The organism is Pantoea agglomerans (genome assembly GCF_021397715.1).
Classification (GTDB): Bacteria; Pseudomonadota; Gammaproteobacteria; order Enterobacterales; family Enterobacteriaceae; genus Pantoea; species Pantoea astica.
The window spans coordinates 3833564-3948906 of the sequence record NZ_CP090207.1; the positions used below are offsets into that span (position 1 = coordinate 3833564).

The following is a 115343-nucleotide window of genomic DNA, read 5'->3' on the forward strand; positions in this document are numbered from 1 at the left end:
GCGAAGTGCAGATGCTGCTGAAATGCGATAGCGATCACCAGCAGGCATTGTTCGATCTGATCAAACAGGCGCATCCCTACGAGGTGCCGGAACTGCTGGCGCTACCGGTTCAACATGGAGACAGTGAATACTTGTCATGGCTGCACGCATCTCTCGCTTAATTACGCTGCTGCTGGCGCTGTTTATCAGCCTGCAGGCGCACGCTTCCCTTTTTTCCAACACCGCCAGTAGCCGTTTTGTGCCGGTCAATCAGGCGTTTGGTTTTGACTTCGACCAGCAGGGCGCGCAGCTCAATCTGCACTGGAAAGTCAAATCGGGCTACTACCTCTATCGTCAGCAGATTCACCTCACGCCAGCCAACGCCACGCTGGCACCGCTGACGCTGCCCGCCGGACAGCCGCATGAAGATGAATTTTATGGCAAGAGTGAGATCTATCCGCAGGATCTGACGGTGCCGGTGACGCTGCTCCAGGCCGCCAGCGGTGCCACGCTGAGCGTCACTTATCAGGGCTGTGCCGCTGCCGGGTTCTGCTATCCGCCTGAAACGCGCACCGTTCCGCTGAGTCCGGTCACGGCCAGTAGCGCCCCGCCGGTGGTAAGCCCGCCGCCTGCACCCGCCACGCCGCTGCCCTTTTCACCGCTGTGGGCGCTGCTGATTGGTATTGGCGTCGCCTTCACGCCCTGTGTGTTGCCCATGTATCCGCTAATTTCCGGCATTATTCTCGGCGGCCAGCGCCACTATTCGTTTGGCCGGCTGTTTGCACTGGCGATGGTCTATGTGCAGGGCATGGCGCTGACCTACACCCTGCTGGGTCTGGTAGTGGCCGCTGCCGGTCTGCGTTTCCAGGCGGCGTTGCAGCATCCCTGGGTGCTGTCGGCGCTGTCGCTGCTGTTTATCGTGCTGGCGCTGTCGATGTTCGGCCTGTTTACGCTGCAGTTGCCCGCCAGCCTGCAAACCCGCTTAACCCTGTGGAGTAATCGCCAGCAGGGCGGCTCGCTGCCCGGCGTATTTTTGATGGGCGCGCTGGCCGGTTTAATCTGCTCCCCCTGCACTACCGCGCCGCTCAGCGCCATTCTGCTCTATATTGCGCAGAGCGGTAATCTGTGGGCCGGTGCCGGTACCCTGTGGCTCTATGCGGTTGGCATGGGGTTACCGCTGATCGCCGTCACCCTGTTTGGCAATAAGCTATTGCCGAAGAGCGGGCCGTGGATGCAGACGGTTAAAGAGGGGTTTGGTTTCGTCATCCTTGCGCTACCGGTTTTCCTGATGGAACGGGTGCTGGGCGAGCTATGGGGATTGCGGCTGTGGAGCCTGCTGGGCGTGGCGTTCTTTGGCTGGGCGTTCAGCGTCAGCCTGCGCGCCAGCAGCGGCAAGTGGCGCGTGGTGCAGATTATCGTGCTGGCTGCGGCCCTGATCAGCGCCCGTCCACTACAGGACTGGGCTTTTGGTGGCCCGACCGCGCAGCAGACGGTGGCACACCTGCCGTTCCAGACCATCCAGACGCCTCTACAGTTACAGACGGCGCTGCAACAGGCTAATGGCCGCATCACCATGGTCGATCTCTATGCCGACTGGTGTGTCGCCTGCAAAGAGTTTGAAAAATACACCTTTAGCGACAGCGCGGTACGCGATAGCCTGAGCCAGGTGCAGCTATTACAGGCTAACGTCACCGCCAACAGCGCTAGCGATAATGCGCTGTTGCAGCATCTTCAGGTGCTGGGATTACCGACCATTTTATTCTTTGATGCGCAGGGTCATGAGATTGCTGATTCGCGCATCACCGGGTTTCTCAATGCTGCCGATTTCCAGGCGCATTTGCAGAAACTCACCCGATAAACAACACTGGAGTCAGGCAATTGCCCGGTGTAAAACGCCGGGCCTGCATACCAGAGGAGAGTCACTTGCAGCGTGAACAAATACTCGAGCATGCATTGAATGTGCTTGAACAGAACGGCCTCGCCGCCACCCTCTCATTGGAAACCCTGGCGGGCCAGACCGACCTTTCGCTCGAACAGCTCCGGCTGTTCTGGCCCGATCGTGACGCCCTGCTCTACGATGCGCTGCGCTATCACGCCCAGCAGATTGATACCTGGCGGCGTCAGATCCTGCTGGATGAGGCACTGTCGCCGGAACAGAAGCTGATGGCGCGCTATGAAGTGTTAAGCGAACACGTCAGCAAAGGCCGTTTCCCTGGCTGTCTGTTTATTGCCGCCTGCAGTTTCTATCCGCAGCCGGACCAGCCGATTCATCAGCTGGCGGAGCAGCAGAAGCGCGCCTCCTGGCAGTTCACCCATGAGATTCTGCTGGAACAGGCGCTGGATAACCCGAGCATGGTGGCCGATCAGATGGAGCTGATTCTGGAAGGCTGTCTCAGCAAACTGCTGGTGAAGCGCAACGTGCAGGATGTCGCTACCGCTCAGCGGCTGGCGGAAGATGTTTACAGCATTGCGCTGTGCCGTAAAAACGGCGCGCTGGCCTGAGGTTTTACCCGCTTTGACTGAAAAGCAGGCAATCAGTCACGTTTCCCGTGGTTTTTTGGTGAAAGCCGTTGACGCCCGGCGGCCTTTACGGTTTAATGCGCCCCGTTGCCCGAATAGCTCAGTCGGTAGAGCAGGGGATTGAAAATCCCCGTGTCCCTGGTTCGATTCCGGGTTCGGGCACCATATTTAAAGAACCCGCCTCTGGCGGGTTTTTGCGTTTCCGGGCAACGAACCCGTCATCGAAGGTTCGATGACCTCGCCACATCCCTGTGGCGCGCGATGCAAAAATGCTCCCGGCATCTTCGGGTTGGGCACCAGTCATTCAGAAACGGACGCCATCTGGCGTCCGTTTTGCTTTATAAAGTTAATAACTGATATTGCAGTAAAAAACGCCAGCCTTTCTGAAAAACCAACCAGAATTTCCGATGGCAAAGGGCTGTATCTTCCCGGACATCCGAATGTATCCAAATACTGGCAAGCCGCTTATCACAATGATGGTAAGCAAAAACTCTTCTCAACTGGCACTTACACTTCTGTATCTCTCTCAGAAGCTCATACAAAGCTCATACAAAGCTCATAGAGATGAAAACGCTGCTGAGTAATGGGATAAAGCCCGCTACAGCCAAAAAGGCTGTAAAAGCTGAAGAGCGTGGAAATTTTACGTTTAAAGCTGTAGCGCGAAATTGCCACAAAAAATGTTAGCGATGGCTTGTTAAGCTGTTGCTCGTTCATTCCAGGCATCACTATATTGGACGTTGCCATCTACAATTCGCCAGGTTATTTTTTCATACTGCAAACTGACGCTTTCAACGTGATTCATTTTATCATTTCCAGCTAATTTAACATTAGGCACACCACAGTTAACACCCGTAATTTTTACGTTTTCCATCAACACGGTATAATAACAGACTTCCTGCCCTGCATCGCTGATGTGATAAAATTTTATTTCCGCACTTTTCAGCGTCTGACCTGTAGCAGCCGCTTTATAAAGATATGGAGTAGAACTATCGACGTCCTTTTCAATCATCATAGACGAATGCTGGCGAGTTCCTGTAATCTTGCCATTAGCATTATCTACAGGTAAGTTAATGCCGTGGCTTAAACCTATAATTTCTATACTTCCTTCACGATTTTGAATATCCACAGATCCTTTAATATCTGCACCGCCGTCATCTTTAAGCCACATATACGGAGGAATTGGCATATTATTCTTTCCTTATTTTACCGATCAGCTTTATTGCTATCACGTATATCCCCGTAGTGATTGTTAAAACAGAGACAATATCGATATAAAAATAAGCATCATAAATCGACTCTGCATTTACATCACCACAAATAAACAGAGCTAATTTACTTGCGAGGGTGTGATTAATGTAGATCTCAGGATTACCAAGAATCCGAGCTACAGCAATCATCATCATAATAAAAAATACTGTTTTCGCAGCCCTACGGGCAAGTGTTTGAGCCATTAGCGACGACCTCAACCCAGCCACAAGCCATAAGGGAACGCATGCAAGGTACCTGTATCGGAGCAGTATTAAGGAGTGCATTTCTAATTAGTGCGTAATCTGAGTTGTGTGCAATAGTTATACACCCTTCGGATACTGTTCCCGGATGAAGCCTAAATAATCCACGGTAAACATCATCTATCCAGGTGCCATCATCAATACCCCAGTCATCTTTGTATAAAGCGAACCATTCATCACGACCAAAGGTAGCTCCATGCCGAATTTTGTTCCATGTATCCTGAACTTCTGCTTTTCTTCTTGAGAAGAACCCTCCAGAACCACGCTCAACTATCCAGTATTTACCCGGTGGTAATGGGCCATCACCTTTAATGGCACCGCAGGCCCCTTTGTTTCGGTAAATGCCATTACCAGAAAAAGCCATAAACACACCAACACCATACAGATTGAAAGGTGCATAATCAGCACCGTTCAAAAACATCTTTCCTTGTAATGCCATAAAGCACCTTATATCCTTACACTTTATGTGTGCTTATGCTACAGGTGATTTATTATACGATCAAGATAAACAGTTAATTTCCACAAGATTCTTTTAATAAAACACTTTAGAATTAAGAAGTTTTTTATTTCCCATTTAAAATAAAAACAATCATTGAAGTTTTATACGTAACCTTCACTCCTTACTAAAAACAGTTAAATGAATACACAATAACGGACAAGGTTAATTAAGTTAGCTGGACAAATTAAAGTATATTATTTTCATGAACATAAATATAAAACGCTTGTTTTGATAGTCGGCAAACCATCTTCAAAGAACCCGCCTCTGGCGGGTTTTTGCGTTTCCGGGCGATGAACCCGCCATCGACGGTGCGATCCACGCCTCACTTCAGCAATCGACCCACACCGCGCCGGCATCCGCGGATTTCACACACTGCGCCACCCAGCGCACGCCCATTAATCCGGCATGCACATCGGGATACCAGAAATCCTGCAGGAAGGCGCTGTCACGCCGATCGGTGGCATCCATCGCCAGCGCGAAGCGCCGATAGAGATTCGACCAGGCCTCAAATAAACCTTCAGTATGCCCTCCGCCGATGCGGTCCTCTTCCAGCGCGCGCGGGCTGAGATAGCCCATGCCGCGCTCCAGAATCCGCACCGGCTCGCCCTGCACTTCGTAACGTAGCTGGTTCGGTTGCTCATCCCACCACTCCAGGCTGGCTTTTGAGCCGACAACCCGAATTTTCTGTCCGTGCATTGAGCCAGCATTCACCGCTGAGGCCCAGAGCGTACCAACCGCCCCGTTGTCATATTCCATCATCACAAAGGCATTATCCTCCAGTGGTGCGCGGCTAGCGACAAAGCTCTGACGTGAACAGAGCAGCCGTGTCACTTTCAGCTGCGGCAGCATCGTTTCCGCGATAAACAGCGGATGCGTGGCGAGATCGCCCAGCACATAACTTGGCCCGACAAAGCGCGGATCGACCCGCCAGCGGGTACTTTCGCTTTGCAACTCGACTGCCTCATTGTGGAAGCCATGCGCAAACTGCATATTGACGATGCGGATCTCACCCAGCGCACCGGCAGCGATCATCTCGCGCGCCTGATGGACCAGCTGATGTCCGGCATAGCCGTAGGTCACGCCGACCACCTTCTGCTTCTCCCGGCTCAGCCGTTCCAGCTCATCCGCCTCTTCGACGGTGAAGCAGAGCGGCTTCTCGCACACCACATGCAGTCCGGCGTTCAGCGCTGCCCGACAAATGGCGAAATGGGTATTGTTGGGTGTGGCAATCGAGACCGCTTCAATGCCATCTTCCCGTTCCGCTTCTGCGGTAAACAGGCTGGCGTAATCGGGATAACAGCGTTCAGATGCCACACCAAGCGCATTGCCAAATTCACGCCCGCGCGCGGCGTCGATATCAAAGGCGCCCGCCAGCAGCGAGAAGTTGCCATCGCGCTGCGCCGCAGAACGGTGGATATAGCCAATCTGGCTGGTTCCGCCGCCGCCGACCATGCCCCAGCGCAGTGAGCGATTCAGTGCTTTTTTACCGTTAATCATGATGTTGTCCTCAGAATCCGATTGAGCGCAGGTAGTTCAGGCTGGCGGTGACATCAGCCAGGCTGGTGTCGGCCTGGCGTGGGTCACGTTCCTGTTCGATGGTGATCCAGCCCTGATAGTCACGTTCGGCCAGCAGCGCGCGCACCGTCGGATAGTCGATCGCGCCCTGCCCCAGCGGACACAGCACGCCTTCAGCGCAGGCGCTAAAAAAGTCGAGCCCGCGGGTAATCACGTCGCGCCAGCGCGCATGATTAACGTCTTTGAAATGCAGGTAGTCGATGCGCGTCCAGTAACGTTGCAGCGCCTCAATCGGGTCCATACCGGCATAGTAGAGATGGCCGGTATCAAGGCATAAACCAGCGACCTGATGCGGAATATCATTCACCAGCCGTGCCAGTTCATCAGCAAACTCGATATAACCGCCGACGTGCGGATGGATCACCGGCCGCACGCCATACTCCTGCCAGGCGATCTGACTCAGCGTGGTGATGTGCTGCATCATGCGTTGCCACGCCTCATCGGAGAGTCGCGGCGCTTTGTCTGACTGACCGGCATATTTCGCCCGCAGCGGATTGCCGAAATCGATAATCACCAGGTAAGGCGCTGGCGCATTGGTTGAGTGGCTTTTCGCGGCGGTCGGCACCCGCGCCAGGTTGCGGCACAGGTTATGCGTCAGCGTCACCAGCGAGGGAAAATGCGCTTCGCTGACTAAGTCATCAAAAAGCGTGCCCGCCACCAGCGACAGCTGATGGTCATTAAGCTGCCGGGTCAGTTCTTCGGGATCGGTGGGCAAATAGCCCCAGGGTCCCAGCTCGATACTGCGGTAACCCGCCTGGGCGGCTTCGGTCAGCACTTTCTGCCAGGGCGGCAGAAACGGATTATTCGGATCGTCAACGCCCCAGCTGCAGGGCGCGTTTGCAATATGTAGGGTCATGATATCTGCCTTTATGGTAAGGATCGCAGGCAGTATCAAATAAAAATTTCATCCCAGACAACAATGAAAGTTTCATTTTTTGATAGGGATCGCGTTTAAATATTTCATTTCATGATAGTTTTTTATCATAACCGCTCTATCTGGCGGATTTTACAGGTTTTCCCGCGTCACCACCTCAAACGGCAGCGTGACCTGAGCAAAGTGATCGCGCTGTTCCGTACCGCCGTTCAGGCATGTGGCGATCACCACATCGGCCATCACATCAAGCCGATGGCGCAGCATCAGCGATATCGTGCCGTCAATCAGCGCCAGTTCATCGCCGGGTAGCGGACCGTGGCACAGCAGATCAATCTGGCGACGTCCACTGTCACGCAGGGCCTGTACCACGCCCTCAATGCCGCCGCAGGGCGCATAGATCATCACCAGATCGTCATGCGCCGCCAGTAACTGCCGGGTTGCCTGATAGCCGCCCTCATTGGATTCGTGGGTTTTTAACGGTTCGAGTACCCGCTGACTGACGCCCGACTCGCGCAGGTAAGAGCGGAAGCTGATCTCACAGCGCTCCTGGCAGGTAAAGCGATGGTCGCCCAGCAGCACGCCGACGCATCCCGGCTGCCGCAACAGGTGCTGTGCCATCCATCCGGCGGTGCGCCCCGCTTTCTGGTTATCAATGCCGATAAAACCGGCGTGCTCACAGGGCGAGAAATCTGACAACAGCGCGTAAACCCGCACGCCCAGCCGCGACACATCCTGAATCGCGTGACGAATCAGCGGATGATCCAGCGCCACCAGGCCAATCACATCACAACACTGAGCCAGCTGGCGCAGAGAGCGAGCCACCGCCTCCACTTCGTGAATATCGTGCCAGCGAAATTCGGTTTCGCTGCCCGGCGGCTGATGCCCGCGCGCCCGCTGTTGCAGCGCTTCACTCAATTGCTGATAAAACGAATAACGGGCCGGCAGCAGGATAAAACCAAAGCGTAACTGAACCGCTGCCGATTGCGCCGCTGGCAGGCTGTACGCCGCAGGCAGCCGATAACCGAGCTGCCGGGCCGCCGCCAGCACCTTCTGCTCGGTTGCGCTTCGCACCGGCGCACGGCGGTTCAGCACCCGATCGACCGTCGCAACCCCCACGCCTGCCGCGTGAGCAATTGCCGTCATGGTGACTTTTGACATCCATCCTCTCCCTGTATCACTTCTCGTTTACCGTCACGGGATAACTCCCTGACAATATCTGCGCTGCTCTGGCACCAGAAAGTCACGGCTGCCGCAGGCCCGATCATTTTCTCTCATTTATTTGATAGGAAACACCTCATTATTTTGATCCCCTTCGCAAAATGAAATATTTATTGCTTTTTGGATTCTGTTTAAAACGGGCATTTGCTAAAACGGGGATCAATCTGACGCTAAACCGCATGATGGAATCCCATCATCGAAACAATAGAGCGGTGGCAGCAGGCTTCCTATAGTGGGGTTCTGACTGGACCCTGCACCGATAACAAGGACTGGCTATGTTTCCTTCAACGCTTCCTGCCCCACGCTTACCTGACGCCCGAACCCTGCCGCCGCTACGCTGGGGAATTATCGGTCCCGGCTGGATTGCCGATCACTTTGCCCATGCGCTGCGTCATCACACCGATCAGCAACTGACGGCGGTGGCAGCACGCAACCCGGCCAAAGCGCAGGCGTTTGCCGAAAAATGGTCAATCGCTCATGCGGCCAGCAGCATGGATGCGCTGCTGGCACGGGATGATGTCGACGCGGTGTATATCGCTACGCCACATAACCACCATTTTCCGGATGGCCTGCGCGCTATCGCGGCGGGAAAGCATCTGCTGATTGAGAAGCCGCTGGCGCTGAATGCGCAGCAGGCGACTCAGCTGAAGCAGGCGGCGGCGGCCCGTAAGCTGTTGTGCATGGAAGCGATGTGGTGCAACTTCGCGCCAAAATATGACGTGATCCGTCAGTTGCTGGCGGATGGCGTGCTCGGCGATGTTCATACGCTGATCGCCGATCATGGCGAATATTTTACCGCGGATCACCGCATCTTTAATCACGATCTGGCTGGCGGACCGATGCTGGATCTCGGCAGCTATCTGGTGGCACTTAGCGTATTTATCGGTGGCGGCGCACCCGACAGCATCATCGCCCAGGGCCAGCCGGTGCCGGGCGGCAGCGTAAACGGCCAGACCTCAATGTTGCTGACCCATCATCACGGTATGCAGTCACTGCTGAATACCACGCTGTTCAGCAACACGCCAGGCGGTGCGGTGATTGCCGGGCGCGATGCCAGCCTGGTGCTGGACGGTCAGTTCTACGCGCCGGGTCACTTTCGCCTGACCTCCAGCGATCGACGCCATAGCCTGCAGTGGCAAGAGCCTGCCAACCGCTATCAGCAACTGTGCCATGAAATCAACCACTTCGCCTGGTGTATCGGGCAGAACCTGATCGACTCACCGAACCATCCGCTCGATCAGGCAATCACCACCTTAGCCATCATGGATAACGTCAGACAGCAGATCGGCGTCACGTTTAATGAAGAACAGCAACCTTAATGTTTCCGGAGCAGACAGATGAAAATCGCTTTTGATGTGGATGTGATCAAAGACCTGGGCATCACCCGCATGGTCCATCAGGTGGCTGACTGGGGATATAAATATATCGAACAGTCGCCGCATCCGCAGATCAACCCGTTCTATAAGCATCCCAAAGCCAGCCGTGAAATCATGACGGAATATAAGAATGCGCTCAACGCCACCGGGCTGGAGATCTCCTCGTTTATCGTGGTCTATCGCTGGTCCGGTCCGGACGAACTCCGCCGTCAGGCCGCGGTGAAGAACTGGAAACGGATGATTGAGATTGCGGTTGAGATGGGTGTGCAGGTGATCAACACCGAACTCTCCGGCACGCCTAACGAGCCGGAAATTTGTGAAGAGATGTTTTATCGTTCAATGGATGAACTGCTGCCGATTATCGAACGTGAAGGTATCCGCATCGAGATTCAGGCGCACCCGTGGGATTTCTGCGAAGAGAACAACGAAACGGTGGATATCGTGAAGTCGTTCCGCAGTGATAACGTCAAGTATATCTACAGTGCGCCGCACACCTTCTTCTATGACAAAGGCAAAGGCGATGTGAAACCGATGCTGGAGTATGCCGGTGATGACCTGTCACACATGCTGATCGCGGACACCATGAACCACACCAAACATTGCCGCTACATCGTTAACCCGCCAGGCGTTGATGCCACGATTCACCAGCATGTCGGTGTCGGCGAAGGTGAAGTCGACTTCGATACGCTGTTCCAGACGCTGCGCGACACTCACTTTGCCACACGCAGTTACAAAGTCGGTGGCGAGCCGATCATCGCCGCCTCGCTGTTTGGTTATCCGGAGAAAATGAAGGTGCAGGCGGTACAAACCCGTGAACTGATTGAGCGCGAATTACTGAGCAAATAACCTCGCTGGCCGCCACTGGCCGCGCTTTGCCCCTTCTCTGCCCGCCTCGCCGTCCGCGCGGCGGGCACCGTTTGCCCGTCGTCTCTCACTTCTCCCCCAGCCGATAACCCGGACGACAGACAATTTGTCAGACCGCGATCACCGCCAGCAGAGTTAAACCGGCTTTTTTTCACCTGCTACACTCCAGACAAACATCACACAAAGGCGAACCTTCACTATGTCGGAAAATGCATATCAGCCCGCAAAAGTCTGGAACTGGGACCCTGAAGCAAAGGGCAACGGCGCGAAAACCAATCGTCCGTTCGCTGGCCCTACCCATGAAAAAGCGTTGCCGGTCGGCAAGCACCCTTTGCAGCTCTATTCGCTCGGCACCCCGAACGGCCAGAAAGTGACTATCCTGCTGGAAGAGCTGCTGGCGCTGAACGTGATTGATGCCGAATATGATGCCTGGCTGATCCGCATTGGCGAAGGCGATCAGTTCTCCAGTGGTTTTGTTGAAGTGAATCCCAACTCCAAAATTCCGGCGCTGAGTGACCACTCCGCCACGCCGCCGATTCGGGTATTCGAGTCGGGCAATATCCTGCTCTATCTGGCGGAAAAGTTTGGCTACTTCCTGCCAAAAGATCTGGCTCAACGCACCGAAACGCTGAACTGGCTGTTCTGGCTGCAAGGCTCCGCGCCTTATCTGGGCGGCGGTTTCGGCCATTTCTATCACTATGCGCCAGAGAAAATTGAATACGCTATCAACCGCTTTACCCTGGAAGCCAAACGTCAGCTCGACGTGCTGGATCGCCAGCTGGCGGACCATCGCTACCTCGCCGGTGACGATTACACCATCGCCGACATCGCGACCTGGCCGTGGTACGGCAATCTGGTGCTGAACGACCAGTATGGTGGCGCTGAGTTCCTCGATGTGCAGTCCTATAAAAATGTGGTGCGTTGGGCGAAAGAGATTGCCCAGCGACCTGCCGTGATCCGTGGCCGCAAGGTTAACCGTGTGATGGGCGACCCGGCCGATCAGCTGCATGAGCGTCATGATGCATCTGACTTTGATACCCAGACCCAGGATAAAAAAGCTTAAGGAGACACCCTGTGAGTGCTTACGTCGTATTTATTCGTGATAACACCCTGAACGATGATGAAATGGCGATCTACGCCGAGAAAGCGGGCCAGGCACGCGGCGATCATCCGATCACTCCGCTGGCTTTTTATGGCGAGCTGGAAACGCTGGAAGGTCAGGAAGCAGAAGGCGTGGTGATTCTGGAATTTCCAACCCGCGAAGCGGCACACGCCTGGTATGACAGCCCGGAATATCAGGCAGCCAAAGTGCATCGCCTGAAAGGGGCCAACTACCGCGCGATCCTGGTTCAGGGCGTCGAGAAATAAAAAAGGGACGCCGTCGCGTCCCTGAATATGCAGGCGGCAACGCTGCCGCCTGCATCCGTTACTCCAGTCCGATCCGTACCACGCTGTCCAGCCCCTGACTGCTGTGATCCGGGTTAAAGCCCTGTTTCACCGTGACATACAGTGTCTGACCATCAGGCGACACCAGCAGACTGTTGGGATGGCCGTCAAACGACCAGCTATTTTTCACTGCATAGGTGGTGCCATCCAGCTGCAGCACTTTCTTCGACTCACGCTGACTGATGTAGATCTCATTGCGCTTGCCGTTGAATTTAATTCCCAGCGAATCCCCCAGATCAAGCCGCTTAATCACCTTACCGCTGCGCTCATCGAACACCAGCGTATTTTTTGCCTTTGAATTATCGGTGACAAACAGCCGGCCGGTCGCCGGATCTTCCGCCATATTGAGGAACAGATACTCTTTGCCGTCACCTGCGGTCAGCCGCTGTTCAATTTTGTTATTCCGCGGATTGATCACCAGGATTTCACCACTGCCGTTGGCGGCATAAATTCTATCGCTGACCGGGGAATAGATGATGCCGGTGACCCATTTTCCGGCATTTTTGATGCGGGTTTTCAGCGTCAGGGTTTTTGCATCGACCACCCAGATGAGACCGGGATCGCCTACGCCGCCGACATACAGCAGCCCATCGTGCAGGAAAACTTCCCGCGTCCCGAACGGCAACCCTTTTTCATTTTTCTCACTGAACATCAGGCGCTTCAGCACCTTACCGCTTTCCGGATCGATTTGTGAGATGCCGCCATCGAGCGAATTGGTGGTGTAGAGCGCGCTGCCGTCGGGTGCGCTAATCAGACCGAAGTTTTTCAGGTCGTAATGCCCTTCGCCGGTGGTCTTCAGGGTCGTGGCATCCAGCCGATAAATCATGCCGCCGCTGACCTCTTTGAAGCCCTGCGCGCTGGCCACATAGAGTGCATTTTTGGCGGGCAGATAAGCCATTTCGTACAGGCCTTCACCCAGTTCGCGTTGCGTCAGTTTGCCCTGACCTGAGGTTTCCAGCGTGACAGGCGTGCTGGTGTCTGCTTTTCGCGCCGGGAACTGACAGGCCGTCAGGCTGAACGTGGTGGCAATCGCCAGAACGAGTGCCGCTTTACGCGGGCTGAACAAGGTTTTCATTCTTAACTCCAGTAAGAGGCGAACGGCTTCCGTCAGACCGCGGCGCGGCGGGAAGGCTCAGAACAAAAAGAATGAGAATCATACGCATTAGAAAAAAAGATGTAAACGCAGCGGCACTACCGTCGCCATTGCGGATTTTGCACTGTATGCCGGTAGCGGGTCCGCCATCGCAGCGTCACGCTCCGACCGGCAGCAGTTGCTGTTGCAGAAACGCGACGAAGGCGCTGATGCGCGCAGGCAGCTGGCGTTGCGCCTGCCAGACCGCGAAAATATCGCCATCTGGTGCCTGCCAGTCTGGCAGCACCGGCAGCAGATCGCCCGCATCAATGCTGTGCTGCGCATCCCACCACGAACGCAGCAGAATGCCGTGTCCATCCATCGCCAGCCGCATCGCCACTTCACCATCATTGGTCACCAGGCTGCCGCGCACTTTCTGGCTGAGGCTCTGCTCACCGCACGTCAGCCGCCACAGAGTGAAATCGCTGTCGTGCTGGCGCAGCAGAATACAGTTGTGCTGCGCCAGATCGCGTACCGTCTCTGGCAGGCCGTGTCGGGCAGCGTAGGCCGGAGAGCAGCAGAGAATGCGCGGATTGGTGCGGAGCTTTCGCGCCACCAGCCGCGAGTCGGGCGGTTCGCCGACCCGGATATCAATGTCCATGTGCGCATCGAGAAAATTGAGCGGCTGACTGGTGAGCTGCAGTGACAGTGAGAGTTGCGGATGCAGCGCGGCAAACGCCGACACGCAGGGAGCGATATGGCGACGGCCAAATCCAAACGAGGCGTTAATGTTGAGCGTGCCGCGCAGCTGCGCCGTCTCGCCGCTCACCGCCTCTTCCAGCGCCGCCAGCTGATCCAGCAACGGACGCGCGCCCGCCAGATAACGGCGTCCTTCCGGCGTCAGCTCCAGCCGTCGGGTGGTGCGACGCAGCAGCTGTACTCCGAGCCGCTGCTCCAGCTGGCTCAGTCGTTTACTGACGGCAGCCAGCGATAGCCCGAGTTCACGGGCGGCGGCGGTCAGGCTGTCCAGCGCGGCAAGCCGCACGAAGAAAGCCAGGTCGTCGGTTGAGGTGCGGGATTCTCTACTTTGATTCAACACTGGATTGCGTTTCAGGCTCATTATTTCCCCGGAATCGACAGTTATACTGCGTACACAATTCGAACATCAACCGGAAAGGTGCCCTGTGACTGACAAAATCCATCGTATTGCCGTAATTCCTGGCGACGGTATCGGCAAAGAAGTGATGCCGGAAGGCATCCGCGTGATGAATGCGGCGGCGGAAAAATTCAATATTCCGCTGCGCTGGGAGTGGTTTGATTATGCCAGCGCCGACTACTGGCAGCAGCATGGCAAGATGCTGCCCGACGACTGGTTTCCGCAGCTGAAAGCGTTTGATGCCATCTACTTTGGCGCGGTCGGCTGGCCGGAGGTGGTGCCTGACCACGTTTCGCTGTGGGGATCGCTGTTGCAGTTCCGCCGCGAGTTCGATCAATACGTCAATCTGCGTCCGGTGCGCCTGATGCCGGGCGTTAAAGCGCCGCTGGCCAACCGTCAGCCGGGTGATATCGACTTCTATGTGGTGCGCGAAAATACCGAAGGTGAATACTCCAGCGTCGGCGGCACTATGTTCCCCGGCACCGATCGCGAGGTGGTGATCCAGGAGACGGTGATGACCCGCACCGGGGTCGATCGCATCCTGAAATTTGCTTACCAGCTGGCGCAGAGCCGCCCGAAAAAACACCTGACCTCCGCCACCAAATCGAACGGCATTGCCATCACTATGCCTTACTGGGATAGCCGGGTTGAGGCGATGGCCGGTCAGTTCCCCGAGGTTCGCGTCGATAAGTATCACATCGATATTCTCACCGCTAATTTCGTGCTGCATCCGGACTGGTTTGATGTGGTGGTCGCCAGCAACCTGTTTGGCGATATCCTCTCCGATCTCGGTCCGGCCTGTACCGGCACCATCGGTATCGCGCCGTCGGCCAATATCAACCCGGAAGGCCACTTCCCGAGCCTGTTTGAACCGGTACACGGGTCCGCGCCGGATATCGCCGGTAAAGGCATCGCCAACCCGATTGGGCAGATCTGGTGCGGGGCAATGATGCTGGAGCATCTGGGCTACAAGGCGGCGGGTGACGCGGTGTTAGACGCGATTGAACGCACGCTGGCCGCCGGTGAGCATCTGACGCGCGATCTCGGCGGCAGCGCCAGCACCGAACAGCTCGGCAGTGCCATCGCCGCCGCGCTGTGAGTTAGTCCGGCAGTTGCACCACGCTGTCGGGATGCCAGCCTGGCGGTAACGGCTCCGGCCGCACGATCGCCAGGTTGTGCAGTTGCAGGTTCTCCACGCCGCGCGCAAACAGTCCCGGCAGACCGCCGGGATAGCGCTCTACGCCAAAGGCTTCGCCGGTTTTCGGATCGAGCTTATAGGCGTTATCCAGCCCCATGCCGGTCGGTGAATCGGGATTACACGGCGGCCGGATGTCATACTGACCCTGCGCCACCTGCGCCACGCTTTGCCGCAGCTGCACCTGGCTGATTAGCACATCGCGGATCCAGCCCGGCTGCGCTGCATGCAGGTTAATCGCCCCTTCAGCTACGCCCGTCAGATTACTGAACTGCACCTGCTCCACGATACCGGGCGCAATCGCCGGATCGCGACTCCGCACCGAGATAAACAGCGGGTCGGCTTTACCCCAGTGGCACGGCGGCGCATGGTGACAGGCAAAAGTGAGATTGCTGAACAGCAGACGCCGCATCGCCCCGCCGTCGCGTGACAGAATGCCAATCGCCCGATTGGAATCGAAAATGGTGCAGCCGGTCACCGTCACATCCTCCACATCATCCCAGGTTTCGGTGCCGATCTTAAAGGCGCAGCTGTAACTGCGCAGCAGGCAGTTGGTGATCATAATCTGCCGCGCCGGACGCCGCAGCGCCGCAGGCTTGTGGGTGGTCTTGATGCAGATAGCATCATCGGCGGCGCTGAGGTAGCTGTTACTGACAAACACCGCTTCGCAGCTGTCGATATCGAGCGCATCAGTGTTCGGCATGGTCATGGCGTTGTCGATGGTGAGATGATCGATATGCACATGGCGGCAGCTCACCAGATGCACCGTCCACATCGGGGCCTGCACGATGGTGAAATCTTCCAGCCTCACCTGCTCACAATCTTCAAAAACGAGGATACGCGGGCGGTCGGCACGCGGCAGACGATAGCCCTGCTCATCACGTTCGGCGGCAAACCAGGCTTCGCCATCGCCATCAATGCGACCGGTGCCGCTGATAGTAATATTGCGCTGGCCCAGGGCGTAGAGCAGCACGTTGTGTGACTTCTCGGCGCTGCTCAGCGCCTGTACCGGCTGATAATCGGCCAGCCGCTGGCTGGCGATTAACACCGCACCCGCTTCGAGGTGCAGTTCAAAATCAGAGGGCAGCGTCAGACAGCCGCTGCGATAACGTCCGGCAGGCAGCGTCAGGCGGCCACCACCGGCCGCGGCAATCTGATCCATAGCGCGTTGCAGCCGCGCGGTATCCAGCGTTTCGCCGTCGGCGGCAGGATGAAAATCGGCAAGGGAAAGGTGCATCATGCGTCTCCCGCAGGATTGAGGAGGAGGAATTGCAGCACGTTGCGGCGCAGTAAACCTTTGTCTGGTCGCCATTGCACCGTTCCGTGCCGACGCTCACAAATTACTTCACGGCACCTTCGGTCACACCGCTGATAAATTTGCGCTGGAAAATCAGGAACACCGCCACCAGCGGCATAATCACAATCATCGCGCCCGCCATCAGCACCGGAATGTCGATGGTGTTTTTATTCTGAAAGAACATCATGCCAATCGGCAGGGTACGCAGCTCATCTTTGTTGACCAGAATCAGCGGGATCAGGAACTCGTTCCAGGTCCAGATAAACAGCAGCAGACCCAGCGTGGAGAGCGTTGGCCAGATCGCCGGAACCAGGATGCCCCACAAAATTTTGACCCGCGAAGCCCCATCCATCACCGCCGCTTCCACCAGCTCTTTCGGCACCTGCTGAAAGGCACTGGCGATCATCAGGGTGGTAAAGGGTAGCGACAGCGCAATCTGCGGCAGGATCAGCGCCAGATAGGTGTTGGTCAGCCCCATCCAGCGCAGCTCGTGATAGAGCGGGATGATAAACGCCTCGCTCGGCAGCACCATGCCCAGCGCCAGCATCGCCGCGATCGCCTTTTTACCGGGGATCTTCAACCAGGCAAAGCCAAATCCGGCCAGAATCCCCAGCAGCACGCTGCACAGCACCACCGGGATCACCACCAGCACCGAGTTGAGGAAGTAGACGTTAAAATGTCCCTGCTGCCAGGCGGTGAGATAGTTTTTAAAATTAAGCGAGGCGGGCAGCGTGAAGACGCCCTGAAACAGCTCCATCTGGGTTTTGAACGAGGTCATCAGCGCCATCAGAAACGGCAGAATGGTCATCAGCGCCACGATCCAGATCAGCGCGCGTGAAATCACCGGCGTACTACGCATCAGTACCGCTCCTTTAAGGCCAGGTGAATCAGGTAGTTAATCCCTAATACAATCAGCATACTGAACACCGCCACCGACGAGGCATAACCAAAGTAGTGCAGGTCAAACCCCTGCTTGTACATAAAGATATTGGTCACCATGGTCGACGTACCCGGTCCGCCCTGCGTCATGACATAGACCAGGTCAAAGGCTTTCAGGCTGGCGATCACCGTCAGCAACAGGGCAATCCGCACCTCAGGCCGCAGGCCTGGCAGGGTAATGCGCATAAACTTCTGGCGACGCGACGAGCCATCCAGATCGGCCGCTTCCAGCAGCGAAGGGTCCATTCGTTGCAGGCCCGCCATAAACAGCACCAGACAGAAACCGAAGAAGTACCAGGTGGCGACCAACCCGACCGCCGGCAGCGCCCAGGTAAAATCGCCGAGCCACGACATCGCCAGCTGCGGCAAACCGATAGCCCGCAGTAGCTGATCGATCGGGCCAAACGCCGGGTTATAGAGCCAGCGCCATACCACGCCCAGCACCGCCATCGGCATGATATAGGGCAGGAAGAAGAGGATGCGCAGCACGCTGCGTTCGCTGTTGTTGCGGGTGTCATACAAAAAGCTACACAGCAGCAGACCGATGCTAATCGGCAACAGGGTGTAGAACAGCATCAGGATGGCGTTATTGCCCAGCGCGATCCAGAACACCGGATCGCTGAACATCCGCAGATAGTTGCTGACGCCGCTGAACACCGGCAGCGAGGTGCCGTCCCATTCGGTGAAGCTGATGCCGAGCGAGGCCAGCAGCGGCAACAGCAGAAACACCGCATAGACCAGCACCGCCGGCAGAACATAGAGAAAATTACGCCAACCGCTTAAATTCAACATAACCGTACTCGTGGCTCAGAACGACGCTCAGGCCCGGCGGTGCGCCGGGCCACCGGCTTAGTGTTTCAGGGTTTTCAGGTAACGCTGATAGTTGTTATCGAAATTGAGCACCATCTGATCGGCAGTCTGACGCCCGGCCAGCAGTAACTGCACGTTCTGGTTCAGTTCGGCATTCATGGTCGGCGTCGCCCAGTCCACGTAGTGGCCTAAACCGTCATAGTCGTTGAGCGTCAGCCAGACCTGATACGCCTCCGCCAGCAGCGGATTGTCCGCCGGCATTTTGGCGGCTTTGTTGGTGCTGGCGGGCAGGAAGCCCACCTTCAGCCAGCGGTCTGCCATCGCATCTGACACCATATAGTTGATGAACTTCGCCGCCGCATCCTGCTGCTCTTTGCCCTTCGCGGTGCTGGTCACCGAGAAAGCCAGATCGGTGCCGCCGACCATCAGCGGCTGTTTCACGCCCTCACCGGCCGGCATCGCGGCAAAGTGAATATCTTTGTTATCTTTAAACTGGCCGAGATACCAGGTGCCGCTCACCAGAAACGCCGCCTGATTGTTCTGGAACAGCGTGGCGGCATCATCGTGACCGATGCCCTGGAAGCCAGGGAAGAAGTAGCCTTTATCGGTCCAGCTCTTCATCATGCTGGCGGCCTTAACCAGTTTGTCATCTTTGAAGCTGCCGCCGACGTCGTAGATCAGATTATCCAGCGTCTTGCGGTCATGACTTTCGATCTGCGCCTGCCACAGCGTGCTGAGCAGTTGCTGACCCATGTTGCCATCCAGCAGGCCGAGCATCATCGGCGCGGTGCCCTGCTGCTTCAGCTTCGCCATCGCACTCTCCAGCTCGGCCAGCGTTTTCGGCACCGCGATTCCCGCTTTATCCAGCAACGCTTTGTTGTAGTAGAGTCCGACCATTTCGCCGAGGCTGGCAACGCCGTACAGTTTTCCGCTGCCGAACTCGCCGCTGTCTGACCAGCGGTTACGTTTGAGGATCGAGTCGGGGAAGCGGGTGGTCCAGCCATCTGCGCTGGCGTAACTGTCCAGCGGCACCAGCAGCTTATCTTTGACCAGCGATCCCATATCACCGCCGCCCTGATTGACCTGGGCGATCTGCGGACCGTCGCCTGCGGTCAGTGCCAGCTTGAGCGGAATACGCGTGTCTTCAAATGAGTGAACCGAGCGGTTAATCACGATGCCTGGATTCTGCTGCGTGAACTCTTTGATACCTTCATCCACCGCCGCGGTCTGCTGCGGATAGTTATAGATATCCCACTCATTCAGGGTAACAGCAGCCTGCGCGACGTGGGCAACGCTGCCCGCCAGCAAGCCCGCCGCCAAAAGCCGACCCAGACTGCAAACCCGGAACAAACCAACTGAGGAAACAGACATTATGCTCACCTTCTCCAGACCAGGATCGGCATCCCTTCATCTCACCGCCTGCCATCCCGCAGACTGAAGCCGCATAGAAAATGCACTCACCCATACTTACTTTAATAAAAAAATAAAGTCAAACAGCCAGCTGGTGAAATTGCAACGCTGTGAGCGCGCGCAAATAAACAGCGATCTGCGGCTAAAATCAGCCGTTTGCGCTGGCCGGGTGAAGGATTGCCACGGTGAGAGAGGCTGAAGCAGCCTGCACGCAGCATGATATTCCAGCGCCATTCTGACAAAATAACTGCCTGATAAAACATATGAAAATCCTATCACGCTCACAGTTTACTGTTTTTTCCAGCCGTCAAAGCACAGACAAGTGCCGTGCGCCGGGCGTGTTGGCGATCACAGTTGTGAAGTGAGAAACGGGTAAAGTTTGCTGAACCAGGGGGGTTAGTGCGATAAGGTAATTATTCTATCTTGAAAACTAAGTCCACTTTCATTAACGTAACTTTTATCGGCGGGCAGCCTCTGTCACTGTCCCCTTCATCCACTCATGAGAACTCACCATGGCGAATCAAGGTGTCATTCGTCCGGCGACCCCGGCGGACTATCCGGCGCTCTACCGTATCTGCCTGGAAACAGCGGATGCGGGCGGAGATGCCCGTGCGCTCTACTCTGATCCCGACTATCCCGGCCAGCGGTTTGCCGTGCCTTATGCGCGCTTCGCACCCGATTTTGCGTTTGTGCTGGAGAGCGCCGGTGAGGTAGTGGGCTATGTGGTCGCCGCGCCCGATACCCGCGCCTTCGAGGCGCAGCTGGAAACGCAGTGGTGGCCGCTGCTACAGCAGCATTATCAGCAACGCCGCGCCGACGCCCCGCTCGACGACAAAATACTCGACGCCATTCGCCATCCCGATCGTGCGGCTGACGCGCTGGTTACCCAGTGGCCCGCTCACCTGCATATCAACCTGTTACCGGTCGCACAGAAAGGCGGCTGGGGACGCAAAATGATTGAGCATGAGCTGGCGGCGCTGCGGGCAGCGGGCGTCAGCGGCGTTCATCTTGGCGTCAGCCTGCAAAACGAGCAGGTCTGCGCCTTCTATCAGCGCATGGGATTCACCCCGATTATGCGCAGCAACGCCATCTACATGGGCCAGTTACTCTGAGTGAGGTAGCCGATGACCAGCCTGCGCTTGCAGAATGTGAAGAAGTCTTACGAGCACGTTAATGTGATTCATGGTATCGATCTGACGATCAACAGCGGGGAATTTGTGGTCTTTGTCGGCCCATCCGGCTGCGGTAAATCGACGTTGCTGCGGATGATCGCCGGGCTGGAGGAGATCAGCAGCGGGCAGCTGCTGATTGAGGAAAAGGACATGACGCAACAGCCCGCCACCGAGCGCGGCATTGCGATGGTGTTTCAGTCCTATGCGCTCTACCCCAACATGACGGTGCGCGGTAACCTGGCCTATCCGCTTGAGGTGATGAAGAAGTCGAAGGCGGAGATTAACCAGGCCATTGAGCAGACCGCCGCCCGTCTGCACCTGACCGAACTGCTTGACCGTCTGCCACGCGCGCTTTCCGGCGGGCAGCGGCAGCGCGTGGCGATTGGCCGGGCGATTATTCGTCATCCGCGAATCTTCCTGTTCGATGAACCGCTCTCAAACCTTGATGCCGAGCTGCGCCTGCAGATGCGGATTGAGATCGCCCGGCTGCACGCCTCGCTGGGCAACACCATGATCTATGTGACCCACGATCAGCTGGAAGCGATGACGCTGGCGGATCGGATTGTGGTGCTGCGGCAGGGCCGGATTGAGCAGGTCGGCGCGCCGCTGACGCTCTATCACGACCCGGATAACCTGTTTGTCGCCGGTTTTATCGGCTCGCCGAAGATGAACTTCCTGCAGGCGGAGATCGCGGCGGTCGGAAACGGTGAAGTGCAGCTGCGGCTGCCGGAACTGAAGATAGATGGCCTGGTGCTGAACATCGCCGCGCCGTGCCAAGAAGGACAAACCGTGACGCTCGGCATTCGTCCGGAACACTTTCAGCCCGCCGCGCAGACGCCGGACGCACTGCGCTTTCACGGCGAGCTGGCCTATGGCGAGATGCTGGGCCATACCAACTATCTCTATCTCGATATTGGCCGGGAGCAGATGCTGGTCGTGGAAGAGCGTGAGGCGCATCAGCGTGAGCTGGGGGCGCAGGTCGAACTGGGGATTTCCGCTGCCCACTGCCTGCTGTTTGATCAGCAGGGATTACGCCTGCGTTAGGGCGAAGAGGTGACGATCGGCGGGCGCTTCGGCGCCCATTTTGCTGGCAGAAGCGGTCAGGTGACCGGCTCTTCATCCGCCTGGGCGGCCAGCAGGTCGAGCAGACGATTCACCGCAAAGCCGGCCGCGCCGAGTGCCCACATCCGGTTGGATTCGGTGAGAAACTGCAGCGGCGTCATGTGTGGCGTCAGTTTCAGCCGGTAAGCCTGAAAGCTCTGGGTGATGTGGTCGAGCAGAATGCGTGACGCCATATGCGGCTCCATCGCCAGATAGACCACGTCCGGATCGTAGGCCACCGACAGGTTCGCCAGCGAAATCCCTAATTCCCGTCCCGCCTCTTCCAGCGCCGCCAGCACCTCAGGCGTCGGGCGCTGATCCAGCGCCTGTAAGGTCAGCGTAGCCGGTTCGTCTTCCGCTACCCGCTGTAAAATAGCGCGCGAGGAGGCCACATCTTCCAGCAGGCGCAGCGAGCCATCCCCGACCAGCCCGTTACCGATCTCGCCCGCTTTGCCGTGGCGACCGCGATAGAGCTGACGATTAAGGATAATCCCGGCGCCGATCCCTTTACCGTAGGTGGCAATCACCGCCGACTGGGCGGTGCCCAGCTGGCCAAACACCAGTGCCGCCATTGCCATCGCGTTGGCGTCATTCTCAATAAACACCGGCAGCGAGAAACGTTCCTCCAGCTGGCGGGCAATGGGAACGTTATCCCAGTCGAGCACCTTCGAGCGGATGCAGTAACCATTTTCGGCATCCACCAGTCCCGATAACGCCAGCCCGATGGCCCCGACCCGCTTCTCTTCCACCCCGCGCAGAAATTTCGCCAGAGCATCACCGAGCTGGCGTGGGGACATGCTGCCCGGCGGCATCTGCTGTTCACCCAGCAGATTGCCACTGAGATCGGTCATGACGATCAGGTTACGCTCTGCGTTGAGCTGGATGCCGATGACGCTGGCACGATCGGGATTGAGTCCGAGCAAGGTCTTTGGCCGCCCCATCGACACGCGCCGCAGTCCCAGCTCCTGCACAATCTCTTGTGCCAGCAGGCGATTGGTCGCTTGCGAAACCGTCGACATGCTCAGCCCGCTGCGGACTTTCAGGTCGGACTGGCTAATCGGCGCATTTTCAACAATCAACCGCAGGATGCGTGCAGTCACGTTGGGAGCGGTCATAAATTCCTCAGATTGACGCACTGACGCTGGGGAACCGGCTTCAGGTCAGTGATGGGGTAAAGGGAGCGGGCTGGTCGCCGGCAGCCAGCGTCCGGGCGAGCGTTAAGGCTCCGCTCAGCGCGTCACCCAGCGGCGTGACCAGCCGGGTCTGAATATCGGTCGCCAGCCAGCGGTAAACCGGCGCGGCCAGCCCGCCCATCAGTGCGACCCGTCCATTGCTCAGCGCGGTCAGACGACGCACCATCATGCCGATATCGGCTGCGGTCTGCTGCAGCAACGCCTGCGCATGGTCATCACCGGCGCTGGCCGCCGCGAAAATCTGCGGTACCACGCGCGCCCAGTCGGCAGGCGCGGCGGTACGGGTCCACAGCAGCATGGCTTCCGGACTGTGATCAAACTGCGCCATCAGCTGCTGCGTCAACGCGCTGTGTTCAACCATCGCCTCGTGGGCCAGCAGCGCCAGACGCAGCGCCCGGCGACCCAGCTCCGCGCCGGAACCCTGATCGGAAAGCGCAAAGCCCCAGCCACCCAGCAGCGTGAAGCGCTCGCCATCCCAGGCCGCGCCCTGACTGCCGGTGCCAATAATAAACACCGCGCCAGGCTGCCCGGCGTGCGCGCCCGCACAGGCGATTTCCACATCGCTGACCACCTGCAATGCGGCACAGGCAGGCTGCCAGCCGGAGAGACGCGCCTGCACCGAGACGACGTTGGCACCGGCTAATCCGGCCACCAGTGAGGTCTGCGCCAGCGCCTGCGGCGTTAATCCGGCCAGGGAAAATACCCGATCAATCAGCTGTTCAACGCAGGCCAGCGCCGCCTCATACTGCGACCAGACGTTGGCGGGTCCGCCCGTGGCTTCCGCCAGCACCGTACCCTGAAGGTCGGTTAACCGCGCACGACACTGGGTGCCGCCGCCATCAATGCCAAGGAGATAGTGTGATTGCACGCGCTTCCTCCCGCCTCCACTGATTAAGAGTTGTTGCCATCATCAGCGAACGATAGGGTAAAAAAACTTAAATCGCAATAACAAATAAATATGGCAATAAAAGATTGGCTATTTTTTGTTAATTTACATAGATATAACACAAAGACACCTCGCAAAACGCGCAGGCGGATATTGACATTACTTTTTCTATCGTAATAAGTTGATGGTCAGATTATCAACAGCCGCGCCGGGCGACGGGCGGGCTCTGCATCATCCGAATTCAGCATCAGGGGTTTAACATGAAAGTAGGCATTATCGGTCTCGGCTTTCGTCTGTCCCACGTGATTAAAGAGTTTAACAACGCCGACGACGCCTTCTCGGTAGTGGGTTATTACGACCCGGCACCTGCCGGACTGCCCAATCTGCACAGCTTCGCTATCGATCCGGGCCAGTCGTTTGAGTCGATTGAGGCGCTGTTGCAGCACGGCGGTATGGATGTGGTGCTGGTCGGCTCACCCAATTTTCTGCATCTTGAGCATGTCGGCCAGGCGCTGGCAGCGGGCTACACCGTGTTTACCGAAAAACCGGTGGTGATCAATGAACAGCAGACCATGGAGATGGCGAAGCTGGTGCGGCAGTATGGCGAGGCGCGCATTCTGGTCGGTCTGGTGCTGCGCTATTCCCCGCTCTATCACGATCTGCTGGCGGCGCGTGACGCTGGCCGGCTGGGCGAGATCACCTCGATTGAAGCCACGGAACATATCAAGCCGTATCACGGCGCTTTCTTCCAGCGCGACTGGCGGCGGCTGGAAAAGTACGCCGGCCCCTATATTCTGGAAAAATGCTGCCACGACATCGATCTTTATCAGGGCTTAATGCAGCAGCGTCCGGTGCGGGTTGCCAGCTTTGGTGGCCGTAAATCCTTTACGCCAGCCCATGCGCCGCAGGGTGCAATCACCGCCGACGCAGAGGTGTATCACATCAAGCCCAGCGGCTGGTCCAGTACCGATGCGGTATTCGACAGCGACGCCGATATTGTCGATTACCAGACCGCGCTGATTGAATATGCCGGCGGTGCCACCCTCGCCTTTCACGCCAACCTCAACGTGCCGGATGAGTTCCGCCGTTTCTGCGTGATTGGCACTGACGGCATGGCTGAAGGCGATTTCGTCCGTAACTACTTCCGCGTTCACAACGCGCGCAGCGGCGAGAAAGAGATCGATACCGCCTACAGCGGCAATGCTTACGATGGCCATTACGGCGCTGACGCGCTGATGGCGGAAGAGATCGTCAAACACATTAAACAGGGAACGCCGCTGAAAGTTTCAGTGGTGGACGCGCTGGAAGCGGGCCTCACCGCGATAAAAATCGATGAGGCGCGCAAAACCCGCAGCGTAGTGGACATGCGTGAAAGCTGGCAAACATTTGACGCCAACCTGGGAAAAACCGGGGCCTGATGGCCCTACCTGCGGGTCGGCCTCCCCCGTCGCCCCAAAGGCTGTGACTAGCGGTATGACTGGAACCTGACTGTAACCGGCCTGCGGGCCGGTTTTTTTATGCCGGATCGACGTCGTTCTCCAGCTTCTGACGCCGCCGTAAATGCGGAAACAGCTTCATCCACAGCGCCACCACCACCAGCGTGCCAATACCGCCAATCGCCACTGCCGGTACCGCTCCCAGCCAGGCCGCCAGCAGCCCCGACTCAAATTCCCCCAGCTGATTAGAGGTGTTGATGAAAATGGCGTTCACCGCATTGACCCGCCCGCGCATCGCATCCGGCGTATCGAGCTGCACCAGCGCGCCGCGAATCACCATGCTGACCATATCAAATCCGCCCAGCGCGGCCAGCGCCAGCAGCGACAGCCAGAGCTGACTGGAGAGCGCGAACACCAGCGTCGCGACGCCAAAACCGGCCACCGATCCGAACATAATCATGCCGACATGCTTGTCCAGCTTGTGACGACTCAGCCAGATCCCCACCAGCAGCGCGCCTACCGACGGCGCACCGCGCAGCATCCCTAATCCCCACGGGCCGGTGTGCAGAATATCTTTCGCAAAGATCGGCAGCAGCGCGGTGGCACCGCCCAGCAGCACCGCAAACAGGTCCAGCGAGATCACTCCCAGCACATCTTTGCGCTCACGGATGAAGTGAATCCCGGCAAACAGGTTCTTCATGTTCATCGGCAGCCGCGGCTGGCTGGGTCGCTGATAGCGCAGCAGGGCGACCAGCGTCAGCGAGATAAAATAGAACAGCCCGGAGACGCCATAAACCACTTCAGGACCGGCCACGTAGAGCAGTCCGCCCAGGGTCGGTCCGACAATCACCGCCGCCTGCCCGCCCACCGAGTTCATCGCCATCGCGCGCGCCAGAATCGACGGCGGCACCAGTGACGGCAGCATCGAGGACATGGCGGGCCACTCCAGCGCTTTGGCGACAGCAATCATAAACACCAGTCCCCACAAAGCGGTTTTATCGACCGAATGAAACAGCGTCAGCACCACCAGCCCCAGCAGTGCGGCAAACTCCACCAGCTGACCGAACAACACGATACGTCGCCGATCGTACTGATCGGCCAGATGTCCGGCCGGCAGCGCCAGCAATACCGAAGGGAGAAACTGCATCAGACCGATCATGCCTAACGCCAGCGCACTGTTGGTCAGTGCGTAAATCTGCCAGCTGATCGCCACTGAAAACATCTGAAACCCAAACGACGAGCAGGTGCGTGCCAGCCAGAATGCGACAAACGTCCGGTGTCGCCACAGCGACTCTTCTGCTGCCGGTGCCATCAATCCCATGTTCTATCCCATATTAAGTGATGATTCCCGCGTTGTTGCGCGGTGTTATTGGTGCAGTCTGACGGCATGATAAGGGTCAGGATGCGCGGACCGGCCGCGTCAGCCTTGCCTGCCTGCACGGCCAGCGGGTCTCATCGGGATCTGCCCTGATAATTACCAGCCTATTGGTCCTTACTGTTGAATATATTCCAGGTAATCATCAGACGCCAAAGGAATAATTTTCTCTTTCATATCGGCTTTATTTACTTTTTCCGGCAACAAAGGGGTGATTTGGAATAAGCAGTTGATCTATATTTATTCACGCGTTCAGAAAAATGCGACTTTTTATATCAATAATTATCAACACCACCTTTTATATTGCATTTCATAGAGATAATGAAAAACAGTTTATATAACCCCTATGTGACTGAACCTATCCATCATGTTGAGCGACAAGTCGCTGGCATTTGCTATAGCGTTCCCTATCTTCAACAAACTCAGGACAGCAGTAATATACTTAATACACACAACATTATTTCGCTACACAATCAAATTGCTACTGAAGCAGCATTAATGATTATTCCGGTTGAGGCTATTCGTTTACAGGGAATGATTGCCCTGCCGGAAGCCTATTTGCATTTACAGGACCCGCGTGTCCGGGTAGGGATTAATTATCGCAGTTTAGTGGCGCACGGCGCGTCACTGCTTGAATTAACGGAGAAATTTAATTTCTGGCTGTATGATTTTGCTCCACCCGGTGCCGACTGGCGATTACTGGAATCGTTCCCTTTTTCCGGAATTGTTTTAAGCGAACCGTTCTTTAAAGATAATTATCAAAAATTCACCTTCCCTTATTTTATGGCGTCGTTTCGGGAAAAAGGGGCAGAAGTGATTGTCCGCAGTCAGTCGCCAGCTTTAACGGCGGAGCAGTTCGCTGAGATTAATATCAGCGGCTGGCAACAACAACGCTCGGATGGCGAACTTATTAGCTGCTGATTCACAAATCCTGCCTTCCGGCGTTAAGGGCACATGGCGGTGCGCTTAACGTCTCATAACCCCCCATAAAATGTCGTATGACTTCGTATGTGAAGCGATTTAAGCTAAAAAAATCAAACCTTGATCTAATTTTGCTATAACATTTAACACAAAGGGATCGTCTGACTTAGCGGAAGAGAGATTTAAGAACACCCTTCATCATTTGTACTTGATAACTGAAGACAACCTATCTGGTTGTTTTCGTGTGTTTTATGGCAACGAAACGAGGTCGATATTATGGGGAAAAACTCCTCATCTTTTGGCGTAATTCGTTTCCTGACGGTGCTGTTCGCAGTGCTGACGGGTGCGTTTATGCTGATTGGCGGTATTTGGTTAGCCGCCATTGGTGGTTCCTGGTATTACATCGTCGGCGGTGCAGCAATGCTGATCACCGCTTTCCTGCTGTGGCGTCGAAACAGCGCCGCGCTGGTGGTATACGCCCTGCTGCTGCTGGCTACGCTGGCCTGGGGCGTCTGGGAAGTCGGTACTGACTTCTGGGCGCTGGCACCGCGTACCGATGTGCTGGTGATCTTTGGCGTCTGGCTGGTGCTGCCGTTTGTCTGGCGCAGCCTGCACAATGTGGGTAAAGGTCCGCTGGGTGCCATGGCCGTGGCGCTGATCGCCAGTGCGGTGGTACTGGCTTACGCCGTGTTCAACGATCCGCAGGTCATCAACGGGACGCTGCCGGAAACCGCTGACAACGCCCCGCAGGCACAGCCGCTGAGCAACATTCCGGACGGTGACTGGCCAGCTTATGCGCGCGATCAGCAGGGAACCCGCTTCTCTCCGCTCAAGCAGATTAATCACCAGAACGTTAAAGAGCTGCAGGTCGCCTGGCAGTTCCAGACCGGTGATTTAAAAACCGCCAACGATCCGGGTGAAATCACCGACGAAGTGACGCCGATTAAAATCCGCGACACTCTTTACCTCTGCTCGCCACACCAGATCCTGTTTGCACTGGACGCGGCTACCGGCAAACAGAAGTGGAAATTTGATCCGGGCATGAAGGTGAATCCAACCTTCCAGCACGTCACCTGTCGCGGCGTCTCTTATCATGAAGTGCCGGCCGCTGCCGATGCAGCCAACAGCCAGCCTGCGCTCTGCTCACGTCGCATCTATCTGCCGGTCAACGATGGTCGTCTGTTTGCGCTGGATGCGGAAACCGGCGAACGCTGCCCGTCATTCGGCGTCAACGGCGAGCTGGATCTGCAACACAAACAACCCGTGACCACGTCAGGTCAGTATGAGCCGACTTCACCGCCGGTGATTACCAACACCACCATCGTGATGGCGGGTGCAGTCACCGATAACTACTCAACCCGCGAGCCGTCAGGCGTGATCCGTGGTTTTGATGTGAATACCGGTAAACTGCTGTGGGTGTTCGATCCGGGCGCGAAAGATCCAAACGCGATACCGGCCGATGAACACACCTTCACCATGAATTCCCCGAACTCATGGGCACCGGCGGTGTACGATCCGAAACTGGATACGGTCTATCTGCCGATGGGCGTGAGCACACCGGATATCTGGGGCGGTAACCGCACGCCAGAACAGGAACGTTATGCCAGCAGCGTGCTGGCGCTGAACGCCACCACCGGTAAGCTGGTCTGGGCCTATCAGACCGTGCACCACGATCTGTGGGATATGGACCTGCCATCGCAGCCGACGCTGGCTGATATCACCGATAAAGAGGGCAACACCGTACCGGTGATTTATGCGCCGGCGAAAACCGGTAACATCTTTGTGCTGGATCGTCGTACCGGCAAGCCGGTTGTTCCGGCTCCTGAAACACCGGTTCCGCAGGGTGCGGCGAAAGGCGATCACGTCTCCGCCACCCAGCCCTACTCTGAGCTGACCTTCCGTCCGAAACAGAATCTGACGGACAAGGACATGTGGGGCGCGACGATGTACGACCAGCTGGTGTGCCGCGTGATCTTCAAGCGTCTGCGCTATGAAGGTCCGTTCACCCCGCCATCTGAGCAGGGTACGCTGGTGTTCCCGGGTAACCTCGGTATGTTCGAATGGGGCGGCATCGCTGTCGATCCACATCGTCAGATCGCGATTGCTAACCCGATGGCGCTGCCGTTTGTCTCGAAGCTGATCCCTCGTGGTCCAGGCAACCCGATCGAACCGCCGAAAGGCGCTGAGGGGGGTTCAGGCACGGAAACCGGTATTCAGCCGCAGTATGGCGTTCCCTACGGTGTTGAGCTGAACCCGTTCCTGTCACCCTTTGGTCTGCCGTGTAAACAGCCAGCGTGGGGTTACGTCTCTGCGGTGGATCTGAAGACCAACAACGTGGTGTGGAAACAGCGTATTGGTACTACCCGCGACAGCGCGCCAGTACCGATTCCGTTCAAAATGGGTATGCCGATGCTGGGCGGTCCGATCACCACCGCTGGTAAAGTGTTCTTTATCGGTGCAACTGCCGATAACTACCTGCGTGCTTACAGCACCGATACCGGTGAGCTGTTGTGGCAGGCACGTCTGCCAGCCGGTGGTCAGGCTACGCCAATGACCTATGAAGCGAATGGCAAGCAGTACGTTGTCATCGCGGCCGGTGGTCACGGCTCGTTTGGCACCAAACTGGGCGATTATGTGATCGCCTACGCGCTGCCAGACCAGAAATAATCCTGTCATCAGCGGTTAACATCAGGCGGACTCCGGTCCGCCTTTTTTGATCGCGCTATCTTTCATCGCCCGCCCGTTCAGCCATCCGCACAGCAGCATCACCGCGCTGGTCGCCAGAAATACCGGCCGCATCCCAAACGATCCCCCGACCAGACCGCCGAACAGCGGGCCCGTCACCTGGCCGATATACTGTGCCGATGTCGAATAGCCCAGCATCCGTCCGACCTGCGATCCCGGCACGCTGTGCCGGATAATGGCGGTGATGCAGGGCAACAGTCCGCCCAGCGCCATCCCCATCAGAAAACGCAGCAATACCAGTTGCCAGGCAGCGGTAATAAAAGCCTGCGGGATCAGCAGCAGCGCACTCACCACTAAGCCCGTCGTCAGCACCCGCTCGTGTCCGACACGGTCCGCCAGCCGTCCGAGCCGCGGTGCGGCGATCACCGTGCCCAGTGCGGCAGCCGACATCGCCAGTCCGGCGACCCGCGTTATCTGGTGATTACCCGACACAAACTCGCCGACATAGAGGGTGATAATCGGTTCAATCGACATCGTAGCGAAGATCAGCAACATGCCTGACAGCCACATCAGCCAAACCCGCCGCTGATTTACCGGTGTTGCCGCAGGCGCTGGCGCGGAATTTTCCCGCGGCGAGGCGGCGGCGCGTGGCTGCTCTTTCAGCAGAAAAGTGGTCGCCAGGAAGGCGAGAAAAATCACCGCGCCGGTTAACCAGAAGGTCTGGCGAATACCGATCAGCGGCGGCAGCACGCCGCCCAGCAGCGGCCCAACCACGTTGCCCGCCATGATACCGGAGGATAATATGCCCAGCGCCCAGCCGGTCTGGCCTTTGGGCGTTTGCGCCGCCACCAGAATGGTCGATCCGGAGGCGTATCCGCCCAGCAAACCCGCCAGCAGACGCAGCGCCACCAGCTGCCACGGCGCGCTCGCCATGCCGATCAGTGACATGGCGATAGCCATCCCGAGGCTGGCGCGGATCAGCATCAGCTTACGACCATAACGGTCAGCCAGTCGGCCCCAGAGTGGCGCGGTCAGCGCCGCGCTGAAAAACGTGGCGCCATAGGCCAGCCCCGACCAGCGCGCAATGGCGGCGGGTTGCTGCACGCCAAGCTGCTGAACGTAGAGCGGCAAAAACGGCAGCAGCAGCGTCATCGCCACGATGGTACTGAATGAGCCCAGCACACAGACCCATAAGTTGCGCTTCCAGTGCTGAAATTCTGCTTTTTCTGCTGGCTGTTGCATAAAGATATCCCGTCATTGATCAGGGATACAGGCTAACCAGGCGCGCCGGATAACAACAGTGGCGGCACGATAGTTACTTTGTGGCGCTGACTGTTGCACTACAGCAACAATCACGGGCTGACCAGCGCGGCGATCAGCGTGTCGCATAATAAGCTGACTGGCGAAGCGGGCTGCAGCGTGTCGTGCAGCAGCAGATAGCTCTGTAGCCGATCCATCTGCCACTCCGGCAGCAGTTGCTGAATATCCCCACGGGCGACCGCTTCCTGCGCCATATAGGAGGGCAGATAGGCGATGCCGCTGCCCGCCAGCGCCGCGTTCAGCAGCGCCATGCTGTTATTGGCACGAAAACGGCTGCGGACATCCAGTGCCAGCCGCTGCTTGTCGCGGCGAAACGGCAGCGCGGCGGTATGCGCCGGCCCATGAAACAGCAGCAGGTCATGGCGCGGTAGCATCTCAGGATGATCGATAGCAGGCCGCTGCGCCAGATAACCCGGTGCCGCATACAGTCCCCACTCAATGTCGCTGATCACCCGAAAATGCCCCTGCTGCGGTGGCCGGGATCGAATCACGATGGCCACATCCACCTGCTCATCCAGCCGATCGTGGTTACGGTCGGTCAGATCGAGATCGACGTTAATGTGCAGATGGCGGCGCAGAAAGCGATTAAGCACCGGCACCACGCACTGACAGCCATAGGTCACCGGCGCCTGCAGACGTACGTTACCGGCCGGTTGCTGATGCAGTTGCTGGACAAAGGCATCGGCCCGCTGCACTTCTGCCAGCATCCGGACGCAATAGGGATAGTAAGCCTGACCGAGCTCGGTCAGCGCCAGTCGCCGGGTGGTGCGCTGCAACAGCCGGATGCCGAGCCGCAGCTCAAGACGGGAGATTTCGCGGCTGACGTGGGATTTAGACCAGCCGAGCGCCCGCGCCGCTTCACTGAAACTCTGGAGTTCCACCACCCGCGCAAACACCAGCATGGCGGTTAAATTAGCACTGTTTTCCATGCGTTACCGCTCCGATACCCTGAGGATTCTGGCATCAAACTAGCATGTTCGGGGCAGCTTACGGCGGCAGGTCAGTAAAAAAGAAGGGATGGGATCAGACAGCGGAGCCGTGCCTGCCGACCTTCCCGCGCGTTTCATCTGGCGGGAAGGCCATCAAAGGCATCAACTGGCCATGGCCAGCGGAAACAGTAACCGGTCCGGCTCGACCCGGCGCTGGCGGCGTAGCTGGCCTGGCGTCATCATAAAATAGTTTTTGAAGGTGCGGGTGTAGGCCTGCTGGGTGTCGAACCCGTAGTTCATGGCGACCTGCAATATCGCTTCATTGCTGCTCAGCAGCGTCAGCGCAGATTCGGTTAACCGGCGCTGTCGGATATATTCCGCCAGGGAAAATCCGGTATGCTGGCGAAACAGCCGTTGCAGATGCCAGCGGGAATAGCCAGAGCGACGCGCCACCTCATCCAGATGCAGATCGTGTCCTAAGTTGTTCTCAATCCAGTCCAGCAAACTCCGAATAAACTCGCGCTGATTCATGGGTTCCTCCTGATTTACGCTGATGTGCAGTGAACCCACTTTACCCGGTTAAATTTATCCCTTAATTAGCAGAAAATTAGCGCAGAATTAGCAACCGCCAGATTCCGGCCTGCGGCCCCCTTTATCGGTCAGATAACGGCAACAACCTGCCTGAATAATAAGCATTAAGTGATCCTGGCAATCCGGTAAAATAATTTGCGTTAAGTTACACCGGCGTCGATTTAACTCTTTTCGTTGCCTCCTGGCGGCCAGCTTTTAAATAATTTGTGTTAAGTCACCGTCGAATCCGCCAGGCTAATTTGCGTTAAGTCACACCCGATTCGCCCCTATAATTCGTATTACCGCAAGGCGGCAAATGCGCGAAACCTCAGGAGCTGACATCAGTCAGTGACTGAGGTGAGTAAATGCAGCCAACGCCGCTGAAGTGCGAAGTATGACGGCGGAGTCCGCCTAAATAATTCGTGCGACAGCAAGGCGGCAAATGCGCGAATCCTCAGGAGCTGACATCAGTCAGTGACTGAGGTGAGTAAATGCAGCCAACGCCGCTGAAGTGCGAAGTGTGGCGGCGGAGTCCGCCTAAATAATTCGTGCGACAGCAAGGCGGCAAATGCGCGAATCCTCAGGAGCTGACATCAGTCAGTGACTGAGGTGAGTAAATGCAGCCAACGCCGCTGTAGTACGAAGTATGACGGCGGAATGACGGCGGATAATTCTGTGCTAACTATCCGGGCTTACACTGCTCCCATCTTTACGAAGGAGATCAGCCATGCGCGTGTTATTGGTTGAAGATGATGAAATGATCGGCGCGAACCTGCAGCAGGCTTTAGAGGGCGCGGGCTGGTCGGTGGACTGGGTACGCGATGGCGTTTATGCCCATAACGCCTGGAGCGAAGGCGGCTACAGCTGCGTGTTGCTGGATCTCGGCTTACCGCGTGATGACGGATTGCAGGTGCTGCGCCGGGCGCGCGGGCGCGGCGATTCTACGCCGGTGCTGATCCTGACTGCGCGCGATACGGTGGCGCAGCGGATACAGGGGCTCGACAGCGGCGCTGACGATTACCTGCTTAAACCTTTTGATCTGCAGGAAGTGCTGGCCCGGATGCGGGCGATTACCCGACGTCGCCACGGTGCGGCGGATTCGGTGCTGGGCAGCGGCGATGTGCAGCTGGATATGATGACGCGCGAAGTGCTCTATAAGGGCCAGCGCGAGCAGCTGACCGCGCGCGAATATGCCCTGCTTTATGCCTTGCTGGAGCGTCCCGGCGCGATTCTCTCGCGCGAGCAGCTGGAGAACCGTATTTACGGCTGGGGCGACGAAGTGAGCAGCAACGCGGTTGATGTGCTGATCCACGGGATGCGGCGCAAGCTGGATAACGACGCGATTCGCAATGTACGCGGGCTGGGCTGGCGGGTGCCGGCAATATGAAACCGTTCCCCTTTATGCGTTCGTTACGCAATAAATTACTCAGTACGCTGCTGATTATTCATCTGCTGATGATTGGCGGCGTCACCTGGTATTTTTTCAGCTGCTATGGCGACATGGTCGGCACCATGAAGGACGATCAGCTGTCGAAAATCGCCGATGCCTGGTCGACCAACAAGCAGATGCCGGCACTGATGCCGATGCTCATTCCGCCTGACAAGGCGAAGAGCGCTTTTGTGGTGCAGCTGTGGGATAACCAGGGCAGGCTGCGTGCCAGCTCGTGGCCGGAACTGCACGCACCGCTGCAAGCCCAGCGCGGTTACCGCGATGTCGATGTGGGCCATTGTGATGACTGCGAATGGCGTATCTATACCCGACCCGGTCAGCCTGGCAGTGAGATCAAGACCATTCAGGTGATGCACAACCTCAGCTACATGAAAGCGCTGATGGTCAAACGGGCGCTGTCGGCGATCATTCCGTTGATCCTGATGATGCCGCTGTCGCTGCTGGTGATCTGGCTGGTGGTGCGGAAGATCACCCGCGATCTGCAGGTCGCCTCGCGGCAGATCGCGGCGCAGGAGACGCATCATCCGCACAATGTCTCACCGGAAGGCTTGCCGGATGAGATCCTGCCGCTGGTTGCCGCGTATAACGCGTTGCTGAATAAGCTGCGCGAGGCCTGGTCATCCCAGCGGCAGTTCCTGGAAGATGCCGCTCACGAACTGCGAACCCCGGTCACCGCTGTCACGCTGCAGCTGGAGAATCTGCGTCAGCATATTCAGCCGGGCGAGGCCAGCCGGCAGTTCAGTCAGCTCGAAGCGGGCGTGACGCGTACCCGTCACCTGGTGACCCAGTTGCTGAATGTCTCCCGTCAGGAAGATCAAAGCGTGGTGGCCAGTATTGAGCAGATTGAACTGGAAGATCTGCTGAAAGAGAGCATTGAGCAGTTGATGGTAGTGGCCGATAAACGCGGCATCGATATCGGCTTTAACGGCTCGACCCAGTATCGCCTGCAGGCCAGCCGCTCTGAACTGCGTAGCCTGTTCGACAACCTGATTGGTAACGCCATGTTGCATACGCCGGAAGGGAGCCTGGTGGATGTTCTGCTGCATCGGGTGGCGGGCAAGACGGTGGTGGATATTGTCGATAACGGACCGGGTATGCCGGAATCCTTTATTGAACGCGCCTTTGACCGTTTCACCCGCTCCCCTGATGTTAAAGCGCAGGGCAGTGGTCTGGGTTTATCGATTGTGCGCAGCGTTGCGCAGAAACATCAGATTCATGTCGCCCTTTCCAATTGCCTGACGCCACAGGGTGCAATTTGTGGTTTGCAGGTCCGCGTCACTTTTCCCTGATCCCGCACGTTTGATCGCGAACCAGACAACGTAAACGGTTGCCTGGTTCCGTTCGATCACCGCCATTATTGTGAAGCGTGTCACATTTTCACTGAATTGTAATGCAACACTTTTTGACAAACGTGAGCAAAATCTATTTTCTATCGCTATGTTGCAGGCACGCTACGCGGGCTGGAAACTGGCTGTTATGTCCTGAATAACTCACTCCCCACCCCGGGATCGACTTCTCTCTGACTGCGCCTGCTGTGCAGCGGTCAAAAGCATGTGGTTAATGATAATGAAATTCAAAACGTTGATAGCAGGTGCCGTACTGGCATGTTCCTGGACGGGTGTTGCGCAAGCCGCTGATAGCGATCCGCAATATCTGTCCGACTGGTGGCATCAGAGCGTAAACGTGGTGGGCAGCTACCACACGCGCTTCGGGCCGCAGTTTAACAACGACGTTTATCTGGAATATGAAGCGTTTGCCAAAAAAGACTGGTTCGATTTCTACGGTTATCTCGATCTGACCAACTTCTTCGGCGCGGGTAACAGCAACGCCAACGGTATTTTTGACCACGGTTCGCCGATGTTTATGGAGATTGAACCGCGCTTCTCGATCGACAAACTGACCGGCACCAGCCTGGCCTTTGGTCCGTTCAAAGAGTGGTATTTCGCCAACAACTACATCTACGACATGGGCCGCAACAGCGATAACCGCCAGAATACCTGGTATATGGGTCTGGGCACCGATATCGATACTCACAGCGATGTGGGTCTGTCACTGAACGTCTATGCCAAATATCAGTGGGAAAACTACGGTGCGGCAAATGAAAACAGCTGGGATGGCTATCGCTTCAAGGTGAAATACTTTGTGCCGATCACCACGCTGTGGGGCGGTAACCTTGGCTATGTCGGCTTCACCAACTTTGACTGGGGTTCCGATCTCAACGAGAAAGGCGGTTCGTCGCGCACCAGCAACTCAATCGCCTCCAGCCATATTCTGTCGCTGGGTTACGATCACTGGCACTTCTCAGCCGTGGCGCGTTACTTCCACAATGGCGGTCAGTGGGCGGATGGGCAGGAGCTGAACTTCGGTAACGGTCCGTTTGAAGTGAAATCGACCGGCTGGGGTTACTACCTGGTGGCGGGTTACAACTTCTGATGAGCGGGCGGCTGGCTGCAAGGCTGGCCGTGCTCAGGCGACCCTAAAACGGCGCCGCTGTCACCGGCGCCGATCCCGCATCCTGCTTTATTCCTGCGGCTTCACCACGTTGATGCGCCACGGAATGCCGAACTGATCGATAAACATCGCAAATCCATTTGACCAGAACGTCTCCTGCCACGGGGTCGTCACTTTGCCGCCCACGGACAGTTTTTCAAACCAGGTTTTGCCCTGCTCTGCATCCGTGGTAGCGAGGCTGACCGCATAGCCGGCGTGATCCGAGGCCGGCGGCTTCTGCGTGTTACCGTCGCTCAGCATCAACTCTCCCTGACCGATACGCAGATGCGCGTGCATGATTTTTTCCGGCGGCTGCGGCGGCGCAGATTGATCGCCTACCTGCTCGCCCTGCTCTGGCATATCGCCAAAGGTCATTTTCTCCAGCAGTTTCCCGCCTGTGGCCTGCAGGTAAAACTCGATTGCCTCTTCACAGCGACCATAGAGAAACAGATATGGACAGACTTGCATCGTCACCTCCGATTGTGGGTTGAACTCACATTTACGCGAATACACCAAGTGTAGACGATGAGAGAACGCTACCCGTCAGCGCTGGCAATAACGACGAAATAACTGCGCCATATAACTGCTCATCGGCGTCAGCGCGGTATCCTTACGCTGAATCAGATAAAAGATCGCTTTCGGCAGCGGTTCGTCCAGCGACAGCGCCACCAGCGAGCGGCCGAGAATCGGATCGTCGATCACATCCACCGATAAAATACTGATGAAATCGCTTTGCGCCACCAGGCTGGTACAGGCCATAAAGGTTTCGCAGGTCACCACAATTTTGGGTGCCATGCCGCGCTCGTCAAACAGATCGTGCAGTAAGCGATAGTAGCTGCCCTTGGGCGTCGGCATGGTCCAGTCCGCCTGCTGCAACTCGGCCAGCGAGCGGGCCTTCTCCAGCGGATGGCCCTTGCGCACCACCACTTTGTACTCGCGCTCCATCATTCGCTCATACATCAGCTCCTGATCGAGATGACTTTGATCGTAGGTATTGATGGTGAAATCAAGCGCGCCCTGCCGCAACTCATGCACCATCGACACCAGTTGCCCTTCTACGATGCGCACCTTCACCAGCGGGTATTCACGATGAAACTGGTTAATCACCTGCGGCATGATGGTGCGCGCCACGCTGCCGCCGACGCCGATGTTCACCTGCCCGCCGCCCAGCCCCAGCCGCTGCTGGATATCCTCCTGCGCCACCCGCAACTCCGCCAGCACCAGACTGGCATGTCGAAAAAAGTTATCACCGATATCGGTTAAGACCACGCCCTGCTGACGGCGGATAAACAACCGGGCACCGAGTTCACGCTCCAGTTCCTGAATCGCTTTGGTTAATGCCGGCTGCGAAAGCCCGGAAAGACGGCTTGCTGCCCGGATGCTGCCCTGGCGTGCCACGTCAACAAAGGCGCGCAGCTGATGAAGTTTAAGGTTGGCAGTCATAGTTTTTGTGATAACCGTTGTTTATCAGTCACAAGATATTCGCATCTTATGCCGGCTAATACCATTGTGTAGATTCGAGGCAGTGCGTAAAAAACCAACAGTAAGGACAGTGCCGATGAATACCCTTTCCGACCTTATCAGCGCCCGGCTGGCGCAGCTCAAAAGCTGGCGCCGGGAGTTCCATCATTACGCGGAATCTGGCTGGCTGGAGTTCCGTACCGCCACGCGGGTCGCCGACGAGCTGCACAAGCTGGGTTATCACCTGCAACTGGGCCGTGAGGTGATCGACGCCGATGCGCGTATGGGCTTACCCAGCGAGACCGTGCTGCAGCAGCAGGAAGCCCGGGCGCTGCAGCAGGGCGCGTTACCGCAGTGGATCAGCCACTTCTCCGGTGGGTTTTGCGGCATCGTTGCCACGCTGGAAACCGGTCGTCCCGGCCCGGTGATCGGCTTCCGGGTCGATATGGACGCGCTCGATCTCAATGAGAGTCAGGCGGAAGATCACCTGCCACAGCGTGAAGGCTTCGCCTCCTGCAATCCCGGCATGATGCACGCCTGCGGACACGACGGCCACACTACCATCGGCCTCGGCCTCGCCTCGGTGCTGATGGCGATGAAAGATCAGCTGAGCGGCACGATTAAACTCATTTTCCAGCCCGCCGAAGAGGGGGTTCGCGGTGCCAGAGCGATGGTGGCGGCTGGCGTGGTGGATGATGTTGATCTGTTTACCGCTATCCATCTCGGCACCGGCGTGCCAGCGGGTGAGCTGGTGTGTGGCAGCGACAGTTTCCTCGCCACCACCAAACTCGACGTCAATTTCACCGGCGTCGGCGCGCATGCCGGTGGCCGACCGGAAGAGGGCCGCAATGCCCTGCTGGCGGCGGCTCAGGCAACGCTGGCGCTGCACGGTCTTACCCAGCACAGCGGCGGTGTGGCGCGCGTCAACGTTGGCGTACTGCAGGCCGGTACCGGACGTAACGTGGTGCCCGACTGTGCGCTGCTGAAAGTCGAAACCCGCGGCGTCACCAATCAGGTTAACGATGACATCTACCAGCAGGCGCTGCGGGTCATCGCTGGCGCGGCGGCGATGTATGGCGTTGAGCACCAGGTCACGCTGATGGGGGCCGCCCGCAGCTGCACCCCAACCCAGCCGTGGGTCGATTTTATCCATCAGCAGGCAGAGGCGCTCGGCATCTTCGATTCGGTGGTCGATCGTAAGGCTCAGGCGGCCGGATCGGAAGATGCCACTTACATGATGGAGCGGGTGAAGCAACGCGGCGGGCAGGCTTCGTATGCCATCTTCGGCTGCGATCTGGCGGCGGGTCACCATAACGCGAAGTTCGACTTTGATGAGCAGGTGATGCCCGTGGCGATCGCGATGCTGGCAACCCTGGCGCTGAATCAGGCGCAGTTTGACGGAGACCGATGATGGAAGCGTTCATTGCTGATTATATCGACCGTCATCAGGCGCGCTTCAGCGCACTCAGCGACGCCATCTGGGATACGCCGGAGACCCGCTTTGCCGAGACCCGCTCCTGCGCGCTGCTGGCCGATGCGCTGGCGGAGGAGGGCTTCACGGTAGAACGCGGCGTGGGCGGCCTGGATACCGCCTTTATTGCCAGCTTCGGCAGCGGTAAACCGGTGATTGCCATCCTTGGCGAGTTTGATGCGCTGGCGGGCCTGAGCCAGCAGGCGGGATGCGCCCGCCCGCAACCGCTGGAGGCCAACGGCAACGGTCACGGCTGCGGCCATAACCTGCTCGGTACCGCAGGCGTGGCGGCAGCCAGTGCGGTGAAAGCCTGGATGCAACACCATCATACCGGCGGAACGGTGCGCTTTTACGGCTGTCCCGGTGAAGAAGGCGGCTCCGGCAAAACCTTTATGGTGCGTGAAGGGCTGTTTGATGATGTCGATGCCGCGGTGACCTGGCATCCCGAAGGCTTCAGCGGGATGTTTAATCTGCGCACGCTCGCCAATATCCAGGCGGCATTCAGCTTCAAAGGCGTCGCGGCACATGCCGCTAACTCACCGCACCTCGGTCGCAGCGCACTGGATGCGGTCACCCTGATGAACACCGGTGCCAATTTTCTGCGTGAGCACATCGTGCAGGAAGCACGGCTGCACTATGCGGTGACTAACAGCGGCGGCGTCTCGCCGAATGTGGTACAGGCCGACGCGGAAGTGCTCTACCTGATCCGCGCGCCGGAACTGCAGCAGGCGCAGGATATTTACCAGCGGGTGATCAATATCGCCCGCGGCGCGGCGCTGATGACCGACACCACCCTGACGGTGCGTTTTGACAAAGCCTGCTCTGACTACGTGCCCAATCGCGCGCTGGAAGCCGTGATGGAGCGTTATTTGCATCAGTTTGGTCTGCCCGATTACAGCGATGAGGAGCGAGCGTTCGCGGCAGAGATACGCGCCACCCTGACCGACGACGATCTGCGCAATGCGCGGCTCAACGCAGCCCGAACCGGCGGCGAAGCAGGCCAGGCCTGGGTTGAGCAACTGGGTGACCGGCTGTTTATGGATCAGGTAGCGCCTTATGCCGTGACGCGCGAGCTGCTGTATGGCTCAACGGATGTCGGGGATGTGAGCTGGGTGACGCCGACCGCGCAGTGCTTTGCGCCCTGCTTCACCTTCGGTACGCCGCTGCATACCTGGCAGCTGGTGGCGCAGGGTCGCACCAGCATCGCGCATAAGGGGATGTTTCTGGCTGGCAAAGTGATGGCCGCCACCGTCGTCACGCTGTTGCAGGATTCGGCGGCGCTGGCCCGTTGTCAGGCGGAGTTCGATCGGGTGCGCGCCTCACAGCCTTATCACTGCCCGATCCCGGCGGGGATCACACCGACAAAACTGGCCGAATGAGCCAACGGCCGCGTCACCGGCGCGGACCGCTATAAAAAAATATGATTGCAAACACCTTCCCGGATTCCGGCGTGCCGTTTGTAACCTATCGCCGGACGTCTCACTCAACGACCGGCGTCAGCGAACGCGCACCCGGATGACGGGACACAAGACGAGACCAGAAACTATGGAAGCAACATCAGAGAACCGCAGCCCTGGGCGACTTTTTAGCTGGGTTGAGCGGGTGGGAAATAAAGTTCCTAATCCCTTTTTACTGTTTGTCTATTTGATTGTGGTGCTGATGATCGCCACCGCCATTATCAGTGCGCTGGATCTGGCGGTTAAAAACCCCAGCAACGGCGAAATAGTGCGGGTTAATAACCTGCTGAGCGTCGCCGGCATTCAGTGGATATTGCCCAACATCATCAAAAACTTCAGCAGTTTTACCCCGCTGGGATCGATTCTGGCGCTGGTGATTGGTGCCGGTCTGGCGGAAAAAGTCGGCTTACTGCAGTCGCTGATGGTGAAGATGGCGTCGCGCGTCAACCGCCGCTACGCCAGCTACATGGTGCTGTTTATCGCCTTTTTCAGCCATATCTCTTCCGATGCGGCGCTGGTGGTGATGCCGCCGCTGGGCGCGCTGATCTTCCTGGCGGTCGGCCGTCATCCGGTGGCCGGACTGCTGGCGGCGATTGCCGGTGTGGCCTCCGGCTTTACCGCCAACCTGCTGATCGTTACCACCGACGTGCTGCTTTCCGGCATCAGTACCGAAGCAGCCAAAGCGGTCAGCGACACGGTGCACGTCAGCGTCATCGATAACTGGTTTTTTATGGCGACCTCGGTGATTGTGCTGACCCTTGTCGGAGCGCTGCTGACCGATAAATTTGTTGAGCCGCGCCTGCCACAGTGGCAGGGCAGCGGCGAAAAACTGGCGGCTCTTACGCCGCTGGAGAACCGCGGCCTGCGCGCCGCCGGGATTGCCGCCCTGCTGTTTATCGCCCTGATGGCGCTGCTGGTGATACCGGAGAATGCGCCGCTGCGTAACCCCACCAGCGGGGCCATTATTCCCTCGCCGTTTATTCAGGGTATTGTGCCGATCATCATTCTGTTCTTCTTTGTGGTGGCGATTGCCTATGGCGTGGTGACCCGCCAGATCCGCCGTCCGGATGATATTCCGCAGCTGCTGGTCGATCCGATGAAAGGGATGGCGGGGTTTATTGTAATGGTGTTTCCGCTGTCGCAGTTCGTGGCGTTCTTTAACTGGAGCAACATGGGCAAGTTTATGGCGATCGGCCTGACCGACGTGCTGGAGAGTGCCGGCGTAAGCGGCGCACCCGCCTTTCTCGGGCTGATGTTCCTGTCGGCGTTTCTCTGCATGTTTATCGCCAGCGGCTCGGCGATCTGGTCGATTCTGGCGCCGGTGTTTGTGCCGATGTTTATGCTGCTCGGCTTTCATCCCGCCTTTGCGCAGATGATTTTCCGTATCGCCGACTCGGCGGTGCTGCCGCTGGCGCCGATGTCGCCGTTCCTGCCGCTGTTCCTCGCCTTTTTGCAGCGCTACCAGAAAGATGCGCAGCTCGGCACCTACTACGTGCTGATCTTCCCCTATCCGCTGGTGTTCTTTATCAGCTGGATTGCGCTGCTGGTGGTGTGGTACTGGCTGGGACTGCCGATCGGACCGGGCATCTGGCCGCATCTGCCGTAATGCACAACGCCACGGACGGCAAAAAGTGCAACGTACGTTGCTAAAAACTCACCAACATGCCTCTCGGCAACCGCAGGCGAATTGATTATTCTGCTATTTCTTCGCGTGCTAAGGGTTAACTATTTTAATAAGCATCAGCCCTGCGATTCCTGCAAACACTGCCCGAGGTCTGCCCCGACATGACAACCACCGTTACCACCGGGATCACGCCGATGCCTGCCGCATCGGCCTCCCGTTTCAGCTTAGCTGGCCGTATTGATGCCCTGCCCTCGTCCGCCGGATTATGGCGCTTTATCACCCTGCTGGCGCTGGGCGGCTTTTTCGAACTCTACGATCTGTTTGAAACCGGCTATATCAGCTCCGGTCTGCTGGCGGACGGACTGTTTCACACCGGCGGCGCTGGCGTGTTCGGATTCTCCGATCAGGCGGCGTTTGCTTCTGCCACCTTTCTCGGTCTGTTTATCGGTGCCAGCCTGCTGGCTCCTTACGCCGACCGCTTTGGCCGCCGTCTGACTTTTATGTGCGCGCTGTTGTGGTACGGCCTGTTTTCACTGCTGATGGCGTTTCAGCAGAGCGCAGAGATGATTATCCTGTTCCGCCTGCTGGTGGGTATCGGCCTCGGCGTCGAGCTGGTAACCATCGATACCTATCTGTCGGAATGGGTGCCCAGTCATCTGCGCAGCCGGGCGTTCGCCTTCGCCTTTTTTGTACAGTTTCTGTCGGTGCCCGCCGTGGCACTGATCTCCTGGTGGCTGGTGCCACAAACGCTTCTCAGCCTCGAAGGCTGGCGCTGGGTGGTGATCGCCGGTGCGGTCTGTTCGCTGGTGATCTGGTTGATTCGCAAAAACCTGCCGGAATCGGCGCGCTGGCTGGCACAGCAGGGCCGTCATCAACAGGCACACCAGGTGCTTTCTACCATGGAACAACGCTGCGGCCTGACGCCAGGCGCGCCCTTTCCGCCCGATGACGCCGCCGCACAGCTGCCAAAACGGGGGCGTTTCCGTGAAATCTGGTCACCCGCATACCGCCAGCGCACCCTGATGCTGGTGGTGATGAACTTCTTCCAGGCGATCGGCTTCTTTGGTTTTGGTAACTGGCTGCCTGCGCTGCTGTCGGGCAGCGGCACCACGGTGACCCACAGTTTGCTGTATGCCTTTTTTATCACGCTGGCCTATCCGCTCGGTTCGCTGATCTCCAGCCGCTACGCGGATAAGCTGGAGAATAAATGGCAGATCGTGTTGTCATCGCTGATGACCGTGGTGTTCGGCACGCTGTTTGCCTTTCAGACCCAGCCGCTGATGCTGATCGCCTGTGGTTTCCTTATCACCTGGTCTAACGCCTGGCTGACCTTCAGCTATCACGCCTATCAGACCGAGATTTTCCCGACCCACATTCGCGCCCGTGCCGTTGGCTTCTGCTATTCGTTCAGCCGTCTCTCTACGGTGTTCAGCAGTATTCTGATCGGTGTGATTTTGCAGTACGCCGGTACGCCAGGCGTGATCGCCTTTATCGTACTGAGCATGTTGATTGTGATGCTGTCGGTGGGCTTGTACGGACCTAAGACCCGCGGGATCGATCTGGAGAATATCTAGCAGAAAAGAAGCGGCCGGTACCGCCAGGGTACCGGCCCGCTTTATGGCAGTTTACTTACCTTCCAGCACCCGGATATCGGCGCTGCCCAGGCGATCTTTCTCATCTTTACGCAGCTCAGCGACCTGCTTTGCGCTGACCGGTTCAGACGCTTTGTTGCCCCAGCTGTTGCGCACGAAGTTCACCACATCGGCAACCTGCTGATCGTTCAGACGCCAGCCGAACGCCGGCATGGTAATGGTCGACGGTGCGCCCTTCACGCCAGGCAGCTGACCGCCCACCAGCACGATATGGATCAGCGAGGTCGGATCATCGGCCTGTACCACCGGATTGCCACGCAGCGCCGGGAAGAAGCGCTGATAGCCGCTGCCGTCGGTTTTATGGCAGGCGGCACAGCTGTCGACATAGACCGATGCGCCGGTCGCGCTGTCATCGCCTTTCCACAACGCTTTGGCGGTGGCGTCATCGACGCTGAAGACCGTCTGGTGCGGATCTTTCGCACCTAGCGACTTCAGATAGCGCGCAATGGCGGTGATATCGGCGTCGCTCAGATGCTGCAGACTGTGCTCCACCACCTCGGTCATGCCACCAAAGGCGGCGGTCTGATCGTTGCGGCCATAGCGCAGGAACTGACGCAGATCCTCTTCACTCCAGCGGCCCAGGCCGTCACGGTTATCGCCGCGCAGGTTGCTGGCGGTCCAGCCATCAATCGGCGCGCTGCTGCCAGCCAGATAGTCGTGACCTTCCTCGTTGTTCAGCGCTTTTTCCTGCATGGTGACGCTACGCGGCGTGTGGCAGGCACCACAGTGGCCCAGCCCTTCGACCAGGTAGCGACCGCGCGCCAGCACCGGGTCTTCCTGTGCGGCAGGCTGGAACGCCTTCACTTCCGGCGCAAATACCGTACGCCAGATCGCCAGCGGCCAGCGCATCGACAGCGGCCACGGAATGTCACTCTCTTTATTCGGCTGCTTCACCGCCGCCACGCCGTGCATGAAGTAAGCATACAGCGCCTTCATGTCCTCATCGCTGACCACCGCGTAAGAGGGAAACGGCATCGCCGGATAGAGCGTATCGCCATTTTTCGCCACGCCGTGACGGACCGCCTTCTGAAAGTCATCGTAGCTGTAGTCGCCAATGCCGGTCGCCGCATCGGGCGTGATATTGGTGGAGTAGATTGTGCCAATCGGCGTCGCCATCGGCAGGCCGCCGGCAAACGCCGCACCGTCTTTCGCGGTGTGGCAGGCCACACAGTCACCGGCTCGCGCCAGATACTCGCCCCGCTTCACCAGCTCGTCACGGTTGTCATCCGCCAGCGCGGCGAAGGTCAGGGTGCCCAGAATCAGGGCCAGAATGCCATTTTTCATCGCCATGTTCCTTATGCCTGCACCAGTGGACCTGGGCTTTTCAGGTACTGCTCACGAATCGCTCTGGCTGACCAGTATGTCAGCGCCGCCACCATGCCGGTCGGGTTGTAGCCCAGTCCCTGCGGGAAGGCGGAAGCGCCTGGCACGAACACATTTGGCACATCCCAGCTCTGCAGATAGCGGTTGACCGCGCTGGTTTTCGGGTCCTCGCCCATGATCGCGCCACCGCTGATGTGGGTGGTCTGATAGACGGTGGAATCAAAATGGGCACCCGGCTTTTTCGCGCCGCCGATGATCATTTTCGGGTTCATCGCTTCGGCGATTTTATGCATCTTGCCGACCATGAACTGCGCCATTTTGATGTCGTTCTCCTGCCAGTCGAAAGTCATGCGCAGCAGCGGCTGACCATAGGCGTCTTTGTAGTTCGGATCGAGATCGAGGTAGTTCACGCGATAGGACTGGTGCGCACCGTGGGCATCCATCGACAGATGATGGGTATAGGTGTCGGCCACGGCGGCTTTCCACTGGCTGCCCCAGTTTGGCGTGCCCGTTGGCACCGGCAGGCCAGAGACCGGTTTGGTGCCCGCCTGGTTGACCCAGAATGGCGATCCGCCGACAAAGCCATGCGGGCCGTGATCGAAGTTATCAGCATTGAAATCATCAATCCCGACGCCCGCGCCACCCGCACCGATAAACGGGTTGGTGGTGGTATTTTTGTCGAACAGCGCCTTCAGCGTCGAGAGGTTCTGATAGGCGAAGTTACGACCGACGGTGCCTTCGTTGGTGATCGGGTTGTAAGGCTTGCCGATGCCCGACAGCAGCATCAGGTGCACGTTGTGGAACTGGAAGGCGGAGAGGATCACCAGATCTGCCGGCTGCACCTGCTCACGGCCCTGGCCATCCACATAGGTCACGCCGGTGGCGCGCTTTTTGTCGTCGGTGAGGTTAACGCGCAGCACGTAAGCGTTGTTGCGCAGCTCAAACTTCGGCTCCTGGCGCAGCGCGGGCAGAATATTGACGTTCGGCGAGGCTTTGGAATACATGTAGCAGGCATAGCCACTGCAGAAACCGCAGAAGTTGCACGGTCCCATCTGTGCGCCGTAGGGATTGGTGTAAGGACCTGAGGTATTCGCAGACGGCAGATCGTAAGGATGATAGCCCACTGATTCCGCCGCCTGGGCGAACAGCTGCGCCGAATAAGTGCGCTTCTGCGCGGGCAGCGGGAAGTTATCTGAGCGATCGGGCGCAAACGGGTTACCGCCCTTCTCTTTCCCCACCACTTTGCCTTTGATGCTCCAGGCGCTGCCTGAAGTACCAAACACCTTTTCCGCCTTGTCGAAGAAGGGCTCCAGTTCGTCATAGCTGACGCCGAAGTCCTGAATCGTCATGCCTTCCGGAATGAAGTTTTTGCCGTAGCGCTCTTCGTAATGGCTGCGCATCTGCAGCTCAATCGGATCAACGCGGAAATGGACGCCGGACCAGTGCAGGCCTGCGCCGCCGGTGCCGGTACCCGGCAGAAACGCCGCCAGCTGGCGATAAGGCACCGCAGTCTGCGAAGCATCATGACGGATGGTGACGGTGCTTTTAGAGAGATCCTGGAACAGTTTTTTGCGAACGTTATAGGTCAGCTCGTCAATTGACTGCGGATACGCGCCGTCAGGATAGGTATCGCGATGCGGTCCGCGCTCCAGCGCCAGCACGTTGAGGCCCGCCTCGGTCAGCTCTTTCGCCATGATCGCGCCTGCCCAGCCGAAGCCGACAATTACCGCATCCACTTTTTTCATTTCGTTTGCCATGCTTACGCTCTCTCCCCGCGAATTGACACTGACGGGAACGGATAACGTTCACCGCGCTCTACCCAGTCCATAAAGTCGGCGCGTGCGCCAGGGAAGTTGATCAGCTTCCAGCCCACCATCCCCTGATTGCCGCCGTGGATGGGATCGCTGAAGAAGCCTTCGCGGGTGTTTTGCAGCAGGAACGCAAAGAAAGTTTTGGCCGGTAGCTGGCTGAACTGCGCGCTGCCGCTTTCCATCGCCTGCAGTAAGGCATCCTGCTGTTCGCCGCTCAGCTGCGCGAACGCCTTGCCATGCTGCTGTTGGCTGAAATGATCGGCGTCGGCAATGCCGAGGCGATAGATCTGCTGCGGTACCAGCGGCAGCTGGTAGCCCAGCTCTTTGGGCAGGTCGGGATTAAACGGTCCCTGCATATACCAGTTGGAGCCGGTGGCGTACGGGGTGTTCATCTGACGATCGATGAACTCAGGTACGCCCGCCTCCAGCGCGCCAGGACCGCGTTCATCGTTTGGGATCAGGCGCGCAACGGCGGCGGTGATAAACGCAAATTCTTCGGCGGTGAACCAGGCTGGCTGGTAGTCACGCGCCTGTTGCGGTGCGGCCGGGGCCTCAGCCGCCTGTGCCGCCAGCGGCAGCGACAGTGCGCCCATCGCCGTGGTGCCTACCGCCATTGCTGGCGCCAGGGTAATAGTCTTCAGCAAAAAATCCCTGCGTGAATGACCCTTTTTTTGTTCTGACATGACATTGCCTCATTCCCGCCATTCAGGCGGTATGAAAGGGTAAATGGTTGCGTTGTTATGGTTTTTATTAGCGGATTCAGGGTTACAGCTTGATTGTTACCGGTAACAATGGGCGCTAGTGTAACACTGCTGTCGAGAAAGATTTAGCCTCTGGAAACAAAACCGCACAATTTCATTAACATCTATCCCCTTACTGTCATCAGCAGAAACAACAGACTACAGACATCAGGCAGGCAAAACGTTATAACAGGCAACACACAACAGCGGAGTGCCTATGTTTAAGTCTTTTTTCCCGCGGCCAGCGCTGTTTTTCAGCTCAGCGGCCATCTGGAGCTTATTAGCGATTTTTGCCTGGTTCGGCTTTGCCGCGCACCTGCCCGGTATGTGGCCAACATTCGAAGCCGCCATGAAACAACCTTTGCCAACCACTGCCGCACGGTTTATCGCCGCCAGCCAGCTGTGGTTTTATCTCTATTACTGGGTAATGGTGGCCATTTTTGCCCTCGCCTGGCGGCTGATTGATAATCATCCGTGGCAGCGCTGGTCAGTCTGGGGTTCGGCGCTGATTATCTTTGTCACCTGGTTTGGGGTGCAGGTCGGCGTAGCGGTCAACGCCTGGTATGGCCCGTTTTACGATCTGATTCAGAAGGCGCTGACAAAAGCAGGATCGGTGCAGATCGTCGAGTTTTACCACGAAGTACGCGCATTTCTCGGCATCGCGCTGATTGCGGTGGTGATTGGAGTCCTTAATTCCTTCTTTATCAGCCACTGGGTTTTCCGCTGGCGTACCGCCATGAACAATTACTACATGCACAACTGGCAGCGACTGCGTCACGTTGAAGGTGCGGCGCAGCGTGTACAGGAAGACACCATGCGGTTTGCCTCCACGCTGGAAGACTGGGGCGTCAGTTTTATTCAGGCGATCATGACCCTGGTGGCCTTTTTGCCGGTGCTGGTGGCGCTATCACACCACGTTAAAGATGTGCCCTTCCTTGGCAATATTCCTTATGCGCTGGTGATTGCCGCCGTGCTGTGGTCGGTGTTTGGCACCGGATTACTGGCGATAGTCGGGATTAAACTGCCAGGCCTGGAGTTTCGTAATCAGCGGGTGGAAGCGGCTTACCGTAAAGAGCTGGTGTATGGCGAGGATAATGCGGACCGTGCCCGGCCGCAGACGGTGCAGGAGCTGTTTGGTCGGGTGCGGTTCAACTACTTCCGCCTCTACTTTCACTATCTCTACTTCAACATCACCCGCATTCTCTATCTGCAGGTTGATAACGTGTTTGGCCTGTTCCTGCTGTTTCCGTCGATTGTGGCGGGCACCATTACGCTGGGCCTGCTGAACCAGATCACCAACGTGTTTGACCAGGTGCGCGGTTCGTTCCAGTACCTGATCGCCTCATGGTCAACGCTGGTTGAACTGATGTCGATCTACAAGCGTCTGCGCAGTTTTGAGCAGATTCTGGATGATATCCCACACGATGAGATGATGCGCGAAGCGTCAGAAGAGGTCTGATCGATTAAGGATAGCGACACTGTAGCTAGCGTGATCGGCTTCCCGCCTCGGTCGGAAATGACCTCAGCTCCCGGCCCGCGTCAGCGGGCTTTTTTACAGCAAAAAGCCACTCGTCAGAGTGGCTTCAGAGTACACAACGCCGGAGTTAAACGGCTCGCCCGTGCCGATAAGCGGCGATCACCTTTTACAGTGCAATACGCATTACGCTGTCAGGATCTTTTGGCGGCGCTTTACGCGAACCCGGTTGCTTCACGCTGACATACAACGCTTTGCCGTCAGCAGAGAGCGCCAGGCTGTTGGGTAAACCGGGGGTTTTCACGCTGCGCTTCACGCTGTAACTGCTGGCATCAATGATGCTGACTTCACCCGCTTTACGATGGGTGACATAGAGCTCATTACGATCCGGATTGAACAGCACCGCCAGCGACTCCGGCACAGCGATCCGCTGGATCACCTGCTGATTACGCAGATCCACCACCAGCACCTGCGCCTGCTTCGAATCGCTGAGGAAGGCTCGCTGACCGCGCGTATCCAGCGCAATGTTCAGGAAAAAGTGCGCTTTATCGCCATCGATCTTCTGCTTTTTCTCCACGGCATTGGTGCGGGCGTTGATGGTGACCAGTTCACCGTCGCCGTTGGTCACGTAGACTTTCTGCGCCGCCGAATCGACCGCCAGGCCGGTTCCCATCTTGCCGGTATCTGGCACGGTACTAATCAGTTGCAGCGTACTGCCATCCACCACCCAGACCACGCTCTGCGGTCCCAGACCGGTAACATAGACGCGATTGGTTTTGACATCGACCGCCACCTGTCGCGGCTGCAGCGGACGCACCGTTTCACTGCGCTTACGGCTATCCAGTACCAGAGTGTTCAGCACTTTTCCGCTGCTGGCATCGATGGCGGTCAGCGAACCCTCAACGGTATTGCCGACGTAAAGCACATTTGTCTGCGGATTGATCGCCGCGCCAAACGCCTTCAGTTCGGTATTGATCGACTGCTGCACCGCCAGCGTGGTGGGATCGAGACGAAACACCGTGCCGCCGTTACCGCTGCTGTTCTGCGATGAGGCCACAAACAGCGCGTTATCTTTTGGGCTGACGGCCAGTTCATATACGCCTTTGCCGATCGGCTGATTGATATCGTCTGCCTGCGCCGTCACTAATCCTGACGCAGAAAACAGCGCGGTTGCCAGCACCAGAGGACGCAGCGCCCAGCGGGTTTTGATTAACGCTTTCATAACTTCTCCATAGTTAATTCACCGCAGACGCGGTGAAAAGAAAGCCCGACATTGCAACCAGAAAGTCTCTGATCCGGGATCAGATGAGTTTGTTTTTGAGAATAATAATTATTTCGGGGGGAAAGAGACAGGATTATTATGGATGAGCGGCAAACGCCGCCAGGACGCCGGGTGGCGTCCTGTCAGCATAAGCGGATAAAGCGTGGCTTATTTCAGCAGTTCAGCGGTCATGTGAACGCCGTTATTGGTGTAGGCTTCGGTGATTTTATATGAAGCACCTTGTTCCTGCGCCTGAGCAGCAATTTTCGCTTCAGCGCCATCAAGCGTAGAGTCGATAGCGGTCACAGACTGGGCGAAACTGGCGAATGGCAGAACAGAAAGCGCGATAACTGCTGCAAAAGTTTTGATAGATTTCATGGTCAATTCCTCGATTAAGTTTTATCAGGTAAGGCGTGCTGCCTTGTTGATAGATATACTAGACCGGATCTTGATCAGTAAAAAGCGGAGACTTTTGCTTAACTCATTCAATAAAACTGATGATAAAAAGCACGTCTTGTATAGTTATCGCTCAAAAGGTTAATAATCCACACTCAGAAAAAAAGGCAGCATAAATGGCTGCCTTGCTCGATTTAACCGTGATGCCGTACCCGGGTGAAGATAGTCAGCGCCGCCAGCAGCATCAGTCCCCCGCTGGCGAGGAACACACCGCCTGCGCCGCGCAGGTCAAACATCCAGCCGCCTGCCGCTGCCCCAACGGTGATCGCCAGCTGGATGGTTGCCACCAGTAAGCCGCCGCCCGATTCGGCATCGTCCGGCACGGCACGTGAAATCCAGGTTGACCAGCCGGTCGGCATCGAACCAAACGCCATGCCCCATACCGCCACCCCGACGCCTACCAGCCAGCTGACGTCGCCGAAGCTCACCAGCAGCAGCGCGGTGAGGCTCATCAGCAGCGCCATGCCGCTCAGGGTCAGCGATACGCTGCGGGTCACCAGATAACCGGCCAGCGAGGTGCCAAAAAAGTTCGCCACGCCAAAGGCCAGCAACGCCAGCGACAGCTGGTTGAGATTCAGTTGGGCAACGCTTTCCAGGAACGGGCGCAGATAGGTAAAGAAGGCGAAGTGACCGGTAAACATCATAATGACGGCCAGCATACCCCAGCGCATCACCCCGATACGCAGCAGATCCAGTACCCCGCCGCTGCGCGTTTTGTTCTCTAGCGGCATCGCGGGCAGGGTAAAGAACTGCCACAGCAGCGCCACCGCGCCTAATCCGGCGGTCAGCATAAAGATGTTACGCCAGCCGACCAGCCCACCGAGGTAACTGCCGAGCGGCGTTGCAATGATTGTCGCCAGCGAGATGCCGCTAAAGACAATCGATAACGCGCGTGGCACCTGATCGGCCGGCACCAGCCGCATGGTAATGGCGGTTGATAACGTCCAGAAGCCACCGATCGCCATTCCCAGCAGCACGCGCGCCAGCAGGATTGTCGTCAGGCTGCCAGCCAGCGCTACCATCAGCGCTGAAGCGATCAGCAGCAGCGAAAACACCAGCATCACGATGCGGCGGTCAATCCGTCGGGTGACGCTGGCGGTGATCAGACTGGTAAACAGCGCGACCAGCGCGGTGATGGTAACAGTCTGGCCCGCCTGGCCTTCGGAGACGCCAAGGCTGTGGGCCATTGGCGTCAGTAAACTGACCGGTAAAAATTCGGCGGTGATCAGGCTGAATACGCCAAACGCCATAGCAAATACCGCGCCCCACGCGGGACGGGCGGGCGAGGAAACCTCATCAGCCACTTCGGTTGTCAGACTCATGCTGCTTCTCCGGATAGAAAAAAAGTAAGTGTGAGCATAGAGGGCAGACGCAAGACGATCTATGATGCTTACACCGTCATTTTTGATAATTCGTCTGGATTCACATGAGCCATTATGAAGATCTGACCAGTGAACTGCTGATGGGAATGCGGCTGTACGGCGTGAACTATCAGCGCATCGCCGTCAGCGCCCCGTTTGGGTTGCGCTTCGACAATTCGCCAGGCCGGGCGCAGTTTCACTTTGTCGGACGCGGTTCGCTGCTGGTGCGCAGTGCCTCAGGCGAGGTGTTTCAGCTTAACAGCGGCGATGCGTTGCTGGTGCCGCACGGTAAACCGCACAGCCTGATCTCCAGCGAAGAAGCGGATTGTCAGTGCATCGCCAATATGACCAGCAAGCCGATCTGCGACAGCGTCTGCGCCATTAATGCGCCAGCCGATGCCTGCGACGATGAGCATAGCGTGCTGCTGTTCAGCGCCTGTATGGCGTTTGAACTCGGAGGGATGCAGCCGCTGATCAATACCATGCCGGATGTGATGCTGGTCAGCACGCTGCTGTCGCAATACCCGGAGATCCGGCCGATTCTGGAAGCGATGGAGCGCGAGTCGCGGACCCGTCAGGCGGGCTTCGCTGGCATTCTTTCGCGGCTGGCTGACGTGGTGGCGGCGCTGATTGTGCGCGGCTGGGTGGAAAACGGCTGCGGCAAAAGTAGCGGACTGGTACAGGCGATGCGCGACCCGCGGCTCAGCCAGGCCATTGCGGCCATGCACCGCGAACCGGGTGAAAACTGGACGGTAGCGCGGCTGGCGCGCGTGGCGGGCTGCTCACGCTCGGTATTTGCCGAACGCTTTCTGAACGCCACCAGCATGACGCCGCTGCGTTACCTGACCGAACTGCGGATGCGGCTGGCAGTGCAGCGCATTGTGAATAACGGTGAAGCGGTGGAAGCCGTCGCCTTTCATCTCGGCTACGGCTCGATTGCCGCCTTCAGTCGCGCCTTTAAGCGCATTGTCGGTCAGTCGCCTGGCGCGCTGCGGGCCGGACGCGAGAGCGCCCAGGCGCTGGCCTCTTAGCGAAAGACGCTGATCGCCTCGACGAGGCGGTTAGCCTGATGCGTCATCCGACCGGAGGCTTCAGCGCTTTCGGCCACGCGGGCGGCGTTCTGGTGGGTGATGTCGTCGAGATCTTCCACCGCGCTGCTGACTTCGCTTAACGCCGTCGCCTGTTCCGCGGTGGCCGCGCTGATCTGCGCAATCAGTGCCGTGACGTTCTGTACCTGCGACACGATATCCTGCATCGTCCGGCCGGCCGCGCTGGCGTGATCATTGCCGGATTGCACCCGGCTGGCGCTGGTCTCTACCAGCGTTTTAATCTCGCTGGCGGCTTTGGCGCTGCGCTGCGCCAGGTTACGCACTTCACCTGCCACAACCGCAAACCCTTTGCCCTGTTCGCCAGCGCGTGCGGCTTCGACTGCCGCATTCAGCGCCAGGATATTGGTCTGGAAGGCAATGCCGTCGATCACGCTGGTAATGTTGGCGATACGCTTTGAGCTGTCGGCAATTTCGCCCATCATCTCCATCATCTCTTTCATCACGTCGCCGCCTTTCATCGCCGCGCTGCTGGTATCTGACGACAGGGTGTTCACTTCATGAGCGGTTTCGGTGTTGCTTTTCACCGTCGCGGTCATCTCATTCATGGTGGCGGCGGTCTGCTGCACGTTGGCCGCCGCCTGCTCGGTGCGGCGACTCAGTTCATTGTTGCTGCGGGCGATGGCATCGCTGGCGCTGAGCACGTTGATTGCCTGTCCGCTGACGTCATCGACCAGCCAGCGGAACATAAGTCCGAGCTGGCCGATGGCGCGCAGCGTCACGCCGACTTCATCCACCCGATCCATCTGCTCGACTTTATGACTGGCACCGGTCGCCACGCTCAGCGCCTGTTTGCACATCCGCTCGATAGGTCGCGAGATCTGCTGCTCCAGCCACAGGCTGGACAGCGCCAGCAGCGCCGCCATGCCTGCGGTGAAGCTGCCCAGCGCCGTCGGCGTGACGCCCAGCGCCCAGACACCCGCCACCGACAGCGGCAATAAGGTCAGTAGCGTGCTGCGGATGCGCCAGCGCAGCGGTAGCGTTTTCAGCAGTGAGGCGGGACGACGCCAGCCGCTGCGCACCACCAGCCCCTTGTAGAAACGTCGCCCTTTCGCGCGTCCGGCCTGGAAATCCTGATACAGCGCCTCGGCCTGACGCACCTCTTCCACGCCCGGTTTAGTGCGCACCGACATATAGCCCTGCACATTGCCGTCCCGGACTACCGGAATGGCGTTGGCACGCACCCAGTAGTGATCGCCATTTTTACGGCGGTTTTTCACCAGTGCCGTCCAGGGTTCGCCCTGTTTCAGCGTCGCCCACATATCGGCAAAGGCCTCAGGCGGCATATCCGGGTGACGCACCATATTGTGTGGCTGCCCGTTAATCTCTTCGGTAGTAAATCCACTCGCTTCGATAAAGGCATCGTTGGCATAGGTAATGTAGCTGTTGAGATCGGTAGTCGACATCAGGGTCGCATGATCGTCGAACAGATATTCACGCTGGGAGACAGGCTGGTTGTTACGCATCACAAGAGTCCTTGAGTACCCATCTCCTGCACGCTGCCGATGAACGCCAGTGTGAAAAAGTCAGGTTGAGAAATAACGATTATCTTTTTTTATGTTTTCGGCATTGCCCATCACTCTCTTTAGCGTTTTGACTTAATTAACCGCAATAAAAAAGCCGCTTTGCAGCGGCTTTCACAATTTTTCCTTTATTCATTCGTTAGCACGACTGGAGAATAATGCCGCGGCGGGCCGCAGAGTCAGCTGAGGTCCACGTTGCGGGTACCAAACCACCAGGTCAGAAAAAATCCGCCCGTCCACGCGACCACCAGTCCCGCCAGATAAACCGCCATGCCGGCAAAAATGCCCTGGCTGGAGGTCATCAGCGGCAGCGTCACCAGTCCGGACGGGCCAAACACGGTGTTCATGCCGACCGGTAAGCCCAGCCACGCCACCAGGCCAATGAAGAAACCGCCCAGCGCGCCGCCGCCACAGGCGGTGATAAACGGCTTGAGGCGCGGCAGCGTGACGCCATAAATCAGCGGTTCGCCGACGCCAAGCAGCCCCGGAACAATCGCCCCTTTGATTTGCGCCCGCAGCAGCGCTCCTTTTTCCGCCTTACACCATAACGCCAGCGAGGCCCCGACCTGGCCTGCACCGGCCATCGCCAGGATCGGGAACAGCGAATTGAACCCCTGGGTTTCCATCAGCGCAAAGTAGACCGGAATAAACCCCTGATGAATGCCAAACATCACGGCGATCAGAAACAGTCCGGCCAGCAGTGCGCAGCCAAAAGGGTTGTTATTCAGGTGGATAAACAGCCAGGACATCCCTTTAAACAGCTCGCCACCCAGCGGCATAATCAGCAGGTAGGTGATTGCACCGGTGATCAGCAGCGTAAACAGTGAGGTGAGGATCATATCCAGATTATCCGGAATGATTTTGCGGATCTGCTTTTCAATGCCCGCCCCGATGATCGCCGCCAGCAGTACGCCGATGATATTGCCGCGCGGGTCGATGGTCAGGCCAAAAAAGCTCTCCATACCGCTGTAGTAGCCGACGGTGGCGGTCGGGACATAGCCGAGCACAAACAGTGAGGCGATGATCGCGCCATTCACTCCGCTGCCGCCAAACGCCTTCTGCGCGTTATAGCCAATCAGGATGCTGAGAAAGGTGAACAGCCCTTTGCCGAATACCTTCATGTAAGCCACGCTGTGCAGCAGCCACGGCGCATGGTCGCCTGGCGTATTGAGGTGCAGGCTCTGTTCTATCAGGGTGGCGAAACCCAGCAGTAAGCCCGCGCCGATAAAGCCCGGAATAAGCGGAGTAAAGATAGTGGCGAAGCGCGACAGAAACTGATGCAGGCCGCTGGTCTGTTTCGCCTTTAATTGTTGCTTATGCTGTGCGGCCAGTTCGCCGAGCGCAGGCGCTTCGCTCTGTGCCAGTAAGGTCTGCATCCTTTCGGCGGCGGTCTGCGCTTTGCCAGGACCCAGTACAATCTGTAGCTGGGCATCACTGTCGATCACCCCCAGCACGCCCGGCAGGCTTTTCAGCCGGGTGAGGTCGACCCGTTCGGGCTGGCTGAGCGTCAGCCGCAGCCGTGTCATGCAGTTGCCGCAGGCCGCGATATTCTGCGCGCCGCCGACCGCCTGCAGAATGTCGCGTAATAGCGCGTCAGTGATTTTCGCCATCAGCGTGCTCCCGCCGCCTGCAGCGCCTGGCGGATAAAGCCCTGATGTTGCCCCAGCAGCGTTTTCGCTTCCTCCGCCGTGAGTCCGGCCAGTACCATCAGGATCGCCGTTTTGCAGTGGCCGCCACAGGCGTTCAGCGCGGTGCTGGCAGTGGCGTCATCGCAGTCGGTTGCCTGTTTGACGATGTTGACCTGGCGCTGCACCAGTTTCTGATTGGTCGCTTCCACATCCACCATCAGGTTGCCGTAGACTTTCCCGCTGCGGATCATCGCACCGGTGGTCAGCATGTTCAGCACCAGTTTCTGCGCGGTTCCCGCTTTCATGCGCGACGAGCCGGTGACCACTTCCGGCCCCACCACGGGCGTCAGGGCGATTGCAGCGGTCTGCGACATCGGACTGTCGGGATTACAGGTTAGCGCGACGGTGGTGGCACCAATCTCATCAGCATAGGCCAGCGCACCCAGCACGTAAGGGGTGCGGCCGCTGGCAGCGATGCCCACCAGCACATCCTGGCGGCTGAAGTGGATGTCGCGCAGATCCTGCGCGCCCTGCTCCCGGTTATCTTCGGCATTTTCTACCGCCTGCAGAATGGCTTTATGACCACCGGCGATCAGCCCTATCACCTGTTCGCGCGGTGTACCAAAGGTTGGCGGGCACTCGCTGGCATCCAGAATACCCAGCCGGCCCGAGGTGCCGGCACCGCAATAGATCAGCCGGCCACCGGCCTGGAACGCCGCGCAGATAGCGTCAACCGCCGTGGCGATCTGCGGCACAATCGCTTCCACCGCCAGCGCCACTTTTTTATCTTCATCATTAATGACGCGCAGCATCGCTTCGGTCGACAGTTCGTCAATGTTCTGACTGGCAGGATTACGGCCTTCGGTGATCATCTGGCTGAGGTCAATTTTCATAGCAGGCTCCGCATAGGAATAAATTATTCAATATATGAAATATCATAACGAATGATTAATTCATGGGGTGAGATCTTTTTTTTATTGCTGCGAGGTGGGGATCAAATAAAACGGGAATCCTGGTGGGCAGGTTTTTTGCTTCACTTCCGTGGGACAGGGTTCAGAGATAATTCATCCGCTTTTAAAATCGTCTGCCGGAAGCGTGCTTCAGGTCGGGTGCCGGGTCAGAAAAGATTCACCCGATCGTAAAGATGCATTCGTCATCCATGACGCTCGGCCCGCGCCTTCCCTGGCGCGGGACGCTTTACTCTTCGGGTGAACCTTTTCTTCCCGCGGACTTTTGGATCGCTTTTGAAAAGAGAAGAGACAAGGTCAGGTGTCAGGTGTCAGGTGTCAGGTGTCAGGTAAGGTGTGCGGTTGAACCGGTCACAGTCATTTGCCGGAAACAAAAAAGGCCCAACCTTCGTTGAGCCTTTTTATTAAACCGCGTGATTAACTGGCGGTCTGAGTCCGCAGTTGCAGTTCGTATTCTTTCGCCTGCTCAGCGTCGAACTGGTTTTCCCAGCGGGCAATCACCAGCACCGCCAGGGCGTTACCAATGACGTTCAGCGCGGTACGCGCCATATCCATAATACGGTCGACACCGGCGATAAACGCCAGCCCTTCCAGCGGAATACCGACGCTGCCCAGCGTTGCCAGCAGGACCACAAACGAAACGCCCGGCACGCCAGCGATGCCTTTCGAGGTCACCATCAGCGTCAGCACCAGGATAATCTCGTCGCCCAGTGACAGGTCGATGCCATACAGCTGCGCGATAAAGATGGCAGCGATACTCTGGTAGAGGGTTGAGCCATCCAGGTTAAACGAATACCCGGTCGGCACCACGAAGCTGGTGATCGCTTTCGGCGCGCCGTAGGCTTCCATCTTCTGCATGATGCGCGGCAGTACCGTCTCCGAGCTGGAGGTGGAGTAAGAGAGAATCAGCTCATCTTTAAGGATGCGCATCAGCGTGGTGATACGCAGCTTACAGAAACGCGCCACGCCGCCCAGCACCACAAAGGCGAAGAACAGAATCGCCGCGTAGACCAGCAGCACCAGCTTCGCCAGCGGCCACAGCGAGGCGAAGCCGAAGTTCGCGATGGTGACGGCAATCAGCGCAAACACACCGATCGGCGCATAGCGCATGATCATGTGCGTCACTTTAAACATCGCTTCTGAGATGCCACGGAACAGGTTCACCAGCGGATCGCGCTGCTCTGACGGCAGCGATGAGAGGCCTAAGCCAAACAGCACCGAGAAGAAAATAATCGGCAGCATGTCACCCTTCGCCATCGAGGCGAAAATGTTCTGCGGGATCAGCGACAGGATAGTGGCGACCAGGCTATGCGGCCCGCCCTGCACTTCTGCCGTGGTGGCTTCATATTTAGAGATGTCCACCGTTGCCAGCGTTGACATATCGATGCCGGTGCCAGGTTGAAATACGTTAGCCAGGGTAATCCCGACCACAATGGCAAGGGTGGTGATCACTTCAAAGTAGAGAATCGTTTTGACGCCGATGCGCCCCAACTTTTTGGCATCGCCGACGCCGGCAATGCCGACGATCAGTGATGAGATCACAATCGGTACCACAATCATCTTAATCAGATGGATAAAGATGTCGCCCGCCGGGCTGAGAATATTGGTGACTAACCATTCACGATTGTCTGGCTGATTATGCAGCACGGCACCCACAACGATGCCAAGCACCAGGGCTATCAGAATCTGCCAGGCCAGGCTGATTTTAAAACCTTTCATAACGCGTAATTTCCTCAGTCAAAACCCGTTTCTCTCTACTGCGAAGGTGCAGAAGACAATACACACAGGGAAGTGAGCAAAAAGCCCGGTAAATTAGAGGGTGTTTGGAGACAGCGCCTCGCACGAAAATCTGATGATTCCCATACCCATTTTCAGACGCGGTCTGAGTTGATACCTGCAGAACAGGGGCGAGATAAGTACCATTTTCACTGTGGTAAATGCAACCCTTGGCGTCTTCGTTTAAAAGTTCACCACCTGAGTAGCATAAAATGCTGCGCCAGCCGTAAATCCCTAACCTGCTGTTATGAAAAGTATTAGTTCGATGAATTAACGCATAGCTATGCAGAATTGCGCAAAAACTCACCCGGCGCGTTTGCTCGCTTTTTGAACACGGGAAAACACAAAAGGTTACACCTTAATTCCCTATTACCGGCAGGGAGTTAAGCGCAATTCGGCCGTTATCGACGCGCGGGCGCGCGCAGGGTTTATCGCGTGATCTACGGCGCAAAAAAGAAACAAAGCCTCAGGGCGGGCTTCAATTAACCATTGATTGACATATCATTAACATCTTCAAGGAGATCCGCCATGAGCCAAATACATAAACATCCCGTTCCAGAGAATATTGCAGCAAACACCCTGATTACCGCTGAACAGTATCAGACGATGTATCAGCAATCTGTCACTGATCCGGATGCGTTCTGGGGCGAACAGGGCAAAATCCTCGACTGGATCAAGCCCTACAGCAAAGTGAAAAACTGCTCGTTTGCGCCGGGAAATATTGACATTCGCTGGTACGAAGATGGCACGCTCAACCTGGCGGCAAACTGCCTTGACCGGCATTTGCAGACCCGCGGCGACCACCCGGCAATTATCTGGGAAGGCGACGACGCCAGCGAGAGTAAGACCCTGACCTTCCGCCAGTTGCATGCTGAAGTCTGTCGCTTCGCCAACGTGCTGGAATTACTCAAGGTGAAGAAAGGCGATGTGGTAGCGATCTACATGCCGATGGTACCGGAAGCCGCGGTAGCGATGCTGGCCTGTGCGCGCATCGGTGCCGTCCATTCGGTGATTTTTGGTGGCTTCTCACCGGAAGCGGTGGCGGGCCGGATCGTCGATTCCAGCGCCTCGCTGGTGATTACTGCCGATGAAGGGATTCGTGCCGGACGCAGCATCCCGCTGAAGAAGAACGTCGATGATGCGTTAAAAAATCCTAACGTTACCAGCGTGAAGAACGTGGTGGTGTTTCAGCGCACCGGCAGTGATATCGGCTGGGTAGAAGGCCGCGACAGCTGGTGGCATGAGCTGATGCTGAATGCCAGTACCAATCACTCTCCTGCTGAAGTCGGGGCGGAAGATCCGCTGTTTATCCTTTATACCTCAGGCTCGACCGGCAAGCCGAAAGGGGTGCTGCACACTACCGGCGGTTATCTGGTTTACGCTGCCACTACCTTTAAATTTGTCTTCGATTACCATCTGGACGACGTCTACTGGTGTACCGCTGACGTCGGCTGGATCACCGGTCACAGCTACCTGATTTACGGCCCGCTGGCCTGTGGCGCGACCACGCTGATGTTTGAAGGCGTGCCGAACTGGCCGACCCCGAGCCGCATGGCGGAAGTGGTGGATAAGCACAAGGTGACGCTGCTCTACACCGCTCCGACCGCTATCCGCGCCCTGATGGCCGAAGGCGATAAAGCGATTCAGGGCACCGACCGCAGCACGCTGCGCATCATGGGTTCGGTCGGTGAACCGATTAACCCGGAAGCCTGGGAGTGGTACTACAAGAAAATCGGTAACAGCCGCTGCCCGATCGTCGATACCTGGTGGCAAACTGAAACCGGTGGCTTCATGATCACGCCACTGCCGGGTGCGACCGAACTCAAGGCGGGATCGGCCACCAAACCTTTCTTCGGCGTGCAGCCAGCGCTGGTCGATAATGAAGGCCAGCCGCAGCAAGGGGCCTGTGAAGGCAATCTGGTAATCACTGAATCCTGGCCGGGTCAGGCGCGTACGCTGTATGGCGACCATGAGCGCTTTGAACAGACCTACTTCTCTACCTTTAAGAATGTCTACTTCAGCGGCGACGGCGCGCGTCGTGACGAGGATGGTTATTACTGGATCACCGGACGGGTAGATGACGTCCTCAACGTCTCCGGCCACCGTCTGGGCACCGCTGAGATTGAGTCAGCGCTGGTGTCGCACCCGAAAATTGCCGAAGCCGCGGTGGTGGGCATTCCGCACAGCATCAAGGGCCAGGCGATTTACGCTTACATCACTCTGAATCATGGCGAAGAGCCGTCGCCGGAGTTGTACACCGAAGTGCGTAACTGGGTACGTAAAGAGATCGGCCCGATTGCCACCCCGGATGTGCTGCACTGGACCGACTCGCTGCCGAAAACCCGCTCCGGCAAGATCATGCGCCGTATTCTGCGCAAAATCGCCACCGGTGATACCACCAATCTTGGCGATACCTCGACCCTCGCCGATCCTGGCGTAGTGGAAAAACTGCTTGAGGAGAAACAGTCGATCAAAATGCCGTAAGCGCACCTTATCCGGCGGGAAGATCATTTCCCGCCATGCCCGCCCTACGCAGTGTGTTTCTGTAGTCACAAATAAAATTACCAGCCGAACCCGCGCCCAGGCGTGAGGTTTACGCCTGCAAGACCTCTGGAGAAAATGTGATGAATGACGCCCTTTCGAAACAGGATGCAATCTACCAACAGATTGAACGTAATCCCCGCTTTCATGAGTTAGTTCGTAAGCGTCAGGCGTTTGCCACGCTGCTGTCGCTGATCATGCTGGTGCTCTATGTCGGATTTATCCTGCTGATCGCCTTCGCGCCGGGCTGGCTCGGCACGCCGCTCCATCCCGGCACCAACGTTACCCGCGGTATTCCTATTGGCGTCGGACTGATTGTGATGTCATTTGTGCTGACCGGCATTTACGTCTGGCGCGCCAACGGCGAGTTTGATCGCCTGACCAAAGCGATCCTGAGCGAGGTGAAATCATGATACGTCTCTGCTTATGGATGCTGGCGGCGCTGCTGCCGTTTTCGGCGCTGGCCGCCGATGCGATTACCGGCGCGGTGCAGCGTCAGGCGGTCAACTACCAGGCGATCATCATGTTTGTGATTTTCGTGGGTGCCACGCTGGGCATTACTTACTGGGCGTCAAAGCGCACCCGTTCGCGTAGCGACTATTACACCGCTGGCGGCAACATTACCGGCTTTCAGAATGGCCTGGCGATGGCAGGCGACTTTATGTCTGCCGCCTCGTTTCTCGGTATTTCGGCGCTGGTCTATACCTCCGGTTATGACGGCCTGATCTACTCGCTCGGCTTTTTAGTCGGCTGGCCGATGATTCTGTTCCTGATCGCCGAACGGCTGCGTAACCTTGGGCGCTACACCTTCGCCGACGTGGCCTCATATCGCCTGAAGCAGAAACCGATCCGTACCCTGTCCGCCTGTGGTTCGCTGGTGGTGGTGGCGCTCTATCTGATCGCCCAGATGGTCGGAGCCGGTAAACTGATTCAACTGCTGTTTGGCCTCAATTACCATGTGGCGGTGGTGCTGGTCGGCATTCTGATGGTGATGTATGTGCTGTTTGGCGGCATGCTGGCGACCACCTGGGTGCAGATTATCAAGGCGGTGCTGCTGCTGTTTGGTGCCACCTTTATGGCGGTGATGGTGATGAAAACCACCGGCTTCAGCTTCAATACGCTGTTTACCGAAGCGATGGCGGTCCACCCGAAAGGCATCGCGATTATGCAGCCGGGCGGGCTGGTGAAAGATCCGATCTCGGCGCTGTCGCTGGGGCTGGGATTGATGTTTGGTACCGCCGGCCTGCCGCATATCCTGATGCGCTTCTTTACCGTCGCCGATGCCAAAGAGGCACGTAAAAGCGTTTTCTGGGCCACCGGCTTTATGGGCTATTTCTACTTCCTGACCTTTATTATCGGCTTTGGCGCGATCCTGCTGGTCGGTGCCAATCCGGCGTTTAAAGATGCCAGCGGCGCGCTGATTGGCGGCACCAATATGGCGGCGGTGCATCTGGCCAACGCGGTGGGCGGCAGTACCTTCCTCGGCTTTATCTCGGCAGTAGCTTTCGCCACCATTCTGGCGGTGGTCGCGGGCTTAACCCTGGCCGGTGCCTCGGCGGTTTCGCACGACCTCTACGCCAGCGTCTACCGTAAAGGCCAGGCGAGCGAACGTGATGAGCTGCGGGTCTCTAAGATCACCGTGCTGGTATTGGGGATTGTGGCGATTGCGCTGGGTATCCTGTTTGAGAAGCAGAACATCGCGTTCATGGTGGGCCTGGCCTTCTCAATTGCCGCCAGCTGTAACTTCCCGATTATTCTGCTGTCGATGTACTGGTCAAAACTGACCACGCGCGGCGCGATGGTCGGTGGCTGGCTGGGGCTGATTACCGCCGTGGTGCTGATGATCCTCGGCCCGACCGTCTGGGTGCAGGTGCTGGGTCATGCTAAGCCGATCTATCCGTATGAGTATCCGGCGCTGTTCTCGATGGCGATTGCTTTTATCGGCACCTGGCTGTTCTCGGTCACCGATCACTCGCAGCAGGGAGCCGAGGAGCGTTCACGCTTCCGGATGCAGTTTATCCGTTCGCAGACCGGCTCCGGTATCGATCAGGGCAGAGCGCACTAGTTTCCGGTTAAGCGAGAGATAAAAAAAGGGCGGCACCCCTCAGGGTGCCGCCCTTTTCTCTTGATCGGCAGAATCAGAAACGCAGCGAAGCGCCGACGTACGGACCGTCGACCAGTACGTTATCTTTACGGCCATCTTTGTTGTTCAGTTCGATGTACTGATAACCGACGCGCAGGTTAAGCAGTGAAATCGGGGTGAAGCTCAGGCCACCGCCCGCTTCCTGGTAGCTGTCGAGCTGATCGGTAAACGATTCTGGCGCATAGTAATATTCGCCATACAGACCCCACATGCTGTTGAAGTTGTATTGCGCTGCGCCACCCAGCGCCACCGCAAATCCATCTTTTCCATCTTCAGGATGGGTGAAGATCGCTTTTGCGGTCGGCGCCAGACGCAGAGGTCCGAAATCAACGTTGTAACCCAGACCGGCACCGTAGGTGCTGCCGTCATGGTCGCTGCGCAGCCAGTTGCCTTTCAGAAACAGGCCGGGTGTGGTGGTGCCAAGACCTACATTCAGGTTGGTGTTGTGCTCGCTGACGTCAACACTGCCTTCGATAGCCTGTGCTGCACCGCTCAGTAAAACGAGGCCAAGCGCGCTCCCGGTAACAAGTTGCTTAAACATGATTCCACTCCATGAAGGACAATTAATTCGGCGGCAAGGTTAACAGCCTGAAATGGGGAAACAACAAAATCTGGAAAACTTTACGTAAAAATACGTGTCTCATTCAGGCCGCCCGCCGTCGCCTGCGTAACGCAGTCGGGACTATATCGCCCACATCAGGTGGCCGATCAGCGGCGCCAGCACCACGGTAACCACGCCGGACAGCATCATCACCAGACTGGCGACCACGCCCTCCTGCTGACCGAGCTGATAGGCGCGAGCCGTACCGGCACCGTGCGAGGCTGCGCCGAATCCCGCGCCTTTTGCCACGCCCTGCTTAATCGCAATCCGCAGAAACAGCACATCACCTACCGCCATGCCAAACACCCCGGTGATGACCACAAACAGCGCCACCAGATCCGGCTGACCGCCAATCGGCCCCGCCGCCGCCAGCGCAAACGGCGTGGTGATGGAGCGCACCGCCAGGCTGCGCTGAATCGACTCCGGCAGCGTTAACAGACGCGCCAGCCAGACGGAACTGCAGACGGCGACCAGAGTAGCGGTTAACACGCCCGCGCTGAGCGATAGCCAGTGGCGTTTGATGATGGCCACGTTCTCATACACCGGTACCGCAAACGCCAGCGTTGCCGGTCCCAGCAGCCACAGCAGCCAGTGGTTTTCGGCAATATAATCCTGCCAGCTGATGTGGGTCAGCAGCAGCAGCGCCACCAGCACCACGGGCGTCATCACCAGCGGCATCAACAGCAGCGTGCGCCAGCGGCGATAAAGCCGTTTATTCAGCGCATAAACCAGCAGTGTGACCGCCACGCACAGCAGGCTGACCATCAGATCACGCATCGTTGCCCTGCTTACGCGCGGCACGCGCGACTTCGTAACGGTAAAGCCGATCGACCACCAGCGCGGTCGAGGCCAGCACCAGCAGCGTACTGACGCCAATTACCACGCAGATGCGCCAGCCATCAACCCGCAGCAGATCACCGTAGTTCACCACCGCCACCACCGCCGGAATAAAGAACAGCAGCATCTCCGCCAGCAGCCAGCGGGAGCCCGCTTTAACCCAGCTCAGTGGCAGCACCCGCGTGACGATTAACGCCAGCATCAGCAGCATACCGACAATATTGGCGGGCAACGGCAGATGCAGCCAGTTGACCAGTTGCTGACAGGCAACAAACACACCGATATACAACCCCAGCTGTAACGGCAGGCTGAGCCACTGCAACCGGCCGGGCCTGTGTGAACTGAGCGCGAGTGCCATCACCTTTTCTCCCCGATTAAATTCAGGGGAACAGTATAAATCGCCGACAGAGAGTGAAAAAAATGAATTAATATTATTGAAATCATGCCTGAAAGGAATAGTTATGGACGTTCGTGCCCTGCGTTACTTTACCGAGGTGGTCCGCCAGCAGAGTTTCACCCGCGCCGCGCAAAAACTGTTCGTCACCCAGCCGACCATTAGCAAAATGCTGCGACAGCTGGAGGAGGAGCTGGGCTGTACCCTGATTCTACGTGATGGTCGTCGCCTGCACCTGACCGACAGTGGTCAGGCGGTCTATCAGCGTGGCGTGGCGATTCTGCAGGAGTTTCATCAACTGGAAGCGGAGATTGGCGACATTAACCAGCTGAAAACCGGTGAACTGCGGCTCGGTATTCCGCCGATGGTCGGGATGCAGATTGCCGGATCGATCTCCGCCTTTCGTCGTCGCTATCCCGGCGTGAAGCTGAAAATCTCTGAGTTTGGCGGTCTGACGGTACAACAGGCGGTGCTGGCTGGCAGCCTCGATATCGCCCTGACGGCGCTGCCGGTCGATGCCGACCTGCCGCTCAACACTCTGCCACTGATGCATCATCCGCTCTGCGTGCTGCTGCCGCGTCGGCCGGAATGGCTGAGCCGCAGCCAGATAGGGCTGGCCGAACTGGCGCAGCATCCGTTGCTGATATTCAATGAGGAGTTTTCGCTCAATCGTCAGCTGATGCAGGCGTTCCAGCGACAGAACCTGACGCCAACGGTGGCGGTGCGCAGCGGTCAGTGGGATTTTCTGGCGGCGATGGTACAGGCGGAAATGGGGCTGGCGATTCTGCCGGAGCCGATCTGTCAGCGTCTCGATAAGCAGTCGCTGCTGTGGCTGCCGCTGGAGTCGGAGCTGAAGTGGAGCCTGGGATTGATCTGGCGAGAAGGGAATTATCTGTCGCGTAGTGCTCAGGCGTGGATTGACTGCTGCCGCGAACACTGGCCCGATCGGGTACCGCGCCTGTCGGTGTGAGCCAGCGGCACGCTGCAACGGCTGCGCAGCGTGCCGGCCGGGTATTACTCTTCTTTTTCGATCAGTAACGCTTCAAGCAGGTCGAGATCGTGCAGTAACTTCTGCATCGTCTCGTTGGAGATCTGCTGAGTGGCGCGCAGGTGATAGACCTCGGCCCGTTCGGCACGCAGGCCGGTCAGGCGGAAGCGGCGCTCCAGGTTTTCCGCGAACAGCGCATGTTCAAGGTCGTTCTTGCCTTCGGCGCGGCGACGTAAGTTGCCAATCACCCGCAGGCTCACCTCTTTCAGCAGTTCCGGGTCGATATTCTGATCCGACTCATTCTCCAGTCGCGCTTCCATCTTATGCAGGCTCTCAATCGCCACGCTGGCCATCACCGCACGGGCATTTTGCAGCTCGCGGCGCTGTGCGCCTTTATCGATGGTATCGATGCCGCGCAGCAGAATCGGCAGGATCACCACGCCGACCAGCAGCGAGAACAGAATCACCCCGGTGGCGATAAAGACCAGCTCATAGCGTGCCGGGAAAGGGTCGCCATTGCTGAGGAACAGCGGAATCGATAACACACCAGCAAGCGTAATTGCCCCGCGGACCCCGGCAAACGAGGCGATCAGCAGTTCACGCAGCGAGTAGTTGGAGAACTCCAGTGGCTTTTTCTTCAGCAGACGTTTGCTGAAGCGCTGCATGATATACAGCCAGCCAAAACGCACCAGCATCAGCGCCAGATAGACCAGACCGATGTCGGCGAACAGCATCCACAGCTCGACGTTAGGATCGGCATTCGCCTGGTCCACCGAGGTTTGCAGGATATCTGGCAGCTGCAGGCCCAGCATCAGGAACACCATGCCGTTGAACACGAATTCCAGCATCTGCCAGACGCTGTTGGCGCGCAGACGCATCGCCAGCGGTGCCTGACGAATAATGCCGGAACGGGTGATGGTCATGCCCGCTGCGACCGCAGCCAGGATACCCGACACGCCGAGGTGTTCAGCAATCAGATAAGAGGCGAACGGCAGTAACAGCAGCAGCACGGTCTGGGTGGCCGGATCGTCACCGCTCCAGCGGCTGAGGATGCGCAGTGATTTGCCGTAGAGCCAGCAGACCGCCACACCGGCGATCAGACCGCCAATCGCGACTTTCAGAAATTCGACGCTGGCTCCGCCCCAGGTGAACACCATGGTGCCCATCGCGACCGCGACGGCAAACTTCAGCGACACCAGGCCAGATGCGTCGTTCATCAGGGCTTCGCCCTGCACGATCGACATGATTTTTTTCGGAATGCGGCCTTCGCCGACAATCCCGGAGAGCGCCACGGCATCGGTCGGTGACAGCACCGCCGCCAGCGCAAAGGCCGGAATCAGCGGAATGCCCGGCACCATCCAGTAGATCAGATAGCCAATCCCGACCACGGTGATCAATACCAGCACCAGCGCTAAGCCAATAATCTCCCGGCCATGATGCAGGAACTCGCTGATGGGCGTTTTCCAGCCGTCGGCAAACAGCAGCGGCGGGATAAACAGCACCAGAAACAGTTCCGGGTCAAAATCAACATGCAGACCAAAGTTGGGCCAGGCCATCAGCGCGCCAGCGGCGATCTGTACCAGCGGCAACGGGATCTGAAAAGGCAGAATGCGAGCCGCGACGCCAGAGAGCGACACGACCAGCGTCATGATGAGAATAGTAAAAAAGATTTCCATGCTTTCCTTAGGCGTCGTTATCTTTCAATCATTGTTTGAGCGCTAAAGTGTAAAACAAACCGAACTCTGAAGGGTCAGCTACGCGTGCGGCGGGCGGGAAAAAAGTGAAAAATACCGGACGCACGCCTGCACGTCCGGTTGAACAGTCAGATCGCCCAGCCTCCGGCGTAAAATGCCACTAACGCGACGGCAATCACCACCGTGCCGACATTCAGCTTGCGCCACTCGCCGGCAAAAATACGGCCCACCACCAGCGAGGCAAAACCGATCATAATGCCGGTAACGATGTTGCAGGTCAGCACGATAATCACCGCGGTTAACAGGCCAGACATCGCATCGACAAAATCATTGAAGTCGATTTTCGCCACGTTACTCAGCATCAGCAGGCCGACATACATCAGCGCCGGCGCGGTAGCGTAGGCCGGAACCAGCCAGGCCAGCGGCGACATAAACAGAATCACCAGGAACAGCAGGCCGACCACGATAGCGGTCAGGCCGGTTTTGCCGCCCGCCGCTGTTCCGGCTGCCGATTCGATATAGACCGCCGCAGGTGAGGCACCGACCAGGCCGGCAAACAGGCTGCTGACCGAATCGGTCGTCAATGCGCGGCCGCCATTGATTATCTGTCCCTGCTTATCCAGCAGGTTAGCCTGGCCCGCGACCGCGCGAATGGTGCCGGTGGCGTCAAACACGGCGGTCATCACCAGCGCCAGTACGCTTGGCAGCACCACCGGCTGCAACGCCCCCATGATGTCCAGACTGAACACCAGCGACTGACCGCTGGCGTCACGCAGGCTGGGCAGCGCAAATAACCCTTTGTAGCTCACCGTCGGGTCAAAGATCAGTCCGAGCAGCGAAATGGCGATAATGGTCATCAGAATGCCGCCCGGCACCCGCCGTTTTTCCAGGCCAAAAATCGCCGCCAGCCCAAGCAGTGACATGATCACCGGAAACGTGGCGAACTGGCCCAGCGCCACCGGCAAGCCAGGTGCCGGATTTTTTATCACCAGCCCGACGCCATCCGCCGCAATCAGCAGCAGAAACAGGCCAATCCCGACGCCGGTACCGTGCGCCACGCCCATCGGCAGGTTACGCAGGATCCACGCACGGATGCCGGTGACCGAAATCAGGGTAAACAGCAGCCCCATCAGGAATACCGCGCCAAGCGCGACCGGTACGCTGATGTGCTGGCCCAGCACCAGGCTGAAAGCGGTAAAGGCAGTCAGCGAGATGGCACAGCCAATCGCCATCGGCAGATTGGCCCACAGCCCCATCAGGATTGAGCCGAAGCTGGCGACCAGACAGGTCGCGACAAAGACCGCCGTTGGGGGGAAACCGGCTTTACCGAGCATCCCCGGCACCACAATCACCGAATAGACCATCGCCAGAAAGGTGGTCAGTCCGGCCAGAATTTCCTGGCGCACGCTGCTGCCGCGCGCCGAGATCGCGAACCAGGCGTCCAGTTTTCCACTGGCCGGGCGTGATTCAATTGACATAGTTGAGCCTCAAAGATTTTTTGTTGTGTGGATCGCTCTGCGACCGTCGCTGTCCCTGAAATAAGCGGGTAATCCGGGCGCGCTGACGGAATAAGCCCGTCAGGCAAACGTTTACCTTGCCGCAGATAGTTGGCAGTCAAAGGACCGCCAGATAAAAAGGCAAACGATTATCCGGCGTTTAGCGGCACATTTTCAACTGGCTGGAAGACATTATTCAGCACAAAGATCAGGTAACAGCCCTACAGCCTGGCAGGACAAAGGCTATCGCGCGCGGCTGACACCTTGAAGTTACAGGCCTTTTTTACTGCGGAGAGGCTGGCGTCACCGGGCGAAAAAACGGTGCGCCAGCAAAGAGGATTAACCTGGCAGGGAAAGCTCACCGCCCTGATCGATAGCCCGCTGCCAGGCGGCGCGCTGCTGGACGGTTTGCAGCCATTTCTCACTGGCGGGCATCTGCTCCAGCCCGGCGCGTTGCGCCAGCGCCAGCAGCGGGAAGCTCATCTGTATATCGGCAATGCTGAAACGCTGCCCGGCAAACCAAGGATTGGCCGCCAGATGCTGTTCAATCATCTTCTTATGCGGTTGCAGCTGCTTGTCCAGCCAGGCTTTCTGTACCCCTTTGCCAAACGCGGCGCCCACCGGACGCAGCAGCCACGGCACCGGCGCTTTCCCCATCTGTCCGAAGATCAGCTTCATCACCAGCAGCGGCATCAGCGATCCCTCGGCATAGTGCAGCCAGTAACGCGACTGCAGCCGCGCCTCTTCATCACTGAGCTTCAGCCGAAATTCGTGATCGTATTTCTCCTCCAGGTACTCCAGGATGGCGCCCGATTCGGCCACCACCCGGTTTTCATCGGTAATCACCGGTGATTTACCCAGCGGATGCACTTTTTTCAGCGCCTCGGGCGCCAGCATGGTGGGCTCGCGTTGATAACGTTTGATCTGGTACGGCACTTCCAGCTCTTCCAGCAGCCACAGCACCCGATGCGAGCGCGATTGCTCAAGATGGTGAACGGTGATCATCATGATTCCCTGTGTGTTGACCTTCCACCAGTATAGACCTCACCCAGCGTCCGGATGTTTATCGTCCTGTTCCGGGTCGAGCAGCACCGCACCCGATCCTTGCTGGCCGAGCCGGTCGCCGGGATTGCGCAGCGGACAATCACGCATCGACAGACAGCCACAGCCGATGCAGCCATCCAGATCGTTACGCAGTCGGGTCAGGGTTTCGATGCGCTTGTCCAGCTCCTCACGCCAGTGCTGGGTCAATGCATCCCACTCCGGGGCCGACATCCGCTTATTGGCCGGAATATGCTCCAGGCTGTCGCTGACCGTCGCCAGAGGAATGCCAATGCGTTGTGCAATCTTGATGATGGCGACGCGGCGCAGCACGTCACGGCTGTAGCGTCGCTGATTACCGCCGTTGCGGGTGCTGAAAATCAGCCCTTTGGTTTCATAAAAATGCAGCGCAGACACCGCGACACCGCTGCGGCGCGCCACTTCGCCCGGCGTTAATACCGGTTTGGGGTAGTTGCGATCTTTTTTCATCTGGCTCTTTACCTCAAGTTAACTTGAGGAATTATACTCGCATCCCATCAAAACGACTAAACTCCCATTATCGCTAATTAAGCACCAGAAGGATGAGGCCATGATGCAAGAAGAGATCATTCATTCCCTGACGCACTGGATTGACCAGAATCTGGACAAAAGTCTGTCCATTGATGAAGTGGCTGCAAAATCGGGCTATTCGAAATGGCACCTGCAGCGTATGTTCCGTACCGTGACGAAACAGACGCTGGGTGGCTATATTCGTGAACGCCGCCTGACGCTGGCTGCCGAGGCGCTCTCTCAGACTCAGCGTCCGGTCTTTGATATTGCCATGCAGTATGGTTATGACTCGCAGCAGACCTTTTCGCGGGTATTTCGCCGCCAGTTTTCGCAAACCCCTACCGCCTATCGCCATACCATGCGTCGTCAGGCGATTCAGCGCCCTCGTCTGCTGAGCTTTGACTGCAAAGAGAGCATGGCCAGCTTTACCCAACGTACCACCGGCGAGTGCTGCCCGGTCCGCTAATGCCCAGGCCGCCCGTCATCGGGCGCGCCTGATCGCCTCTGCTTCCCCTGCTGTTCAAATCTGCAACACTTTCCTGCCATACCAGTGTCAAATTTTGTTCAAAATTTCAAATCGGGTGATATAATGTGACCCAAGTCACACTATGAACCTGGGTTGACGGCGCTAAAGCACTTCCTGACACGCTTTTCCGCCGCCGGTGATGTCCGCAGATTGTCAGGAATACTTACTGATATTGAGGTCCGGCCGATGGCTACGTTAACCACCAGTCTTCTTGTTATGCGTTGGGAATTGTTGAGCGCCGTAATGATGTTTTTCGCCAGCACCCTGAAAACCAAACTGCGTCAGGATAGTCATCATGTGATGGCATTCATGTGTGGCGGCATTGGTTTGGGCATGACCTGCTGGTTTGTTACCGGTCTGATGGGAATTACCCTGAGCATGGAAAACGTGCACAACTTTATGGAAATCTCTAAGCACGCCTTTATCGACGTAATGAGTCAGGCGCCCGCTGAGTGGCCGATGCCCTGATGGAGGGCGCGCGTCATGATGCGCGTTTAATGTGCTGATTTTTCCCAATAAAAAACCCCGCTAAGCGGGGTTTTTTACATTGCTGTGTGTGCTTAAACTTTCTTCAACATGGCAGGGATATTAACATCCTGCACTGTGACGCCCGGTCTCTGCGTTCCGCGGCGGTCCTGAATCCACATATCTCCCATCATCTGGTTTAAACCCCGATCCAATCCGGTCACCAGGCCTGCACCCGGCGTGAAAGTGAGTTCACCGAAATAGATCTGTTCTTCATGGATATACCAATCGACCCGCACGTAGTCGAAGTCACTGGCCAGCTTTTTGCTCAGATCGAGCGCATGTTGCAGTGACGGCAGAATCGGTGAGACATCCAGACCGGTATCGCGAATCTTATGAAACGCCTCGTTGAGGTTATTCACATAGAAATTCATCGACAGCAGCGGCTGGCAGCGGTTGTAGATCACCTGCAACACATATTCGAACTTGCCATCACGCTTGTTGAACATATGAAACTTGTAATCAATCGGCGCGCTTTTGCCATCACCAATGTACTTCTCAACCAGAATGCGCGGCTTGATGTAGCGATAGTGGATCTCACGCGCTTCGTTAGCGAAATCGGTTTTCAGCCAGCGATAGCAGTCATGAATAATCTGCTGTTTGCGCAGCGCGTCTGGCTCTTCCAGCAGAATCTCCACCATGTTGGAGGCGTGGTTCGGCTTGATCACCGTCCCTTTCCAGCACGGTAAGCTGTTCAGCGTGGTCGGGTCAGTGGTTTCGTGTACCAGCGGAATCAGGTACTCATTACCGATTTTTTCAGCAATGAATTCGCGTACCGAATATTTGTCCGACAGACGACCGTAGTTCTGGTAATCGCCATAGACAAATTTACGGTACAGCACCTTTTCGTTGAACACTTTTGGCTGACGCAGATTGGGCAGCTTTCTGAACTTGTGGAAGTAGTAGATGCGGTCCTGGTACGCCCAGGGCATCTTCTTAATAAAGTACTGCACACTTCTTCTGAGTTCTTCTTTCAACTTGAGCATATCTGACCTCATTTGTAGGTTTTGTAGTTGAGTGAGGAAACCTGAATCTTTTGAATGACGCCGTTTTTAAAGAAGTAATTCATTACGGTCAGGGACAAAAGCTCGGAAAGGAACACGCTCCATGCGGCTCCCATGATGCCGTGGCCCTGGATCAACCACCATGAGAGCGGCAAACTGATGACCATCAGACAAATGATTTTCTTCAGCAGGTAGTTAAACCCTCCTTCCTTGACCATGTAGCGATAAGCTACTGTCCCCATTGCCGAAAAGCTGGTCGCTATCGACAGCAACGTAATGAGACTTCCTGACTGTGTGTATTCCGGACCGTACAACGCGATAATGATCTGCTCGCCATACATCGAGATGACCAGCAGCATCAGCAATGAAACACCCATCACATAACCATTGAGCCGGGCAGCCAGCCGGATGGCGACCTCGCCACGCTCTCTGAAGATTTCAGTGAAGCAGGAGGTGATCAGCGCCACCGGGATAAAAATCCAGGAGGCAGAAATGGTATTGGCGGCGGCAAACAGCCCGAGATCCCGCGCCGGCGCGGTGCCCGCCAGAAACATCTGCGCCGCTTTGACCTGCACAGAAATAAAGATGCTGGAGATCGCCAGCGGCAGACCGGCATACATCAGGTAACGCAGATAAGCCGTGCGCTTTTCACGCGGCGGCATCTGATCCTGATGTTCCTGATAAAAGTTGTGACGTTTGATCAGGTAAGGCACCAGCGTCACCGCCACAATCGACAGCGTCAGCCACAGCGGATTGAGGCGCAGCCAGGCGATGGTGAAGCTAATCGCGAAACTCAGCAGCATACCGACCGCGTTGGCGATGGTGTTCAGCCGAGAAGCGAGACGCGCATTGTTATAAACGCTGAACGTATCCTGGGTGACAAAAACCGAGGCAACAAATGAGGCCAGTGCAAATGCCAGGAAATTTTCCTGCATGTTGTACCAGACCCAGATTAAGACTGGCACCGAGGTGAGCAGCAATAACACCATCCGCAGGGTGCGCGCGATGGTCATCAGGCGTAAGCCTTTCGACGCATTTTTACTGACGCGCTTAAACAGAATGGTTTCGGTGCCAAAGATTGCCACGGTTTGCACCATCGCAAATAGTGAGGTTGAAAACGCCATCTGGCCAAACACCGTTGGGCCAAAGGATTTCGCCACGTAAGAAGTCACAAATATGACGCCAAACACGGAGATGATCTTCTCAGACATCATCCAGGCGGCATTCGACATTACGCTCAATTTCATCGACTCTTCCTTAGTATTACTCAACTACAACCGCTTCGGTACAACATCCCTGTAACGAATTAATAAGCGCTCAGTGGGCCTGGCGAAAATGTAAGACTTCAAACCAAGCTGGTCCGAAAATTGAGAATCAAATCATGATCCGGAGAATGAATTCAGGATAATTCTTATTATATCTGGCGCGAATCACTTCTTCTGGAAACGATTTCAGGCTGAAAATAGTGCAATCTTCAAGAGACATAACCGCTGAATTAATCAAGTCGGTTATGCTAAATATCCAATGTACGTAGAATTTTTTCGTATTTGGGATGCGATGAATTTATAACAAAAAACCGCCTCCAGGAAGGCGCGCCCCCCTGATCGGAATAAAATAAGATTTATCCCATGATGATATTTATTCTAAATATCTTAATTTAACCTTCGCAATTGAATACGCGCACTTTAATACTGCATTAATAGAAACTTACAGTGCCAGGAATTATTAAAGTCATTCTCATCCATTAATCGATAAGAAAGGTAAGAGCATTTATGAGAAAGTCACGATACAGCGAAGATCAAATCACAAATGCCATTAAAGCTTCTGAATCGGGCGTTAAAGTCAGAGAGATTTGTGAAGAGCTTGGCATCTCTGAAGCTACGTTCTACAGCTGGAAGAAGAAGTTTTCTGGGCTGTCTTCAGAAGAAGGCAGAAAAATCAAAGAGCTGGAGGAAAAACTGCAGAATCTTACCCGTGAGCTGCAGACCCTGAACTCCGACAAGGAGATGCTGCAAAGCGTACTGAAGAACTTCTTTACCACCAATGAAAAGCGTCAGGCAGTCAACTTCCTGCAGAGTACTTTCGACATTGGCACCCGTCGCAGCTGCCGTTTATTAGATATCAGTCGCAGTGTCTATCATTATCCGTCAGGCACCGAGAATCGCTAAACCCAATGCTACCGCGCTTTTTAGACTTAACGCTGAGATTTGTTCTTACCAGAAGAGATGAAGATCATTTAACAGGACAATTGCGGCACCCTTTTCCGCTCCATTTATAACTAATGAATGGCTTCACGGCTAAGCTTCTTTTTTTGCGGTAAAATTGATTCACAACAGCAAAAGTCTCGCATTCTACGCCCCTTTCCCCTCTCCCAATCCCGTTTCGACGGGATTGGGATCTCCTTTTCATTGGTTAAGCTCGGCTAATCATCGGAACTAAACAGAGACTATTCCGTTAAGCCGTCTTAAACATCCGGTCAGAAATAGCCAACCTGCCTTTAAGTTAATGATGGATCTGATCGTCATTTTTACGGTTACGCTTTAATTGGCAAGGAGTGTAAGTTGCCAAAAGTTTCACCAGGATTAATCCAGGATAAATAGTTTATTGCTCCTTATCACTAACGTAATGCATCGCAGTTTTTTCTTACTTCATTGCGCATCAATGGTGCCAAACATTAACCTTTAATTAAAAACGCAGCGGCGGAATTTTCTTACTCTTTTATCAATGAATGAAGTTAATGGTGGTTTTTAGCCCCCATTAATCAGGGCCAGAGAGCAATTACAGCGCAGGGTTAAAAGCATAATTGTCCTGAATTGCCTGAAATTCGCCTGATTAATGGATGATTTTCCATCACCGTCACGCCGTTAAACCGGCAAAAGGATCGGATTCGCTCGCTGGCAGACTGTTTTTTAGCCTGGCCTGGCCGTCTGGGAAACCGGATGAGGGGAACAACGCGAGGTCAGGCTGGCGCATGAAATCGATTACGCGCCGGAAAAGCGCGCAAAAGGGCCAGAATCGGGATGCGACTTAATCTTAAAAAGCCGCGCGGACCGCTGACCGCGCGAAACGGGAAAAGGAGGCCACTGTGCGTATCAGGTCTTCACCGCCACCACCTGCGGTTGCGGTTTTATCCGCATCGCCCACAGCACGCCCGCCATCAGAAAAATAATTCCGGTTACCGTGAGCAGCGGCGGCCAGCTTTGATGCCAGAGAAAAGTCCATAAAAGGCCAAAGAGGATTTCAAAAACGATCAGCGGCCCCATCAGGACGGTGGGCAAACGCTGGCTGGCTGCATTCCAGCACAGCGTCCCCAGCCAGGAGCAGAGCAGGCCAATCGCCAGCATTAAGGGAATGAACACCTGAGGGTGCGGCCCAAACGGCAGCGCGAATGCGGGCTGTTGCCAGGCGAGCTGAAGGCTGACCAGCGCATAAAGAATTAACGCCATCGGCAGCGTGACCAGCCCCTGCGCCGTCGCCCAGGTTGAGGGTCGGAGTTCAGGATGAGTGCGCAGCCAGCGCGCGTTACGCAGCGGATACCAGGTCCAGCACACCACCGCCAGCATCGCCAGCCCGATACCAGTGAGGTAACGGCTGAGATCCAGCGTCGCGCCCTGGCTGCGTAATTCTGCGGCATTCACACACAGCAGCCCGGCCGCCATCATGATCAAAGCAGGAAACAGTCGCCGCCACGGCAGCCGCCCTTCAAGATGGCCGTAACAGAGGTTGGCGGTGACGGCGATCACCACCGGCAGCGTCCCGATGATCATGGTTGAGACCGGCGCGCCGGTACGCTGGATCGCGTTGGCGAGAAAGGCGTAATAAAGAAGGTTTCCCACCAGCGAGAGTTTTACCGCCTCGCGCCAGGCCGCCGGTGCCAGCTGCCGCAGTCGGTGGCGATCGTGCCAGGCCAGCGGCAGCGCAATCAGGCCAAAGGCGACATAGCGACCAGCCGATTGCAATGCGCCGGGATAGTCAGGCACCAGCAACGGACCGACAAAAATCAGTCCCCACATCAGACCTGCGGTAACAGCAAACAGTACGCCAGCGAGCATGATTTCTTTCCTTTATGACTTTTTGGCGCAGTGTGACGAAATGAGGCGGGAAAGGCTTGTAGCAGATTGCGATTCTCAGGGCTGCTGTACCTGTTTCTGATATCGCACCGGGGTAATGCCATAGCGGTTGGCGAACGCGCGGGTCAGATGTGCCTGATCGGTGAGTCCTACCGCAGCCGCCACGCTGGCCGCGCGCTCTCCCTGCGCCAGCCGTAGCTTGGCGTCATACAGCCGGAATGCCATCAGCATCTGATGAGGTGTCACATGAAAGTGCTGGCGGAAAGCGCGTAAGAAATGCCAGGGCGATAACGATACCAGCGCGGCCAGCTCCTCCAGCCGTACCGGCTCCGCCAGATTTGCCCGCAGATAGTCGCGCACCGGTTCAAAGCGATGCTGCGCCTGTCGCGGACCCGGCGATGACATCCGCGCCAGTGGCCGCATCTGCGACAGCAGTTCCGACAGCAACCCCTGACGTGCCAGCACCGAGTCCGCCTGCCACAGCGCCGCCAGGGTCTGTGACAGCGGCTGCGCCACGCGGGGATCGGTCAGCAGTGCCTCATTAAACCACCAGCCGCGGTCGCCGGTCAGCTCATCCATTAACTGCGGCTGAATATAGATCATCTGATAACGCCAGCCTTCGGTACAGGCCGACTCACCGGTATGCAGTTCGTCCGGATTCATCATTACCAGCGAATCTTTCGGCGCGGTGTATTGGGTGCCGCGATAGCGAAAGCGCTGAGCGCCCGCTTCAATGGTGCCGATCCCAAAGGCTTCATGGGTATGCGGTTCAAAGGCGTAGCGGGAGATGTGCGCCTGATAGAGTTCCACGCCGGGTAACTCCGACAGCTGCTGAAACTGCGCGCGATCTTTCTCGCAGGGAAAAATAGCCGGAACGCCCTCCACGTCACTCTCCTCAATTCACCAATATGTGGTTTAGCATGCCTCTGATGGGCGATAAAATGCAAAACATTGCTATCCGACCTGCGCCAGGCAACACTGTTTTTTTCACTCCTCAGGATAAAGCATGGCACAGCGAGTGGTATTGGTTATCGATATGCAAAATGGCGTGTTCGCTACGCCCCGTTTTGACCGGCCAGGCCGGGTGGCGCAGATAAACCGCCTGACTGAACGCGCCGACGTCACGGTGTTTATTCAGCACACCGAAGAAGAGAGCCTGCCTGAAGGCAGCGAAGCCTTTGCGCTGTTGCCCGACATCCGGCAGCCTGCCGGCGCCTGCTTTATCACTAAAACCGCCTGCGATAGCTTCTGGCAAACCGGTCTGGCGGCACTGCTTGAGACGCTGGCGGTGAAGGAATTTGTGGTGTGCGGCTGTGCCACAGACTACTGCCTGGATACCACGATTAAAGTCGGGGCCAGTGCGGGCTATCGCATCACCGTGGCGTCGGATGCGCATACCACCGCCGACCGCCGCTGGGCGAGCGCCGAACAGCTGATAGGCCAGCATAATGAGGTGTGGTCATCGCTGCTGATACCCGGCAATGTGCCGCGCGTGCTGAGCTGCGACGCAATTCTGGCCGAATGGTCGTCAGACGTCTGAGTTGTAATGGCTGAGTTCTGAGCTCTGGGCTCTGAGTTCTGAGTTCTGAGTTCTGAGTTCTGAGTTCTGACAGGATTTGCTGTTTCAGCCGTTACGGACATAAAAAAGGCCCGGTATGCCGGGCCTGTTTATAACAGATGTCACACGGTGACAGGGATCAGAACGGAATATCGTCGTCAAAATCCATTGGCGGTTCGTTGTTGTTGCTGGCAGGTGCGCTTTGTGGCTGCTGCTGCGGACGAGACTGCGCGCCGCCGCTGAACTGATTGTTGCTGCCCTGCGGCTGCTGTGGCTGACCCCAGCCATTGTTGTTGCCGCCGCCCTGCGCGCCGCCTGCCGGTGCACCGGCGTTACCGCCCTGCTGACGGCCGCCCAGCATCTGCATGGTGCCGCCGACGTTGACCACCACTTCCGTGGTGTAACGTTCCTGGCCGCCCTGGTCCTGCCATTTGCGGGTACGCAGCTGGCCTTCGATATAGACCTGAGAACCTTTACGCAGATACTCGCCCGCCACTTCGGCCAGCTTGCCAAACAACACCACACGGTGCCATTCAGTGATCTCTTTGTTTTCACCGGTCTGCTTGTCGCGCCAGCTTTCCGACGTAGCCAGCGTAATGTTGGCAACAGCGCCACCATTTGGCATATAACGTACTTCCGGATCCTGACCCAGATTCCCGACAAGAATCACTTTGTTAACGCCACGACTGGCCATGTTGCTGTCTCCCGATGAGTTAATGCATAGAGTCTAATCTACCAATTCTAACACGTCCTGCTGTCTGTTTCCCACTTTAGAGCGGGGTTCCAGTTTTAATCCTCCAGCGCCAAAAGGCAAAGAGTACTGGATATTTATTCAGTCTATTTTTTGTGCCATAATGACACGTTTATTCTGGCCGTGTCGGCAAGGCGCGGTGAGTGCTGCTAATCCGGGAAAGGTGAATGGATAAGATCGAAGTTCGTGGTGCCCGCACCCATAATTTGAAAAACATCAACCTGACCATCCCACGCGACAAACTCATTGTGGTAACCGGCCTTTCGGGCTCCGGTAAATCCTCACTGGCGTTTGATACGCTGTATGCGGAAGGTCAGCGCCGCTATGTGGAGTCGCTCTCTGCGTATGCGCGCCAGTTTCTTTCGCTGATGGAGAAACCGGACGTCGATCATATCGAAGGTTTGTCGCCCGCCATCTCCATTGAGCAGAAATCAACCTCACATAACCCGCGATCAACGGTGGGAACCATCACCGAGATCCACGACTACCTGCGCCTGCTGTTTGCCCGCGTCGGTGAGCCACGCTGCCCGGATCACGATGTGCCGCTGGCGGCGCAGACCGTCAGCCAGATGGTCGATCAGGTGCTCTCCCAGCCGGAAGGCCGCCGCTTAATGCTGCTGGCACCGGTGGTGAAAGACCGTAAAGGCGAGCACACCAAAACGCTGGAGAATCTGGCGTCGCAGGGCTACATCCGGGCGCGTATCGACGGGGAAGTGTGCGATCTCTCCGATCCGCCGAAGCTTGAGCTGCAGAAGAAGCACACCATTGAGGTGGTCATCGATCGCTTTAAGGTGCGCGCCGATCTCGCCACTCGTCTGGCCGAATCGTTCGAAACCACACTGGATCTCTCCGGCGGCACGGCGATCGTGGCGGATATGGATGACAGTGCGGCCGAAGAGCTACTGTTCTCTGCCAACTTTGCCTGCCCGATTTGTGGCTACAGCATGAGTGAGCTGGAACCGCGCCTGTTCTCGTTTAACAACCCGGCGGGCGCCTGCCCGACCTGTGACGGGCTGGGCGTGCAGCAATATTTTGACCCGGACCGGGTGGTGCAGAACCCGGAACTCTCGCTGGCGGGCGGCGCGATCCGCGGCTGGGATCGCCGTAACTTCTACTATTTTCAGATGCTGCGCTCACTGGCGGAACATCTCGATTTAGATATTGAAGCCTCGTTTGGCAGCCTGCCGGATAACGTTCAGAAAGTCATTCTGTACGGTTCGGGTAAAGAGAGCATTGAGTTTAAGTACATCAACGATCGCGGTGACACCTCTGTGCGTCGCCATCCGTTCGAAGGCGTGCTGAACAATATGGAGCGCCGTTACAAAGAGACCGAGTCATCAGCGGTGCGCGAAGAGCTGGCGAAATTTATCAGCAACCGTGCCTGTGCCACCTGCGAAGGAACGCGTCTGCGTCGTGAAGCGCGTCACGTCTTCGTAGAGAACACCACGCTGCCGACCATCTCTGAGATGAGTATCGGCCACGCGATGTCGTTCTTTGAAAACCTGAAGCTCAGTGGTCAGCGGGCGCAAATTGCCGAAAAAGTGCTGAAAGAGATCAGCGATCGCCTGAGCTTCCTGGTGAATGTCGGCCTGAACTACCTGTCGATGTCCCGTTCGGCGGAAACCCTTTCCGGCGGTGAAGCACAGCGTATCCGTCTGGCCAGCCAGATCGGTGCCGGTCTGGTGGGCGTCATGTACGTGCTGGATGAGCCCTCTATCGGTCTGCATCAGCGCGATAACGAGCGGTTGCTCGGTACGCTGATTCACCTGCGCGATCTTGGTAATACGGTAATCGTGGTTGAGCATGATGAAGATGCGATTCGCGCGGCTGACCATGTGATCGATATCGGCCCCGGCGCCGGCGTGCATGGCGGCCAGGTGGTCGCCGAAGGCACCGTGGATGAGATCATGGCGCAGGAAGCGTCACTGACCGGTCAGTTCCTCAGCGGCAAGCGTGAAATCGCCGTTCCGCCGCAGCGCGTTAAAGGCGATCCGGCCAAAGTGCTGAAGGTAACCGGCGCACGCGGTAACAACCTCAAGGATGTGACGCTGACGCTGCCGGTGGGTCTGTTTACCTGCATCACCGGCGTCTCCGGTTCAGGTAAATCGACGCTGATCAACGATACCCTGTTCCCGATTGCCCAGCGGGCGCTGAACGGCGCAACCATCGCCGAGCCAGCGGCCTATCGTGAAGTGACCGGCCTGGAGCATTTCGATAAGGTCATCGACATCGACCAGAGCCCGATTGGCCGTACACCGCGCTCCAACCCGGCCACCTACACCGGCATTTTCACGCCGGTGCGTGAACTGTTTGCTGGCGTGCCGGAAGCGCGCTCGCGCGGCTACAATCCGGGCCGCTTCAGTTTCAACGTGCGCGGCGGACGCTGTGAAGCCTGTCAGGGCGATGGCGTGCTGAAAGTCGAAATGCACTTTTTGCCGGACATTTATGTGCCGTGCGATCAGTGCAAAGGCAAACGCTATAACCGCGAAACGCTGGAAGTGAAGTACAAAGGCAAGAGCATCCACGAAGTGCTGGAGATGACCATTGAAGAAGCGCGTGAGTTCTTTGATGTGGTGCCGGCGCTGGCGCGTAAGTTGCAGACGCTGATCGATGTCGGTCTCTCTTACATCCGCCTTGGCCAGTCAGCGACGACCCTTTCCGGTGGTGAAGCACAGCGCGTTAAGCTGGCGCGTGAGCTGTCGAAGCGCGGTACCGGCCAGACGCTCTATATCCTGGATGAGCCAACCACCGGTCTGCACTTTGCCGATATTCAGCAACTGCTGGAAGTGCTGCATCAGTTGCGCGACCAGGGCAATACCATCGTGGTGATTGAGCACAACCTTGACGTGATCAAGACCGCCGACTGGATTGTCGATCTCGGTCCGGAAGGCGGCAGCGGCGGCGGCGAGATTCTGGTTGCCGGTACGCCAGAAACGGTGGCGGAGTGTGAAAAATCACATACCGCACGCTTCCTCAAACCGTTGCTGAACAAATAAACCTCAGGCCCGCCGCGTGCGGGCCTTTTTTTTCTGCTGCTCATTCAGCCAGAGAAATGCAGGATCAGGCAAGATTCAGACACCTATAGGCATATACGCTTTCCGCTACGCTGACTATCCTTAATCGGTTCCTCTTTGGCACGCCCTGCGCGTCGCCCTGTTTTCGCCGCAGCCGTTCGCTGCCGCGCTTCAACGAAAAACACTCACGACACATCGAAACTGGAGACACCATGAATATTACGCATGCGTATGCTGCTCAGGATGCAAAATCCAAACTGGCACCGTTCGATTATCAGCCGCGTGAGCTTCGCGCTCATGACGTACAGCTTGAGGTCCTGTTCTGTGGCGTCTGCCACTCAGACCTGCATCAGGCACGTAATGAGTGGAAGAACACCATTTTCCCGGTGGTGCCTGGCCATGAAATCGTCGGCCGCGTCACTGCCGTGGGTCCGCAGACCCAGAAATACAAAGTCGGCGATCTGGTCGGCGTCGGCTGCATGGTCGACTCCTGCCGCAGCTGTCCGAGCTGTCAGGAAGGTTTAGAGCAGTATTGCGAAAACGGCTTTGTCGGCACCTATAACGGTGAAGATCGCGAAACCGGCGCGATTACCTACGGCGGCTACTCAACCGCGATGGTCGTCGATGAGAGCTTCGTGCTGCGCATTCCTGAAAATCTGGAGCTGGCTGGCGTTGCTCCGCTGCTGTGTGCCGGTATCACTACTTACTCTCCGCTGCGTCACTGGAATGTCGGGCCCGGCAAAAAAGTGGGTATCGTGGGGCTGGGCGGTCTCGGTCATATGGGCGTCAAAATTGCCCATGCGATGGGCGCGCATGTGGTGCTGTTCACCACTTCGCCGTCTAAAATTGAGGATGGTAAACGTCTGGGTGCCGATGAAGTGGTGATTTCGAAAGATCCGGAGCAGATGGCGCAGCACGCTAACAGCTTCGACTTCATTCTGAATACCGTGGCGGCACAGCACGATCTTAACCCGTTCATCACCCTGCTGAAGCGCGATGGCAACATGACGCTGGTTGGCGCACCGGAGCACGATCACCCGGCCCCGCAGGTATTTAACCTGATCTTTAAGCGTCGCAGCATCGCCGGTTCACTGATTGGCGGCATCGCGGAAACGCAGGAGATGCTCGATTTCTGTGGTCAGCACGGCATCACCTCTGACATTGAACTGATTGCCATGGATCAGATCAATGAAGCCTACGAGCGTATGCTGAAGAGTGATGTGAAATATCGCTTCGTTATCGATATTAATACCTTACGTAATCAGCCTGCCGCGTAAACGCGATACCCGATCGCCCTCTTCCTGACGGAAGAGGGCTTTTTATTGCCGCTTATTTGGCAGTCGCAACCTGATCAAAGGAGGCATCAACCAGATAATAGATCTGCGAATCTTTCAGCGAGCCATCCAGAAACAGGGTGCTCCAGTGTGATTTGTTGAGATGTTCGCTGGGAAAAATATCGTTATGCTCTTCGCGCAGCAGTTCCGCCAGCGCCGGCGTCGATTTCAGCGAGACTGCGGGCCGCCCTTTGACCTCATGCACCATCGCAAACAACACGCCGTTGCTTTTAATCTGAGTCGCTTTCCAGTCACTGTGGACGCTCTGTTCCGCGCCCGGCTTGCTCATGCAATAGGTCAGTAAATCTGAATTAGTCATTAGATTCCCCTTGTAAAGTGGCGACAATCCGCCGCGCACCGCCATCAATGCGGTGTTCGCCCAGCCAGATACCCTGCCAGGTGCCGAGCACCAGACGTCCGCGCTGAACCGGTAACAGTAATGATACCCCTAAGGTCGACGACTTAATGTGCGCGGGCATATCGTCACGTCCTTCGTAGTCGTGCTGATAAGGCGCATCTTCCGGCACGTGCCGCATGAAGTGCTGCTCCATATCGCTGCGCACCGTCGGGTCGCAATTCTCGTTTAAGGTTAACGACGCCGAGGTGTGCTGCAACAGCAGATGCAACAGGCCGGTGTTGATGTTACGCAGTGCGGAAAGCGCATCGACGATCTCATCGGTGACCAGATGAAATCCGCGTGGTTTCGCGCTAAGCGTCAGAATTTGTTGATGCCACATAATTTTTCCTGAAACGATGACCCCGTTTAAGTGTGCAGCATGTCGGCAAAAGGTAAACCCTGAGGACAAATAAAAAAACCGCCGGAAAGAGTGGTAGTGCTCGTCAGTTGAGCCACTGATGATAACGCAGTCTGGTGATGCAGTCTGGTGCCGCTCCGGGGCTGGCGGTCCTCGCGCCGCTGCGCGGTGCCTTCACGTCATTCCTCTGCCTGACGCACCGCCGGGGATGGCAGATCCTGTGCCGCCCCGCCTTTCGCCCGCGTCCTGCGGGCTCTCCTGGCTAATGTTCAGCGCTGCGGATTGCCTGCCCCTGATCGGCCCCAGCCTGCTCTGAAACTTCAGTGCGTGCCGTTAAAAAGGGCACGAGAGCAGAGGCGCTCAGGCCCGCACTGCGGCTCGCTCGCCCAAAAAAAAGCTGCCACGTTTGACCGTGACAGCCTATACAAATCTCACCTTCACTGACCAGCATTACGGACAGGGTCGGCGTTTTTTTGCAGAACGGATCGGTTGTTACATCACCGCGGCAAAGGCTTCCGCCACCTGATGCACATTTTTGCTGTTCAGGCCGGCAACACACATCCGGCCGCTGCCGACCAGATAGATGCCGAACTCATTGCGCAGGCGATCAACCTGCTGCGCGCTCAGGCCGGTATAGCTGAACATGCCGCGCTGCTTCAGCAGGTAGTCAAAGTTTTTACCCGGCAGCGCGGTGCTCAGCACCTCTACCAGCGACTGACGCATGGCCAGAATGCGCAGGCGCATCGCTTCCACTTCCGCCAGCCAGTTCGCTTTCAGGGCCTCATCGTTCAGCACCCGCGCCACCACCTGCGCACCGAAATTCGGTGGGCTGGAGTAGTTGCGGCGTACGGTGGCTTTCAGCTGGCCCAGCACCCGAGCCGACTCTTCGGCGCTGTCGCAGACGATCGACAGTCCGCCAACGCGTTCGCCGTAGAGAGAGAAGATTTTGGAGAAGGAGTTGCTGACCAGCGCAGGCAGTCCCGCTGCCGCTACGGCGCGCAGGGCATACGCATCCTGCTCCATACCCGCTCCGAAGCCCTGGTAGGCGATGTCGAGGAACGGAATCAGCTGCTGTGCCTTCAGCACCTCAACGGTCTGATCCCACTGCGCATCAGTCAGATCGGCACCGGTTGGGTTATGGCAGCACGGATGCAGCAAGACGATGCTCTGCGCGGGCAGTGCTTTCAGCGCGCTGATGAAAGCGTCAAACCGCACGCCGTGGGTCTCCGCGTCATACCACGGATAGGTATTGACCTCGAAACCGGCACCGTTAAAAATCGCGACGTGGTTTTCCCAGGTCGGATCGCTGACCCAGACCGCAGACTGCGGGAAATAGCGCTTCAGGAAATCCGCACCGACTTTCAGCGCGCCAGAACCGCCCAGCGTCTGAATCGAGGCGATGCGTCCCGCCTGCAGCATCGGATGGTCGGCACCAAACAGTAATGGCGCAATCGCGCTGCGATAGCTGTTCAGCCCTTCCATCGGCAGATAGAGCGACGCCTGCTGAGGCTCAGCGTGCATCTGCTGCTCAGCGGCAGCCACCGCTTTCAGCTGCGGGATGATGTTCTGCTCGTCATAATAAAGCCCGATACTGAGGTTCACTTTGTGTTCGCGTGGGTCTTGTTTAAAGGCTTCCATCAACGACAGAATCGGGTCGCCAGCATAGGCATCAACGTTTTGAAACACGGTGTAGGTCTCCATGAGTGGTCTTCGGGTAACAGAGTGTCATTAAACCAGGTAACGTCCTGGACGGTGGTTCATTGCGATAATCAGGTTCAGGATAACCGCGCCGCCAATTGAGGCGAGCAGAATCGGCACGCTCACCACAAACAGTGATGCCAGCACCACGCAGGTATCCACCGCCATTTGCAGCTTACCGGCACGAATGCCAAAGCGATCCTGTAGCCACAGCGCCAGAATGTTGATGCCGCCCAGGCTGGCTTTATGACGAAACAACACTATAAACCCGATTCCCATGATGACGTTACCGAACAATGTCGCATAGAACGGATCGAGGGCGGAAAAATGGACAAACAGCGGATGCAGGTGGGTAAACAGTGACACCAGCCCGACGGCACAAAAAGTTTTCAGGGTAAATTCCCAGCCCATGCGTTTTACCGCCAGCCAGTAGAACGGAATATTAATCAGAAAAAAGGCGCTGCCAAAAGATAGCGGCGACAAATAGCTGATCAGGAAGGCGATGCCTGCGGTACTGCCGGTCAGCGCGCCGGCCTGTTTCAGCATAATGACGCCAAACGAGACCATCAGCGTGCCAAGCACAATCGCCAGCGCATCTTCAATGCGTGAGTGGGGAATGCGGGAAGGTTCTGCAACGTTATCCATGGGGTTATCTCAATGCAAATGATGCGGGTCAGATGCAAAAAACGCACCATACCGGTGGCATGAAGCGGCCACCGGCAGGGTGCCAGCGATTATCCCATTGATATCTAAGGCGCTTTATTGCAGGGTTTGATGCAAAAATCTACGGTGAAACCGTCAACTCATGCACAAATATCTGTTCTGGTGCGCATTCTTTGCATTATTTGCCGCAAGTTTGCACCAAAACCGCACAACACGCACCTTTTTAGCGCGTCTTGTGCTCAGGCGTCATCATTAGCCCGTTCTCTTTCAGCCGTCCCAGCACCACCGAGGTTTTAACGTGGGAAACGCTTTGATGTCCCGCCACCAGCTGGCTGATTAATGCGCTGAGTGAGTTGAGATCGGCCACGGCCACTTTCAACAGATAATCGGCATCGCCGGTGGTTTTGTAGGCATCAACAATCGCCTCTTCCTGCTCCACCATCCGATGAAAACTGTCGACATATTCGGCAGTGTGATTAATCAGGCGCACCTCAATTAACCCGACCATTCCCAGTCCAATCGCATCTGGCGACAGCCGGGCATGATAGCCAAGAATCAGATTGGCCTGTTCGAGATTGATCCGGCGGCGTGAGCATTGTGACGCCGACAGGCCGACCAAATCGCTTAATTCCTGATTGGTCAGTCGGCCGTTAGATTGTAATAAAGTCAGGATCTTAAGATCGTAATCGTCTACGTGAGTCATTCCGTTTCCACAGCGTTATAGGCATCGCTTTGTTACAGATAACCCGATAATCGGCGGGGTTGTCCAACACTATTTTCTGATGATGGGGGCTGTCATGCACAGATCGTGCATGACAGCACAAAGATGGGATTATTCGTCGTCGTATTGCGGGCCAGCGTAGTTATCGAAACGCGACCACTGTCCGTTAAAGGTCAGACGCACCGTGCCGATGGGACCGTTACGCTGTTTACCGAGGATGATCTCGGCGATCCCTTTAAGATCGCTGTTTTCGTGGTAGACCTCATCGCGATAGATAAACATGATCAGATCCGCATCCTGCTCGATCGAGCCGGATTCACGCAGATCCGAGTTAACCGGCCGCTTATCGGCACGCTGCTCCAGTGAGCGGTTCAGCTGCGACAGCGCAACGACCGGCACGTTCAGCTCTTTGGCCAGCGCTTTCAGCGAGCGCGAAATCTCGGCGATCTCCAGCGTACGGTTGTCCGACAGGGAAGGCACGCGCATCAGCTGCAGGTAGTCGATCATGATCATGCTTAATCCCCCGTTTTCACGGTAGATGCGGCGGGCACGCGAGCGCACTTCGGTCGGCGTCAGGCCAGAAGAGTCATCAATGAACATGTTCTTCTTTTCCAGCAGGATGCCCATGGTGCCGGAGATTCGCGCCCAGTCCTCATCATCCAGCTGGCCGGTACGAATACGGGTCTGATCCACCCGCGACAATGAGGCCAGCATACGCATCATGATCTGTTCGCTGGGCATTTCGAGGCTGAATATCAGCACCGGTTTATCCTGCAGCATGGCGGCGTTTTCGCACAGGTTCATCGCGAAGGTGGTTTTACCCATTGAGGGACGCGCCGCGACGATAATCAGATCAGAGCGCTGCAGACCGGCGGTTTTCTTGTTCAGATCCTGATAACCGGTATCGACGCCGGTGACGCCATCGTGCGGCGTCTGATAAAGCGATTCGATTCGGGAAACGGTCGCCTCAAGGATCTGCTCGATGTTTTTCGGGCCGACATCCTTATTAGCGCGCGCTTCAGCAATTTTAAAGACGTTCGATTCGGCGAAGTCCAGCAGCTCTTCGCTGTTGCGGCCCTGCGGATCGTAGCCCGCATCAGCGATCTGGTTGGCAACCGAAATCATCTCACGGACGACAGCGCGTTCACGCACGATATCGGCATAAGCGCCGATGTTCGCTGCGCTGGGGGTGTTTTTCGCCAGTTCAGCAAGGTAGGCAAAGCCGCCAGCCATCTCCAGCTCGCCGCGCGTTTCCAGCGACTCAGAAAGCGTGATCAGGTCGATGGGCTTGCTGTTTTCCAGCAGCCGCTGCATCTCGGAAAAAATCAGCCGGTGCGAACGGTTGAAGAAATCACTGGCGACCACGCGCTCGGAGACGTTATCCCAGCGCTCATTATCCAGCATTAACCCACCGAGCACCGATTGCTCCGCTTCCAGCGAATGCGGGGGCATTTTCACGCCTTCCAGCTGGCGATCCTGCGTTTCGTTCGATTTGTTGGTGGGTTTATTTCCTGCCATAGTGAATGCATTACCGATCTTCTGTGGGGACGCGCAAGTATACCTCAGTTGGGGGGCGCGCCTCACCCTCATGATGAAACAATCACAGGAGTAAGCATGGCAAAGCGTATTCAGTTCAACGCGCACGGCGGCCCGGAAGTTCTGCAGTGGGCTGATTTTGAACTTGCCGACCCTGCCGGAAATGAAGTTCAGGTAGAAAATCGCGCCATCGGCATTAACTACATCGATACCTATCTGCGTAGCGGGCTCTATCCGGTCAGCGATTTCCCGTCCGGTCTTGGCACCGAAGCGGCTGGCGTGGTGACGCGAGTGGGCCGTGACGTCACCCTGTTTAAACCGGGCGATCGGGTCGTCTATTGCCAGGCCGCGCTTGGCGCCTACAGTGAAGTGCATAACGTGGCAGAAGATCGCCTGATGCATCTGCCGGACGCGATCGGTTTTGAGCAGGGCGCGGCCAGTTTCCTTAAAGGGCTGACGACTCAGTATCTGCTGCGCCAGACCTATAAAGTCAAAGCGGACGAAACCTTTCTGTTTCACGCTGCCGCAGGCGGTGTTGGCCTGATCGCCTGTCAGTGGGCCAAAGCGCTGGGTGCGCACCTGATTGGTACCGTCGGCTCGGCAGAAAAGGCGGCGCTGGCAAAAAACGCCGGCGCCTGGGCCACCATTAACTATCGCGAAGAGAACATTGCCCAGCGCGTCAACGAACTCACTCAGGGGAAAAAAGTCGGCGTCGTCTATGACTCGGTCGGGAAAGATACCTGGGAAGCGTCGCTGGATTCGCTACGCCGCCACGGTCTGATGGTCAGTTTTGGCAACGCTTCCGGCCCGGTGACCGGCGTCGATCTGGGCATTCTGAACAAGAAAGGCTCGCTGTTTGTTACCCGCCCTTCGCTGTTTGGCTACATCACGAATCGTCAGGAGCTGGAAACCGCCAGTGCCGAGCTCTTTTCACTGCTGGCCAGCGGCGCGATCAAGGTAGAGGTGCCGGAACAGCAGAAGTTTGCCCTGAAGGAGGCGGGTAAAGCGCATCAGATGCTGGAAAGCCGCGCCACCCAGGGGTCGAGCCTGTTGATCCCCTGATCGGCAGCAAAGCGTAATAAACAAAAAGGGCTTCCCGCAGGAAGCCCTTCTCTATTTTTTATTTTCGTTCGCGCTGGTGTAGGGACAGCGGCGATAAATACGTTTTGACTCAACGGCGACTATCCTGCCAGAAAACATAAGTAAAAAATATGTTTAATTGCAGATAACGTCTAAGCAAAGCCTCACTCTGTGATCATCTCCGCATTTATCGCCAGCCTTTTCTGTCTAAGCTGTTGATCTTACGTTTGAGTTTACGCCATTCGCGCGTATTGCGATCGCCGAAAAAAGCGCGATGCAGCCAGACAGCGGCCACCGCCAGCACCAGCCACGGCAACACTTTGATAACAAGTGCAAACAGTCCGCCGACGAACATTACCAGGGTAGCGACTACCAGCGCAGCCAGCACGCCGAGCAGTGACACACCGGTGACCAACAGCATCAGGAAAAACCCCAATACAAATAAAATTTCCACGTTAGCGCTCCTTATTGAGACTCGTTGTAACGATCATTACAAGAAACGTGCCAACCTGTAAGTGATTGTTTTATCGGACTACAGCCCAAACAACAGACCCATTATTCGTCAAAAAAACCAAATTTCGGCGTAAAAAAAACCAGCCCACCGGGCTGGTCTCTTTTCACGCAGATCGATCAGGCTTCCTGCGGGATTTTATCCGCGACCAGCGCCAGCGCAGCTTCCAGCACGCGCACATCCGCGCCCGGTTTGTGGGCATTTTCACTGAGATAGCGTCGCCACTGGCGAGCGCCAGGAATCCCCTGGAACAGACCGAGCATATGACGGGTCACATGGCCCAGGTAAGTGCCCTTCGCCAGTTCAGCTTCAATGTAAGGATACATGGCGCGAACCACCGCCACCGGATCGGCCGCCGGATGCTGGCGACCAAACAGTTGCTGATCTACCTGCGCCAGAATGCCGGGATTCTGATAGGCTTCGCGGCCCATCATTACGCCATCCAGATGCTGCAGGTGAGTCTGCGCTTCTTCCAGCGTTTTCACGCCGCCGTTAATTGCCAGCGTCAGGTGCGGGAAATCCCGTTTCAGCTGATAGACGCGTGGATAATCCAGCGGCGGAATTTCGCGGTTCTCTTTCGGGCTCAGGCCCGACAGCCAGGCTTTACGCGCATGGATGATAAACGTTTCGCATCCGCCGCGTTCGGCTACCGTGCCGACAAAATCGGTCAGGAACGCATAGCTATCCTGCTCATCAATCCCGATACGCGTTTTCACCGTCACCGGAATCGATACCACATCGCGCATCGCCTTGATGGCGTCAGCCACCAGATCGGCTTCCGCCATCAGGCAGGCGCCGAAGCGGCCATTCTGTACCCGGTCAGAGGGACAGCCGACGTTGAGATTTACTTCATCATAGCCGCGCTGTTCAGCCAGCTTCGCGCAGTGCGCCAGCGCGGCGGGATCGCTGCCACCGAGCTGCAAAGCAACCGGATGTTCATCCTCGCTGTAGGCCAGGTAATCGCCTTTACCATGAATGATCGCGCCGGTGGTGACCATTTCGGTATAGAGCAGCGTATCGCCGGTAAGCTGGCGATGAAAATAGCGGCAGTGGCGATCGGTCCAGTCGAGCATCGGGGCAATCGAGAAACGTTGCGAAGAAAATGTATCCATGAAGCGCAGGCAATCCGGTATCTAAGAGTGATTGAATTCTGTGCAAGGATAACACAAGGGCGGGCGATAGTGCATCGCCCGCCCCGGAACCGCAGCTAAAAGAGGATCAGAAATTGAAGCCGAGCTGCATCATCGCGCCCCAGGTATTGTTAGCGCCCACCGAGCCAGCCAGGTCCAGATGGACCGCCTTGTTAAACGGTGACAGGCCAAAACCAGCGGTCGCGACGTTCTCATCATTTGAACGCATATCGGCGCGATAACCGGCCCGTAACTGTAACCAGTCGAGCACCCGATATTCCGCACCGACCGCGGCATACTGGCTGTTATCCTGAGTTTTAAAACGTTTGGTTTCGGTCAGGTCAACATCACCGGTGACGGTAAACGGCCCTTTATCCCAGGCCAGACCGGTAGTGACCAGCGGACGGATCTGGTAAGTATCGCGGAAGCCGTTAACCTCTTTGGTCTGCAGATCGCGGGAAACCAGGTTTTGTCCGGTGATACCCAGCGTCCAGTTTTCAGCAAAGGTGGTTGCCAGGCCGGCATCGACGTTAAAGCCGGTGTCCGAGCTGCGATACTGGCTATTGTTGATGTCACTTTTGTCGTAGTTGTAGATGCTGGCGGTGTAGTTATAGAGCCAGGTTTTCTGCAACTTCGGCGTGACGCCCACCGACACCGGCTGACCGGCAATGGTAAATTCATGCGCCACCGCAACACCGTAATCGGTGACCAGCGCCGCTAAACCGTTGGCGCTGGAACGCAGGTTGTTCTGGTCGCCCGGACGTGGGAGCACCGTGCCGTTAGCCACGCCGCGCAGATAATCGATATCGCTCTGGACGACGTTGGCACGCACGTGTGCCGAGCCATAGGCTTTGGTAATAAAGGCAAAAGGCAGCGTCTCATTGGGAACAGTGACCGCCAGCGCCACCCCGGCACTGCCGTCTGCTTTGTTGCCGCGCAGATCGTTTAACTTGTTGGCGACGTCGCCTGAGGCGGCGCGCACTTCAGGATAGCCACGCAGATAATCGGCAAAGGTCAGGTTGCCGATCACATCGCGGTAACGATCAACGGTATCGGTGATGTCATCCACTTTGTCGATCAGGTGATCTTTGTCGGTAACCTGAATACCGGCTGAAGGGAAAATAATACTGACGCTATCATCGGGTTTGGCTCGCGTCATTAAAGCCGGGTTGGCCAGTACCGCGGAGCCATAAAGAGAAGATGCGACGCCGGTACCGCCCATGGCGTCATTACGTGCATCATACCAGGTTCCCGCCGCCATGGCGGAAGAAGAAAGGAAAAGCGCATTCAATACAGCGGTGTACACCAGCGCTGAGCGTTGAGCGGATTTTTTCACCATTTGCCTGCTATCACCTGAGAAATTGCCGTTGAAACATTCAACGACTGAATAGTTTGTTAACCCTATTGTGAACGTTGGCTAACGCGTTATTGCTGTGAATTCAAAGGAAACAGTGCCTTAATTCGAAGGATTGGAGGTTTTCCAATCAGAAAGTCATAATTTTTATTCAAAATACAGGGTAAAAATTAAAATAATACCAGACATTTCTTAAGTCTTTCTGAACATTACTTCTTAACTCCGTGAGATGCAAAGCAAAAGCGCTAAACGGCGCGTTGCGGGCCGTCATCATGTGGATCTGATTTATCCCCGATAACGCGCCATCGCGATACCCTACTCCTCTTTGCTGCTGTTTTTACGCGCAAAAAGGCGTGCTGATCCGCCCGGCAACCAACCTCTGCGCGGCTAAATTTTGTGTGATAAAATAACATCACTTATCCAGCGGAGAACTTTCATGTCAAACATGACGTCACAGCAAATAATGACCCAGGCGGAAAAACTGTGCCTGCAGCGCGGTGTGCGTCTGACGTCGCAACGGGCGGAAGTGTTGCGATTAATGGCTGAGCAGCCAGGTTCAATCAGCGCCTATGACCTGCTGGATCAACTCCGGGTCAGCGAACCGCAGGCCAAGCCGCCCACCGTTTATCGGGCGCTCGATTTTCTGCTGGAACAGGGCTTTATCCACCGGGTAGAGTCCAATAATAGCTATGTTATGTGTCACCATTTCGAGGCACCGGCCCACACGTCGGTGATGCTGGTATGTGACCGCTGTGCCGCTGTAACTGAGAAACAGGCACAGGGCGTCGAAAAGATCATCGCGACACTGGCTGGCGAGGCACAATTTGCCCTGCGTCACAGCGTGATTGAAGCACATGGATTATGTGAGAGTTGTGTTGCAGTGGAAGCCTGCACGCACCATGAAAGTTGCGAGCACGATCATCAGAGCGAGGGTAAAAAGCGGGGAAAACGCGGGTAATGTGCACATCCTTGTGCGGTTGCCGGTATGAGCCGTACCGGCGGGTAGGAGCTTTATCCGTAAATCTGCGTGATTACCAACGGTAATCTTTGTTCTGACCTTCCCAGTCCGTTACTTCGCGCTCTGCATCTTCTTTTGCATAGCCATAACGTTCCTGAATTTTTCCGACCAGCTGATCGCGCTTGCCTTCAATAACCTGCATGTCATCGTCGGTCAGCTTGCCCCATTTCTCTTTCACGTTGCCTTTAAACTGCTTCCAGTTGCCGCTCGCTTGATCTTTATTCATGGCAGACCTCTATGTCATCCTTTGGTTGCATCATTTATCTTGAAAGAAAACAAAATGACGATATAAAGCGCTGGTTTACTGCGCTGCTTACGGTTAATTGTAGTAGAAGATTTTAGGGTTGCTGGAATAATACAGAATAATCTGTAGCGAACCGGCTAAAGCCGCCCGCTATCAGGCGTCGAACCAGCTGTTCTGCTGCCAGTGTTTACGCCAGATTAGCCACAGCGACACGCCGCGCAGCGCCAGGAAAACCGTTACCGCCAGCCACAATCCGTGGTTGCCCAGTATCGGGACGCTGAGAAGCGTCAGGAAGTAGCCGAGTGCCGCCACCATCATGCTGTTACGCATCTCCCGGCCACGGGTCGCGCCAATAAACATGCCATCCAGCAGATAACACCAGACGCCAATCAGCGGCAGAATAACCTGCCATACCAGATAGCGATCGGCGGCCTGTTGCAGCGGTTCAAGGGAGGTCAGCAGCGCCACGATGTGCGGGCCGCAGAGTGCATAGAGCAGCGAAAAACCGATTGCCACTACCACCGCCTGGCGGCAGGCGGCATGCCAGACGCGCAGCAATTTGCTGCCATCTTTTGCGCCGTGTGCTTCGCCGGCAAAGGCTTCCACCGCATAGGCGAAACCGTCAAGCGCGTAGGCGGTAAAGGTGATAAACATCAACAGCACCGCATTGACTGCCACCACCTGCGGACCGATGCGCGCGCCCAGTACGGTCAGTGAGGCAAAACAGAGCTGCAGCAGTAACGAACGCAGCATGATGTCGCGATTAAGCCGCAGCAGGCGCTGAATATCACCGCGCCAGCTCTGCTTCAGTATTGCCGTAGTGATGCCGCGCAGTTTCAACACCCGCCAGACCATTACCGCACCGACGGCCAGCGTGATGTACTCTGCCAGTGCGGTCGCGGTTGCCGCTCCCGCCACGCCCCAGTGCAGCCCCATCACCAGCCACAGATCGAGCACAATATTGACCAGATTACCGACCACCAGCAGGATGACCGGTGCCCGCGCATACTGCACACCGAGCAGCCAGCCAAGGATCACCAGGTTTGCCAGCGTGGCAGGCGCACTCAGCCAGCGGATCTGAATAAACAGCGTCGCCTGTTGCAGAACCTTGGGATCGCCGCCAATCAGAGAGGTCGCCATGCTGGTGATGGGGGTACGCAGACAGATGAACAGCACGCCAGCCAGCAGCGCAATGATTAAAGGCTGGGTCAGCGCGCGTGCCAGTGCCCTTTTATCGCCCGCGCCGAATGCCTGCGCCGTCAGGCCAGTGGTACTCATTCGCAGGAACAGCAACAGCATGAAGAGGAAACTGGTGACTGTCGTCCCGACCGCAACCCCGCCAAGATAGACCGGGCTGTCGAGATGACCAATGACAGCGGTATCGACCACACCCAGTAAGGGTACGGTGATGTTAGAAAGGATCATCGGCAGCGCGAGCCGCCAGAGTTTTTTGTCGGTAGCCGTTAAAAAACGCATTCGCAGTTCCGTGCTCAGCGCTGCAGAGAGGGGAGCTGCAGCGACAAAATTAGGGCCGACAGAATAGCATCAGACGCTACGAATGCGCGGTTATATCAGGCTCAGAGCCACTCGCCGTTGCGAACCACACCCACCGCCAGACCTTCAACGGTCAGTGACTGCGCGCGCGTATCGACGACGATCGGATCAAAGTCGCTGTTTTCCGGCAGGAGATGCACGATAGCGCCCTGCTTTTTCCAGCGTTTCACCGTCACTTCATCATCAATGCGGGCCACGACAACCTGGCCGTTACGGACATCCTGGGTTTTATGCACCGCGAGCAGGTCGCCATCCATAATCCCGATATCTTTCATCGACATTCCGCTGACGCGCAGCAGGAAGTCGGCAGAGGGTTTGAACAGGCCCGGATCGACTTTGTAATGAGTTTCGATATGTTCCTGCGCCATGATCGGCTCACCGGCAGCGACCCGGCCAATTAACGGCAGACCTTCAGAGGCCTCTTCTTCCATTAACAGACGGATACCGCGCGAGGCACCAGAGACAATCTCAATCACCCCTTTACGTGCCAGCGCTTTAAGATGCTCTTCTGCCGCATTCGGCGAGCGGAAACCCAGCTGCGCGGCAATTTCTGCACGCGTAGGCGGCATGCCCGTTTGAGTAATATGGTCGCGAATCAGGTCATAGACCTGCTGCTGCCTGCTGGTTAATGCTTTCATCCCGCCCCCTGGTTGTTTATACAGTCGCTGTGAGTATATACAGGTATTGGCGAAATGGAAACCGATTCTCAGGCAAAAACGCGCCAGATGGCGCGTTGTGGAAAGGTTATCGCAAATGTGTCCAGAGCAGCGCGATCCAGACAAACAGTGCCAGTAAGATACTGATCAGCACCGCTGCCGAGCCCATATCTTTTGCCCGACCGGCTAACGGATGGCGCTCCTGACCGATACGATCCACAACCGCCTCGATGGCGCTATTGAGGATTTCAACGATGACTACCAGCACCACAGCGCCAATCATCAGGATGCGCGAGACGATATCGACATCCAGCCAGCAGGCCACAATAATGGCGACCAGCGCGGCCAGCGCTTCCTGCCGAAAAGCCGCTTCATGCTGCCAGGCGGCACGCAGGCCCTGCCATGAGTAACCTGCGGCTTTCACAATTCTTACAAGACCGGTGGCATTATTTGCCATATTGGTGGAACCCTTTCATCGGATTGACGTCAATGTCTGGGCTGCGTGCAATTGGCACCACCACAGATCTTCGCTGCGCTTTCTGGTATGCTTGCGGCGCTTTGCTAACAAGAGGCTTCATGTTGTCTATGTCAGGTTGGCGTAAACTTTATTACAAATTACTGAATTTACCACTGTCGTTTTTGGTAAAGAGTAAGGCCATTCCGGCCGATCCCGTTTCTGAACACGGTCTGGACCCGACCCGGCCCATTATGTACGTTCTGCCTTACGATTCGAAGGCCGACTTACTGACTTTACGCGCGCAGTGCCTGCGGCATCATCTGCCCGACCCGCTCTCTCCGCTGGAGATTGATGGTTCACTGCTGCCGCGCCACGTTTTTATCCACGATGGCCCGCGCGTCTTCCCCTATTTTGTGCCCAGCGTCGAATCGGTGAAGATTTTTCACGATTATCTCGACCTGCATCGCAATAACCCCAAACTGGATATTCAGATGCTGCCGGTGACGGTGATGTTTGGTCGTGCGCCAGGCCGTGAGGTTCAGGGCGAAGATGCACCGCACCTGCGGGTACTGAACGGCGTGCAAAAGTTCTTTGCGGTGATCTGGCACGGACGCGACAGTTTTGTCCGTTTCTCGCCGACCGTTTCGCTGCGCCGCATGGCGACCGAGCACGGCACCGACAAATCGATCGCCCAGAAACTGGCCCGGGTGGCGCGCATTCACTTTGCCCGTCAGCGTCTGGCGGCGGTTGGCCCGCGTTTACCGGCACGTCAGGATCTGTTTAATCGCCTGTTGCAGTCTAAAGCGATTGAAAAAGCCGTCGAAGATGAAGCCCGCAGCAAAAAAATCTCCCATGAAAAAGCGCAGCAGAATGCGGTTGAGATGATGGAAGAGATTGCGGCGAACTTCTCTTATGAAGCGATCCGCGTGACGGATCGCGTGATGGGCTGGCTCTGGAGCCGTCTCTATCAGGGCATCAACGTTAACGGCGGCGAAAAAGTGCGTCAGCTGGCGCAGGATGGACATGAAATCGTCTACGTGCCGTGCCATCGCAGCCACATGGATTACCTGCTGCTCTCTTACGTGCTCTATCATCAGGGACTGGTGCCGCCGCACATTGCCGCCGGTATCAACCTCAACTTCTGGCCAGCCGGACCGATCTTCCGTCGTCTGGGCGCGTTCTTTATTCGTCGTACCTTTAAAGGCAACAAGCTGTATGCCACGGTGTTCCGTGAGTATCTCGGCGAGTTGTTCACCCGCGGCTATTCGGTGGAATACTTTGTTGAAGGCGGTCGTTCCCGCACTGGTCGTCTGCTCGATCCGAAAACCGGGACCTTAGCGATGACCCTGCAGGCGATGCTGCGCGGCGGTAATCGCCCGATTACCCTGGTGCCGATTTACATCGGTTATGAGCACGTGATGGAAGTCGGGACTTACGCCAAAGAGCTACGCGGCGCGGCGAAAGAGAAAGAAGGCTTCATGCAGATGGTGCACGGCTTGCGTAAGCTGCGTAACCTCGGCCAGGGCTACGTTAACTTTGGCGAACCGCTGCCGCTGGTTAACTACCTTAACAAGCGGGTGCCGGAGTGGCGTGACGCCATCGATCCGATTGAGCCGCAGCGTCCCAGCTGGTTAACCCCAACCGTCAATGACATCGCAGCGAGCCTGATGGTGCGCATCAATGAAGCGGGCGCGGCCAACGCCATGAACCTGTGCGTGACCGCGCTGCTCGCCTCACGTCAGCGCTCACTTACCCGCGAACAGCTGATTGAGCAGCTTGAGTGTTATACCCAGCTACTGCGTAATGTGCCTTACTCTGCCAATGCCACCGTCCCTGACCTCTCCGCTGAGGCGCTGCTGGATCACGCGATGGGCATGAATAAGTTTGAAAGCGAGAAAGACAGCATTGGCGACATCATCATTCTGCCGCGTGAGCAGGCCGTGCTGATGACCTACTATCGCAACAACATTCACCACATGCTGGTGATGCCGTCGCTGATCGCCGCCATTGTGCAACAGCACCAGACACTGAGCGAAGCTGAGTTGCTGCGCCAGGTGAGCCTGATCTACCCGATGCTGAAGAGCGAACTGTTCCTGCGCTGGCAGACCGATGAGCTGCCGCAACTGCTGACGGAACTCAGTCAGGAACTGGCGCGTCAGGGCCTGATTACGCTGGATGATGGCCAGCTGCGCTTTACGGCGGCCCGTTACCGTACGCTGCAACTGCTGGCTGCCGGGGTGCGTGAAACGCTCCAGCGTTATGCCATCACCTTCTCGATTCTCAGTGCGAAGCCGGCGATTAACCGCGGGACGCTGGAAAAAGAGAGCCGCACACTGGCACAACGTCTGTCGGTGCTGCACGGTATCAACGCGCCGGAGTTCTTCGACAAAGCGGTCTTTACCTCGCTGGTGCTGACGCTGCGTGATGAAGGGTATATCAGCGACAGCGGCGATGCCGATGTGGTGCAGACGCTGGCGACCTGGCATATTCTGGCGGACCTGGTCACCAGCGATGTGCGCATGACCATTGAAAGCGCCGTGGCACACGACTGACACAACAAGCGTACAGTAAAAAGGCGACCTCATGAGGTCGCCTTTTTTATAGGTCAGGTCTGGTCAGATTCGCCGTGAGACGGTGCCTGCTCAGGGAACACGGTCAGATCGGAAAGACGCAAAAGCGTCATCCCTGACTGCTCGGCCAGCGCCGTCCCTGGCGCGGGACGCTTTCCTCTTCTGCCCGTATTCCCTGCGCGTTGAGCTTATCCATTGCTGTCGGATTCATCCTGCATCGGGTTTGGCGGCCTCCCGGATCGCCTTTTTTGTGCCTGAATCCCCTATCAGAACAGCTGGCTGAACGGCGGCGTATTCATCAGTACGCCGAGGAACAGTACCAGCCCGACATAATTGTTGTTCAGGAAAGCCTTAAAGCAGGCGGGGCGGTCGCGCCGGACGATCAGCTTCTGTTGATAAACGAACAGAGCAGCAGCCAGCATCAGCGTCCAGTAAAAGGCCGCGTTGAGTTGCAACAGCATACCGACCCACGCCATTAGCAGCAGCGTCGCAAGCTGCAGCAGACCGATGATTAACTTGTCGAAACGACCAAACAGAATCGCGGTCGACTTGACGCCAATCTTCACATCATCGTCACGGTCCACCATCGCATAGAGAGTGTCATAAGCCACGGTCCAGCAGATGTTGGCGAAGAACACCAGCCAGCAGACCAGAGGTAAGGACTCACTAACCGCAGCCCAGGCCATCGGGATCGCCCAGCCAAACGCGGCACCCAGCACCACCTGCGGCAGATGGGTATAGCGCTTCATGAACGGATAAACCCAGGCGAGCGCCAGACCGACCACCGAGAGCAATATCGTCATCAGGTTCATGGTCAGCACCAGCGCAAACGCCACCAGCGCCAGCACCACGAACAGCAGTCTGGCTTCCCGACTGGTGACCGCACCACTGGCTAAAGGCCGATGTTTCGTTCGCTCAACGTGTCCATCCACCTTACGGTCGGCAAAGTCATTAATGACGCAGCCCGCTGCACGCATCACGAAAACACCGGCAACAAACACCAGCAGCACCGGCAGCGGCGGGATCGCCATATCAGCCAGCCATAATGCCCACAGGGTGGGCCACAACAGCAGTAAGGTGCCGATCGGTTTATCAATGCGCATCAGGCGGCTGTAGGCCTGCCATTTATTGATATGTAAGCTCTTTTCCACCACAGGATTCCTCAGGCCAGGTCGCGATAAAGCGGCGAAGCCGGTAAAAACAGTTCCGTCAGCAGCAGCGGTTTGCCGGAGAGCCGCAGACGCGAGCGACGTCCCCACAGCGCATCAACTTTGCCCGGTTCGATAAAATCACGGGTCAGAGTTGATGAGGAGAACAGATAACGGCCCAGCGGGCGCGTACCCAGCTGCTGCAGCATCGCTTCCGGGCCATTCAGGGTACTTTCCGGCACCAGCGTGCGGCCAGCCAGCCAGGGTACGCCGTCGCCGAACAGCAGCACTTCGCGCAGCCAGAAGCGCTTATCGTCCGGTAACAGGGCCTGTTCATCGTCTAACTCGCTGGCGTCAATAAAGCCTTCACGTATCGGCTCTACCATCACCTGCTGGCAATGCTGCTCGAAACGGCGGGTCATGGAATCTTCCTCCATCAGCCAGTCAAGCAGCGACGGCGCAAGCGCGGCCTGCGTCGGTGAAAGCCAGTTGAGCGCACGTAATAAGCTGAGTGCGTCTTGCGACATAGCACCACTCCCAATTATTTTCAGGGCGCCAGTTTAACGCAGAGTCGCGCGATGAACACCTGCCGTCGTTGCAGACGGCAGCGGGTTTATTCGCGTTTCAGGCGGTTGCTGTTCGCCAGCCACAGCGTCACCACCAGAATCAGAATCGCGGCGGAATAGCAGAGGGTGTCGAAGGGATTTTTATGATCGACAATAATCAGGCGGATAATTGCGGTGATACCGATATAGACAAAATAGCGTAACGGGAAGTGATAGCCAGACTGAAAATACTTAACAATCAACGCAATAAATTCAAAATAGAGGAAATAGATCACTATTCCCTCAATCAGCAGATAGGAAGACGACTCTTCACCGGTACTGAACAGTACGTTCGCCAGGTGAATGGTTTCTTTGCCGAGAAAGACAATCAGGATAATTGCCAGGCTAAGCAGGCCCAGATTCAGCACCCATTGCAGTACGGTCGCAAGGTGGCGGGCCAGCGGATTTTTGTCACTCATGTAGCGCCTCAGAAGAGAGTTATTAGCGGACGCTATCATGCGTGAGTGTGACCTGAATCACAATATGGCGCTTAGGCTTCGACATCAACACACAGCGCATCGTAGCGCCAGTATTCGCAATCACAATCAATGACCTGCTTTTGCCGATCGCGGTTAATCCGGGTAATCAGTAAGCCCGGGCTGCCAGCGGCAACGTTCAGCGCGGGCGCGGCGATCTCTGGCAGCGGGCCTGGCAGAATGGTAAAGCGCGCGCCACCGTAGCGAATGCCGTAGCGCTGGTCATAGAGATCGGTCAGTGAGCGGGTGAGATCTTCATCAAGCAGGCCGGGGAAAAAACGCGGATTAAGATAGTGTTCCACATACAGCACCGCGCGGCCGTCAATGCGCCGAAGCCGGCGAATGCGGTAAACCGGTGTTCCGGCTGGCAACAGCAGTGCTGTCGCTATCGCGCCCTGCACCGCAACCTGTTCAGCTGCAATCACCTCGGTGGTTGCCTGGCGCCCCTGCTCGCTTGCCATGGCATGAAAATGGCTGTGATGCAGCGGATTGTAGATCAGCCTTGGCGGCGCAATAAACCAGCCACGACGCAGTTCACGGTAGATCACGCCCTGCGCCTCCAGCTTGCCTAAGGCTTCACGCAGGGTGATGCGAGTGGTACTGAACGCCTCACTCAGCGCGCGTTCCGCAGGCAGTCGCCCGCCGCTGAACTCACCCGCCTGAATACGGCTGAGTAAGGCGCTGGCGATCACGTCCGCCGTTTTGAGTGCTATCGACTCCACAACAGTAGCCTCATTTTGGTGCGATTCCGCACTGTGACCGTTCAGATGCGCGCCTCAGCCCTTGCCAGAAACTGGCGGAGGATGAGCGCTGGCCTTCCGTCATCCCCGCACAGTATCGCTTTGTCATAAATCGTTCATATACAGGGGCTACATTGGCTCGGTTCTTGCTGGACTAGACCAGTCAGGCCCATCAACTTACACCCGGAGCAACTGAGATGAAAGCGTTTATCGCCTCTGTAGTAGCCAGTGCTGTAGTGCTCGCCCTGCCCGTTGCGCAGGCCGCCGATAACGACCTTGCCGCGCTGGAAAAAGCCGCGCGCAGTGAAGGTCAGATTAACAGCGTCGGCATGCCGGACAGCTGGGCCAACTGGAAAGATACCTGGAACGATATCAGCAGCAAATATGGCCTTAAACACAGCGACACCGATATGTCATCGGCCCAGGAGCTGGCGAAATTTGATGCCGAGAAAGAGAACGCCAGCGCCGATATCGGCGATGTCGGCGCGGCATTTGGCCCGGTAGCGGTGGCGAAAGGCGTCGCTCAGCCTTATAAACCCACGCACTGGGATCAGATCCCCGACTGGGCTAAAGACAAAGAGGGGAACTGGGCGCTGGCCTATACCGGCACCATCGCCTTCCTGATCGACAAGCAGCAGGTGAAAGATATCCCGCACAGCTGGGCCGATCTGAAAAAAGGTAAGTATGTGGTTACTATCGGTGACGTGGGCGTGGCTGCTCAGGCGGCGAATGGCGTACTGGCAGCAAACTACGCTTTAGGCGGCGATGAGAAGAACCTGAAACCGGCGCTGGCCTTCTTCGGCGATCTGGCGAAACAGGGTCGCCTTGGCGTTACCGATCCGGTGATTGCCAACATCGAAAAAGGTGAAGTTCAGATGGCGGTGGTGTGGGACTTTAACGGCCTCAACTATCGCGACCAGATCGACAAAAATCGCTACGAAGTGGTGATCCCGTCAGACGGTTCGGTCACCTCCGGCTATACCACCATCATCAACAAATATGCGAAACACCCGAACGCCGCCAAACTGGCGCGCGAATATATCTTCTCAGACCAGGGTCAGATCAATCTGGCGAAGGGTTACGCCCGTCCGATTCGTGCGGAACATCTGACGCTGCCAGCCGACGTTCAGGCTCGTCTGCTGCCGCAGTCTGAATACAAAAATGCCCGTCCGATTCAGGATCAGGCCGCCTGGGATAAGTCCTCGAAAATGCTGCCGCGTCTGTGGCAGGAAAACGTCGTTATCAATATGCAGCAGTAAAGCGCGGCAAGGAGAACGGAATGAAGACTATCCTGGTGGTGCTGGACGGGTTGAGCAATCAGGTGGCGCAGTATGCAATGGGCTATCTGCACGCCGAATGTGCCCAGGGCAACGGTCACTATTATCGTCTGACCTGCGAACTTCCCTCGCTGTCGCGTCCGCTTTATGAGTGCATTCTGACCGGGGTTACGCCGGTCAGAAGCGGCATTATTCATAACGGCGTCAACCGATTAAGCCGCGAGCGCAGCGTATTTCACTATGCGCGAGCTGCCGGGCTGACGACCGCGGCGGCGGCCTACCACTGGGTGAGTGAACTCTATAACCGGACGCCCTTTGTTCCGGCGCGCGATCGTCACACCGACGCGCCGGAACTGCCGATTCAGTACGGACATTTCTACTCTGATGACAGCTATCCCGACTCCCATCTGTTTGAAGATGCCGAAAGCCTGCGGCTGCGCCATGACCCGGACTTCCTGCTGATTCATCCGATGAATATCGATGATGCCGGTCACAAATCGGGACTCTCCTCCGCGCAATACCGCAACCGGGCGCGCATCGCCGACGGTCTGCTGTCGCTCTGGATGCCAGGCTGGCTGTCAGCGGGCTATCAGGTGATTGTGACCGCCGATCATGGCATGAACGACGATCGCTCCCACGGCGGTATCCTGCCGGAAGAGACCCAGGTGCCGCTGTTTGTATTTGGTGCGGCGTTCTCGCAGCAACCTGATCTACTGCCGCAGCAGACTGACCTGTGTGGCACCCTGTGCGAACTGCTCGGCGTCGCGCACGATAAACCGCTCTGTCGCGGGCTGCTGGCGGAGCGGCGACTATGAAGGGAAGAGGACTAGCCCTGCTACTGCTACTGCCTTTTACCCTGTTCTGGGTCGCCTTTCAGCTGGCACCGCTGTTGTGGATTGCCATCAACAGCTTCTGGAGCGAAATGAACACCCGCTGGGGCTGGGATAACTATCACGATATTCTGACGTCACCCTTCTATCTGCAGGCATTTCGCTTTTCGCTGGATATCTCTTTCTGGTCAAGCGTCTATGGCTTGCTGATTGCGCTGCTGACCGGCTATTCGCTGCATCAGCTCGGCGGCGGTCGGCTACAGCGCTTCCTGATCTCGTTTACCAATATGACCAGCAACTTTGCCGGCGTGCCGCTGGCGTTCGCCTTTGTGATCCTGCTGGGGCTGAACGGTTTTCTGACCCTGCTGCTGCGCCACTATGGCGTCATTGATGCGTTCAGGCTGTTTTCGCGCAACGGCATGGTGCTGGTTTACACCTGGTTCCAGATCCCGCTGGGCGTGCTGCTGCTCTATCCGGCGTTTGATGGGCTGAAACGCGAGTGGCAGGAGTCCGCCGCCCTGCTGGGCGCCAGCCGCTGGCGCTACTGGTGGCATATCGGCCTGCCGATTCTGTTCCCGGCGCTGCTGGGAACCTTTGTCATTCTGCTGGCGAATGCGCTGGGGGCCTACGCCACCATTTATGCTCTCACCACCGGTAACTTTAACGTGGTGCCGGTGCGTATCGCTGCGCTGGTGTCAGGGGATATCTCGCTCGATCCCAACACCGGCAGCGCACTGGCGATGCTGCTGGTGGCCATTATGGCGCTGATCACGCTGGTACAGCAGTATCTGGTGCGCCGTAGCTACCTCAATGCGAAACAGCCATGAAAGGAGCCGTCATGTCCCGCGCCGAACATCTCTATCATCGGGTGATGGTCTGGTTACTGTTTATCGTGCTGGCCCTGCCCCTGCTGGCAACGCTGCTCTATGCGCTGTCGTCTGACTGGAGTAATACCCTTCTGCCACAGGGTTACACGCTGAAATGGTTCGTCCAGCTGTGGAGCGATAGCCGGTTTCTGACGGCCCTGGGTCATTCCCTGCTGATCTGCTTTGGCGCCCTGCTGTTCTCGCTAGTGCTGGTGCTGCCTGCCATGTTTGTAATCGCTTACTACTATCCCCGGCTGGATGCGGTGATGAACATTCTGATCCTGATGCCGTTCGCTGTTCCGCCGGTGGTCTCCTCGGTGGGATTGCTGCAGCTTTACTCTTCGTCTCCGCTGATGCTGACCGGCACGCCGTGGATCCTGATTGGCTGTTATTTCACTATCGCTCTGCCGTTTATTTACCGTGCGCTGGCCAACAATATGCAGGCGATCAACCTGAAAGAGCTGATAGATGCCGCCCAGTTGCTGGGTGCCAGTACCTGGCAGGCGGCGCTGTGGGTGGTGCTACCGAATCTGCGCAAAGGAATGCTGATTGCCGTTCTGCTCTCTTTCTCGTTCCTGATCGGCGAGTTTGTCTTCGCTAACCTGCTGGTCGGTAACCGCTATGAAACCCTGCAGGTTTATCTGTTCAATATGCGTAACGGCAGCGGTCACTTCACCAGCGCGCTGGTGATCTCCTACTTCTTTGTGGTGCTGCTGGTCACCTGGCTGGCCAACGCCCTGAACCCTGAACGAGGCTGAGAATGAGCTACCTTGAGGTCAGACAGCTGAATAAGCGCTATGGACCGACGACGATATTCGAACAGATCGATTTCAGTGCCGACGAAGGGGAATTTGTCACCCTGCTCGGTCCCAGCGGCTGCGGCAAATCGACGCTGCTGCGCTGTCTGGCTGGTTTAACCGGGGTCGACAGCGGCGAGATCGTTATCGCGGGCAAAGATATCGTGCCGCTGGCTCCGCAGAAGCGCGCCATCGGCATGGTGTTTCAGAGCTATGCGCTGTTTCCCAACATGACGGTGGAGAAGAACGTCGCATTTGGCCTGAAGATGCAGAAGCTGCCCGAGGCACAAATTCGCCAGCGGGTGCAGGAGGTACTGGAGCTGGTCGAACTGACCGATTATGCGCGTCGCTATCCACATCAGCTGTCGGGTGGGCAGTGTCAGCGTGTGGCGCTGGCACGTTCGCTGGTGACCCGTCCGCGCCTGCTGCTGCTGGATGAGCCGCTGTCAGCGCTGGATGCGCGCATCCGTCGTCACCTGCGCGATCAGATCCGGCGTATCCAGCGCGAGCTGAATCTCACCACCCTGTTCGTCACCCACGATCAGGAGGAAGCGCTGACCTTATCGGACCGCATTGTGCTGATGAACCGCGGCAAAATTGTGCAGAATGGCGATGCCGAAGCGCTCTATACCCAGCCGGTCGATCTGTTTGCCGCGGGTTTTATTGGCAACTACAACCTGCTGAGCGCCGAACAGGCGACGCAGTTAACCGGCCAGCCGTTCCACAGCCAGGTGGCTATTCGTCCCGAGTCGATGCAGTTCGTCGCGCCAGGGCTCGGCATTCCGGCTGAAATCCTCAGCCACAGCCTGCTCGGCAACGTGATTCGCTATCGTATCCGGGCGCAGGGCGTGGAGCTCGCTGTCGATGTGCTGAACCGATCTGCCGCCGATTTACACCCCGACGGTCAGCAGATTGGTCTACAGTTAGAGATGTCGACTTTGCGCCAGGTGGCTTAAAACACAGGAAAAAATCACGCAAAGCACGGCAATCCCCTTCACAGATTGCACTCTCCGTCAGGCTGGCAGTCTGTGCTGCTTAAAGCCTGATGGTCGAGGAGCATCGCGACGTGTTAACCCTGCTTAATTTACTCTCTGCGGTAGCCCTGCTGGTGTGGGGAACCCATATTGTGCGTACCGGCATTATGCGGGTCTACGGTGCCGATCTGCGTCGGGTACTGAGCCGCAGCGTGGAGAAAAAACCGATGGCGTTTCTGGCCGGCATCGGCGTCACCACGCTGGTACAGAGCAGTAACGCCACCACGCTGCTGGTGACCTCCTTTGTGGCGCAGAATCTGGTCAGCCTGACGCCGGCGCTGGTGGTGATTCTCGGCGCGGATGTCGGCACCGCCATCATGGCACGTATCCTCACCTTTGATCTCTCCTGGCTGTCGCCGCTGTTCATCTTCTTTGGCGTGGTCTTTTTCCTCAGCCGCAAGCAGACGCGGGCCGGTCAGCTTGGCCGGGCCAGTATCGGCCTGGGGCTGATCCTGCTGGCGCTGCAGCTGATTGTCGAAGCCGCCCGGCCGATTACTCAGGCCTCCGGCGTACAGGTGCTCTTCTCCAGCCTGACCGGCGATATCATGCTGGATGCGCTGATCGGCGCAGTCTTTGCCATTATCAGCTACTCCAGCCTGGCGGCCGTGCTGATTACCGCCACGCTCACCGCCACCGGCGTGATCTCGTTTAAAGTGGCGCTCTGTCTGGTGATAGGGGCCAATCTCGGTAGTGGCTTACTGGCGATGATCAACGCCAGCGGCTCTAACGCGGCGGGCAAGCGTGTGGCCCTTGGCAGTTTGCTGTTTAAGCTGATTGGCTGCGCGCTGATCCTGCCGTTCGTTAATCTGGTGGCGGACTGGCTGGATAAGCTGCCGGTCAATGACGAAGAGCTGGTGATCTTCTTCCACGTGTTTTACAACCTGATCCGCTGTGTGGCGATGGTGCCCTTTGCCGACCTGATGGCGCGCCTGTGCCGCCGGCTTATTTCTGACGACGTTGAAAACGATCTGCACCTGAAGCCGAAACATCTCGACCGCAGCGCACTCGATACCCCGGCGCTGGCGCTGGTCAACGCTGCCCGGGAGGCGTTGCGTATGGGTGATGTGCTGGAACAGATGCTGGAAGCCTTTAATAAAGTGGTGCACGGTGAGCCGCGCGAAGAGCGCACGGTGCGGCGGCTGGATGATGATGTCGATGTGCTCTACACCGCCATTAAACTCTACCTGGCGCGGATGCCGAAAGAGGATCTGCCAGCGGAAGATTCGCGCCGCTGGGGTGAAATCATTGAGATGTCGCTGAATCTGGAGCAGGCGGGTGACATCATTGAGCGGATGAGCGGCGACGTGGCCGACAAATCGCTGGCAGCGGGTCGCGCTTTCTCCGCCGAAGGGCTGAAAGAGCTGGAGACGTTACAGGAGCTGCTGATCGCCAATCTGCGTATGAGCCTGTCGGTGTTTCTGTCGCATGACGTCACCAGCGCCAAACGCCTGCGCCGCGCTAAGCATCGCTTCCGCCTGATGATTCGTCGCTATTCTCATGCCCACGTTGACCGTCTGCATCAGCAGAACGTGCAGAGCATTGAGACCAGTTCTTTGCATCTGGGCTTACTCGGCGATATGAAACGCCTGAATTCGCTGTTTTGCAGCGTCGCCTATACCGTGCTGGAGCAGCCGGACGATGAGCGCGATTACGAGTAATGGAGGGTTCAGGCGACGGGTTGCGCCGGGAGATGAGCTTCCCGGCGCGGCATGATGCCAGCGCTGACCTGCGGCGCGGCATGATGCCAGCGCTGACCTGCGGCGCCTGACTTATTTCTTCTTGATCGGCTTACCTGACCAGTAACCAGCCAGCAACGAGCCGGAGAGGTTATGCCAGACCGAGAAGAGTGCGCCAGGCAGCGCCGCCAGCGGCGAAAAGTAGAGTTTACCCAGCGTGGCGGCCAGGCCGGAGTTTTGCATTCCCACTTCAAGCGCCAGCGTGCGGCAGGTTGACTCATCAAAGCCAAACAGCTTGCCGCCCCAGTAGCCGCCAAGCAGGCCAATAGCGTTGTGCAGGATCACCGCCGCGATCACCATTAATCCGACCGATCCGATAAAGCCCTGACTGCCCGCTACCACCGCACTGATGATCAACAGAATGCAGACCATGGAGAACGCCGGTAGCCAGGGTTCGACCCGGCGCACCACGCTGTTCATGCTGTGGTGAATGATCAGGCCGAGGCTGATTGGGATCACCACGATCTTCACGATACTCAGCAGCATCCCCACCACATCCACCTGAATATGGGTATCCACATAGAAACGGGTCAACAGCGGCGTGGCGAACACCCCGACCAGCGCGGAAACTGAGGAGATGGTGACCGACAACGCGACGTCGCCCTTCGCCAGATAGATCATCACGTTACTGGCAGTGCCGCTGGCAACGCTGCCCACCAGAATCATACCGGCAGCCAGATCGGGCGGCATATGAAACAGTTTCGCTAATCCCCATGCGGCCAGAGGCATCACCAGATAGTGCAGGAAGGTACCGGCAATCACCGGCGCAGGCCGGGTCAGCACCCGTTTGAAATCGTCGATATTCAACGTGACACCCATGCCGAACATGATCAGCATCAGCAGGTAAGTGACCCACGGACCGATACCAAGAAACGTCGCGGGAGAGAAATAGGCGGCGACAGATAACAGCACGGCCCACAGCGGGAACAGGCGGGTGACGGTGGCGAGCATAGCCAGACTTCCTTATAAGAATGTTATGTTTTGCAGGTTTGCCATAGAGTTACGCCAGGCAGGAACGACTGCACAAGCGAAGGCGGGATCATAACATTTCGTTATCACGGCGTAAGGCGCAGATGGGGTCAGAGAGGAAAATGCGGATCGACTGCTGCCGATCCGCCGATAATTAAAGAAATTACGCTGCTTTTTCGTCTAAAACGCGGTAGATCACACCACCAATCACGGCACCGATAATCGGCATCAGCCAGAACAACCACAGCTGAGACAACGCCCAGTCGCCCTGGAACAGCGCGACGGCGGTACTGCGCGCCGGGTTGACGGAGGTATTGGTCACCGGAATGCTGATCAGATGGATCAGGGTCAGCGCCAGGCCGATGGCGATCGGGGCAAATCCTTTAGGCGCACGCTGGCTTGTCGCACCCATAATGACAATCAGGAAGACCGCCGTCAGGACGCCTTCAGTGATCATGCCCGCCAACAGGCTGAAGCCACCAGGTGAGTGCTCACCGTAGCCATTCGCCGCAAATCCGCTGGCGGCGGCGTTAAAGTCGCCTTTGCCGCTGGCGATCAGATAGAGTACGGCGCCTGCCGCGATGCCGCCCACCAGCTGGGCGATGATGTAAGGGATGACCTGTGACGCCGGAAACCGTCCGCCGGCCAGCAGGCCCAGCGTCACCGCCGGATTAAAATGGCCACCGGAAATATGTCCAACCGCGTAGGCCATTACCAGTACGCTTAGCCCGAACGCCAGCGCCACGCCCATAAAACCAATACCAAGGCCGGGGAAGGCGGCCGCCAGTACCGCACTCCCACAACCGCCCAGTACCAGCACGAAGGTGCCCAGCGCCTCTGCCACTAACCTTTTCATGTTATTTCCTAAAAATGGGTGAATTGATTCAGCGGCGGGATTATAAATCTGCAAAACAGCAGCGCAACGGAAGTACACAAAATGCGCAGAGAAAGGTAGCTTCATTTGGCAATGAAACAGCTCAGGGCATTGTATTTTATAGGATAAAAACAGGCGGCTTATCGCGGGGGGAAGAGGCAGCTTTGCCGATCGCACCAGGGCGACCGGCAAACCGGTCTGCGGTTATTCGAACAGATTGTGATGCAGGGTACGGACCACGCTTTCCGCGTCGGTGCCAGGCACCAGGAAGCAGAGGTTGTAGCTGCTGGCGCCGTAGCAGATCATCCGCAGGTTAAACGGCTCAAGCACGCCAAATACCTCTTTACCGACGCCACAGGCTTTCGACAACTGATTGCCGATAATGGCCACCAGTGCCAGATCCTCTTCGACTTCAACCCGACACAGCGACGAGAGCTCAGTCAGCAGCGCCTGAGTCAGCAGGCTGTCGCCGGTTGAGGTGGAACCGGTGGTATCGAGCGTCAGCGCCACGCTGACTTCAGAGGTAGTGATCAGGTCAACAGAGACGTTATGACGCGCCAGAATATTGAAAAGTTCGGCAAGGAAACCAAACGTATGCAGCATGTTAAGGCTGTGCAGCGTCAACAGTGTCTGCTTGCGGCGTAACGCCAGTGCGCGAAACAGCGGAGGATTGCGGGTTTCGTTGCAGACGCGAGTCCCGCCTGCTTCGGGATCTTTGCTGGAGCCGACAAACACCGGAATATCACAACGCACCGCCGGCAGCAGCGTAGCCGGATGCAGCACCTTGGCACCAAAGGTCGCCATTTCAGCGGCTTCTTCGAAGGTAATTTCATCAATGCGCTTGGCGGTCGGTACCACGCGTGGATCGGTGGTATAGATGCCTGGCACGTCGGTCCAGATATCCACCCGCGCCGCCTTCAGCGCTTCACCCAGCAGCGCCGCCGTGTAATCACTGCCGCCACGCCCTAAGGTGGTGGTGCGGCCTTTGCTTTCGCTGCCGATAAAGCCCTGAGTGATCACCAGCGCCTGTTCCACGCGCGGCTGCAACTGGGCAAGCGCCAGCTCCGCCAGCAGCGTCACATCCGGCTCTGCCCGGCCAAAACGGTCATCGGTACGCAGCACTTTACGCACGTCAAACCATTCGGCATTGACCTGGCGTTCACGCAGAATTTCGACAAACAGCAGCGACGACATCAGCTCGCCGTGGCTGACCAGCTCATCAGTCAGCGCATGGGAGGTCGCCAGCGAGGCGGCTTCCGACAGCATGGCGATGTTGTCGATCATCCGATCGATTTCATCACGGATTACATCGGGGCGCTGCAGGCGATCGATAATGGCATACTGGATACGGCGGATATCATCCAGCAGGACGGCACGCTGTGGCAGCGGCTGACCTTCTGCCAGCGCCACCAGCAGGTTGGTAATGCCTGCCGAAGCGGAGAGCACTACCAGACGGGTACCGGCATCTTTCAGCACCACGTCGGCGCTGCGGTTCATCGCATCAAAATCGGCAACGCTGGTGCCGCCAAATTTTGCCACAATCAGTGTTTGAGACATGTATGACCTCGTGTCAGGTTATCTTGTTCTCGCCGGCGATAATGCGGTCGGGAAACATTTTTTCAGCCAGGCACAAGGAAAGAGCAGAAACGGGCAGACCAGATCGGGTAGACGAGTCACCCAGAAGCGCCCCACCTTGCGAAACGTCCGACTGTGGACGTTTCTGGTGACAACCCAGAGGATTCAGCCCCTGTAGCCGACAGGCAACACACCGCGTGTTAACCCACCTCGGCGTCGCTCCCCATCATGTGTTTTCACCGGATACGGTTCCTCCAACACACTGCCTGGGCGACGCGCCTCTTCTGGCTTGCGCACGGGTGCGCAAGTAGCCGCATACATTTATCGGTTTCTGGCCCTGCTGTCAATCTCAGCGGCCGTCAGATTTTTGCTTTGCGGCGCACCGTAAAACAAATTTACCCGCCGCGCAGCGACTAGAGTGCTAAAAGGCTTCAGCCAGTGCAACAATCACTGATACGGCACAAGGATTTATTGCCGCCTTCACGCCACACTTTTGCGGCATGAAATAACAGGCGATTCGCACCAGCCAATGCTGGCGTGCCGCGCAGACGCGCCATCGCCCAGGTCCGGCTCATCCGGCGGCGGGTGACAAAATTTTTCCTTTCAGTAGCAACTGTGGTCATACTGAAACGCTAACCGGGTACGATGTGCCCCCGATGGAATGACGGTTCTTAATATCAACAAGAGTGTTGCCATGAAAAATATCAATCCGACACAAACCGCAGCCTGGAAAGCGCTGCAACAGCATTTTGAGCAGATGAAATCGGTGGAAATTGCCGACCTGTTTGCCCAGGATGCCGATCGTTTTGCCAAATTCTCTGCCACCTTTGATGATCAGATGCTGGTGGATTTCTCCAAAAACCGCATCACTCAGGAAACCCTCGACAAATTACAGGCGCTGGCCAAAGAAACCGATTTAAGCGGCGCGATTAAGTCTATGTTCTCGGGTGAGAAAATTAACCGCACCGAAGAACGTGCGGTGCTGCACGTTGCGTTGCGCAACCGCAGCAACACGCCGATTCTGGTCGATGGCAAGGATGTGATG

At 56.9% G+C, this 115343-nt stretch carries 106 protein-coding genes, 1 tRNA gene and 1 riboswitch (2 of these 108 running past the window's edge); of the genes, 44 read left to right on the plus strand and 63 right to left on the minus strand.

Features of this window, described 5'->3' with window-relative positions; translation table 11 throughout:
- From cutA to LZU96_RS18275, 5 genes are all read left to right on the plus strand, one after another.
- A protein-coding gene (gene cutA / locus LZU96_RS18255; protein ID WP_233985508.1) for a divalent cation tolerance protein CutA crosses the window boundary here: on the plus strand, positions 1-161 show its 3' portion. Its footprint begins 154 nt before the window's first position; 161 of the gene's 315 nt are visible here — the last part of the coding sequence; its start codon lies off the left edge, out of view; the stop codon is at positions 159-161.
- A complete protein-coding gene (locus LZU96_RS18260; protein WP_233985509.1) occupies positions 137-1837 on the plus strand; it encodes a protein-disulfide reductase DsbD in 1701 nt (566 codons plus the stop codon). The genes cutA and LZU96_RS18260 overlap by 25 nt, the downstream gene beginning before the upstream one ends.
- A gap of 65 nt (positions 1838-1902) precedes the next feature.
- Positions 1903-2481 (plus strand): division control transcriptional repressor DicD, encoded by a 579-nt coding sequence (gene dicD / locus LZU96_RS18265; protein ID WP_233985510.1) that lies wholly within the window; start codon positions 1903-1905, stop codon positions 2479-2481.
- A gap of 107 nt (positions 2482-2588) precedes the next feature.
- Positions 2589-2664, plus strand: a tRNA-Phe gene (locus LZU96_RS18270).
- 67 nt (positions 2665-2731) lie between these two features.
- Positions 2732-3061, plus strand: a complete 330-nt coding sequence (locus LZU96_RS18275; protein WP_233985511.1) for an Arm DNA-binding domain-containing protein — start codon at positions 2732-2734, stop codon at positions 3059-3061.
- A gap of 132 nt (positions 3062-3193) precedes the next feature.
- On the opposite strand, the gene LZU96_RS18280 is transcribed toward LZU96_RS18275, so the two are convergent.
- The 6 genes from LZU96_RS18280 to LZU96_RS18305 all read right to left on the minus strand — a co-directional run bounded on the left by LZU96_RS18280 (position 3194) and on the right by LZU96_RS18305 (position 8113).
- Positions 3194-3685, minus strand: coding sequence for an Hcp family type VI secretion system effector (locus LZU96_RS18280; RefSeq protein ID WP_233985512.1), 492 nt, complete (start codon positions 3683-3685; stop codon positions 3194-3196).
- 1 nt (position 3686) lies between these two features.
- Positions 3687-3950, minus strand: a complete 264-nt coding sequence (locus LZU96_RS18285) for a hypothetical protein (RefSeq protein ID WP_233985513.1) — start codon at positions 3948-3950, stop codon at positions 3687-3689.
- Positions 3928-4446, minus strand: coding sequence for a DUF2778 domain-containing protein (locus tag LZU96_RS18290; protein WP_233985514.1), 519 nt, complete (start codon positions 4444-4446; stop codon positions 3928-3930). Before LZU96_RS18290 ends, LZU96_RS18285 begins: the two co-directional genes overlap by 23 nt.
- Positions 4447-4833: 387 nt before the next feature.
- The gene (locus LZU96_RS18295; protein ID WP_233985515.1) at positions 4834-6003 is read right to left on the minus strand and encodes a Gfo/Idh/MocA family protein; all 1170 of its coding nucleotides are present in this window, start codon (positions 6001-6003) and stop codon (positions 4834-4836) included.
- A 10-nt stretch (positions 6004-6013) separates the two neighbouring features.
- Entirely contained in the window at positions 6014-6937 is a 924-nt protein-coding gene (locus LZU96_RS18300; RefSeq protein WP_233985516.1) for a TIM barrel protein, read from the minus strand.
- A 150-nt stretch (positions 6938-7087) separates the two neighbouring features.
- Entirely contained in the window at positions 7088-8113 is a 1026-nt protein-coding gene (locus LZU96_RS18305) for a LacI family DNA-binding transcriptional regulator (protein WP_233985517.1), read from the minus strand.
- Between the two features lie 335 nt (positions 8114-8448).
- Here LZU96_RS18305 and LZU96_RS18310 point away from each other — a divergent pair, with 335 nt between their 5' ends.
- The 4 genes from LZU96_RS18310 to LZU96_RS18325 all read left to right on the plus strand — a co-directional run bounded on the left by LZU96_RS18310 (position 8449) and on the right by LZU96_RS18325 (position 11781).
- Entirely contained in the window at positions 8449-9492 is a 1044-nt protein-coding gene (locus tag LZU96_RS18310) for a Gfo/Idh/MocA family protein (protein ID WP_233985518.1), read from the plus strand.
- Positions 9493-9510: 18 nt separating this feature from the next.
- Positions 9511-10395 carry a sugar phosphate isomerase/epimerase family protein gene (locus LZU96_RS18315; protein WP_233985519.1) on the plus strand — a complete coding sequence of 295 codons (885 nt, stop codon included), beginning with the start codon at positions 9511-9513 and terminating at the stop codon, positions 10393-10395.
- 217 nt (positions 10396-10612) lie between these two features.
- A complete protein-coding gene (gene yghU, locus LZU96_RS18320; RefSeq protein ID WP_233985520.1) occupies positions 10613-11476 on the plus strand; it encodes a glutathione-dependent disulfide-bond oxidoreductase in 864 nt (287 codons plus the stop codon).
- Positions 11477-11487: 11 nt separating this feature from the next.
- A complete protein-coding gene (locus LZU96_RS18325) occupies positions 11488-11781 on the plus strand; it encodes a DUF1330 domain-containing protein (RefSeq protein ID WP_233985521.1) in 294 nt (97 codons plus the stop codon).
- A 58-nt stretch (positions 11782-11839) separates the two neighbouring features.
- On the opposite strand, the gene LZU96_RS18330 is transcribed toward LZU96_RS18325, so the two are convergent.
- Positions 11840-12934 (minus strand): YncE family protein, encoded by a 1095-nt coding sequence (locus tag LZU96_RS18330; protein ID WP_233985522.1) that lies wholly within the window; start codon positions 12932-12934, stop codon positions 11840-11842.
- A 175-nt stretch (positions 12935-13109) separates the two neighbouring features.
- Positions 13110-14051, minus strand: coding sequence for a LysR family transcriptional regulator (locus tag LZU96_RS18335; RefSeq protein ID WP_233985523.1), 942 nt, complete (start codon positions 14049-14051; stop codon positions 13110-13112).
- Between the two features lie 64 nt (positions 14052-14115).
- On the opposite strand from LZU96_RS18335, the gene LZU96_RS18340 reads away from it, so the two are divergent.
- Complete coding sequence (locus LZU96_RS18340; protein WP_262287796.1) at positions 14116-15186, plus strand: tartrate dehydrogenase; 1071 nt, start codon at positions 14116-14118, stop codon at positions 15184-15186.
- Between the two features lies 1 nt (position 15187).
- Here the strand turns inward: LZU96_RS18340 and LZU96_RS18345 are convergent, their stop codons facing one another.
- The 5 genes from LZU96_RS18345 to LZU96_RS18365 all read right to left on the minus strand — a co-directional run bounded on the left by LZU96_RS18345 (position 15188) and on the right by LZU96_RS18365 (position 20001).
- Positions 15188-16519: a glycoside hydrolase family 28 protein gene (locus tag LZU96_RS18345; protein WP_233988231.1), complete on the minus strand. Its 1332-nt coding sequence runs from the start codon at positions 16517-16519 to the stop codon at positions 15188-15190.
- A gap of 103 nt (positions 16520-16622) precedes the next feature.
- Entirely contained in the window at positions 16623-17438 is an 816-nt protein-coding gene (locus LZU96_RS18350; protein WP_094122209.1) for a carbohydrate ABC transporter permease, read from the minus strand.
- Complete coding sequence (locus LZU96_RS18355) at positions 17438-18310, minus strand: carbohydrate ABC transporter permease (RefSeq protein WP_094122208.1); 873 nt, start codon at positions 18308-18310, stop codon at positions 17438-17440. The genes LZU96_RS18350 and LZU96_RS18355 overlap by 1 nt, the downstream gene beginning before the upstream one ends.
- Before the next feature lie 57 nt (positions 18311-18367).
- Positions 18368-19699 carry an extracellular solute-binding protein gene (locus LZU96_RS18360; RefSeq protein ID WP_233985524.1) on the minus strand — a complete coding sequence of 444 codons (1332 nt, stop codon included), beginning with the start codon at positions 19697-19699 and terminating at the stop codon, positions 18368-18370.
- A gap of 101 nt (positions 19700-19800) precedes the next feature.
- On the minus strand, positions 19801-20001 hold the full coding sequence (locus LZU96_RS18365; protein WP_233985525.1) for a hypothetical protein: 201 nt from the start codon (positions 19999-20001) through the stop codon (positions 19801-19803).
- A 249-nt stretch (positions 20002-20250) separates the two neighbouring features.
- Here LZU96_RS18365 and LZU96_RS18370 point away from each other — a divergent pair, with 249 nt between their 5' ends.
- Together LZU96_RS18370 and LZU96_RS18375 are read left to right on the plus strand one after the other, a co-directional pair.
- The gene (locus LZU96_RS18370) at positions 20251-20850 is read left to right on the plus strand and encodes a GNAT family N-acetyltransferase (RefSeq protein WP_233985526.1); all 600 of its coding nucleotides are present in this window, start codon (positions 20251-20253) and stop codon (positions 20848-20850) included.
- 12 nt (positions 20851-20862) lie between these two features.
- Positions 20863-21954, plus strand: a complete 1092-nt coding sequence (locus LZU96_RS18375; RefSeq protein WP_233985527.1) for an ABC transporter ATP-binding protein — start codon at positions 20863-20865, stop codon at positions 21952-21954.
- 56 nt (positions 21955-22010) lie between these two features.
- Here LZU96_RS18375 and LZU96_RS18380 read toward each other — a convergent pair whose 3' ends face one another.
- Positions 22011-23126 (minus strand): ROK family transcriptional regulator, encoded by a 1116-nt coding sequence (locus LZU96_RS18380; protein WP_233985528.1) that lies wholly within the window; start codon positions 23124-23126, stop codon positions 22011-22013.
- A gap of 40 nt (positions 23127-23166) precedes the next feature.
- Positions 23167-24072, minus strand: coding sequence for a BadF/BadG/BcrA/BcrD ATPase family protein (locus LZU96_RS18385; RefSeq protein WP_233985529.1), 906 nt, complete (start codon positions 24070-24072; stop codon positions 23167-23169).
- 278 nt (positions 24073-24350) lie between these two features.
- Between LZU96_RS18385 and LZU96_RS18390 the strand changes: the two genes are divergently transcribed.
- Entirely contained in the window at positions 24351-25508 is a 1158-nt protein-coding gene (locus LZU96_RS18390; RefSeq protein ID WP_233985530.1) for a Gfo/Idh/MocA family protein, read from the plus strand.
- A gap of 97 nt (positions 25509-25605) precedes the next feature.
- Here LZU96_RS18390 and LZU96_RS18395 read toward each other — a convergent pair whose 3' ends face one another.
- Positions 25606-26847, minus strand: coding sequence for an MFS transporter (locus LZU96_RS18395; RefSeq protein WP_233985531.1), 1242 nt, complete (start codon positions 26845-26847; stop codon positions 25606-25608).
- A gap of 375 nt (positions 26848-27222) precedes the next feature.
- Between LZU96_RS18395 and LZU96_RS18400 the strand changes: the two genes are divergently transcribed.
- Both LZU96_RS18400 and LZU96_RS18405 read left to right on the plus strand, forming a co-directional pair.
- On the plus strand, positions 27223-27822 hold the full coding sequence (locus tag LZU96_RS18400; RefSeq protein ID WP_233985532.1) for a hypothetical protein: 600 nt from the start codon (positions 27223-27225) through the stop codon (positions 27820-27822).
- Between the two features lie 276 nt (positions 27823-28098).
- Entirely contained in the window at positions 28099-30489 is a 2391-nt protein-coding gene (locus LZU96_RS18405; RefSeq protein ID WP_233985533.1) for a glucose/quinate/shikimate family membrane-bound PQQ-dependent dehydrogenase, read from the plus strand.
- A 21-nt stretch (positions 30490-30510) separates the two neighbouring features.
- On the opposite strand, the gene LZU96_RS18410 is transcribed toward LZU96_RS18405, so the two are convergent.
- The 3 genes from LZU96_RS18410 to LZU96_RS18420 all read right to left on the minus strand — a co-directional run bounded on the left by LZU96_RS18410 (position 30511) and on the right by LZU96_RS18420 (position 33287).
- The gene (locus tag LZU96_RS18410) at positions 30511-31749 is read right to left on the minus strand and encodes an MFS transporter (RefSeq protein WP_233985534.1); all 1239 of its coding nucleotides are present in this window, start codon (positions 31747-31749) and stop codon (positions 30511-30513) included.
- 110 nt (positions 31750-31859) lie between these two features.
- Complete coding sequence (locus LZU96_RS18415; RefSeq protein ID WP_233985535.1) at positions 31860-32756, minus strand: LysR family transcriptional regulator; 897 nt, start codon at positions 32754-32756, stop codon at positions 31860-31862.
- A 162-nt stretch (positions 32757-32918) separates the two neighbouring features.
- Positions 32919-33287: a helix-turn-helix domain-containing protein gene (locus LZU96_RS18420; protein WP_003855685.1), complete on the minus strand. Its 369-nt coding sequence runs from the start codon at positions 33285-33287 to the stop codon at positions 32919-32921.
- Between the two features lie 766 nt (positions 33288-34053).
- Between LZU96_RS18420 and LZU96_RS18425 the strand changes: the two genes are divergently transcribed.
- The 3 genes from LZU96_RS18425 to LZU96_RS18435 all read left to right on the plus strand — a co-directional run bounded on the left by LZU96_RS18425 (position 34054) and on the right by LZU96_RS18435 (position 37209).
- A complete protein-coding gene (locus LZU96_RS18425; protein WP_094122195.1) occupies positions 34054-34713 on the plus strand; it encodes a response regulator in 660 nt (219 codons plus the stop codon).
- The gene (locus tag LZU96_RS18430; RefSeq protein WP_233985536.1) at positions 34710-36065 is read left to right on the plus strand and encodes a sensor histidine kinase; all 1356 of its coding nucleotides are present in this window, start codon (positions 34710-34712) and stop codon (positions 36063-36065) included. The genes LZU96_RS18425 and LZU96_RS18430 overlap by 4 nt, the downstream gene beginning before the upstream one ends.
- A gap of 277 nt (positions 36066-36342) precedes the next feature.
- On the plus strand, positions 36343-37209 hold the full coding sequence (locus LZU96_RS18435) for a nucleoside-specific channel-forming protein Tsx (protein ID WP_094122298.1): 867 nt from the start codon (positions 36343-36345) through the stop codon (positions 37207-37209).
- A gap of 87 nt (positions 37210-37296) precedes the next feature.
- Here LZU96_RS18435 and yjdN read toward each other — a convergent pair whose 3' ends face one another.
- Both yjdN and LZU96_RS18445 read right to left on the minus strand, forming a co-directional pair.
- Positions 37297-37734: a VOC family metalloprotein YjdN gene (gene yjdN, locus LZU96_RS18440; RefSeq protein ID WP_094122193.1), complete on the minus strand. Its 438-nt coding sequence runs from the start codon at positions 37732-37734 to the stop codon at positions 37297-37299.
- Positions 37735-37809: 75 nt separating this feature from the next.
- Positions 37810-38709: a LysR family transcriptional regulator gene (locus LZU96_RS18445; RefSeq protein WP_233985537.1), complete on the minus strand. Its 900-nt coding sequence runs from the start codon at positions 38707-38709 to the stop codon at positions 37810-37812.
- Between the two features lie 115 nt (positions 38710-38824).
- On the opposite strand from LZU96_RS18445, the gene LZU96_RS18450 reads away from it, so the two are divergent.
- The 4 genes from LZU96_RS18450 (at position 38825) to LZU96_RS18465 (ending at position 44853) form a co-directional block, all read left to right on the plus strand.
- On the plus strand, positions 38825-40138 hold the full coding sequence (locus LZU96_RS18450) for an amidohydrolase (protein WP_233985538.1): 1314 nt from the start codon (positions 38825-38827) through the stop codon (positions 40136-40138).
- The gene (locus tag LZU96_RS18455; RefSeq protein ID WP_233985539.1) at positions 40135-41577 is read left to right on the plus strand and encodes a M20 family metallopeptidase; all 1443 of its coding nucleotides are present in this window, start codon (positions 40135-40137) and stop codon (positions 41575-41577) included. Before LZU96_RS18450 ends, LZU96_RS18455 begins: the two co-directional genes overlap by 4 nt.
- A 166-nt stretch (positions 41578-41743) precedes the next feature.
- The gene (gene abgT / locus LZU96_RS18460; RefSeq protein WP_233985540.1) at positions 41744-43261 is read left to right on the plus strand and encodes a p-aminobenzoyl-glutamate transporter; all 1518 of its coding nucleotides are present in this window, start codon (positions 41744-41746) and stop codon (positions 43259-43261) included.
- A gap of 179 nt (positions 43262-43440) precedes the next feature.
- Entirely contained in the window at positions 43441-44853 is a 1413-nt protein-coding gene (locus tag LZU96_RS18465; RefSeq protein WP_233985541.1) for an MFS transporter, read from the plus strand.
- Positions 44854-44904: 51 nt separating this feature from the next.
- Here the strand turns inward: LZU96_RS18465 and LZU96_RS18470 are convergent, their stop codons facing one another.
- From LZU96_RS18470 to LZU96_RS18480, 3 genes are read right to left on the minus strand one after another with little or no spacing between them, the layout of a single operon-like run.
- The gene (locus tag LZU96_RS18470) at positions 44905-46215 is read right to left on the minus strand and encodes a c-type cytochrome (RefSeq protein ID WP_233985542.1); all 1311 of its coding nucleotides are present in this window, start codon (positions 46213-46215) and stop codon (positions 44905-44907) included.
- An 11-nt stretch (positions 46216-46226) separates the two neighbouring features.
- Positions 46227-48011: a GMC family oxidoreductase gene (locus LZU96_RS18475; RefSeq protein ID WP_233985543.1), complete on the minus strand. Its 1785-nt coding sequence runs from the start codon at positions 48009-48011 to the stop codon at positions 46227-46229.
- 2 nt (positions 48012-48013) lie between these two features.
- Positions 48014-48748 carry a gluconate 2-dehydrogenase subunit 3 family protein gene (locus LZU96_RS18480; protein ID WP_233985544.1) on the minus strand — a complete coding sequence of 245 codons (735 nt, stop codon included), beginning with the start codon at positions 48746-48748 and terminating at the stop codon, positions 48014-48016.
- Positions 48749-49022: 274 nt separating this feature from the next.
- Between LZU96_RS18480 and sbmA the strand changes: the two genes are divergently transcribed.
- Positions 49023-50264 carry a peptide antibiotic transporter SbmA gene (gene sbmA, locus LZU96_RS18485; protein WP_233985545.1) on the plus strand — a complete coding sequence of 414 codons (1242 nt, stop codon included), beginning with the start codon at positions 49023-49025 and terminating at the stop codon, positions 50262-50264.
- Between the two features lie 184 nt (positions 50265-50448).
- Here sbmA and LZU96_RS18490 read toward each other — a convergent pair whose 3' ends face one another.
- The 3 genes from LZU96_RS18490 to LZU96_RS18500 all read right to left on the minus strand — a co-directional run bounded on the left by LZU96_RS18490 (position 50449) and on the right by LZU96_RS18500 (position 53318).
- Positions 50449-51501: a YncE family protein gene (locus LZU96_RS18490; RefSeq protein WP_233985546.1), complete on the minus strand. Its 1053-nt coding sequence runs from the start codon at positions 51499-51501 to the stop codon at positions 50449-50451.
- Positions 51502-51708: 207 nt separating this feature from the next.
- Positions 51709-51918 (minus strand): DUF1471 domain-containing protein, encoded by a 210-nt coding sequence (locus LZU96_RS18495; protein ID WP_233985547.1) that lies wholly within the window; start codon positions 51916-51918, stop codon positions 51709-51711.
- Between the two features lie 212 nt (positions 51919-52130).
- Complete coding sequence (locus LZU96_RS18500) at positions 52131-53318, minus strand: MFS transporter (protein WP_233985548.1); 1188 nt, start codon at positions 53316-53318, stop codon at positions 52131-52133.
- A gap of 104 nt (positions 53319-53422) precedes the next feature.
- On the opposite strand from LZU96_RS18500, the gene LZU96_RS18505 reads away from it, so the two are divergent.
- Positions 53423-54388, plus strand: coding sequence for an AraC family transcriptional regulator (locus tag LZU96_RS18505; protein ID WP_233985549.1), 966 nt, complete (start codon positions 53423-53425; stop codon positions 54386-54388).
- Here LZU96_RS18505 and LZU96_RS18510 read toward each other — a convergent pair.
- The 4 genes from LZU96_RS18510 to gltP form a co-directional block, all read right to left on the minus strand.
- On the minus strand, positions 54385-55929 hold the full coding sequence (locus LZU96_RS18510; protein ID WP_233985550.1) for a PAS domain-containing methyl-accepting chemotaxis protein: 1545 nt from the start codon (positions 55927-55929) through the stop codon (positions 54385-54387). The genes LZU96_RS18505 and LZU96_RS18510 overlap by 4 nt on opposite strands.
- Positions 55930-56165: 236 nt before the next feature.
- Positions 56166-57596: a PTS N-acetylmuramic acid transporter subunit IIBC gene (murP, locus tag LZU96_RS18515; RefSeq protein WP_233985551.1), complete on the minus strand. Its 1431-nt coding sequence runs from the start codon at positions 57594-57596 to the stop codon at positions 56166-56168.
- A complete protein-coding gene (gene murQ / locus LZU96_RS18520; RefSeq protein ID WP_233985552.1) occupies positions 57596-58507 on the minus strand; it encodes an N-acetylmuramic acid 6-phosphate etherase in 912 nt (303 codons plus the stop codon). The genes murP and murQ overlap by 1 nt, the downstream gene beginning before the upstream one ends.
- 492 nt (positions 58508-58999) lie before the next feature.
- Complete coding sequence (gene gltP / locus LZU96_RS18525) at positions 59000-60301, minus strand: glutamate/aspartate:proton symporter GltP (RefSeq protein WP_233985553.1); 1302 nt, start codon at positions 60299-60301, stop codon at positions 59000-59002.
- A gap of 585 nt (positions 60302-60886) precedes the next feature.
- Here gltP and acs point away from each other — a divergent pair.
- The 3 genes from acs (at position 60887) to actP (ending at position 64964) form a co-directional block, all read left to right on the plus strand.
- Positions 60887-62842: an acetate--CoA ligase gene (gene acs / locus LZU96_RS18530; RefSeq protein WP_233985554.1), complete on the plus strand. Its 1956-nt coding sequence runs from the start codon at positions 60887-60889 to the stop codon at positions 62840-62842.
- Between the two features lie 140 nt (positions 62843-62982).
- Positions 62983-63312, plus strand: coding sequence for a DUF485 domain-containing protein (locus LZU96_RS18535; protein ID WP_069729448.1), 330 nt, complete (start codon positions 62983-62985; stop codon positions 63310-63312).
- Positions 63309-64964 carry a cation/acetate symporter ActP gene (gene actP, locus LZU96_RS18540; RefSeq protein ID WP_233985555.1) on the plus strand — a complete coding sequence of 552 codons (1656 nt, stop codon included), beginning with the start codon at positions 63309-63311 and terminating at the stop codon, positions 64962-64964. Before LZU96_RS18535 ends, actP begins: the two co-directional genes overlap by 4 nt.
- 73 nt (positions 64965-65037) lie before the next feature.
- On the opposite strand, the gene LZU96_RS18545 is transcribed toward actP, so the two are convergent.
- The 3 genes from LZU96_RS18545 to LZU96_RS18555 all read right to left on the minus strand — a co-directional run bounded on the left by LZU96_RS18545 (position 65038) and on the right by LZU96_RS18555 (position 66838).
- Positions 65038-65583, minus strand: coding sequence for a YfaZ family outer membrane protein (locus tag LZU96_RS18545; protein ID WP_031375496.1), 546 nt, complete (start codon positions 65581-65583; stop codon positions 65038-65040).
- Positions 65584-65724: 141 nt separating this feature from the next.
- Positions 65725-66420: an LrgB family protein gene (locus LZU96_RS18550; RefSeq protein WP_233985556.1), complete on the minus strand. Its 696-nt coding sequence runs from the start codon at positions 66418-66420 to the stop codon at positions 65725-65727.
- Complete coding sequence (locus LZU96_RS18555; RefSeq protein ID WP_233985557.1) at positions 66413-66838, minus strand: CidA/LrgA family protein; 426 nt, start codon at positions 66836-66838, stop codon at positions 66413-66415. Before LZU96_RS18555 ends, LZU96_RS18550 begins: the two co-directional genes overlap by 8 nt.
- Positions 66839-66941: 103 nt before the next feature.
- Here LZU96_RS18555 and LZU96_RS18560 point away from each other — a divergent pair, with 103 nt between their 5' ends.
- Positions 66942-67844, plus strand: a complete 903-nt coding sequence (locus tag LZU96_RS18560) for a LysR family transcriptional regulator (protein WP_233985558.1) — start codon at positions 66942-66944, stop codon at positions 67842-67844.
- A 44-nt stretch (positions 67845-67888) separates the two neighbouring features.
- Here the strand turns inward: LZU96_RS18560 and LZU96_RS18565 are convergent, their stop codons facing one another.
- The 4 genes from LZU96_RS18565 to soxR all read right to left on the minus strand — a co-directional run bounded on the left by LZU96_RS18565 (position 67889) and on the right by soxR (position 72582).
- Positions 67889-69538 carry a Na+/H+ antiporter gene (locus LZU96_RS18565; protein ID WP_233985559.1) on the minus strand — a complete coding sequence of 550 codons (1650 nt, stop codon included), beginning with the start codon at positions 69536-69538 and terminating at the stop codon, positions 67889-67891.
- A 146-nt stretch (positions 69539-69684) separates the two neighbouring features.
- Positions 69685-71034 (minus strand): NCS2 family permease, encoded by a 1350-nt coding sequence (locus tag LZU96_RS18570; protein WP_233985560.1) that lies wholly within the window; start codon positions 71032-71034, stop codon positions 69685-69687.
- A 357-nt stretch (positions 71035-71391) separates the two neighbouring features.
- A complete protein-coding gene (locus LZU96_RS18575; protein ID WP_233988232.1) occupies positions 71392-72057 on the minus strand; it encodes a glutathione S-transferase family protein in 666 nt (221 codons plus the stop codon).
- A 39-nt stretch (positions 72058-72096) separates the two neighbouring features.
- Positions 72097-72582 carry a redox-sensitive transcriptional activator SoxR gene (soxR, locus tag LZU96_RS18580; protein ID WP_233985561.1) on the minus strand — a complete coding sequence of 162 codons (486 nt, stop codon included), beginning with the start codon at positions 72580-72582 and terminating at the stop codon, positions 72097-72099.
- A gap of 100 nt (positions 72583-72682) precedes the next feature.
- Here soxR and soxS point away from each other — a divergent pair, with 100 nt between their 5' ends.
- Both soxS and LZU96_RS18590 read left to right on the plus strand, forming a co-directional pair.
- On the plus strand, positions 72683-73108 hold the full coding sequence (gene soxS / locus LZU96_RS18585) for a superoxide response transcriptional regulator SoxS (RefSeq protein ID WP_094122160.1): 426 nt from the start codon (positions 72683-72685) through the stop codon (positions 73106-73108).
- Positions 73109-73354: 246 nt separating this feature from the next.
- Positions 73355-73636: a YjcB family protein gene (locus LZU96_RS18590; protein WP_046288557.1), complete on the plus strand. Its 282-nt coding sequence runs from the start codon at positions 73355-73357 to the stop codon at positions 73634-73636.
- A 92-nt stretch (positions 73637-73728) separates the two neighbouring features.
- On the opposite strand, the gene LZU96_RS18595 is transcribed toward LZU96_RS18590, so the two are convergent.
- Complete coding sequence (locus tag LZU96_RS18595) at positions 73729-74679, minus strand: ATP-grasp fold amidoligase family protein (protein WP_031375505.1); 951 nt, start codon at positions 74677-74679, stop codon at positions 73729-73731.
- A gap of 8 nt (positions 74680-74687) precedes the next feature.
- Entirely contained in the window at positions 74688-75944 is a 1257-nt protein-coding gene (locus LZU96_RS18600; protein WP_233985562.1) for an oligosaccharide flippase family protein, read from the minus strand.
- A gap of 525 nt (positions 75945-76469) precedes the next feature.
- Between LZU96_RS18600 and LZU96_RS18605 the strand changes: the two genes are divergently transcribed.
- On the plus strand, positions 76470-76865 hold the full coding sequence (locus LZU96_RS18605; protein ID WP_233985563.1) for a transposase: 396 nt from the start codon (positions 76470-76472) through the stop codon (positions 76863-76865).
- 924 nt (positions 76866-77789) lie between these two features.
- On the opposite strand, the gene LZU96_RS18610 is transcribed toward LZU96_RS18605, so the two are convergent.
- Complete coding sequence (locus LZU96_RS18610) at positions 77790-78749, minus strand: DMT family transporter (RefSeq protein ID WP_233985564.1); 960 nt, start codon at positions 78747-78749, stop codon at positions 77790-77792.
- A 75-nt stretch (positions 78750-78824) separates the two neighbouring features.
- Complete coding sequence (locus LZU96_RS18615) at positions 78825-79652, minus strand: AraC family transcriptional regulator (protein WP_233985565.1); 828 nt, start codon at positions 79650-79652, stop codon at positions 78825-78827.
- A 121-nt stretch (positions 79653-79773) separates the two neighbouring features.
- Here LZU96_RS18615 and LZU96_RS18620 point away from each other — a divergent pair, with 121 nt between their 5' ends.
- Positions 79774-80307, plus strand: coding sequence for an isochorismatase family protein (locus LZU96_RS18620; protein WP_233985566.1), 534 nt, complete (start codon positions 79774-79776; stop codon positions 80305-80307).
- 157 nt (positions 80308-80464) lie between these two features.
- On the opposite strand, the gene ssb1 is transcribed toward LZU96_RS18620, so the two are convergent.
- Positions 80465-81019, minus strand: coding sequence for a single-stranded DNA-binding protein SSB1 (gene ssb1, locus LZU96_RS18625; protein ID WP_094122154.1), 555 nt, complete (start codon positions 81017-81019; stop codon positions 80465-80467).
- A 224-nt stretch (positions 81020-81243) separates the two neighbouring features.
- Between ssb1 and uvrA the strand changes: the two genes are divergently transcribed.
- Positions 81244-84072, plus strand: coding sequence for an excinuclease ABC subunit UvrA (uvrA, locus tag LZU96_RS18630; protein WP_233985567.1), 2829 nt, complete (start codon positions 81244-81246; stop codon positions 84070-84072).
- Positions 84073-84302: 230 nt separating this feature from the next.
- Complete coding sequence (locus LZU96_RS18635; RefSeq protein WP_233985568.1) at positions 84303-85367, plus strand: NAD(P)-dependent alcohol dehydrogenase; 1065 nt, start codon at positions 84303-84305, stop codon at positions 85365-85367.
- Between the two features lie 52 nt (positions 85368-85419).
- Here the strand turns inward: LZU96_RS18635 and LZU96_RS18640 are convergent, their stop codons facing one another.
- From LZU96_RS18640 to dnaB, 6 genes are all read right to left on the minus strand, one after another.
- Positions 85420-85743 carry an MmcQ/YjbR family DNA-binding protein gene (locus tag LZU96_RS18640; RefSeq protein ID WP_094122151.1) on the minus strand — a complete coding sequence of 108 codons (324 nt, stop codon included), beginning with the start codon at positions 85741-85743 and terminating at the stop codon, positions 85420-85422.
- Positions 85736-86161: a secondary thiamine-phosphate synthase enzyme YjbQ gene (locus LZU96_RS18645; RefSeq protein ID WP_094122150.1), complete on the minus strand. Its 426-nt coding sequence runs from the start codon at positions 86159-86161 to the stop codon at positions 85736-85738. Before LZU96_RS18645 ends, LZU96_RS18640 begins: the two co-directional genes overlap by 8 nt.
- A 510-nt stretch (positions 86162-86671) precedes the next feature.
- A complete protein-coding gene (locus LZU96_RS18650; protein WP_233988233.1) occupies positions 86672-87865 on the minus strand; it encodes an aromatic amino acid transaminase in 1194 nt (397 codons plus the stop codon).
- A 42-nt stretch (positions 87866-87907) separates the two neighbouring features.
- Positions 87908-88522: a YitT family protein gene (locus LZU96_RS18655; RefSeq protein WP_159861699.1), complete on the minus strand. Its 615-nt coding sequence runs from the start codon at positions 88520-88522 to the stop codon at positions 87908-87910.
- A gap of 241 nt (positions 88523-88763) precedes the next feature.
- Positions 88764-89243: an Lrp/AsnC family transcriptional regulator gene (locus LZU96_RS18660; protein ID WP_233985569.1), complete on the minus strand. Its 480-nt coding sequence runs from the start codon at positions 89241-89243 to the stop codon at positions 88764-88766.
- Positions 89244-89372: 129 nt separating this feature from the next.
- Complete coding sequence (gene dnaB / locus LZU96_RS18665) at positions 89373-90779, minus strand: replicative DNA helicase (protein ID WP_233985570.1); 1407 nt, start codon at positions 90777-90779, stop codon at positions 89373-89375.
- Between the two features lie 96 nt (positions 90780-90875).
- On the opposite strand from dnaB, the gene LZU96_RS18670 reads away from it, so the two are divergent.
- Positions 90876-91859 carry a quinone oxidoreductase gene (locus tag LZU96_RS18670; RefSeq protein WP_233985571.1) on the plus strand — a complete coding sequence of 328 codons (984 nt, stop codon included), beginning with the start codon at positions 90876-90878 and terminating at the stop codon, positions 91857-91859.
- 205 nt (positions 91860-92064) lie between these two features.
- On the opposite strand, the gene pspG is transcribed toward LZU96_RS18670, so the two are convergent.
- The 3 genes from pspG to LZU96_RS18685 all read right to left on the minus strand — a co-directional run bounded on the left by pspG (position 92065) and on the right by LZU96_RS18685 (position 94857).
- Positions 92065-92331: an envelope stress response protein PspG gene (pspG, locus tag LZU96_RS18675; RefSeq protein ID WP_233985572.1), complete on the minus strand. Its 267-nt coding sequence runs from the start codon at positions 92329-92331 to the stop codon at positions 92065-92067.
- 176 nt (positions 92332-92507) lie between these two features.
- Positions 92508-93500 (minus strand): tRNA dihydrouridine(20/20a) synthase DusA, encoded by a 993-nt coding sequence (gene dusA / locus LZU96_RS18680; RefSeq protein WP_233985573.1) that lies wholly within the window; start codon positions 93498-93500, stop codon positions 92508-92510.
- Positions 93501-93606: 106 nt separating this feature from the next.
- A complete protein-coding gene (locus LZU96_RS18685; protein ID WP_233985574.1) occupies positions 93607-94857 on the minus strand; it encodes a conjugal transfer protein TraF in 1251 nt (416 codons plus the stop codon).
- Positions 94858-95308: 451 nt separating this feature from the next.
- Between LZU96_RS18685 and zur the strand changes: the two genes are divergently transcribed.
- Positions 95309-95830: a zinc uptake transcriptional repressor Zur gene (zur, locus tag LZU96_RS18690; protein WP_094122141.1), complete on the plus strand. Its 522-nt coding sequence runs from the start codon at positions 95309-95311 to the stop codon at positions 95828-95830.
- Positions 95831-95903: 73 nt separating this feature from the next.
- On the opposite strand, the gene LZU96_RS18695 is transcribed toward zur, so the two are convergent.
- From LZU96_RS18695 to LZU96_RS18710, 4 genes are all read right to left on the minus strand, one after another.
- Complete coding sequence (locus LZU96_RS18695) at positions 95904-96116, minus strand: CsbD family protein (RefSeq protein WP_094122140.1); 213 nt, start codon at positions 96114-96116, stop codon at positions 95904-95906.
- A gap of 171 nt (positions 96117-96287) precedes the next feature.
- On the minus strand, positions 96288-97610 hold the full coding sequence (gene dinF, locus LZU96_RS18700; protein ID WP_233985575.1) for an MATE family efflux transporter DinF: 1323 nt from the start codon (positions 97608-97610) through the stop codon (positions 96288-96290).
- A 101-nt stretch (positions 97611-97711) separates the two neighbouring features.
- Positions 97712-98326, minus strand: coding sequence for a transcriptional repressor LexA (gene lexA / locus LZU96_RS18705; protein ID WP_094122139.1), 615 nt, complete (start codon positions 98324-98326; stop codon positions 97712-97714).
- A 106-nt stretch (positions 98327-98432) separates the two neighbouring features.
- Positions 98433-98801, minus strand: a complete 369-nt coding sequence (locus LZU96_RS18710; protein WP_233985576.1) for a diacylglycerol kinase — start codon at positions 98799-98801, stop codon at positions 98433-98435.
- 128 nt (positions 98802-98929) lie between these two features.
- On the opposite strand from LZU96_RS18710, the gene plsB reads away from it, so the two are divergent.
- Positions 98930-101353, plus strand: a complete 2424-nt coding sequence (gene plsB, locus LZU96_RS18715; protein ID WP_233988234.1) for a glycerol-3-phosphate 1-O-acyltransferase PlsB — start codon at positions 98930-98932, stop codon at positions 101351-101353.
- Positions 101354-101637: 284 nt separating this feature from the next.
- On the opposite strand, the gene ubiA is transcribed toward plsB, so the two are convergent.
- From ubiA to LZU96_RS18735, 4 genes are all read right to left on the minus strand, one after another.
- Positions 101638-102474 carry a 4-hydroxybenzoate octaprenyltransferase gene (gene ubiA, locus LZU96_RS18720; RefSeq protein WP_419149893.1) on the minus strand — a complete coding sequence of 279 codons (837 nt, stop codon included), beginning with the start codon at positions 102472-102474 and terminating at the stop codon, positions 101638-101640.
- A gap of 59 nt (positions 102475-102533) precedes the next feature.
- Positions 102534-103046, minus strand: coding sequence for a chorismate lyase (gene ubiC, locus LZU96_RS18725; protein ID WP_233985578.1), 513 nt, complete (start codon positions 103044-103046; stop codon positions 102534-102536).
- Positions 103047-103132: 86 nt separating this feature from the next.
- Positions 103133-103543, minus strand: coding sequence for a phosphate-starvation-inducible protein PsiE (gene psiE, locus LZU96_RS18730; protein ID WP_094122135.1), 411 nt, complete (start codon positions 103541-103543; stop codon positions 103133-103135).
- A gap of 71 nt (positions 103544-103614) precedes the next feature.
- Positions 103615-104322, minus strand: a complete 708-nt coding sequence (locus LZU96_RS18735; RefSeq protein WP_233985579.1) for a UTRA domain-containing protein — start codon at positions 104320-104322, stop codon at positions 103615-103617.
- Positions 104323-104537: 215 nt separating this feature from the next.
- Between LZU96_RS18735 and LZU96_RS18740 the strand changes: the two genes are divergently transcribed.
- The 6 genes from LZU96_RS18740 (at position 104538) to LZU96_RS18765 (ending at position 110802) form a co-directional block, all read left to right on the plus strand.
- Positions 104538-105599: an ABC transporter substrate-binding protein gene (locus tag LZU96_RS18740; RefSeq protein WP_233985580.1), complete on the plus strand. Its 1062-nt coding sequence runs from the start codon at positions 104538-104540 to the stop codon at positions 105597-105599.
- Between the two features lie 20 nt (positions 105600-105619).
- Positions 105620-106432: an alkaline phosphatase family protein gene (locus LZU96_RS18745; RefSeq protein ID WP_233985581.1), complete on the plus strand. Its 813-nt coding sequence runs from the start codon at positions 105620-105622 to the stop codon at positions 106430-106432.
- On the plus strand, positions 106429-107274 hold the full coding sequence (locus tag LZU96_RS18750; RefSeq protein ID WP_233985582.1) for an ABC transporter permease: 846 nt from the start codon (positions 106429-106431) through the stop codon (positions 107272-107274). The genes LZU96_RS18745 and LZU96_RS18750 overlap by 4 nt, the downstream gene beginning before the upstream one ends.
- A gap of 11 nt (positions 107275-107285) precedes the next feature.
- Positions 107286-108071, plus strand: a complete 786-nt coding sequence (locus LZU96_RS18755; protein ID WP_233985583.1) for an ABC transporter permease — start codon at positions 107286-107288, stop codon at positions 108069-108071.
- A gap of 2 nt (positions 108072-108073) precedes the next feature.
- Positions 108074-109066, plus strand: coding sequence for an ABC transporter ATP-binding protein (locus LZU96_RS18760; protein ID WP_233985584.1), 993 nt, complete (start codon positions 108074-108076; stop codon positions 109064-109066).
- Between the two features lie 110 nt (positions 109067-109176).
- Complete coding sequence (locus LZU96_RS18765) at positions 109177-110802, plus strand: Na/Pi cotransporter family protein (RefSeq protein ID WP_233985585.1); 1626 nt, start codon at positions 109177-109179, stop codon at positions 110800-110802.
- Between the two features lie 111 nt (positions 110803-110913).
- Here the strand turns inward: LZU96_RS18765 and panS are convergent, their stop codons facing one another.
- From panS to lysC, 3 genes are all read right to left on the minus strand, one after another.
- The gene (gene panS, locus LZU96_RS18770; RefSeq protein ID WP_094122128.1) at positions 110914-111831 is read right to left on the minus strand and encodes a ketopantoate/pantoate/pantothenate transporter PanS; all 918 of its coding nucleotides are present in this window, start codon (positions 111829-111831) and stop codon (positions 110914-110916) included.
- A gap of 181 nt (positions 111832-112012) precedes the next feature.
- Positions 112013-112705: an aquaporin Z gene (gene aqpZ, locus LZU96_RS18775; protein WP_233985586.1), complete on the minus strand. Its 693-nt coding sequence runs from the start codon at positions 112703-112705 to the stop codon at positions 112013-112015.
- 222 nt (positions 112706-112927) lie between these two features.
- Positions 112928-114280 (minus strand): lysine-sensitive aspartokinase 3, encoded by a 1353-nt coding sequence (lysC, locus tag LZU96_RS18780; protein WP_233985587.1) that lies wholly within the window; start codon positions 114278-114280, stop codon positions 112928-112930.
- Positions 114281-114396: 116 nt separating this feature from the next.
- A riboswitch (Lysine riboswitch) is annotated at positions 114397-114590 on the minus strand.
- A gap of 402 nt (positions 114591-114992) precedes the next feature.
- On the opposite strand from lysC, the gene pgi reads away from it, so the two are divergent.
- Positions 114993-115343 carry the 5' portion of a glucose-6-phosphate isomerase gene (gene pgi / locus LZU96_RS18785; protein WP_233985588.1) on the plus strand. Its footprint extends 1296 nt past the window's final position, so only the first 351 of its 1647 coding nucleotides appear in the window; it begins with the start codon at positions 114993-114995; its stop codon lies off the right edge, out of view.

Bases quoted from the DNA above. Each gene is read 5' to 3' on its own strand.
- LZU96_RS18260 (WP_233985509.1), top strand. From the start codon at position 137: ATGGCTGCACGCATCTCTCGCTTAATTACGCTGCTGCTGGCGCTGTTT.
- LZU96_RS18275 (WP_233985511.1), top strand. From the start codon at position 2,732: ATGACCTCGCCACATCCCTGTGGCGCGCGATGCAAAAATGCTCCCGGC.
- LZU96_RS18280 (WP_233985512.1), bottom strand. From the start codon at position 3,685: ATGCCAATTCCTCCGTATATGTGGCTTAAAGATGACGGCGGTGCAGAT.
- LZU96_RS18285 (WP_233985513.1), bottom strand. From the start codon at position 3,950: ATGGCTCAAACACTTGCCCGTAGGGCTGCGAAAACAGTATTTTTTATT.
- LZU96_RS18290 (WP_233985514.1), bottom strand. From the start codon at position 4,446: ATGGCATTACAAGGAAAGATGTTTTTGAACGGTGCTGATTATGCACCT.
- LZU96_RS18295 (WP_233985515.1), bottom strand. From the start codon at position 6,003: ATGATTAACGGTAAAAAAGCACTGAATCGCTCACTGCGCTGGGGCATG.
- LZU96_RS18300 (WP_233985516.1), bottom strand. From the start codon at position 6,937: ATGACCCTACATATTGCAAACGCGCCCTGCAGCTGGGGCGTTGACGAT.
- LZU96_RS18305 (WP_233985517.1), bottom strand. From the start codon at position 8,113: ATGTCAAAAGTCACCATGACGGCAATTGCTCACGCGGCAGGCGTGGGG.
- LZU96_RS18310 (WP_233985518.1), top strand. From the start codon at position 8,449: ATGTTTCCTTCAACGCTTCCTGCCCCACGCTTACCTGACGCCCGAACC.
- LZU96_RS18315 (WP_233985519.1), top strand. From the start codon at position 9,511: ATGAAAATCGCTTTTGATGTGGATGTGATCAAAGACCTGGGCATCACC.
- yghU (WP_233985520.1), top strand. From the start codon at position 10,613: ATGTCGGAAAATGCATATCAGCCCGCAAAAGTCTGGAACTGGGACCCT.
- LZU96_RS18330 (WP_233985522.1), bottom strand. From the start codon at position 12,934: ATGAAAACCTTGTTCAGCCCGCGTAAAGCGGCACTCGTTCTGGCGATT.
- LZU96_RS18335 (WP_233985523.1), bottom strand. From the start codon at position 14,051: ATGAGCCTGAAACGCAATCCAGTGTTGAATCAAAGTAGAGAATCCCGC.
- LZU96_RS18345 (WP_233988231.1), bottom strand. From the start codon at position 16,519: ATGCACCTTTCCCTTGCCGATTTTCATCCTGCCGCCGACGGCGAAACG.
- LZU96_RS18350 (WP_094122209.1), bottom strand. From the start codon at position 17,438: ATGCGTAGTACGCCGGTGATTTCACGCGCGCTGATCTGGATCGTGGCG.
- LZU96_RS18355 (WP_094122208.1), bottom strand. From the start codon at position 18,310: ATGTTGAATTTAAGCGGTTGGCGTAATTTTCTCTATGTTCTGCCGGCG.
- LZU96_RS18360 (WP_233985524.1), bottom strand. From the start codon at position 19,699: ATGTCTGTTTCCTCAGTTGGTTTGTTCCGGGTTTGCAGTCTGGGTCGG.
- LZU96_RS18365 (WP_233985525.1), bottom strand. From the start codon at position 20,001: ATGTTTTATCAGGCAGTTATTTTGTCAGAATGGCGCTGGAATATCATG.
- LZU96_RS18370 (WP_233985526.1), top strand. From the start codon at position 20,251: ATGGCGAATCAAGGTGTCATTCGTCCGGCGACCCCGGCGGACTATCCG.
- LZU96_RS18375 (WP_233985527.1), top strand. From the start codon at position 20,863: ATGACCAGCCTGCGCTTGCAGAATGTGAAGAAGTCTTACGAGCACGTT.
- LZU96_RS18380 (WP_233985528.1), bottom strand. From the start codon at position 23,126: ATGACCGCTCCCAACGTGACTGCACGCATCCTGCGGTTGATTGTTGAA.
- LZU96_RS18390 (WP_233985530.1), top strand. From the start codon at position 24,351: ATGAAAGTAGGCATTATCGGTCTCGGCTTTCGTCTGTCCCACGTGATT.
- LZU96_RS18395 (WP_233985531.1), bottom strand. From the start codon at position 26,847: ATGGGATTGATGGCACCGGCAGCAGAAGAGTCGCTGTGGCGACACCGG.
- LZU96_RS18400 (WP_233985532.1), top strand. From the start codon at position 27,223: ATGAAAAACAGTTTATATAACCCCTATGTGACTGAACCTATCCATCAT.
- LZU96_RS18405 (WP_233985533.1), top strand. From the start codon at position 28,099: ATGGGGAAAAACTCCTCATCTTTTGGCGTAATTCGTTTCCTGACGGTG.
- LZU96_RS18410 (WP_233985534.1), bottom strand. From the start codon at position 31,749: ATGCAACAGCCAGCAGAAAAAGCAGAATTTCAGCACTGGAAGCGCAAC.
- LZU96_RS18415 (WP_233985535.1), bottom strand. From the start codon at position 32,756: ATGGAAAACAGTGCTAATTTAACCGCCATGCTGGTGTTTGCGCGGGTG.
- LZU96_RS18420 (WP_003855685.1), bottom strand. From the start codon at position 33,287: ATGAATCAGCGCGAGTTTATTCGGAGTTTGCTGGACTGGATTGAGAAC.
- LZU96_RS18425 (WP_094122195.1), top strand. From the start codon at position 34,054: ATGCGCGTGTTATTGGTTGAAGATGATGAAATGATCGGCGCGAACCTG.
- LZU96_RS18430 (WP_233985536.1), top strand. From the start codon at position 34,710: ATGAAACCGTTCCCCTTTATGCGTTCGTTACGCAATAAATTACTCAGT.
- LZU96_RS18435 (WP_094122298.1), top strand. From the start codon at position 36,343: ATGAAATTCAAAACGTTGATAGCAGGTGCCGTACTGGCATGTTCCTGG.
- yjdN (WP_094122193.1), bottom strand. From the start codon at position 37,734: ATGCAAGTCTGTCCATATCTGTTTCTCTATGGTCGCTGTGAAGAGGCA.
- LZU96_RS18445 (WP_233985537.1), bottom strand. From the start codon at position 38,709: ATGACTGCCAACCTTAAACTTCATCAGCTGCGCGCCTTTGTTGACGTG.
- LZU96_RS18450 (WP_233985538.1), top strand. From the start codon at position 38,825: ATGAATACCCTTTCCGACCTTATCAGCGCCCGGCTGGCGCAGCTCAAA.
- LZU96_RS18455 (WP_233985539.1), top strand. From the start codon at position 40,135: ATGATGGAAGCGTTCATTGCTGATTATATCGACCGTCATCAGGCGCGC.
- abgT (WP_233985540.1), top strand. From the start codon at position 41,744: ATGGAAGCAACATCAGAGAACCGCAGCCCTGGGCGACTTTTTAGCTGG.
- LZU96_RS18465 (WP_233985541.1), top strand. From the start codon at position 43,441: ATGACAACCACCGTTACCACCGGGATCACGCCGATGCCTGCCGCATCG.
- LZU96_RS18470 (WP_233985542.1), bottom strand. From the start codon at position 46,215: ATGAAAAATGGCATTCTGGCCCTGATTCTGGGCACCCTGACCTTCGCC.
- LZU96_RS18475 (WP_233985543.1), bottom strand. From the start codon at position 48,011: ATGGCAAACGAAATGAAAAAAGTGGATGCGGTAATTGTCGGCTTCGGC.
- LZU96_RS18480 (WP_233985544.1), bottom strand. From the start codon at position 48,748: ATGTCAGAACAAAAAAAGGGTCATTCACGCAGGGATTTTTTGCTGAAG.
- sbmA (WP_233985545.1), top strand. From the start codon at position 49,023: ATGTTTAAGTCTTTTTTCCCGCGGCCAGCGCTGTTTTTCAGCTCAGCG.
- LZU96_RS18490 (WP_233985546.1), bottom strand. From the start codon at position 51,501: ATGAAAGCGTTAATCAAAACCCGCTGGGCGCTGCGTCCTCTGGTGCTG.
- LZU96_RS18495 (WP_233985547.1), bottom strand. From the start codon at position 51,918: ATGAAATCTATCAAAACTTTTGCAGCAGTTATCGCGCTTTCTGTTCTG.
- LZU96_RS18500 (WP_233985548.1), bottom strand. From the start codon at position 53,318: ATGAGTCTGACAACCGAAGTGGCTGATGAGGTTTCCTCGCCCGCCCGT.
- LZU96_RS18505 (WP_233985549.1), top strand. From the start codon at position 53,423: ATGAGCCATTATGAAGATCTGACCAGTGAACTGCTGATGGGAATGCGG.
- LZU96_RS18510 (WP_233985550.1), bottom strand. From the start codon at position 55,929: ATGCGTAACAACCAGCCTGTCTCCCAGCGTGAATATCTGTTCGACGAT.
- murP (WP_233985551.1), bottom strand. From the start codon at position 57,596: ATGGCGAAAATCACTGACGCGCTATTACGCGACATTCTGCAGGCGGTC.
- murQ (WP_233985552.1), bottom strand. From the start codon at position 58,507: ATGAAAATTGACCTCAGCCAGATGATCACCGAAGGCCGTAATCCTGCC.
- gltP (WP_233985553.1), bottom strand. From the start codon at position 60,301: ATGAAAGGTTTTAAAATCAGCCTGGCCTGGCAGATTCTGATAGCCCTG.
- acs (WP_233985554.1), top strand. From the start codon at position 60,887: ATGAGCCAAATACATAAACATCCCGTTCCAGAGAATATTGCAGCAAAC.
- LZU96_RS18535 (WP_069729448.1), top strand. From the start codon at position 62,983: ATGAATGACGCCCTTTCGAAACAGGATGCAATCTACCAACAGATTGAA.
- actP (WP_233985555.1), top strand. From the start codon at position 63,309: ATGATACGTCTCTGCTTATGGATGCTGGCGGCGCTGCTGCCGTTTTCG.
- LZU96_RS18545 (WP_031375496.1), bottom strand. From the start codon at position 65,583: ATGTTTAAGCAACTTGTTACCGGGAGCGCGCTTGGCCTCGTTTTACTG.
- LZU96_RS18550 (WP_233985556.1), bottom strand. From the start codon at position 66,420: ATGCGTGATCTGATGGTCAGCCTGCTGTGCGTGGCGGTCACACTGCTG.
- LZU96_RS18555 (WP_233985557.1), bottom strand. From the start codon at position 66,838: ATGGCACTCGCGCTCAGTTCACACAGGCCCGGCCGGTTGCAGTGGCTC.
- LZU96_RS18560 (WP_233985558.1), top strand. From the start codon at position 66,942: ATGGACGTTCGTGCCCTGCGTTACTTTACCGAGGTGGTCCGCCAGCAG.
- LZU96_RS18565 (WP_233985559.1), bottom strand. From the start codon at position 69,538: ATGGAAATCTTTTTTACTATTCTCATCATGACGCTGGTCGTGTCGCTC.
- LZU96_RS18570 (WP_233985560.1), bottom strand. From the start codon at position 71,034: ATGTCAATTGAATCACGCCCGGCCAGTGGAAAACTGGACGCCTGGTTC.
- LZU96_RS18575 (WP_233988232.1), bottom strand. From the start codon at position 72,057: ATGATCACCGTTCACCATCTTGAGCAATCGCGCTCGCATCGGGTGCTG.
- soxR (WP_233985561.1), bottom strand. From the start codon at position 72,582: ATGAAAAAAGATCGCAACTACCCCAAACCGGTATTAACGCCGGGCGAA.
- soxS (WP_094122160.1), top strand. From the start codon at position 72,683: ATGATGCAAGAAGAGATCATTCATTCCCTGACGCACTGGATTGACCAG.
- LZU96_RS18590 (WP_046288557.1), top strand. From the start codon at position 73,355: ATGGCTACGTTAACCACCAGTCTTCTTGTTATGCGTTGGGAATTGTTG.
- LZU96_RS18595 (WP_031375505.1), bottom strand. From the start codon at position 74,679: ATGCTCAAGTTGAAAGAAGAACTCAGAAGAAGTGTGCAGTACTTTATT.
- LZU96_RS18600 (WP_233985562.1), bottom strand. From the start codon at position 75,944: ATGAAATTGAGCGTAATGTCGAATGCCGCCTGGATGATGTCTGAGAAG.
- LZU96_RS18605 (WP_233985563.1), top strand. From the start codon at position 76,470: ATGAGAAAGTCACGATACAGCGAAGATCAAATCACAAATGCCATTAAA.
- LZU96_RS18610 (WP_233985564.1), bottom strand. From the start codon at position 78,749: ATGCTCGCTGGCGTACTGTTTGCTGTTACCGCAGGTCTGATGTGGGGA.
- LZU96_RS18620 (WP_233985566.1), top strand. From the start codon at position 79,774: ATGGCACAGCGAGTGGTATTGGTTATCGATATGCAAAATGGCGTGTTC.
- ssb1 (WP_094122154.1), bottom strand. From the start codon at position 81,019: ATGGCCAGTCGTGGCGTTAACAAAGTGATTCTTGTCGGGAATCTGGGT.
- uvrA (WP_233985567.1), top strand. From the start codon at position 81,244: ATGGATAAGATCGAAGTTCGTGGTGCCCGCACCCATAATTTGAAAAAC.
- LZU96_RS18635 (WP_233985568.1), top strand. From the start codon at position 84,303: ATGAATATTACGCATGCGTATGCTGCTCAGGATGCAAAATCCAAACTG.
- LZU96_RS18640 (WP_094122151.1), bottom strand. From the start codon at position 85,743: ATGACTAATTCAGATTTACTGACCTATTGCATGAGCAAGCCGGGCGCG.
- LZU96_RS18645 (WP_094122150.1), bottom strand. From the start codon at position 86,161: ATGTGGCATCAACAAATTCTGACGCTTAGCGCGAAACCACGCGGATTT.
- LZU96_RS18655 (WP_159861699.1), bottom strand. From the start codon at position 88,522: ATGGATAACGTTGCAGAACCTTCCCGCATTCCCCACTCACGCATTGAA.
- LZU96_RS18660 (WP_233985569.1), bottom strand. From the start codon at position 89,243: ATGACTCACGTAGACGATTACGATCTTAAGATCCTGACTTTATTACAA.
- dnaB (WP_233985570.1), bottom strand. From the start codon at position 90,779: ATGGCAGGAAATAAACCCACCAACAAATCGAACGAAACGCAGGATCGC.
- LZU96_RS18670 (WP_233985571.1), top strand. From the start codon at position 90,876: ATGGCAAAGCGTATTCAGTTCAACGCGCACGGCGGCCCGGAAGTTCTG.
- dusA (WP_233985573.1), bottom strand. From the start codon at position 93,500: ATGGATACATTTTCTTCGCAACGTTTCTCGATTGCCCCGATGCTCGAC.
- LZU96_RS18685 (WP_233985574.1), bottom strand. From the start codon at position 94,857: ATGGTGAAAAAATCCGCTCAACGCTCAGCGCTGGTGTACACCGCTGTA.
- zur (WP_094122141.1), top strand. From the start codon at position 95,309: ATGTCAAACATGACGTCACAGCAAATAATGACCCAGGCGGAAAAACTG.
- LZU96_RS18695 (WP_094122140.1), bottom strand. From the start codon at position 96,116: ATGAATAAAGATCAAGCGAGCGGCAACTGGAAGCAGTTTAAAGGCAAC.
- dinF (WP_233985575.1), bottom strand. From the start codon at position 97,610: ATGCGTTTTTTAACGGCTACCGACAAAAAACTCTGGCGGCTCGCGCTG.
- lexA (WP_094122139.1), bottom strand. From the start codon at position 98,326: ATGAAAGCATTAACCAGCAGGCAGCAGCAGGTCTATGACCTGATTCGC.
- LZU96_RS18710 (WP_233985576.1), bottom strand. From the start codon at position 98,801: ATGGCAAATAATGCCACCGGTCTTGTAAGAATTGTGAAAGCCGCAGGT.
- plsB (WP_233988234.1), top strand. From the start codon at position 98,930: ATGTCAGGTTGGCGTAAACTTTATTACAAATTACTGAATTTACCACTG.
- ubiA (WP_419149893.1), bottom strand. From the start codon at position 102,474: ATGCGCATTGATAAACCGATCGGCACCTTACTGCTGTTGTGGCCCACC.
- ubiC (WP_233985578.1), bottom strand. From the start codon at position 103,046: ATGTCGCAAGACGCACTCAGCTTATTACGTGCGCTCAACTGGCTTTCA.
- psiE (WP_094122135.1), bottom strand. From the start codon at position 103,543: ATGAGTGACAAAAATCCGCTGGCCCGCCACCTTGCGACCGTACTGCAA.
- LZU96_RS18740 (WP_233985580.1), top strand. From the start codon at position 104,538: ATGAAAGCGTTTATCGCCTCTGTAGTAGCCAGTGCTGTAGTGCTCGCC.
- LZU96_RS18745 (WP_233985581.1), top strand. From the start codon at position 105,620: ATGAAGACTATCCTGGTGGTGCTGGACGGGTTGAGCAATCAGGTGGCG.
- LZU96_RS18750 (WP_233985582.1), top strand. From the start codon at position 106,429: ATGAAGGGAAGAGGACTAGCCCTGCTACTGCTACTGCCTTTTACCCTG.
- LZU96_RS18755 (WP_233985583.1), top strand. From the start codon at position 107,286: ATGTCCCGCGCCGAACATCTCTATCATCGGGTGATGGTCTGGTTACTG.
- LZU96_RS18760 (WP_233985584.1), top strand. From the start codon at position 108,074: ATGAGCTACCTTGAGGTCAGACAGCTGAATAAGCGCTATGGACCGACG.
- panS (WP_094122128.1), bottom strand. From the start codon at position 111,831: ATGCTCGCCACCGTCACCCGCCTGTTCCCGCTGTGGGCCGTGCTGTTA.
- aqpZ (WP_233985586.1), bottom strand. From the start codon at position 112,705: ATGAAAAGGTTAGTGGCAGAGGCGCTGGGCACCTTCGTGCTGGTACTG.
- lysC (WP_233985587.1), bottom strand. From the start codon at position 114,280: ATGTCTCAAACACTGATTGTGGCAAAATTTGGCGGCACCAGCGTTGCC.